Source organism: Burkholderia sp. AU16482 (genome assembly GCF_002223285.1).
GTDB classification, from domain to species: Bacteria; Pseudomonadota; Gammaproteobacteria; order Burkholderiales; family Burkholderiaceae; genus Burkholderia; species Burkholderia semiarida.
This window is the reverse complement of the sequence record NZ_NKEY01000006.1, coordinates 2,006,559-2,121,901: the sequence shown is the minus strand read 5'-3', so window position 1 is coordinate 2,121,901 and position 115,343 is coordinate 2,006,559. Positions and strand designations below refer to the sequence as shown.

The 115,343-nt window shown below is 66.3% G+C and carries 89 protein-coding genes and 3 pseudogenes (2 of these 92 cut by a window edge); 51 read left to right on the top strand and 41 right to left on the bottom strand.

What is annotated here, in order from left to right; all coding sequences use genetic code 11:
* The 3 genes in view from CFB35_RS26760 to CFB35_RS26750 are tightly spaced (each overlapping or abutting the next) and all read left to right on the top strand, a layout consistent with a single transcriptional unit that may run on beyond the window.
* Positions 1–1,062: the final stretch of a type I secretion system permease/ATPase gene (locus CFB35_RS26760; RefSeq protein WP_089465753.1), read on the top strand. The gene continues 1,125 nt to the left of window position 1, outside the view; only the last 1,062 of its 2,187 coding nucleotides appear in the window; its start codon lies off the left edge, out of view; the stop codon is at positions 1,060–1,062.
* A complete protein-coding gene (locus tag CFB35_RS26755) occupies positions 1,059–2,402 on the top strand; it encodes an HlyD family type I secretion periplasmic adaptor subunit (protein ID WP_089465752.1) in 1,344 nt (447 codons plus the stop codon). Before CFB35_RS26760 ends, CFB35_RS26755 begins: the two co-directional genes overlap by 4 nt.
* Entirely contained in the window at positions 2,374–3,831 is a 1,458-nt protein-coding gene (locus tag CFB35_RS26750) for a TolC family protein (protein ID WP_089465751.1), read from the top strand. Before CFB35_RS26755 ends, CFB35_RS26750 begins: the two co-directional genes overlap by 29 nt.
* A gap of 51 nt (positions 3,832–3,882) precedes the next feature.
* Here CFB35_RS26750 and CFB35_RS26745 read toward each other — a convergent pair whose 3' ends face one another.
* On the bottom strand, positions 3,883–6,327 hold the full coding sequence (locus tag CFB35_RS26745; RefSeq protein WP_059575532.1) for a DUF3772 domain-containing protein: 2,445 nt from the start codon (positions 6,325–6,327) through the stop codon (positions 3,883–3,885).
* Positions 6,328–6,775: 448 nt separating this feature from the next.
* Between CFB35_RS26745 and CFB35_RS26740 the strand changes: the two genes are divergently transcribed.
* The 4 genes from CFB35_RS26740 (at position 6,776) to CFB35_RS26725 (ending at position 12,173) form a co-directional block, all read left to right on the top strand.
* Complete coding sequence (locus CFB35_RS26740; protein WP_059575530.1) at positions 6,776–8,194, top strand: MFS transporter; 1,419 nt, start codon at positions 6,776–6,778, stop codon at positions 8,192–8,194.
* Positions 8,195–8,528: 334 nt separating this feature from the next.
* Entirely contained in the window at positions 8,529–9,836 is a 1,308-nt protein-coding gene (locus CFB35_RS26735; protein ID WP_081066569.1) for a hypothetical protein, read from the top strand.
* Positions 9,837–9,997: 161 nt separating this feature from the next.
* Entirely contained in the window at positions 9,998–11,110 is a 1,113-nt protein-coding gene (locus CFB35_RS26730) for a porin (RefSeq protein ID WP_059575526.1), read from the top strand.
* Between the two features lie 10 nt (positions 11,111–11,120).
* Positions 11,121–12,173: a nucleoside hydrolase gene (locus CFB35_RS26725; RefSeq protein WP_059575524.1), complete on the top strand. Its 1,053-nt coding sequence runs from the start codon at positions 11,121–11,123 to the stop codon at positions 12,171–12,173.
* A gap of 29 nt (positions 12,174–12,202) precedes the next feature.
* Here CFB35_RS26725 and CFB35_RS26720 read toward each other — a convergent pair whose 3' ends face one another.
* Positions 12,203–13,111 (bottom strand): LysR family transcriptional regulator, encoded by a 909-nt coding sequence (locus CFB35_RS26720; RefSeq protein ID WP_059575522.1) that lies wholly within the window; start codon positions 13,109–13,111, stop codon positions 12,203–12,205.
* Positions 13,112–13,205: 94 nt separating this feature from the next.
* Between CFB35_RS26720 and CFB35_RS26715 the strand changes: the two genes are divergently transcribed.
* Both CFB35_RS26715 and add read left to right on the top strand, forming a co-directional pair.
* Complete coding sequence (locus CFB35_RS26715; RefSeq protein ID WP_059575520.1) at positions 13,206–14,555, top strand: NCS2 family permease; 1,350 nt, start codon at positions 13,206–13,208, stop codon at positions 14,553–14,555.
* Between the two features lie 45 nt (positions 14,556–14,600).
* Positions 14,601–15,701, top strand: a complete 1,101-nt coding sequence (add, locus tag CFB35_RS26710) for an adenosine deaminase (RefSeq protein WP_059575517.1) — start codon at positions 14,601–14,603, stop codon at positions 15,699–15,701.
* A 34-nt stretch (positions 15,702–15,735) separates the two neighbouring features.
* On the opposite strand, the gene CFB35_RS26705 is transcribed toward add, so the two are convergent.
* Both CFB35_RS26705 and CFB35_RS26700 read right to left on the bottom strand, forming a co-directional pair.
* Positions 15,736–17,967, bottom strand: coding sequence for a penicillin-binding protein 1A (locus CFB35_RS26705; RefSeq protein WP_059575515.1), 2,232 nt, complete (start codon positions 17,965–17,967; stop codon positions 15,736–15,738).
* Between the two features lie 97 nt (positions 17,968–18,064).
* Positions 18,065–19,600 carry a PLP-dependent aminotransferase family protein gene (locus tag CFB35_RS26700; protein WP_059575513.1) on the bottom strand — a complete coding sequence of 512 codons (1,536 nt, stop codon included), beginning with the start codon at positions 19,598–19,600 and terminating at the stop codon, positions 18,065–18,067.
* Between the two features lie 123 nt (positions 19,601–19,723).
* Between CFB35_RS26700 and CFB35_RS26695 the strand changes: the two genes are divergently transcribed.
* Positions 19,724–20,362: an FMN-binding negative transcriptional regulator gene (locus CFB35_RS26695; RefSeq protein ID WP_059575511.1), complete on the top strand. Its 639-nt coding sequence runs from the start codon at positions 19,724–19,726 to the stop codon at positions 20,360–20,362.
* A 53-nt stretch (positions 20,363–20,415) separates the two neighbouring features.
* Here the strand turns inward: CFB35_RS26695 and CFB35_RS26690 are convergent, their stop codons facing one another.
* Positions 20,416–20,997 (bottom strand): thioredoxin family protein, encoded by a 582-nt coding sequence (locus CFB35_RS26690; protein ID WP_059575509.1) that lies wholly within the window; start codon positions 20,995–20,997, stop codon positions 20,416–20,418.
* A gap of 227 nt (positions 20,998–21,224) precedes the next feature.
* Between CFB35_RS26690 and CFB35_RS26685 the strand changes: the two genes are divergently transcribed.
* Both CFB35_RS26685 and CFB35_RS26680 read left to right on the top strand, forming a co-directional pair.
* Entirely contained in the window at positions 21,225–21,965 is a 741-nt protein-coding gene (locus CFB35_RS26685; RefSeq protein WP_059575507.1) for a response regulator, read from the top strand.
* Positions 21,962–23,284 carry an ATP-binding protein gene (locus tag CFB35_RS26680; protein ID WP_059575505.1) on the top strand — a complete coding sequence of 441 codons (1,323 nt, stop codon included), beginning with the start codon at positions 21,962–21,964 and terminating at the stop codon, positions 23,282–23,284. The genes CFB35_RS26685 and CFB35_RS26680 overlap by 4 nt, the downstream gene beginning before the upstream one ends.
* Before the next feature lie 115 nt (positions 23,285–23,399).
* On the opposite strand, the gene CFB35_RS26675 is transcribed toward CFB35_RS26680, so the two are convergent.
* The 3 genes from CFB35_RS26675 to CFB35_RS26665 all read right to left on the bottom strand — a co-directional run bounded on the left by CFB35_RS26675 (position 23,400) and on the right by CFB35_RS26665 (position 25,422).
* Positions 23,400–24,134, bottom strand: a complete 735-nt coding sequence (locus CFB35_RS26675; RefSeq protein WP_059575503.1) for a metallophosphoesterase — start codon at positions 24,132–24,134, stop codon at positions 23,400–23,402.
* A gap of 97 nt (positions 24,135–24,231) precedes the next feature.
* Positions 24,232–24,768 carry a GNAT family N-acetyltransferase gene (locus CFB35_RS26670; protein WP_059575501.1) on the bottom strand — a complete coding sequence of 179 codons (537 nt, stop codon included), beginning with the start codon at positions 24,766–24,768 and terminating at the stop codon, positions 24,232–24,234.
* Between the two features lie 12 nt (positions 24,769–24,780).
* Positions 24,781–25,422, bottom strand: coding sequence for a LysE family translocator (locus CFB35_RS26665; RefSeq protein WP_059575499.1), 642 nt, complete (start codon positions 25,420–25,422; stop codon positions 24,781–24,783).
* 294 nt (positions 25,423–25,716) lie between these two features.
* Here CFB35_RS26665 and CFB35_RS26655 point away from each other — a divergent pair, with 294 nt between their 5' ends.
* From CFB35_RS26655 to CFB35_RS26645, 3 genes and pseudogenes are all read left to right on the top strand, one after another.
* Complete coding sequence (locus tag CFB35_RS26655) at positions 25,717–26,910, top strand: porin (protein WP_059575497.1); 1,194 nt, start codon at positions 25,717–25,719, stop codon at positions 26,908–26,910.
* Positions 26,911–27,062: 152 nt separating this feature from the next.
* Positions 27,063–27,161, top strand: a pseudogene (locus CFB35_RS35480) (aldehyde-activating protein); the annotation flags it as partial.
* A gap of 431 nt (positions 27,162–27,592) precedes the next feature.
* A complete protein-coding gene (locus tag CFB35_RS26645; RefSeq protein WP_060012051.1) occupies positions 27,593–29,518 on the top strand; it encodes a hypothetical protein in 1,926 nt (641 codons plus the stop codon).
* Positions 29,519–29,531: 13 nt separating this feature from the next.
* Here CFB35_RS26645 and CFB35_RS26640 read toward each other — a convergent pair whose 3' ends face one another.
* Positions 29,532–31,694, bottom strand: a complete 2,163-nt coding sequence (locus CFB35_RS26640) for a TonB-dependent siderophore receptor (RefSeq protein ID WP_059575494.1) — start codon at positions 31,692–31,694, stop codon at positions 29,532–29,534.
* A 405-nt stretch (positions 31,695–32,099) separates the two neighbouring features.
* On the opposite strand from CFB35_RS26640, the gene CFB35_RS26635 reads away from it, so the two are divergent.
* Complete coding sequence (locus CFB35_RS26635; protein WP_059575492.1) at positions 32,100–32,546, top strand: hypothetical protein; 447 nt, start codon at positions 32,100–32,102, stop codon at positions 32,544–32,546.
* A 166-nt stretch (positions 32,547–32,712) separates the two neighbouring features.
* Here CFB35_RS26635 and CFB35_RS26630 read toward each other — a convergent pair whose 3' ends face one another.
* Both CFB35_RS26630 and CFB35_RS26625 read right to left on the bottom strand, forming a co-directional pair.
* Positions 32,713–33,678, bottom strand: coding sequence for a PDR/VanB family oxidoreductase (locus tag CFB35_RS26630; RefSeq protein ID WP_059575490.1), 966 nt, complete (start codon positions 33,676–33,678; stop codon positions 32,713–32,715).
* On the bottom strand, positions 33,675–34,754 hold the full coding sequence (locus tag CFB35_RS26625; protein WP_059575488.1) for an aromatic ring-hydroxylating dioxygenase subunit alpha: 1,080 nt from the start codon (positions 34,752–34,754) through the stop codon (positions 33,675–33,677). Before CFB35_RS26625 ends, CFB35_RS26630 begins: the two co-directional genes overlap by 4 nt.
* A 201-nt stretch (positions 34,755–34,955) precedes the next feature.
* Here CFB35_RS26625 and CFB35_RS26620 point away from each other — a divergent pair, with 201 nt between their 5' ends.
* Positions 34,956–35,444, top strand: coding sequence for a MarR family winged helix-turn-helix transcriptional regulator (locus tag CFB35_RS26620; RefSeq protein ID WP_059575487.1), 489 nt, complete (start codon positions 34,956–34,958; stop codon positions 35,442–35,444).
* A gap of 47 nt (positions 35,445–35,491) precedes the next feature.
* On the opposite strand, the gene CFB35_RS26615 is transcribed toward CFB35_RS26620, so the two are convergent.
* The gene (locus tag CFB35_RS26615) at positions 35,492–36,238 is read right to left on the bottom strand and encodes a TetR/AcrR family transcriptional regulator (protein WP_059575485.1); all 747 of its coding nucleotides are present in this window, start codon (positions 36,236–36,238) and stop codon (positions 35,492–35,494) included.
* Positions 36,239–36,408: 170 nt separating this feature from the next.
* On the opposite strand from CFB35_RS26615, the gene CFB35_RS26610 reads away from it, so the two are divergent.
* The 17 genes and pseudogenes from CFB35_RS26610 (at position 36,409) to CFB35_RS26525 (ending at position 61,851) form a co-directional block, all read left to right on the top strand.
* The gene (locus CFB35_RS26610) at positions 36,409–37,590 is read left to right on the top strand and encodes an isovaleryl-CoA dehydrogenase (protein ID WP_059575483.1); all 1,182 of its coding nucleotides are present in this window, start codon (positions 36,409–36,411) and stop codon (positions 37,588–37,590) included.
* Between the two features lie 31 nt (positions 37,591–37,621).
* Entirely contained in the window at positions 37,622–39,229 is a 1,608-nt protein-coding gene (locus CFB35_RS26605) for a carboxyl transferase domain-containing protein (RefSeq protein WP_059575480.1), read from the top strand.
* A gap of 18 nt (positions 39,230–39,247) precedes the next feature.
* Positions 39,248–40,033: an enoyl-CoA hydratase/isomerase family protein gene (locus CFB35_RS26600; RefSeq protein ID WP_059575479.1), complete on the top strand. Its 786-nt coding sequence runs from the start codon at positions 39,248–39,250 to the stop codon at positions 40,031–40,033.
* A 36-nt stretch (positions 40,034–40,069) separates the two neighbouring features.
* Complete coding sequence (locus CFB35_RS26595) at positions 40,070–42,070, top strand: acetyl/propionyl/methylcrotonyl-CoA carboxylase subunit alpha (RefSeq protein WP_059575477.1); 2,001 nt, start codon at positions 40,070–40,072, stop codon at positions 42,068–42,070.
* 326 nt (positions 42,071–42,396) lie between these two features.
* Positions 42,397–42,600 (top strand): hypothetical protein, encoded by a 204-nt coding sequence (locus tag CFB35_RS26585; RefSeq protein ID WP_089465750.1) that lies wholly within the window; start codon positions 42,397–42,399, stop codon positions 42,598–42,600.
* 42 nt (positions 42,601–42,642) lie between these two features.
* Positions 42,643–44,757, top strand: coding sequence for a phosphocholine-specific phospholipase C (locus CFB35_RS26580; RefSeq protein WP_059575473.1), 2,115 nt, complete (start codon positions 42,643–42,645; stop codon positions 44,755–44,757).
* A gap of 816 nt (positions 44,758–45,573) precedes the next feature.
* A pseudogene (locus CFB35_RS26570) lies at positions 45,574–47,762 on the top strand (DUF2345 domain-containing protein).
* A 76-nt stretch (positions 47,763–47,838) separates the two neighbouring features.
* Complete coding sequence (locus tag CFB35_RS26565; protein ID WP_306427104.1) at positions 47,839–50,208, top strand: hypothetical protein; 2,370 nt, start codon at positions 47,839–47,841, stop codon at positions 50,206–50,208.
* Positions 50,172–50,837, top strand: a complete 666-nt coding sequence (locus tag CFB35_RS34645; protein ID WP_143328760.1) for a hypothetical protein — start codon at positions 50,172–50,174, stop codon at positions 50,835–50,837. Before CFB35_RS26565 ends, CFB35_RS34645 begins: the two co-directional genes overlap by 37 nt.
* 89 nt (positions 50,838–50,926) lie before the next feature.
* Entirely contained in the window at positions 50,927–51,187 is a 261-nt protein-coding gene (locus CFB35_RS26560) for a PAAR domain-containing protein (protein ID WP_081059280.1), read from the top strand.
* The gene (locus CFB35_RS26555; protein ID WP_179231792.1) at positions 51,187–52,485 is read left to right on the top strand and encodes a hypothetical protein; all 1,299 of its coding nucleotides are present in this window, start codon (positions 51,187–51,189) and stop codon (positions 52,483–52,485) included. The genes CFB35_RS26560 and CFB35_RS26555 overlap by 1 nt, the downstream gene beginning before the upstream one ends.
* A complete protein-coding gene (locus CFB35_RS26550) occupies positions 52,433–55,996 on the top strand; it encodes an ImcF-related family protein (RefSeq protein WP_226094233.1) in 3,564 nt (1,187 codons plus the stop codon). The genes CFB35_RS26555 and CFB35_RS26550 overlap by 53 nt, the downstream gene beginning before the upstream one ends.
* A gap of 23 nt (positions 55,997–56,019) precedes the next feature.
* Complete coding sequence (gene tssF / locus CFB35_RS26545) at positions 56,020–57,846, top strand: type VI secretion system baseplate subunit TssF (protein WP_089465813.1); 1,827 nt, start codon at positions 56,020–56,022, stop codon at positions 57,844–57,846.
* A gap of 20 nt (positions 57,847–57,866) precedes the next feature.
* Positions 57,867–58,373 carry a type VI secretion system lipoprotein TssJ gene (gene tssJ, locus CFB35_RS26540; RefSeq protein WP_059575458.1) on the top strand — a complete coding sequence of 169 codons (507 nt, stop codon included), beginning with the start codon at positions 57,867–57,869 and terminating at the stop codon, positions 58,371–58,373.
* A 250-nt stretch (positions 58,374–58,623) separates the two neighbouring features.
* On the top strand, positions 58,624–59,766 hold the full coding sequence (locus CFB35_RS26535) for a DUF2827 domain-containing protein (RefSeq protein ID WP_089465749.1): 1,143 nt from the start codon (positions 58,624–58,626) through the stop codon (positions 59,764–59,766).
* A 792-nt stretch (positions 59,767–60,558) separates the two neighbouring features.
* On the top strand, positions 60,559–61,362 hold the full coding sequence (locus tag CFB35_RS26530) for an EAL domain-containing protein (protein WP_059575453.1): 804 nt from the start codon (positions 60,559–60,561) through the stop codon (positions 61,360–61,362).
* 72 nt (positions 61,363–61,434) lie between these two features.
* Positions 61,435–61,851 (top strand): hypothetical protein, encoded by a 417-nt coding sequence (locus CFB35_RS26525; RefSeq protein WP_059575451.1) that lies wholly within the window; start codon positions 61,435–61,437, stop codon positions 61,849–61,851.
* Positions 61,852–61,875: 24 nt separating this feature from the next.
* Here CFB35_RS26525 and CFB35_RS26520 read toward each other — a convergent pair whose 3' ends face one another.
* The 9 genes from CFB35_RS26520 to CFB35_RS26445 form a co-directional block, all read right to left on the bottom strand.
* Positions 61,876–63,012, bottom strand: a complete 1,137-nt coding sequence (locus tag CFB35_RS26520) for a DUF2827 family protein (protein WP_089465748.1) — start codon at positions 63,010–63,012, stop codon at positions 61,876–61,878.
* A 28-nt stretch (positions 63,013–63,040) separates the two neighbouring features.
* Entirely contained in the window at positions 63,041–64,195 is a 1,155-nt protein-coding gene (locus CFB35_RS26515; RefSeq protein WP_060968368.1) for a DUF2827 domain-containing protein, read from the bottom strand.
* A gap of 14 nt (positions 64,196–64,209) precedes the next feature.
* On the bottom strand, positions 64,210–65,355 hold the full coding sequence (locus CFB35_RS26510; protein WP_089465747.1) for a DUF2827 domain-containing protein: 1,146 nt from the start codon (positions 65,353–65,355) through the stop codon (positions 64,210–64,212).
* 389 nt (positions 65,356–65,744) lie between these two features.
* Complete coding sequence (locus CFB35_RS26505) at positions 65,745–66,413, bottom strand: OmpA family protein (protein ID WP_059575442.1); 669 nt, start codon at positions 66,411–66,413, stop codon at positions 65,745–65,747.
* A 124-nt stretch (positions 66,414–66,537) separates the two neighbouring features.
* The gene (locus CFB35_RS34635; protein ID WP_143328759.1) at positions 66,538–73,707 is read right to left on the bottom strand and encodes an ESPR-type extended signal peptide-containing protein; all 7,170 of its coding nucleotides are present in this window, start codon (positions 73,705–73,707) and stop codon (positions 66,538–66,540) included.
* A gap of 963 nt (positions 73,708–74,670) precedes the next feature.
* Positions 74,671–75,573, bottom strand: a complete 903-nt coding sequence (locus tag CFB35_RS26460; RefSeq protein WP_059575437.1) for a hypothetical protein — start codon at positions 75,571–75,573, stop codon at positions 74,671–74,673.
* 95 nt (positions 75,574–75,668) lie between these two features.
* On the bottom strand, positions 75,669–75,887 hold the full coding sequence (locus CFB35_RS26455; protein WP_006480563.1) for a hypothetical protein: 219 nt from the start codon (positions 75,885–75,887) through the stop codon (positions 75,669–75,671).
* A 233-nt stretch (positions 75,888–76,120) separates the two neighbouring features.
* Positions 76,121–76,771, bottom strand: a complete 651-nt coding sequence (locus CFB35_RS26450) for an NADPH-dependent FMN reductase (RefSeq protein ID WP_006490914.1) — start codon at positions 76,769–76,771, stop codon at positions 76,121–76,123.
* Positions 76,772–77,081: 310 nt separating this feature from the next.
* Positions 77,082–77,387, bottom strand: a complete 306-nt coding sequence (locus CFB35_RS26445; protein WP_059575435.1) for an NIPSNAP family protein — start codon at positions 77,385–77,387, stop codon at positions 77,082–77,084.
* A 279-nt stretch (positions 77,388–77,666) separates the two neighbouring features.
* On the opposite strand from CFB35_RS26445, the gene CFB35_RS26440 reads away from it, so the two are divergent.
* Positions 77,667–78,455, top strand: coding sequence for a GNAT family N-acetyltransferase (locus tag CFB35_RS26440; RefSeq protein WP_059575432.1), 789 nt, complete (start codon positions 77,667–77,669; stop codon positions 78,453–78,455).
* Between the two features lie 165 nt (positions 78,456–78,620).
* Here CFB35_RS26440 and CFB35_RS26435 read toward each other — a convergent pair whose 3' ends face one another.
* Positions 78,621–79,976 (bottom strand): DUF3999 domain-containing protein, encoded by a 1,356-nt coding sequence (locus tag CFB35_RS26435; protein WP_059575430.1) that lies wholly within the window; start codon positions 79,974–79,976, stop codon positions 78,621–78,623.
* Positions 79,973–83,362: a DUF2339 domain-containing protein gene (locus CFB35_RS26430; protein ID WP_059575428.1), complete on the bottom strand. Its 3,390-nt coding sequence runs from the start codon at positions 83,360–83,362 to the stop codon at positions 79,973–79,975. Before CFB35_RS26430 ends, CFB35_RS26435 begins: the two co-directional genes overlap by 4 nt.
* A 329-nt stretch (positions 83,363–83,691) precedes the next feature.
* Here CFB35_RS26430 and CFB35_RS26420 point away from each other — a divergent pair.
* The 5 genes and pseudogenes from CFB35_RS26420 to CFB35_RS26400 all read left to right on the top strand — a co-directional run.
* Positions 83,692–85,138: pseudogene (locus CFB35_RS26420) on the top strand (glycine betaine/L-proline ABC transporter ATP-binding protein); the annotation flags it as partial.
* Positions 85,131–86,027, top strand: coding sequence for a choline ABC transporter permease subunit (gene choW / locus CFB35_RS26415; protein WP_059575424.1), 897 nt, complete (start codon positions 85,131–85,133; stop codon positions 86,025–86,027). The pseudogene CFB35_RS26420 and the gene choW, both read left to right, overlap by 8 nt.
* A gap of 107 nt (positions 86,028–86,134) precedes the next feature.
* Positions 86,135–87,133 (top strand): GlxA family transcriptional regulator, encoded by a 999-nt coding sequence (locus CFB35_RS26410; RefSeq protein ID WP_059575422.1) that lies wholly within the window; start codon positions 86,135–86,137, stop codon positions 87,131–87,133.
* Between the two features lie 104 nt (positions 87,134–87,237).
* Positions 87,238–88,185: a choline ABC transporter substrate-binding protein gene (locus CFB35_RS26405; protein ID WP_050012220.1), complete on the top strand. Its 948-nt coding sequence runs from the start codon at positions 87,238–87,240 to the stop codon at positions 88,183–88,185.
* Positions 88,186–88,497: 312 nt separating this feature from the next.
* Positions 88,498–89,124, top strand: a complete 627-nt coding sequence (locus CFB35_RS26400; protein ID WP_059575420.1) for a trimeric intracellular cation channel family protein — start codon at positions 88,498–88,500, stop codon at positions 89,122–89,124.
* An 8-nt stretch (positions 89,125–89,132) separates the two neighbouring features.
* Here the strand turns inward: CFB35_RS26400 and CFB35_RS26395 are convergent, their stop codons facing one another.
* Positions 89,133–89,558 carry a PACE efflux transporter gene (locus CFB35_RS26395; RefSeq protein ID WP_059575418.1) on the bottom strand — a complete coding sequence of 142 codons (426 nt, stop codon included), beginning with the start codon at positions 89,556–89,558 and terminating at the stop codon, positions 89,133–89,135.
* A 146-nt stretch (positions 89,559–89,704) separates the two neighbouring features.
* Between CFB35_RS26395 and CFB35_RS26390 the strand changes: the two genes are divergently transcribed.
* Entirely contained in the window at positions 89,705–90,649 is a 945-nt protein-coding gene (locus tag CFB35_RS26390; protein WP_059575416.1) for a LysR substrate-binding domain-containing protein, read from the top strand.
* On the opposite strand, the gene CFB35_RS26385 is transcribed toward CFB35_RS26390, so the two are convergent.
* From CFB35_RS26385 to CFB35_RS26375, 3 genes are all read right to left on the bottom strand, one after another.
* The gene (locus CFB35_RS26385) at positions 90,636–91,790 is read right to left on the bottom strand and encodes a hypothetical protein (protein ID WP_059575414.1); all 1,155 of its coding nucleotides are present in this window, start codon (positions 91,788–91,790) and stop codon (positions 90,636–90,638) included. The two genes, CFB35_RS26390 and CFB35_RS26385, sit on opposite strands and share 14 nt — an antisense overlap.
* A gap of 76 nt (positions 91,791–91,866) precedes the next feature.
* On the bottom strand, positions 91,867–92,136 hold the full coding sequence (locus tag CFB35_RS26380) for a MoaD/ThiS family protein (protein ID WP_059575412.1): 270 nt from the start codon (positions 92,134–92,136) through the stop codon (positions 91,867–91,869).
* A gap of 112 nt (positions 92,137–92,248) precedes the next feature.
* Positions 92,249–92,938: an aspartyl/asparaginyl beta-hydroxylase domain-containing protein gene (locus CFB35_RS26375; protein WP_059575410.1), complete on the bottom strand. Its 690-nt coding sequence runs from the start codon at positions 92,936–92,938 to the stop codon at positions 92,249–92,251.
* 211 nt (positions 92,939–93,149) lie between these two features.
* On the opposite strand from CFB35_RS26375, the gene CFB35_RS26370 reads away from it, so the two are divergent.
* Positions 93,150–93,494, top strand: coding sequence for a DUF4148 domain-containing protein (locus CFB35_RS26370; RefSeq protein WP_060968614.1), 345 nt, complete (start codon positions 93,150–93,152; stop codon positions 93,492–93,494).
* Positions 93,495–93,565: 71 nt separating this feature from the next.
* Positions 93,566–93,841, top strand: coding sequence for a DUF4148 domain-containing protein (locus tag CFB35_RS26365; protein ID WP_060968615.1), 276 nt, complete (start codon positions 93,566–93,568; stop codon positions 93,839–93,841).
* Between the two features lie 216 nt (positions 93,842–94,057).
* Here the strand turns inward: CFB35_RS26365 and denD are convergent, their stop codons facing one another.
* The 8 genes from denD to CFB35_RS26325 all read right to left on the bottom strand — a co-directional run bounded on the left by denD (position 94,058) and on the right by CFB35_RS26325 (position 102,231).
* Positions 94,058–95,029 carry a D-erythronate dehydrogenase gene (gene denD, locus CFB35_RS26360; RefSeq protein WP_089465746.1) on the bottom strand — a complete coding sequence of 324 codons (972 nt, stop codon included), beginning with the start codon at positions 95,027–95,029 and terminating at the stop codon, positions 94,058–94,060.
* A gap of 28 nt (positions 95,030–95,057) precedes the next feature.
* Complete coding sequence (gene otnI, locus CFB35_RS26355) at positions 95,058–95,834, bottom strand: 2-oxo-tetronate isomerase (RefSeq protein WP_089465745.1); 777 nt, start codon at positions 95,832–95,834, stop codon at positions 95,058–95,060.
* Positions 95,835–95,909: 75 nt separating this feature from the next.
* A complete protein-coding gene (locus CFB35_RS26350) occupies positions 95,910–97,235 on the bottom strand; it encodes an MFS transporter (protein ID WP_059575404.1) in 1,326 nt (441 codons plus the stop codon).
* A 122-nt stretch (positions 97,236–97,357) separates the two neighbouring features.
* The gene (locus CFB35_RS26345; RefSeq protein ID WP_059575402.1) at positions 97,358–97,999 is read right to left on the bottom strand and encodes an aldolase; all 642 of its coding nucleotides are present in this window, start codon (positions 97,997–97,999) and stop codon (positions 97,358–97,360) included.
* The gene (gene otnK / locus CFB35_RS26340; protein ID WP_059575399.1) at positions 97,996–99,294 is read right to left on the bottom strand and encodes a 3-oxo-tetronate kinase; all 1,299 of its coding nucleotides are present in this window, start codon (positions 99,292–99,294) and stop codon (positions 97,996–97,998) included. Before otnK ends, CFB35_RS26345 begins: the two co-directional genes overlap by 4 nt.
* Positions 99,295–99,313: 19 nt before the next feature.
* Positions 99,314–100,204, bottom strand: a complete 891-nt coding sequence (gene ltnD / locus CFB35_RS26335) for an L-threonate dehydrogenase (RefSeq protein ID WP_059575397.1) — start codon at positions 100,202–100,204, stop codon at positions 99,314–99,316.
* A 58-nt stretch (positions 100,205–100,262) separates the two neighbouring features.
* On the bottom strand, positions 100,263–100,967 hold the full coding sequence (locus CFB35_RS26330; RefSeq protein ID WP_059575396.1) for a FadR/GntR family transcriptional regulator: 705 nt from the start codon (positions 100,965–100,967) through the stop codon (positions 100,263–100,265).
* Positions 100,968–101,157: 190 nt separating this feature from the next.
* Positions 101,158–102,231 carry a GlxA family transcriptional regulator gene (locus tag CFB35_RS26325; protein WP_059575394.1) on the bottom strand — a complete coding sequence of 358 codons (1,074 nt, stop codon included), beginning with the start codon at positions 102,229–102,231 and terminating at the stop codon, positions 101,158–101,160.
* Positions 102,232–102,517: 286 nt separating this feature from the next.
* On the opposite strand from CFB35_RS26325, the gene CFB35_RS26320 reads away from it, so the two are divergent.
* From CFB35_RS26320 to CFB35_RS26285, 8 genes are all read left to right on the top strand, one after another.
* A complete protein-coding gene (locus CFB35_RS26320; protein WP_059575392.1) occupies positions 102,518–103,903 on the top strand; it encodes an L-serine ammonia-lyase in 1,386 nt (461 codons plus the stop codon).
* Positions 103,904–103,918: 15 nt separating this feature from the next.
* Complete coding sequence (locus CFB35_RS26315) at positions 103,919–105,163, top strand: sarcosine oxidase subunit beta family protein (RefSeq protein ID WP_034204196.1); 1,245 nt, start codon at positions 103,919–103,921, stop codon at positions 105,161–105,163.
* A 25-nt stretch (positions 105,164–105,188) separates the two neighbouring features.
* Positions 105,189–105,488: a sarcosine oxidase subunit delta gene (locus tag CFB35_RS26310; RefSeq protein ID WP_011547035.1), complete on the top strand. Its 300-nt coding sequence runs from the start codon at positions 105,189–105,191 to the stop codon at positions 105,486–105,488.
* Complete coding sequence (locus CFB35_RS26305) at positions 105,485–108,496, top strand: sarcosine oxidase subunit alpha family protein (protein WP_059575391.1); 3,012 nt, start codon at positions 105,485–105,487, stop codon at positions 108,494–108,496. The genes CFB35_RS26310 and CFB35_RS26305 overlap by 4 nt, the downstream gene beginning before the upstream one ends.
* Positions 108,486–109,118: a sarcosine oxidase subunit gamma gene (locus tag CFB35_RS26300; RefSeq protein ID WP_059575389.1), complete on the top strand. Its 633-nt coding sequence runs from the start codon at positions 108,486–108,488 to the stop codon at positions 109,116–109,118. The genes CFB35_RS26305 and CFB35_RS26300 overlap by 11 nt, the downstream gene beginning before the upstream one ends.
* Positions 109,115–109,555 (top strand): dihydroneopterin aldolase, encoded by a 441-nt coding sequence (locus CFB35_RS26295; RefSeq protein WP_059575386.1) that lies wholly within the window; start codon positions 109,115–109,117, stop codon positions 109,553–109,555. Before CFB35_RS26300 ends, CFB35_RS26295 begins: the two co-directional genes overlap by 4 nt.
* 254 nt (positions 109,556–109,809) lie before the next feature.
* Complete coding sequence (locus CFB35_RS26290; RefSeq protein WP_059575384.1) at positions 109,810–110,145, top strand: helix-turn-helix domain-containing protein; 336 nt, start codon at positions 109,810–109,812, stop codon at positions 110,143–110,145.
* Entirely contained in the window at positions 110,145–111,497 is a 1,353-nt protein-coding gene (locus CFB35_RS26285; RefSeq protein WP_059575382.1) for a HipA domain-containing protein, read from the top strand. The genes CFB35_RS26290 and CFB35_RS26285 overlap by 1 nt, the downstream gene beginning before the upstream one ends.
* 178 nt (positions 111,498–111,675) lie before the next feature.
* Here CFB35_RS26285 and CFB35_RS26280 read toward each other — a convergent pair whose 3' ends face one another.
* The 6 genes from CFB35_RS26280 to CFB35_RS26255 all read right to left on the bottom strand — a co-directional run.
* Complete coding sequence (locus CFB35_RS26280) at positions 111,676–112,092, bottom strand: lysozyme inhibitor LprI family protein (RefSeq protein WP_059575380.1); 417 nt, start codon at positions 112,090–112,092, stop codon at positions 111,676–111,678.
* Positions 112,093–112,095: 3 nt separating this feature from the next.
* Entirely contained in the window at positions 112,096–112,782 is a 687-nt protein-coding gene (locus CFB35_RS26275) for a lytic transglycosylase domain-containing protein (protein WP_059575378.1), read from the bottom strand.
* Positions 112,783–112,940: 158 nt separating this feature from the next.
* Positions 112,941–113,336: an NAD(+)--rifampin ADP-ribosyltransferase gene (gene arr / locus CFB35_RS26270; RefSeq protein WP_059575376.1), complete on the bottom strand. Its 396-nt coding sequence runs from the start codon at positions 113,334–113,336 to the stop codon at positions 112,941–112,943.
* A 32-nt stretch (positions 113,337–113,368) separates the two neighbouring features.
* Complete coding sequence (locus tag CFB35_RS26265) at positions 113,369–114,139, bottom strand: ABC transporter permease (RefSeq protein WP_059575374.1); 771 nt, start codon at positions 114,137–114,139, stop codon at positions 113,369–113,371.
* Positions 114,136–115,089 (bottom strand): ABC transporter ATP-binding protein, encoded by a 954-nt coding sequence (locus CFB35_RS26260; RefSeq protein ID WP_059575371.1) that lies wholly within the window; start codon positions 115,087–115,089, stop codon positions 114,136–114,138. Before CFB35_RS26260 ends, CFB35_RS26265 begins: the two co-directional genes overlap by 4 nt.
* A protein-coding gene (locus tag CFB35_RS26255) for an ABC transporter permease (RefSeq protein ID WP_059575369.1) crosses the window boundary here: on the bottom strand, positions 115,086–115,343 show its 3' end. It continues 921 nt past the right edge of the window; the window shows 258 of its 1,179 coding nt (coding positions 922–1,179); its start codon lies off the right edge, out of view — the gene reads right to left on this strand; the stop codon is at positions 115,086–115,088. Before CFB35_RS26255 ends, CFB35_RS26260 begins: the two co-directional genes overlap by 4 nt.

The following is a 115,343-nucleotide window of genomic DNA, read 5'->3' as shown; positions in this document are numbered from 1 at the left end:
GTGAGTGCGGGGCTGGCGGCGACCAACGTTGCCACGATTGCAAGCGGCGGCGTGACGTTGATCAGCAAGCTGGTGACCGCGGCGATCATGTGGCTGGGCGCCACGCTGGTGATCGACGGCAAGTTGACGGTCGGCGAGCTCGTCGCGTTCAACATGCTGGCCGGGCAGGTATCCAGTCCGATACTGCGTCTCGCGCAGTTGTGGAACGACTTTCAGCAGGTGGGGATTTCGATGGGGCGCCTCGGGGATATCCTGAACACGGCGCCCGAAACCGCAGCGAAAAAGACGCGTGTACCCCGTCTCGACGGGGCGATCGAGTTCGACCAGGTATCGTTTCGCTACCGGCCGGATGCAAGCGATGTCATCCGGCAGATCTCCGTCAGGATCGCGGCGGGGGAGGTCATTGGAATCGTCGGCCGCTCCGGGTCGGGCAAAAGCACGCTGACCAAGCTCGCGCAGCGGCTATACGTGCCGGATCGCGGGCGAGTGCTCGTCGACGGGCAGGATATCGCCGTGATCGATACGGCGAGCCTTCGCCAGCAGATTGGCGTCGTTTTGCAGGAAAACACGCTGTTCAATCGTTCGGTACGGGACAACATCGCGCTGGCTCGACCCACTGCGTCGATCGACGCGGTGATCGATGCTGCGAGGCTGGCCGGCGCACACGAGTTCGTCTGCGAACTTCCGGAGGGGTACGACACACTCGTCGGCGAGCATGGCACCGGACTCTCGGGTGGCCAGCGGCAGCGCATCGCCATTGCCCGCGCATTGATGACCGATCCACGCATCCTGATATTCGACGAGGCGACCAGCGCGCTCGACTACGAATCCGAAGCCGTCATACAGGCCAACATGCGCGACATCTGCGCGCGACGCACGGTATTGATCATTGCGCACCGGCTCTCGGCGGTGCGCGATGCCGACCGGATTCTCGTGATGGATCGCGGGCAGATCGTGGAAAGCGGTACGCACGACACACTGCTGCGCATGCGGGATGGCATCTACGCACACTTGTATTCGCTGCAACAGGGCGGCCGCGACGTAGCGGAGGCACGGACATGAGCGTGCGGCAGCAGGCAGAGGCCTGGCGTGAACTGGTGGGGCGTTACCGCGACGTCTGGCGTCACTGCTGGAAGCGACGCCATCGGATGACGCTGCCGGCATTCGACGCGAACGAGGCCGAATTTCTCCCGGCGGCGCTGTCGGTCCAGGCGGCGCCTGTCTCGCCGGCAGGCCGGTGGGTCGCGCGCATACTCATCCTGCTCGTGATGACGGCGATCGTCTGGTCGTATTTCGGGAAAATCGACATTATCGTCGACGGAGGCGGCAAGATCATTCCATCCTCCCGGACCAAGACACTGGCGGCGGTCGAAGTGGCGAGCGTCAGAGCGCTGCACGTGCGCGACGGGCAGATCGTGAAGACGGGCGATGCGCTGATCGATCTCGACACACGCGTGATCGACGCCGAACGTCAACGGGCGGACGGCGACCGGCTGAATGCGGTACTGCAGGTCGAGCGTGCACGGGCGTTGATCGACGCGATCGACACGGGGCGACAACCTCGACTGGCGGATGTGGAGGGCGTGTCGCCCGAGCGGCGGCGCGAGGTCGAGCGACACTTGCTGGATCAATGGCGCGATTTCGTCGCGCGGCGGGACCGTCTCGACAGCGAAATACACAGGTACGGTCAGGCCGCTCCGCTTGCGGCGCGTCGTGCGGACGATTACGCCAGGTTGATGAAGACCGGTGACGTTGCGGAGCACGCGTGGATCGAGGCCGAGCAGCAGCGCATCGATATGGCCGGACAACTGGCGGATGCTCGTCACCAACGCGCGGCGCTCGTGGCAGAGACGCGAAGGAATACCCAGGATGCGCTGAACGATGCGCAGCGTATCGTGGACGCGTCGTCGGGCGACATGCGGCGAGCGGAGGCACACGGGGAACTGCTGCGCCTGACCGCGCCGATCGACGGAACCGTCCAGCAGCTCGCCGTCCACACCATCGGGACGGCGGTGCCGGCCGCGCAGCCGCTGATGCAGATCGTGCCGCGAGAGGGGGCGGTAGAAATGGAAGCATTCGTCGACAACCGGGATATCGGCTTCGTCAAGGAAGGGCAGGCCGCCAGCGTGAAGATCGACGCATTCGAGTACACGAAATACGGCACGGTGTCGGCGACCGTGAGTCATGTCTCGCGCGATGCGATCGACGACGACAAGAAGGGGCTCGTCTACTCGGTCAGGATCATGCTCGATCGTTCGGCGCTGATGATCGACGGTCGCGAGATCGCACTGTCGCCGGGTATGTCGGGCAGTGCGGAAATCAGAACCGGCACGCGGCGGGTAATCGAGTATGTGCTGTCGCCGTTGCTGCAGCATGCACGGGAGAGTTTGCGTGAGCGCTAGGAGCTTGAAAGATCGCGCGCGTCCGTGGATCTTCGGCCTGATGTTGGTTTCAATTGCGTGCAATGCCGAAACACGCGGGATTCCGGATGGCCTCGCCGATCCGCTGCTGACCCGTCCGCCGGTGCTGGATGCGGGGAAGCGATTACCGGGCGATGACGCGCCAGTTGTGTGCGCTTCGTCGACCGACCCGGCGAAGCCGCTGACGATTGGTGATGCGGTCGATCTTGCGCTATGCCACAACCCCCGTATCCGAGCGGCGTGGGCATCGATCAAGATCCAGGCCGCCGCGGTGGGTGAAGCCAGATCGGCATGGCTCCCCACTATCAACGGATCGATCAGCCAACTGACGACATATAGCCGGTATCCCGATGCACCGTCGATGAATACGCGCGGTGTCGGTCGAGCGTCGAACGCGACGTTGAACTGGCGGCTCCTCGACTTTGGCGGGCGGGCTGCAAACGGCGCGGCGGCGCAACAGCTGCTGACGGCCGCGCTGGCGAGCCACGACGCAGCGATGCAAAAGGCGGTCGCGGATGTCGTCGGGAGTTATTTCGATGTTCAGAATGCTCAAGCCGCGTTTGCCGCGCGTACCGAATCCGCGACCTTGGCGGAATCGACGCTGCGTGCGTCGCGTAAGCGACTGGCCATGGGCGTTGCATCCCGAGCAGACGTATTGCAGGCGGAGACGGCGTTGGCCAAGGCATTGCTCGCTGCGCGGCGAGCGGGCGGAGAGGTCGCGCGGGCCCGCGCCGAACTGGTCTTTGCGACCGGTCTGCCCGCCGGCACGCGGGTCGAGGTCGAAGAGGCAGTCGTACCGGTTGCGCTGGACGCGGAGCGCCAGCTAAGCGACTGGCTTCGCGCGGCCGAAGGTTCTCATCCCGAGATTCGTGCAGCGCGAGCCAAATGGGAGGCTGCACAAGCGAAGGTGACGACTGCACGGTCAGAGGGTATGCCGACGCTGGATCTGAGCGGCACCTTGTCCCGGAACGGCTACCCGAATCAGGGGCTGCAGTCGGTGCGGGCGACGCAAACCAGCATCGGCCTGACTCTGACGATTCCGTTCTTTGACGGTTTTTCCCGCACGTATCGGATTCGCGGCGCGCAGGCTCAGACCGAACTGGCACAGGCACAGCTTCACGATACGCAGCAGCAGATTCTGCGTGACGTGCTGAAGGCTCACGCCGATGCGGAGACGACGGCGGATAACCTGGGAGCGTCGGCACGCTTGCTGGCTGCCGCGGAAGCGGCGCTGACATCGGCGCGCAATCGTTACGCGTTCGGCGCAGGCGATATTCTGGAACTGCTGTCGGCGCAGGCGGCGCTTGCCGATGCCCGCCAGGAACGGGTGCGAACGCTCGCCGAATGGGAGGCGGCACGGCTTCGACTGCTTGCCAGCGCCGGCATCATCGGACGATGGGCATTCCGGTAGGACTGGAGACGGCCATCGCGGTAGCTGCAGTACGCGACCGGCCGTCTTTGTTCACTTCTCTTCCGCCGGCATGTTCTGCACGACCAGCATCTGCGGGCTCGACAGCGTAATCCCCGCCGCGCGCAACTGCTTGAGGATCTCGAACAGCAGATCGCTCTTCGTCGAACTCGCGATCCGCGGGCTCGACACGTAACCCGTCACGCTCAGCGTGATCCCGTCCGGCGCGAGCTGGCTGAACGTCACCGACGGCGCCGGTTTGTCGAGAATCGCCGGGTGCGCGCGATACGCATCGAGCAGCAGGTCGCGCACCTGTTCCGGATCGGTGTTCAGCGGGAACGTCAGCACCAGCGTCGCGACACCCTGCGTGCTGTTGCCCATCGTTACGTTGCGCACGTTCTGCGAGATCAACTGCGAATTCGGCACGATCACGGTCGAGCGGTCGCTCAACTGGATCTCGGTCGCGCGCACGTTGATGCGGCGGATGTCGCCTTCGACGCCCGCGATGCTGACCATGTCGCCCACCTTCACCGGGCGCTCGGTCAACAGGATCAGCCCCGACACGAAGTTCTTCACGATTTCCTGCAGGCCGAAGCCGATACCGACCGACAACGCGCTGACGATCCACGCGAGATTGCTCCACCTGACGCCGAGCAGACCGAGCGTCATCAGCACGAGCAGCACGTAGCCGACGTTGGTGAACAGCGTGATCAGCGACACGCGCATGCCGGTATCCATGCCGAGCGCGGGCATGAACTCGCCGTCGAGCCAGCGGCGCAGCGAGCGCAGCAGGTAGAAGCCGATCGCGAACCCGATCACGGCGTTCATGATCCGGTCGGGCATGATGTTCAGGCTCTGCAGCCGCTGGCTGCCGATCATCGCGACCGCGCTGTCGAGCAGGTCGCCGGGCGTCGTGCCGAAGCCGCCCGTCAGCAGCGCGATCGCCGCGATCAGCATCAGCAGGCTCGTGCCGAAGCCGGACAGGACCGTGCGCGCCTGATCGAGGTGACGGTCTTCGAGCGCGAACAGGTGCTTGATCTGCTGGCCCGTCGACAGGCTCGACGAGAACAGGCTCTCGCTCGCGTCGCGCGTCAACTGGATCAGGATGTAGGTCGCGCACAGCACGATCTCGAACCACACGAGCTCGTACGTGATGAAGCGCGCGACCGTGATGTAACCGATCAGGAGTGCGATCAATGATACGACGATCGCGAGCGTGACGCCGGCATGGATCAGGCCCGCGAGCGTCGAGCGTTGCTCCGGCGCCTCGCCTGCCGCCGCGAGTGCGGCACGCGCGCGGTTCGCGCGCAACAGCGACGCGCCGACCGTCAGCGCGACGACGAGCGATACGATGCCGCGGCCGAACAGCGTGACCGACAGGCTGGTGTCGACGATCCGGTTGATCGATTCGAGCGTACCGGATACCAGCAGCAGCGCGGCGAGGATGCTGGGGAACGGCTTCATCGCGAGCGCGACGGGATCGGCGAGCGCGGGCAGGCGCCACGACGGGTGCTTGGTGCAGAGCAGCGCACGGCCGAGGCCCGCGATCAGCGCGCAGGTCGCGGCGAGCTTCACGAACTGGTCCCACAGATCGGTCAGCGACGGCGTGAGCTCGTAGCGGCGCGCGACGGCGAGGTAGAAGATCTGCACCGCAATCGCCGTTGCCAGGAAGGTCGACAGGGCGGTCGACAGCGCCAGCGCACTGCGCCGCAGGCGCGTGGGCGGCAGGCGGTTCAGCGCGACCCAGGCGAGCCCGCGCTCGATGAGCCGGCGGCCGCCGAGCCATGCCGCGAATGCGGCGATCAGCAGCATCGCGGTGATCGTCCGCTGCCCGGGCACCCACGACGAGCGCAGCATGTCGAACAGTTCGCCGTTGAAATCGTCGAGTCGCTGACGGTCGTCCGGCGCCAGGTGGAACAGCGGCAGCCAGAACTGCGCGCTGAAGATGCTGCCCGAACGGAACGCGAGCTGGTTCTTCAGCAGGCTGCGGTGCAGCTTCGCGAATTGCTCGGTCAGGTTCGCGAGGCTCGCCTTCTGGTCGGCGGCCTGCTTCAGCGCGGCGTCGATCTGCGTCTTGCGCGCGTCGAGCGTGGCCCGCTGCTTCGCGACGGCGGGCGTTTCCGGCGCGGCGCCTTCGGCCGGCGGCGGCCCGAGCACGTCGAGTTGCGCCTGGACCTGCGCGCGTTGCGGCGTGAGATCGCTCTGCAGTTTCGCGACATCGGCGCTCAGTTCCTGCGCCGAATCGTCGAGCGCGTCCAGCTCCTTGCTGTTGGACGTAGTCGAAGTCTGCTGCTTGATGCGGTCCAGCTCGGCCTGCATCTGCTTGAGCTGCGCGACCGCGTCGGGCAGCGAGATGGCCGGCTCGGTTGCGCCGACGCCGCTCGCGACAGGCGCGGACGCGGCCGCCGGAAACGCCGACGCGGTCGCGATCGCCGCGAACTGCAGCAGCGCGATCAGCGCGATCCGGCGGGCGTACAGGGATAGTCGTTGTATGGACATGGAATGCTTACGATTTGCCGACAATGCCGGTTGCCGAAAGGCAGCCGGAAGCCGGTAGTTGGCCCGCTAGCATGTTACCGGGGCGCGGAACGCGTGGTTGTACCGATTGCGTCTTGCCGTTCGCCGCGATTTTGGCGGCGCGTGCCTGCGCGAAACGGCGCGGCAGGCCCGTATTGCCGGGCTTGCGCCGTCGGCGGGCGGGGGAAGGCGGCGCGGCAACGCCGAGCTGACGCGCGTTTCGGCTCTGATACACGGTTACGCAATTTACACATTATCCGGCGCGGAATCGGGCATCGAATCGGTTCGGCGCCTGTATCGCAGCTGGCTTGCCGGCTCGCACCTGCGCGAAACGGGCGTGCCGGTACAATGCAGCGATTCGCCCGGCGGCGGTTCGACGGTCCGCCGGACGACAACACACAACACGACACGATCAGGAGACGCGCCCAAGATGGCCTCAACGGACAGCCTTCCGCAGGCAGAAGCCCCATCCCCCTCCATCGACCCCGGCTCCATTTCGGCCCGCCTCGACCGCCTGCCGCCGACGCGCAGCGTCTGGAAGCTCGTCGTGCTGCTGAGCCTCGGCTTCTTCTTCGAACTCTACGATCTGCTGTACAGCGGCTACGTCGCGCCGGGCCTCGTGAAAAGCGGCATCCTTTCCGCGACGACGCACGGTCTGTTCGGCACCACGGGCGTCGCGAGTTTCATCGCCGCGCTGTTCTCGGGGCTCTTCATCGGCACGATCGCGTGCGGCTTCCTCGCCGACCGCTTCGGCCGCCGCGCGATCTTCACGTGGTCGCTGCTGTGGTACACGGCCGCGAACGTCGTGATGGCGTTCCAGGACACCGCGACCGGGCTGAATTTCTGGCGCTTCGTCGTCGGTCTCGGCCTCGGCGTCGAGATGGTGACGATCGGCACGTACATCTCCGAACTCGTGCCGAAGCAGATCCGCGGTCGCGCGTTCGCGTGCGAGCAGGCGGTGGGGTTCGTCGCGGTGCCGGTGGTCGCGTTTCTCGCGTACCTGCTCGTGCCGCACGCGCCGCTCGGCCTCGACGGCTGGCGCTGGGTCGTGCTGATCGGCGCGCATGGCGCGCTGTTCGTGTGGTGGATCCGCCGCGAACTGCCGGAAAGCCCGCGCTGGCTCGCGCAGCAGGGCCGGGTCGACGAAGCCGACCGCATCATGCGCGCGCTCGAGGCGAAGGTCGAAGCCGAATACGGGCGGCCGCTGCCGCTGCCCGCGCCGGCCGAACCCGTGCCGCCGCGCGGCAGCTTCCGCGACATGTGGGTGCCGCCGTATCGCAGCCGCACGATCATGATGACGATCTTCAACGTGTTCCAGACGGTCGGCTTCTACGGTTTCGCGAACTGGGTGCCGACGCTGCTGATCAAGCAGGGCATCACGATCACGTCGAGCCTGATGTATTCGAGCGTGATCGCGCTCGCGGCGCCGATCGGCCCACTGATCGGCCTCGTGATCGCCGATCGCTTCGAGCGCAAGTCGGTGATCGTCGCAATGGCGGCGGCGATCGTCGTGTGCGGGCTGCTGTTCAGCCAGACGACGGTGGGCGCTTTCCTGATCGTGCTCGGCATCGGCCTCACGCTCGCGAGCAACATCATGTCGTACAGCTTCCACGCATATCAGGCGGAGCTGTTCCCGACGTCGATCCGCGCGCGGGCCGTCGGTTTCGTCTATTCGTGGAGCCGCTTCTCGGCAATCTTCTCGTCGTTCGTGATCGCGGCCGTGCTGCGCGGTTTCGGCACGTTCGGCGTGTTCGCGTTCATCGCGGGCGCGATGGTGATCGTAATGGCCGCGATCGGAGGGATGGGACCGCGCACGAAGGGTATCGCGCTCGAAACCATCTCGAAGTAGTGGGCAGGTGCGCACGCGTGTCGCGCGGTTCGTGCGACATGCGTGCGATGTGGTCGAGGTTCTGAGTTCAGATGGACGGGGCGTTGGAATGATTGGTTGACCGAATCGATCGAACGGCACGAGCCTGCCATGCAACGAACGCGCAAGTGGAAACGAGTTGAAACAAAGCGTGACGAAGCGCAATTTCACGGGAAATCGCGGTTTTCGTCGCTGCCGATTCACGCACCGACGAGTAAAATGGAGGGCCTGACGACTCATTAGCCGCCATCGGAGCGCCCGCGTTGCATCAGCGAACGGCTCCGCCGCGAAGAGGCGTCGGCGCCGGGCGCGCGCGATGCGCCGCACGTGTCGATGGCTTGCGCGGAAGATGCGCCGCTCGCACCAGCAGCATGCGGCGGCCGGATCGGCCGATGGCCTCGAACGTATGATTCTTGCCTATTTGACGCGGCGCTTTGCGAAGCCGCGTTGCCTCAACCGCGCAGTCGCCGCATCCGTGTGGCTTGCTGCAGCAGTGTCGATTTCCGTGCTCGCCGAGCGGCCTGCCTTTGCCGCGTCCGACGCTGCGCCGTCTGCCGCGTCATCCTCATCCTCACCCGCTGTGCCGCCTGCTTCGGCGCCCTCCGGTACGCATCCGGCTTCGTCCGCGCATGCGGCGCCGGGTGCATCATCGGCGGCAGCGCCGGCATCCGCCGCGTCACACGTGAATTACGCGGAACCCGCGGGCGCGGCATCGGGTGCGTCGGCCGCTTCCGCGTCGTCGGCCGCCGCGCCTGCATCGGGCGCCTCCGACACATCCGCCAGCGAGGCCGAGCCGCCTGCGCCCACTCCGCCGCGCCGGCATCCGCCGCTGTCGGCCGAGGAAGCCCAACGCGCGACGACGCGCGCGCTCGACATCCGCAAGCGATTCACGCAGGAAGTCACGCGACGCCTGAACGTGCCGGCGAACGAGCAGCGCGCGTACGGCGAGCGGCTTCAGAAAGCACTCGCCGATGCGGACCTCGGCGATCTCGCGGGCGAATACGTCGTGATGGTCGATCGCGCGCCGAACGTGCAGGCGCTGTTCATCTATTTTCGCGCGACGCCGGCCAATGCGTGGCTGATGATCGGCGCATCACCGGTCGGCACCGGGTTGCCGGGCCAGTACGACCATTTCCTGACGCCGCTCGGCGTGTTCCATCACTCGCCCGATACGATGGATTTCCGCGCGGAAGGCACGACGAACGAGAACGGTATCCGCGGCTACGGCCGCCGCGACATGCGCATCTACGATTTCGGCTGGGTGGACGGCGAGCGCGGCTGGGGCAAGGGCGGCGTGTCGCCGATGCGCTTCCAGATGCATGCGACCGACCCCGACCGGCTCGAAGCGCTGCTCGGCATCCGGCATTCGAAGGGCTGCGTACGGATTCCCGCGTCGCTGAATACGTTCCTCGACCAGCACGGGCTGCTCGACGACGACTATCAGGCACGCGTAGAGGCCGGCAAGTCGCTGTGGGTGCTGCGTCGCGATCGCGACATCACGCCGATCGCGGGCCGCTATCTGGTCGTGATCGACAGCGCGCGCAAGACCCGCCCGGCCTGGTCGCCGATGCCGGGGCGCGGCGCGTGGTCGAAGCTGCCGAAGGGTGGGGACACGGCGGATTGACGGCCCGTTCGCCGAGCACGGAAGGCGTGAAGATGAGAATAAATCCGTTTTATTGACATATAAGGAAAGCAAACTTTTATTATCCGATCCGGGTTCGTATAGTCGTGCCCAGTTTCGCGGAACCCTGCCGCGCCTGGACCCTCATCGACCACCCGACCCGCATGAAAACTCTCTACAAGCTCGCTCCGCTCGCGATGCTCGGCGCCTTCGCGACCCATGCCGGTGCGCAAAGCAGCATCACGCTGTACGGTCTCATCTCGGCCGGTGTCGGGTTCGCGACGAATCAGGGCGGCAAGAACGCGTGGCAGGCGCTGTCCGGCACGAACCAGAACCCGCGCTGGGGGCTGAAGGGCAAGGAGGATCTGGGGCAGGGGCTGTCCGCGGTCTTCCAGCTCGAAAACGGCTTCAACGTGATGACGGGCACGGCCGCGCAGAATGGCCGCGAGTTCGGGCGCATGGCGTACGTCGGGCTCGCCGATCGTACCTACGGTTCGCTGACGTTCGGCCGCCAGTACGACGCGATCCACGACTACATCGGGCCTGTGATCATCGCGAGCAACGGCGTGAACATCGGCGACAACGACAACGGCTACAACGACATTCGCGTGCAGAACTCGGTGAAGTACGTGAGCCCCGTCTACTACGGGCTGAAGTTCACCGCACTGTACGGCTTCAGCAATGCCACCGGTTTCGCGAACAACAGCGCGTACAGCCTCGGGCTCGGCTATGAGCGCGGCCCGCTGCGCTGGAGCGCGGTCTATGCGCAGTACAACCATCCGTACAGCGCGACGAACCAGGACGGCGCGATCGCGAACGACTATGCGTCGCCGCTGCTGATCTTCAGCAAGAGCGCGATGTCGCCGGCCGCGTACGCAAGCCGGCAGCGGATCGCGGGCACGGGCGGCTTCTACACGATCGGCCGCGCGCAGTTCGCGGCGATGTTCACCGACGTGCGCTACGATTACCTCGACAATTCGCACCTGCACCTGCAGAACCTGGGCGTGAACGTCGTCTACACGATGACGCCGCAGCTCTTTCTCGGCGCCGCGTATGCGTTCACGAACGGCAAGTACGACGTGATCGACAAACGTCCGAAATGGCATCAGGTGAACCTGCAGGCCGATTACTTCCTGTCGAAACGCACCGACGTCGCGCTGACGGTGATCGCGCAGCAGGCGGCCGGCGACGCGGATCACGCGCAGATCTTCGCGTATGCGCGTTCGACCAGCACGCGCCAGATGATGGCGACGCTCGGCGTCCGGCACGTGTTTTGAGCGCCCGACCATGACCCATCCGATCGCATCCCGCCGCACCTTCCTGAAACTGTCCGCCGCGCTGGCCGGCACCGCGCTGCTGCCCGAAACGGGCGCATTCGCGGCAGGCGGCGACGTCGCGCGCCGCACGGTGATCATCGATACCGATCCGGGGCAGGACGACGCCATCGCGATCCTGTTCGCGCTCGGCGCGCCGGACCGGCTCGACGTGCGCGCGCTGACGGCCGTGGCCGGCAACGTGCCGCTCGAGCTGACAGAACGCAATGCGCGGATCGTCCGCGACTGGGCCGGCCGCACGAAGACGCTGCCGGTGTACGCAGGCTGCCCGCGCCCGCTCGTGCGCGACCTCGTGACGGCCGCGAACGTGCATGGCAAGACGGGGCTCGAAGGCGTCGAACTGCACGAGCCGCGCGCGCCGCTCGCCGCCGGTCACGCGGTGTCGTACCTCGTCGATACGCTGAGCCGCGCGGCGCCGAACAGCGTGACGCTGTGCGCGCTCGGCCCGCTGACGAACATCGCGACCGCGCTGGTCGAGGCGCCGCGGATTCGCGCCGCACTGCGCGATATCGTACTGATGGGCGGCGCGTTCTTCGAGCGCGGCAACATCACGCCGGCCGCGGAGTTCAACGTCTACGTCGATCCGCAGGCTGCCGACGTCGTGTTCGGCAGCGGCGTGCCGATCGTCGTGCTGCCGCGCGACGTCGCGGTGAAGGCGCCGATCACGCCGGCGCGCGTCGCGCCGTTCCGCGCGCTCGGCAACCGCTGCGGCGCGATCGTCGCGGACATCATGGAGGCCGAGCTCGCCTACAACAAGAAGCGGCGCGGTGTTGAAGACGCGCCGATGTACGACCCGACGGCCGTCGGCTATCTCGTCGATCCGACGCTGTTCGGCGGCCGCAAGGTGAACGTGGTGGTCGAGACGATCGGGCAATGGACGCTCGGCGAGACGATCGTCGACTGGAACGGGCGCAGCGGCCGTGCCCCGAATGCCACGTGGATCAACGAGGTCGACGCGGACCGCTTCTACGCGACGCTCGTCGATCGAATCGCGAAGCTGCCCTGAACGTGGGTGCCCAAGCGCGGCGAACGGAATCAGATGTGCTTCTCGATCCACTCGCGGCAAGCGCGCACGTGCGGTCCGCGATCGTCGGCGGCGAGCGAGATCAGCGAGATCGCACGCGTGACGCGCGGTTTGTCGACGCGCAGCGCGACGAGTTCGGGATCGTGCAGATGCATCGTGTAGAGGCTCGGCAGCACGGCGGTCGCGAGGCCGTTGCGCGCGAGCGCGTAGAGCGGCTCCGTGTATTCCATCCGGTACGTGACGTTCAGGCGCAGTTTCCCGGCGCCGCCGGTGCGATGCAGCGATTCGCTGACGCTGCCGCGCACGAATACCGCGAGTTCGCGATCGACGAGCTTCGCCCACGTGACGCTCTTCGCGCGGGCGAGCGGATCGTCGTGCCGTACGACGATCACGATCTCGTCCTCGAACAGCTGCTGGTAGCGCAGCGTGCCGTCGTCGCTATCGGGTTCGCGCACGCCGATGCCGAGATCCGCGACGCCGTCGCGCACCGCTTCGACGAGTGCGCTGTTCGGCAAATCGGTGAGCGTGAAGCGCAGCGTCGGGTGCGTGCCGCGCAGGGCATTGAGCGCGGGCAGCAGGCGGCCCGCGACCGACGGAATGAACGCGATGCGCACGGTCTGGATGCGTTCGCCGATGAGCCGCGTCATGTCGTCGAAGGTGCCGCGCGCCTGGTTGAGCAGGCGTTCGGCGAGCGGCAGCACGGCTTCGCCCGCGGTGGTGAGCGTGAGGCGATGCGCGGTGCGTGCGAACAGGCGGCCGCCGAGCAGGAACTCGATCTGGCGGATCGACGCAGTGAGCGCGGGCTGCGTGAGCGACAGCGCCTGCGCGGCCTGCGTGAAGCTGCGTGCATGGGCGAGCACGACGAAGTGCTGGACCTGCCGCAGCGTGAGCGCGGGGAGCAGCGACGAGCGGTCGGACATCGGGCAATAACGGTCGGGATGCGGTACGCGGCAGTATAAGACCGCGCTGCACGACCCGACACAGGACAATATTCGGAATCACGGGAGAACCACCATGTCAGCGACTGACACGATGCCGGCGCACGCGCCGGCCAACTGGCTCGAGCGGCGCTTCGCGCTCGCCGCGCGGGGCACGAGCGTGCGCACCGAGACGATCGCGGGCGTCACGTCGTTTCTCGCGGCCGCGTACCTGCTCGTCGTGATCCCGTCGCTGCTCGCGACGGGCGGCATGGACCGCGGCGCGGCGACGACCGCGACGATCGTCGTGTTCGTGCTGTTCACCACGCTGATGGGGCTTTACGCGAACCTGCCGTTCCTCGTCGGTCCCGGCATCGGCGGCTCGGTGATCATCGGCGTGACGCTCGCGACGACGGAGCACGTCGGCTGGCAGACGGGCCTCGGCATCGCGTGCGTGTCGGGCGTGCTGTTCTTCCTGCTGACGATCCTCGGCGCGCGCGGCGTCGTGGTGCGCCTGATTCCGGTACAGATCAAGCTCGGGCTCGGCGCGTCGATCGGGCTGTTCGTCACGATGCTCGGGCTGCGCAATGCTGGGATGGTCGTCGCGAACGCGAAGACCAACGCGTTCGCGCTCGGCGACTTCTCGCGGCCGGGCGCGCTCGTTGCGCTGATCGGCCTCGCGGTCGCGATCGTGCTGCAGGCGCGCAAGGTGCCCGGCGCGATCCTGATCGCGATCCTCGTCGCGGCCGCGGCCGGCGTGCCGCTCGGCGTCACGCACCTGCCCGCGTCGTTCGTGTCGCCGCCGCACAGCATCGCGCCGATCGCGTTCAAGCTCGATATCGGCAGCGCGTTGAGCCTGGCCGCCGCACCGTACCTGTTCGCGTTCTTCGCGGCGGAATTCTTCTCGACGCTCGGCACCGCGCTCGCGGTCGGCGCGAAGGCGAACCTGCTCGACGAACAGGGCAACCTGCCGAACATCAACCGGCCGTTCCTCGTCGATTCGCTTGCCGCGACGCTCGGCCCCGTGTTCGGCATTCCGGCGCTGACCGCGCTGATCGAATCGGCGGCGGGTGTCGAAGCCGGCGGCCGCAGCGGGCTGTCGTCGCTGGCCGCGGCCATGCTGTTCGCCGCGATGCTGCTGTTCGTGCCGGTCGCGCTCGCGATCCCCAAGGAGGCCACCGCACCGGCGCTGATCCTGATCGGGCTGTCGATGTTCGCGACGATCCGCCACACGCATTTCGACGACTTCACCGATGCGCTGCCCGTGATGTCGATGGTGCTGCTCACGCTGATGTCGAACAGCTTCGGCACCGGCATTGCCGGCGGGCTGCTGTGCTACGTGCTCGTCAAGCTGCTGGCCTGCCGCTGGCGCGACGTGTCGTGGGGGCTCGTCGTCCTCGCGCTGCCGCTCGGCTATTACTTCTGGACCGTCGTGAAGCCGCACTGAGAGACGGCTTCGCGACGCATCGGCACTACCAAAAAAGAGACTGACATGAAGGGAACACCAGGCAACGTCCCGGCCGCGCGCACGGGCATCGAGATTACGCCCGCCCATCGGGCCTTCTTCCGCGCGTTGCCGAAGGTCGAGCTGCATTGCCATCTGCTCGGCGCGGTGCGGCACGACACGTTCGTCGCGCTGGCCGAACGCAGCGGCGCGCCGATCGAGCGTGTGGAGATCGACGCGTTCTACGCGCGCGGCGAGAAGCCGGTGGGCGTGCTGCACGTGCTGCGCGCGCTCGACAAGTATTTGCTCACACGCCCCGACGACCTGCGGCGGATTGCCTACGAGTATCTGGAAGACGCGGCCGCGCACAACGTCAGGCATGCGGAATTCTTCTGGAATCCGACGGGAACGGTGCGCGTGTCGGGCATCGCGTATGCGGACGCGCAGGCCGCGATCGTGACGGCGATTCGCGACGCCGCGGCCGATTTCGGGATCGGCGCGCGCCTGATTCCGAGCATCGATCGCGAGCAGGACCCCGACGAAGCGGTTGCGATCGTCGAGTGGATGAAGGCGAATCGCGCGGACGAAGTCGCGGGGCTCGGCATCGACTATCGCGAGAACGACCGGCCGCCCGAGCTGTTCTGGAAGGCGTACCGAAACGCACGCACGGCGGGCTTTCGCACGACCGCGCATGCGGGCGAGTTCGGGATGCCGTGGCGCAACGTCGAGACGGCTGTCGATCTATTGCACGTCGATCGCGTCGATCACGGCTATACGATCGTCGACAACCCCGAACTGTGCGCGCGCTACGCGGAACGCGGCATCGTATTCACCGTCGTGCCGACGAATTCGTACTACCTGCGCACGCTGCCGCCGGAGCAATGGGCCGAGCTGCATCCGATGCGCAAGATGCCGGACCTCGGCTTGAAGATCCATCCGAACACCGACGATCCGACGCTGCACAAGGTGAACCCTTCGGAAGCGTGGGAGCTGATGTTCAGCCATTTCGGCTTCACCGTGGCCGAGTTGAAGCAATTCATGCTGAACGGAATCGACGGCGCGTGGGTCGATGACGCGACGAAGGGGGGGTGGCGTGCGGCATGGGCGTCTGAATACGACGCGCTGGCTGCGACGCTCGCGGCGGGCTGAGCGCGTTTTCTGACCAAGCCCGCCCGCATCACGCTCAGCGAAACAACCTCAGCCAGTCGAACAGTCCCGAATGCTGCGGCGCGCGCCGCTTCGGCGCCGGCGCGCTACGCGGCCGGAAGTCGGGCGAGAACTGCACGTGCGGATCGATGGCCCGCGCGCGCAGCGCCGCATCGTAGAACGATCCGACGATCGGCAGCGCACTGTGCGCGCCCGCGCCCCAGTAGTCGCTGCGCAGCGTCACGCTGCCGTCGTCGAAGCCGACCCATGCGCCGGCCACCAGTTGCGGATGCATCAGGATGAACCAGCCGTCGGTGTTGTCCTGCGTCGTGCCGGTCTTGCCCGCGACGTCGATGCGGATGCCGTAGCGCGAGCGGATGTCGGCGCCGGTGCCGTAATCGACGACGCCGCGCATCACGTCGACCAGCGTCTGCGCCGCGGCCACCGGCAGTGCGCGCTCCGGCGGCGCACTGGCGAACGTGGCGAGCACCTTGCCGTCGCGATCCTCGATGCGTGTGATCGTCTGCGGCGCGACGTACACGCCGCGGTTCGCGATCGTGCCGTACGCGGACACCATCTCCTTCAGCGTGACGGGGCTCGTGCCGAGCGCGAGCGACGGCACCGCGTCGAGCGGGCTGTCGCGCACACCCATCGCGCGGGCGAGCTGCGCGACCTTCGCCGCGCCCTCGTGCTGCATCACCTGCGCGGTGATGCGATTGCGCGACAGCGCCAGCCCGTCGCGCAGCGTCATCGGCTCGCCGGTCGGCGGTTCCGCATCGGTCGGGCGCCACACCGTGTGCGCGTCGATCGGGATCGCGACGGGACGGTCGACGAACGTATCGCCCGGCCGCATCCCGTCAGCGAACGCGGCGCCATAGACGAACGGCTTGAACGTCGAGCCCGGCTGACGCCGCGCCTGTATCACGTGATCGAACGGCTCGCTGCCGAAATCGGGGCTGCCGACCCACGCGCGGATCGCGCCGTTGCGCGGATCGATCGCGACGAAGCCGGCCTGCACCTGCGTCTTGCGCTCGCACAGCGTGCGCATGAATGCGCGATTCGCGCCGAGCTGCTTCAGCGCCGGCACATCGGCGAGCCCCGTTTCGCGGGCCTGACGATATTCGGGCGTCTGCCGGATGAAGCCGCGAAACAGGTCGTTGCGCAGCCCGCAGCCGGACGGCCCGCGCCATGCGCTGTCGGCGATCGCCTGCAGCCGTTCGGTCTGCCGTGCGAGCGCCTGCGTGGCCATGTCCTGCAGGCGTGCATCGAGCGTCGTGCGCACGACGAGGCCGTCCGAGTAGAGATCGTAGTTGTTGCGGTCGGCCCACGCGATCAGCCACTTGCGCAATTGCACCGCGAAATGCGGCGCGAGGCCCGGCTGCGCGGTCTGCGGTTCGAAGTCGACGCGCAGCGGCTGGCGCTGCAGTGTCGTGAGCTGTCGCGGCGCCAGCATGCCCGTCTGCGCCATCCGGCCGAGCACGACGTTGCGCCGCTGGACCGCGCGTTCCGGATTCAGCACCGGGTTGTAGTAGCTGTTGCCCTTCAGCATCCCGACGAGCGTCGCGCTCTCCGCGATGTCGAGCTGATCGGCGGACTTGCCGAAGTAGGTGCGCGCGGCCATCTCGACGCCGTACGCGTTGTACAGGAACGGCACGGTATTCAGGTAGGTTTCGAGAATCTCGTCCTTGCTGTACACCGCTTCGATCTTGAACGCTGTGATCAGCTCCTTCACTTTGCGCGTGAGCGTCGGCGCGCGGCCGACTTCATCGGGATACAGGTTGCGCGCGAGCTGCTGCGTGATCGTCGAGCCGCCTTGGCGATCACCGGAGAACGTACGCAGCCCGGCCGCGAGCGTGCGGCGCCAGTCGATGCCGTGATGCTGGTAGAAGCGATGGTCCTCGGTCGCGATCAGCGCGTCGACCATGTGCGGCGAGATCTGCCTGAGCGGCACCCATTCGCGGTTTACGGGCCGGAACTCGGCGATCAACTGGCCGTCGGCAGACAGCACGCGCGCGGGGCGGTCGATGCGCGCCTTGCGGATGTCGCCGATGCTCGGCGTGAACGGGACGAACGCAAGCAGGACCAGCAGGCCGAGCACCGGGATCGCGACGAGCGTCAGCGCCACGCCGCGACGCGTCGGATGGCGCAGGCGATGCAGCGCGCCGGCGCACAGTGCGCGGACGCGCGTGCGGCACGCGGCGGCGAGCGGCGCGATGCGGGCGCGGCAACGGAGCCACGCGTCTCGAAGAAACGGCACGAAGCGATTCACGGCGGCAGGAGCGCGGAGGGAAGACGCGCGATCCTAGCAAACGGAACCTGTGCGCCGGCAGTCGAAACGGCCGTTTGCTTGCAGGATTTACAGACGATTACGTTTGTTGCCCGCCGACAACCTTTTGCCATGCGCGAGGCCGCGATTCCACCGACGAAACCACGTCCGCGAGCCGCTGCGCGGCCGCTTCGATCTGCGCACGGCCGAACCCGCCGAAGCCGAGCACGAGCCCCGGGCGCGCCGTGCCGGGCGCGAACATCGGCGACACCGCGCGCACCGCGACACCGGCCCGGGCGGCGCGCGCGACCACGTCGAGATCGTCGATGCCTTGCGCGAGCCACAGCACGACGTGCATCCCCTGGTCGCCCGGTTGCACCCATGCGCGTTCGCGCGGCAGCCGCGCGCCGAGCGTGTCGATCAGCAGCGCGCGCTGTTCCGCATAGACGCCGCGCACGCGGCGGATGTGGCGGTCGAGATGGCCTTCGGCGATGAACGCGGCGAGCACGTGCTGATCGGCGGTCGGCGCATGACGATCCATCAGCACGCGCGCGCCGCAGAACGCGGGCACGAGAGCGTCGGGCGCGATCACGTAGCCGAGCCGCAGCGACGGAAACAGGATCTTGCTGAAGGTGCCGAGATAGATCACGCGATCGGGCGCGAGGCCCTGCAGCGACGGGAACGGATAGCCTTCGTAGCGCAACTCGCTGTCGTAGTCGTCCTCGACGACCCATGCGCGGTGCGTGCGGGCCCACGCGAGCAGCGCATTGCGGCGCGCCATGCTCAGCGGCATGCCGAGCGGATACTGGTGCGACGGCGTGACGAACGCGGCGCGCGCATCGGCCGCGAGACGAACGCCGGCGTCGACGTCGAGGCCGTCGGCGTCGACCGGCACGCGCACCATCGCATCGCGTCGCCCGGTGCTTTCGAGCAGCGCGGTGATGCCGCGGTAGGCCGGATTCTCGACCCACGCGCGGTCGTGTTCGCCGAGCAGCACCTGGCTCGCGAGATGCAGCCCCTGCTGCGTGCCGCTCGTGATCACGACCTGGCCGGCATCGCAGCGCACCGAGCGCGAGCGGCGCACGTAATCGGCAATCGCTTCGCGCAACGGCAGCGCGCCTTGCGGATCGGCATAGCCGGACGGCGCGCCGGCGCCGCGGGCGCGCAGGCGATTGCCGAGCCGGCGCCAGATGTCGTCGGGCGCGGTGAGGCCGAGCGGCACCGAGATCGCGAACGGCATGGCCGGCAGCGGATTGAATTCGCGGGCGAGCCGCGCGAAGGTGGCGGCCGGTTCGGGCAGGCCGTCGCGCATCGGGTCCGGGCCTGGCGCCGGCGATTCCGGGCCGTTGCCGGGCGGCGGTTCCGCGAGCGCGTGCGCGACCCGCGTGCCCGCTCCGCCGCGCGATTCGAGAAAGCCTTCGGCGATGAGCTGGGCATAGGCGTCGACGACGGTGCCGCGCGCCACCTGCAGCGACGCCGCCAGCAACCGCGTGGAGGGCAGCATATCGCCCGGCCGGACGTCGCCGCGGCGCACCGCGTCGCGCAGCGCCTGCGCGAGCTGACGGCTCAGGTCGCCGGCCGCGCGGTCGAGCGCGCCGAGCGACGGGATTTCGACGATCCGGGCCGTTCTTGCCATGATTCTGGTCTGCTGAAATTGTTTCAAACCGGCTCTACAGAATAAACCAGTTTCGGCTCACAATCGACGCATGACGGGCCTGCGCCCGCACCCTTTCCCACCCCGCACGACCGTGGAGCCGACATGTACATCCCCGCCGACTACAACGAACCCAACCCCGACGCGATGCGCGAGCTGATCGTGCAGCATCCGTTCGGCAGCCTGATCACGCACGGCGAGCGCGGGCTCGACGCGAACCACATTCCGTTCGAGCTGATGCCCGGCGACGGCGGGCTCGGCGAACTGCACGCGCACGTCGCGCGCGCGAATCCGGTCTGCCAGGACGTCGCGAACGGCGACCAGGTGCTCGTGATCTTCCGCGCCGGCGACGCGTACATCTCGCCGAACTGGTATCCGAGCAAGCAGGTGACGCACCGGGAGGTACCGACATGGAACTACCGGGTCGTGCATGCGCACGGCCGCATCACGGTGTGCGACGACGAGCAATTTGTGCGTGGCGTGGTCGCGCGGCTGACGCGCACGCACGAGGCGTCGCAACCCGTGCCGTGGAAGATGGGCGATGCGCCGAAGGACTATATCGACACGATGCTGCAATCGATCGTCGGGCTGCGGATCGAGATCACGCGGCTCGTCGGCAAGCGCAAGCTCGGGCAGAACAAGGCCGAAGCCGATATCCGCGGCGCCGGCGAAGCGCTGGTCGCGGACGGCCATCTCGCGATCGGGGAGGCGATGCTGGCGGAGGCGGACGCGAAGCGCACTTGAGCACACGAGGACCGCGGCGCGCGGGCGAGCCGCGGGCCCGCGCGCCGCGCTGATCACTGCGTGCGCGTCGAGTCCTTCATCCCTGCCTTTGCCTGCGCGAGCGCTTCCCGAATCGCGGCCTCCGTCTTGTCGTACCCGCCTTCGCCATAACGCGTATAGACGATCTTGCCGTTCGCATCGATCAGGTACAGCGCGGGCCAGTACTGGTTGCCGTACGCGCGCCACGTGTCGTAGCGGTTGTCCTGCGCGACCGGATACCGGATGTCGAAGCGCTTGATCGCATCGGCGACGTTCTTCGCGTCGCGCTCGAACGGATATTCCGGCGTATGCACGCCGACCACGACGAGCCCCTGGTCGCGATACTTTCGATACCAGTCGTTCACGTACGGGATCGTATGAATGCAGTTGATGCACGAGTACGTCCAGAAATCGACGAGCACGACCTTGCCGCGCAACTGCTCGAGCGTCAGCGGCGCGCTGTTGTGCCAGCGCTCGATGCCGGTGAAACTGGGCGCCGCCATGCCCGCCAGCGACGTCTGCATGCCCGCGTCGTCCCGGGTGCCGGCGAACGCGGCGAGCCCGGCCGTGGCGGCGAGGGCGATGACGAGGGCGGCGGTCTTGAGTCGGGGCAGCATGGCGTTCTCCTGAACTTTGGGGGCCGCGGCGCGATGTCGGCGTCCGGGCGGGTTTCGACAGGCCCCATTAGGCGGCGCCGACGTATCTGCGATGTGTCCGGCCGGCCGCGCGTGTGCAATGTTGTGTGTCGTCGCGGCGACGCGATACATTGCGATACAAACGCGTGCCCGCCGTGCGGTATAAAAGCGGACATCGCCCGCCCGAACCCCGATACCGACACCGACTCATGGACAAGATCGACCACGTGCTGATCGTCGACGACGATCGCGCGATCCGCGAACTGATCGCGGACTACCTGGAGAAGAACGGCATGCGCGTGTCGCTGGCCGCGAACGGCCGCGAGATGCGCCACGTGCTCGACGACGGCGCGCCCGACCTGATCGTGCTCGACCTGATGCTGCCCGGCGAGGACGGCCTGACGCTGTGCCGCGATCTGCGCGCGGGCAAGTTCCGCACGGTGCCGGTGCTGATGCTGACCGCCCGAGGCGAGGAAACCGACCGCATCATCGGCCTCGAGATGGGCGCCGACGACTACCTGGCCAAGCCGTTCGCGGTGCGCGAGCTGCTCGCGCGGATCCGTTCGGTGCTGCGCCGCGCGCGCATGCTGCCGCCCGGCATGCAGGTGACGGAAACGGCCGCGATACTCGCGTTCGGCGAATGGCAGCTCGACACGACCGGGCGCCACCTGCTCGACGCCGAAGGCACGCTGGTCGCGCTGAGCGGCGCCGAATACCGGCTGCTGCGCGTGTTCCTCGACAACCCGCAGCGCGTGCTGACGCGCGATCAATTGCTCAACCTGACGCAAGGGCGGCAGTCCGACCCGTTCGACCGCTCGATCGACCTGCTCGTGAGCCGGCTGCGCCAGCGCCTGCGCGACGGCGCGCGCGAACCGCGCTACATCAAGACACTGCGCAACGAGGGCTATGTGTTCTCGTCGGCCGTGACCGCCATCGACGGTACGCCATGAGCGCGCGCACGCCGTGGCACTGGCCGCGTTCGCTGTTCGCGCGGCTCGCGCTGATCCTGTTCGTGGGGCTCGCGCTCGCGCAGACGCTGTCGTTCTGGCTCACCATGACCGAGCGCGACCAGGCGACCACGAACCTGATGATGGGCTACATCGAGCGCGAGGTCGCGAGCTCGGTTGCGCTGCTCGACCATCTGCCGCCGGCCGAGCGGGCCGCGTGGCTGCCGCGTCTCGCGCGGCGCAGCTATGCGTTCATCCTCGGGCCCGGCCAAACCGGCACGCCGCCGGAAGCGCGGCTGTCGGCGCGCGTCGAGCGCTCGATCTCGGACGGCATCGGCGGCGACTACCCGCTGACCGCGAACTCGATTCCCGGCGACCGCGAACATCTGCAGGTGCATCTGCGGCTGACCGACGGGTCGCCGCTGACGATCGACATTCATCCGATGTCGACGGTGCCGCTGTCGGGCTGGCTGCCGGCCGTGCTCGTGGTGCAGCTCGCGGTGCTGGCCGCGTGCTGCTGGCTCGCGGTGCGGCTCGCGACGCGGCCGCTCAAGCAGCTCGCGCAGGCCGCCGACGCGCTCGGCCCCGACCTGAAGGGCGAGCGGCTGAACGAAGACGGGCCGTCTGAAGTCGCGCGCGCCGCGCGGGCCTTCAACGCGATGCAGGACCGCATCGCGCAGTACATGGCCGAGCGCATGCAGATCCTCGCGTCGATCTCGCACGATCTGCAGACGCCGATCACGCGAATGCGGCTGCGCGTCGACGTGATGGACGACGACACGCAGGGCGCGAAGCTGCGCCAGGACCTGCTCGAAATGGAGCATCTGGTGAAGGAGGGCGTCGCGTACGCGCGGACGCTGCACGGCACCGAGGAGGCCGCGCGCCGCATCGATCTCGATGCGCTGCTCGACAGCATCGTGTACGACTACACGGATGCGGGGCAGGACGTCGCGCTGCACAGCCATGCGCCGCTCGCGCTCGTCACGCGGCCGAAGGCGCTGCGCCGCATCGTCGGCAACCTCGTGGACAACGCGCTGAAGTTCGCGGGCGCGGCCGAGATCGACGTGCAGGCGGCGCCGGACGGCGGCGCGGTGATCGCGGTGCTCGACCGCGGTCCCGGCATTCCGGACGATCAGCTCGACGCGGTGTTCGAGCCGTTCCGGCGCGTGGAGACGTCGCGCAATCGCGATACGGGCGGCACGGGGCTCGGCCTCGCAATCGCGCGGCAACTGGCGCTTGCGATGGGCGGCACGCTCACGCTGAACAACCGGCCCGACGGCGGCGGCCTCGAAGCGAGGCTGACGCTGAGGAACGCGGGGTGAAGCGACGCGGCGCGCGAGCGTCGCGGTGTCGGGCGTGTGCCGAAGCGTGCGATGTGCGGGATGCGTGCGACGTCACACGCGTCTCGGCTGCGCGTCGACGAGCGGCGCGAGTGCGTCAGCAGCGGCCGGTGCGCAGCGCGACGCGCCAGTCGTCGCGCCCGCGCGAGGCCGCGATGGCCGCGGCCGTGTGCCAGTCGTATTCGACCGCATGGAATTCGACGTTCCAGCCGGCGGCGGTGCGCGACACCATCGCGTAGCGCGCATGCGGCGAACCCGTCTCGATCCGGTGCGGATGCGGCAGATCGTCCGTATACGCTTGCAGCCCGACGCTGCCGGGATTGACGATCAGCCGGCCGTCGTCGAGCTTCGCGGCGCGCGGCACGTGCGTGTGGCCGCACAGGATCAGCGAGGCCGTTTCGTTGCCCGCACGCTGCGCGACCTCGTCGGGCGTGGCCGCGCGGCAGCCGTCGGGCGTGACCGTTTCGAGGAAATAGACGAGGTCGCTGGCCGGCGTGCCGTGCACCATCAGCACGTCGCCGTCGAGCATCAGGCGTTCGGGCAGCGCGGCGATCCACGTGCGGTGGTCGGCGCGCAGCGTGTCGTGCGCCCAGCGATCCGACAGCCGCATCGCGTCGCGATCCTCGGTGAGCAACTGCCGTTCGTGATTGCCCTTGACGGTCGGCAGGTCGAGCGCGATCAGGCGGTCGGCCGTTTCGGCCGGATGGAGCGCGCCCGACACGATGTCGCCGAGATTGACGATCACGTCGGCGCCGCGGCGCCGGACGTCGTCGAGCACCGCGTCGAGCGCGGCGAGGTTGCCGTGGATATCGGACAGCGCGGCGATTTTCATGGCGGAGCGTCGATGAGGGGAACGGCGATTGTCGCCAATTCGGCGCGAGCCGTCCAATCGCGTCACGGCGTCGGCACGTGAGGCCGCGGGCGGCGCGTCAGTCGGTCGCGAGCCGTGCGTACATCGCGAAATCGCCCGGCGTGCCGCGCACCATCTTGTACGCGCGCAGCAGCCCTTCGTAGCGGTAGCCGCACTTCTGCAGCACGCGCGCGGAGCCCGCGTTGCCGGTCAGCACGACGGCCTGCATGCGGATGAAGCCCCCTTCGGCGAACGCCCACGCGGTGACGGCTTCGCACACCGCGCTCGCGATGCCGCGCCCCCAGTGCGAAGGCGCGAGGTCGTACGCGATCTCCGCCGAGCGGTTCGCGGTGGACACCGTATGCAGCCCGATCGTCCCGGCGAGCGCGCCGGATTCGGTATCGACGATCGCGAGACGCCGGATCGAATCCGGATCGGCCGATTCGATGCTGTCCAACAGCGGCAGCAGATCGCCGGGCGAGCGCAGGTTCCAGCTCGTGTGGCGGAAAACGGCCGGGTTCGACAGGTACGCGTACCACGCGTCGAGGTCCGCGCGTTCGAGTTGCCTGAGCGACAGGCCGGGAAATCCGGAGCAGGGCGGCGCGGCGATTTTCATCGTACCCGGCGCCTACGCGGCACGGCGCCGGTACAGCGCCAGCGAGCCGGCGAGCGCGAGCAGCATCGCCCCGCACGTGCGCTCGAGCCACAGCGCGCCCGAGCGCTTCAGCAGCCGCACCGCACGGGCGCCGAGCAGCGCGTAGCCGAACATCACCGCGCCGTCGAGCAGCGCGAACGTGACCGCGAGCGCGACGTACTGCGGCGCGAGCGGCGCGGCCGGATCGAGGAACTGCGGCAGGAACGCGGAGAAGAACAGATAGCCCTTCGGGTTCGTCACCGCGGTCAGGAAGCTTTTCGCGAAGATCGACGCGTTGCGTCCGGTGCGTCCGGATGCCGTGTCGCCTTGCGCGGCCGCGACGTCGAGCGATCCCTTCGACATCAGCAACCGGATGCCGACATAGGCGAGGTAGGCGGCGCCGAGCCACTTCACGACCGAGAACCAGAACGCCGACGCCATCAGCAGCGCGCCGAGGCCGAGCGCGACCGCGACGATCAGCACGAAGTCGGACAGCATCGCGCCCGCGAAACCGTAGGCCGCGCGGCGCACGCCGTAGCGCGAGCCGTTGGTCAGCGCGAGCAGCACGGTCGGGCCGGGTGTCGCGATGCCGACGAACGCGACGGCGGAGAAGACCAGCAGGGTCGTTTCATGCATGAAGAAGCTCCCGGTGGAAGGCGCGCAGCCGATTATCGTCCGCGCCGCCCCGCGCTGTACAGGCGCCGCCGCCTCGGCGCCGTCTCCGACTATCGCGATTTTGACAAGAAACTGTTGTCATTATTCCGCTTTGGAACGGAACCGGTTCCAACTACCATACCGGCCGCAGCGGGCACGCCCGCCGCATCGTCGCGCGCGGACGTCGCCGGCCTTGCACCGCCGGCGGATGTCGGCGCCCGCTCGCTACTCGCAAACAGCCAGAACAACGGGTTCACCGCCCGGAGACACGAAACCATGAACAAGCAACTGATCGCAGCCCCGCTGCTGCTCTCGCTCGCGGGTATCGCCGCCGCGCAAAGCTCCGTCACGCTGTACGGCATCGTCGATGCGGGCGTGACCTATCGCAGCAACGAACGGGCCGGCTCGGCGGGCGCGTACACCGGGCATTCGAACGTCGGGCTCACGACCGGCAACCTGTCCGGCAGCCGGTGGGGCATCAAGGGCTCCGAGGATCTCGGCGGCGGGATGCGCGCGCTGTTCGTCCTCGAGAACGGCTTCGACATCACGAACGGCACGTCGGGCCAGGGCGGCCGCCAGTTCGGCCGGCAGGCGTTCGTCGGCGTCGGCAGCGACCGCTACGGCACGATCACGCTCGGCCGCCAGTACACGTCGCTCGACGATTTCGTGAGCCCGGTCGGCCCGTCGTCGTTCATCGGCGGCTTCGGCGCGCACCCGGGCGACATCGACGATCTCGACCAGACCGCACGCGTCGACAGTGCGATCAAGTACACGAGCGCGAACTACTCGGGCTTCACGTTCGGTGCGCTGTACGGCTTCGGCGGCCAGCCGGGGAGCATGAAGCAGCGCAACACGTGGAGCGTCGGCGCCGCGTACGCGGCCGGCCCGCTGCGCGTGGGTGTCGGCTACGAGCGCTCGGACAACAGCAAGACGGGCGCGACCGACCCGACGGCAGGCAAGTGGCGGAGCACCGACGACGGCCTGTTCAATTCGTCGATCAACGAAGGCTATGCGAGCGCGCAGTCGCAGCAGGTGATCGCGACGGGCGCGACGTACAACTTCGGGCCGGCCGTCGTCGGCGTGAACTACAGCAACGTGCAGTATCGCGGCGGCGCGCAGTCGCTGTTCAGCGGCCATGCGACGTTCAACGTCGCTGGCGTGTTCACGCGCTGGAACGTGCAGCCGCAGACGCAGCTGTTCGCGGGCTACAGCTACACGCGCGGCAGCGACGTCGACGGCATCGACAACCGCGCGCAGTATCACAACGTCACGCTCGGCGCGGTCTACGACCTGTCGAAGCGCACCAGCGTGTACCTGCTCGGCGCGTACCAGCATGCGTCCGGCACGACGCTCGACGCGCTCGGCCGGCCGGTGGCCGCGACCGCGTCGGTGTCGGACAAGGCGAACGGCCATTCGTCCGATTCGCGGTCGCAGGCGATCGTGAGCCTCGGGCTGCGCCAGAAGTTCTGACGCGGCGGCCGTTGCGCGCGCAACGGGGCTCGCGGACGATGCGGGCCTCGTGGCGCGCATGCTCCTGTACCGCCGCCGCCCTTTTCGAGGCGACGGCATGACGCGAACGCTGTCCGCGCCGCCGGTGCGGCGCGGCGACCGTCACGTTGCGCGGCGAGATCGTGTCCGGAACGAATCGGCTCGGCGTGCGCGTCGTGCCGAACAGGCTGCGTGCGCGTGCTTGCGGCGGACGATTGCCTGGCGACCTGCAGCGGAGCCGGTACGGCCGGCGCGCGACTTTCCCCTCCGCATTCCTGCTTTTCCTCCCGCTTTCCCGTCCGTTGCAGGATCACGCATTTCCGATCGCACCGAATAATTTTTTTCTTTCATTTCGATTTCGATTTGTAATAATAGAAACGATTTCCGGGGAATGAAAAAGCAATGCGGTCGTGGCAGAAAAAATGACGTATTTGCATTGCGTGATCCGGAAGAAAATGCCGGGAAATGCGCCCGAGCTGCACGCCGGAAGGCCGTATGGGCGCGGGTTCGGCGATTTTTCGATCGTTGACGAAAAAGCCCCGGACGGCAAAAGACGCGGAGTGAATAATTCCGGGGAACGGCGAATGCGAATTTTCCGGAATCACCAATATTTCACGCGCCGCGATTTACAGTGTCGACGATGGTTCGTCTGGGAGCATTATTCATGTCAATGAAACAAATCCGCGCGGCGTTGCTCGGAATGTGCATCGCGATGCTGGCGCCGGCGAGCCACGCGCAGGCGCAATACTCGACCGACTGGCTCGCGAACACGTACGGCACGCTGGCCTCGCACGTCGGCAACGGCGCGCGCTCGATGTGGGTCGCGCCCGAAGGCGTGATCTACACGGCGTCGCGCTGGGACGAGAACGCGGGCGGCGTCGCGATCTACCAGAACGGCCAGCCGCTCGGCACGATCGGCATTCACGACGAATTCCACGGCGGCGCGATCACCGGCAATTCGACGTCGCTGTTCGTCGCGCTCGGCTACAACCGCACGTTCGGCAGCGGCTCGGTGGGCCGCTACAACCGAAGCACGAACCAGCGCGACCTCCGCATTCCGGTCAGCACGTGGACGGGCATCCAGTATGCGGACGTGATCACGGGCCTCGCGACGACCGGCAACCTGCTGTACGTGAGCGACTTCTACGGCAACCGCGTGCGCGTCTACACGACCGACGGCGTATGGCAGCGCGACATCGGCGTCACGGGCCCCGGCGCGCTGGCGCTCGATGCGGCCGGCAACCTGTGGGTCGCGCGCAAGAGCGCGGGCGTCGTCGCGCAGTTCAGCCCGACCGGTGCGGCGATGAACACGCTCCAGATGGCGGCCGGCGCGCGGCCGGCGTCGCTGTACTTCGATGCGCCGATGGGCCGGTTGATGGTGGGCGACGAAGGGCCCGACATGAACATCAAGGTGTACGGCGGGCTGCCCGGGTTGCCGGTGCAGGTCGGCACGTTCGGCGTGCAGGGCGGCTATCTCGACACGACGACGGGCATCAAGGGGCAGGTCGGCGACAAGCGCTTCACGCGCGTCGCGGCGCTCGGCAAGGATGCGGCCGGCAACCTGTACGTGCTGAACAACGCTTGGGGCGGCGGCTGGGATCTCGGCCGCAACGGCAGCACCGATCTGCATTCGTACAGCCCGGTCGGCACGCTGCAGTGGAAGCTGCAGGCGCTGAACTTCGAGGGCGTCGCGGCGCCCGACCCCGCGACCGACGGCGCGTTGTTCTTCAGCGGCAACAACGTGTACACGGGCACCGCGGGCGGCACGTTCGTCGCGAACACGATCGACCCGTTCACCTATCCGAAAGATCCGCGTCTCGACATGAACGACTATCAGCGCGGCCAGCACTTCGGCCAGCTCGTGACGGTCGGCGGCAACCGGATTCTCGTCGCGTCGGGCCAGAACCCGGGCAACTTCAACTTCTATTACTTCAACACCGCGAGCGGCTATATCGCGATTCCGGCCGGCTCGCTGCCCGGCAAGCCGTTCAACACGACGCTGCAGGTGACGGCCGGTTTCGACATCGACGGCAACGGCGACGTGTGGGCCGGGCTGAACGGCTCCAACGTGATCACGCGCTATCCGATGACGGGCTTCGACGCGACCGGCAAGCCGTCATGGGGCAAGCCGGTGACGACGCCCGTGCCGAGCAGCGTGGCGCCCGTCACGCGCATCATCTACCAGGCCGACAGCGACACGATGATCCTCGCGCAGGGCCTCGCGGGCAACTGGGACTGGACGGCGATGAACGGGCACATCGAGGTCTATCGCGGCTGGAAGAACGGCAACACGAGCGCGCCGAACCCGGTGATCAACCTGACGAGCGCGAACCCGAAATCGATCGCGGCGGCCGGGCACTATCTGTTCGTCGGCTATGTGCACACGGTGCCGAACATCGACGTATTCGACCTGAACACGGGTGCGCTCGTCACGACGCTGACGAACTCGAATCCGTCGGCGATGGACGTCGGCAACGACGTCGACTCGATGTACGGCGTGCGCGCGTACCTGCGCTCGAACGGCGAGTACGTGATCACGAAGGACAACTACAACGGGTCGAGCATCGTCGTGTATCGCTGGCGTCCGTGACCGCGCGGGCCCGTCAGAACGATACCGTCGTCGTCAGCGTGACGAGTCGCGGTTCGCCGACCGCGACGATCAGGTTGCTGTTGCTCGACGGATAGTAGGTCTTGTCGAGCAGGTTCTTCACGTTGAGCTGGAAGCGGGTCGGAAACTTGCCGATCGTCGTTTCGTAGGCCGCGAATGCGTCGACGGTCACGTAGCCGGGCAGCGTGAAGCTGTTGGCGGTGTCGCCGGAGCGCGCACCGACGAGACGTGCGCCGCCGCCGAAGCGCCAGCGCCCGGGCAAGTTCGCGATGGCCGTGTCGTATACCGCGAACAGGCTGCCGGTGTGGCGCGCGACGTTGACGAGCGGCGTGTTGCTGTCGCGATCGTTCGCGTTCGTATACGCATAGCTGCCGATCACGCTCAGGTGGCGCGTGATCTGCCCGGCGACGTCGAGCTCGATCCCGCGCGAGCGCGCGGTGCCGATCGTCGACGTGAGGTCGCCGACCGTGACCGCGACGTTGCGCTTGTCGATCTGGTAGACGGCGAGCGTGCCCGTGATCGCGGGCTTCAGGCTGAACTTCAGCCCGGCCTCGAGCACGCGGCCGTATTCCGGCGCGAGCGGCGCGGCAACGTTCGACGCGACGTTCGGCTTGAACGAGCGGCTCACGTTCGCGTAGGCGGTGAGCGCCGGCGTCAATACATACGCGAGCCCGAACTGCGGCAGCCAGACGCTGCCGTGCGAGCGGTCGGCGAACACGAACGGCCGGCCCATCCCCGACTCCTGCTGCCAGTTTTCCCATCGCAGGCCGCCGACCGCGGTGAGGCGTTCGGTGATCTTCACCGAGTCCTGCACGATCGTCGAATACGCATGCACGACCGAGCGCGAATCGCTCTGCTTCGCGTTGGGTATGCCGCCCGGCGCGAGCAGGCCGTACACGGGATCGTAAAGATCGAAGCCCGTCGTCGCCTTGCCGCGGATCGTGTCGCCGCGGAAGCTGCGCTGCCGCTCGTATTCGCCGCCGACGTAGATCGCGTGTTGCATGCCCGCGAGCGTCACGTTGCCAAGCAGGCCGAGCGTCGCGATCTGGTCGGAGTCGTTGCGCCCGAGGTTCGCATCGGACGAGCGCGTCAGCGCGCCGGTCCTGCTGTTGAACGCGGTGGCGCGGGTGAGGTATTGATCGTAGCGATCGCGGCCCCAGCCGTAAGTTGCGCGCACGCGCCATGCATCGGAGAAGCGGTGTTCGATACGCGTACGCAGCGTTTCCTGGATGCCGCTGCTTTGCGACCACGCTTCCTCGTAGCGGCGATAGCGCAGCGCATCGTCGAGCTGGCCGTTCACGAGCACGGTGCCGCGGTCGAACGGCATCGTGTAGTCGACGTACTGGTAGCTGACGTCGATCGACGTGTTCGCGTCGTGCCACGACAGCGCGGGCGCGATCAATGCGTTGCGCTCGCGGCCGAAGCTGCGCCAGTAGCGGCTCGTGTCGTGTTCGCCGGTCAGCCGGAATGCGAGCGTGCCGCCCGCGATCTGGCCAGGCTTGCCGAGCGGGCCCGTGAGATCGAACTGTGCGCTGCTGCCGCCGTGGTTCGTGCGCGACGCGGAGATCGAGCCGCCGAACGTGTCTTCCGGCTTGCGCGTGACGAGGTTGATCACGCCGCCCGGGTCCTGCATTCCGTACAGCAGCGAAGCGGGGCCCTTCAGCACTTCGACGCGGTCGATCGTCGCGAGATAGCTGTGCAGCACCGGCGTGCGCACGCCGTCGACCAGCACCGAGCCGTCATTGTTCGACCCGAAGCCGCGCTTGATGAACGCGTCGCGCGTGCCGCCGAGCGTGTTGGTCTGCGTGACGCCGCTGATGTTGCCGAGCACGTCGTCGAGCGAGCGCGCCTGCTGGTCCTGCATCACGCTGCTGCTGACCACCGCGACCGATTGCGGAATCTCCTTCAGCGCCCGGTCGTCGCCGCCCGCGATGCTCGTCGTGCGCGGCCGATAGCCGATCGTCGGGTCGACGGCGGCCGATGCATTGACGCTGATCGCCGGGAGTTCGTGTTCGGCGGCGGTCGCAGGTGCGGGTGCAACGGGTTCGGTGCCGGCCGCATGCGCGCCGCTCGCGACGCACAGGGTGAGCAGGGCAGGCAGGCGCGTGCGCCACGGACGCGCGGCCCGGGCGCGGCAGGACATTCGACGGGATGGCATGAATCGATGCGGGAAGAGGAATGCTAAGGATCGCGGCGCGGGCCGCGACATTGCGTTGCGTACAGGACGCGCATGATATATGTAATGAGAACCATTTGCAATTGTAATGGGGCGGCAGGACGATGCTCGGCCCTCGGTTGCCGGCCTGTCGGCCGTCTGCTACCGTAGCGGCCAAAATCAGACGCAGTGAAATTCAACGAGAGAGAACCGGGGGCCGCACCATGTCATCTTCCTGCCACGTCGCATTCAGCGCGATGCCATGCGCCGCGCGCGACCACGCGGGCGGATGAAGTGATCGCAGCCGCGTACCGCCATTCGAACGATTAAATCAACGGAAGCGAATTCAACCGGCATCGCGCCGGGTTCGATCATTTCAACCACCACGCTGGACGGGAGAGACCACCCATGAAGAAGATTTCCGCACCATTCGCGGCGGCCGCGCTTGCTGCCTGCACGCTGCTGGCGGGCGTTCACCAGGCGGCCGGTGCGGCGTCGAACGCCGAACCCGCGATCGACGCGCATTACGGCGCCGTGATCGAGGCCTATACGCGGGACATGGCCGCCGCGAAGACGAAGTACGACGGCAAGCGCCTCACGTTCGTCGGCGCCGTGATCCGGATGGGTAGCGACCCGGGCGGCACGTACTTCGGCGCGCTGACGGCCGACGGCGAGCAGTTCGACACGCATTTCGACGTGGCCGACCAGGGCGCGCTGAAGCCGAAATTCCCCGGCGGCGAGATCAAGCCGTTCGTCACGTCCGCGGCTTTCCGGTTCAGTTGCGTGAACGAAGGCTATATCGACGCGCCGGTGCTGCCGGGGTTGAAGCTGACGCATTGCCGGCTCGCCGATTGAGCCGAGCGATGGGCGGCGCCGGCGTGCGAGGGTCACGCGGATTCGGGCTGCAGCACCATCGATCGGTCGGGAATTCAGGTGTATTGACCGACGGCGGCAGGATCCGCCATTGATCGTTTCCGTTATCGTGGTCGGCCGCCGCGCGTCCGGCAGCCCGTCTGCCGCTCTACAGATCGAGTACCAGCAGGTCGGTGCGCGACCGCGAGCAGCAGGGCATGAACTGGTCGCCGGCCGCCTTTTCGTCGTCGGTCAGATATGAATCGCGATGATCGGGCTCGCCTTCGAGCACGCGGGTCAGGCAGGTGCCGCACACGCCTTGCTCGCACGAGGTCAGCACGTCGACGCCGTGCGCCGCCAGCGCCGCGATGACCGTGCATTCGGCCGGCACGTCGATCGTCTGGCCGCTGCTCGCGATCCGGATCTGGAATGCGCGATCGGCGCCGGATCGCGTGACCGCGCCGCCGAAGAATTCGTAGTGCAGCCGCGCTTCGTCCCAGTGGCGCTCGCGCGCGGCGTTCAGCACCGCCTCCATGAAGCCGCGCGGGCCGCATACGTACAGATGCGTGCCTTCGGGCGCGGCCGCGAGCACGGCGGCCAGGTCGAAACGTTGCGCCGGGTCGCCGTCGTCGACGTGGAAGCGGGTGCGATCACGGAAACCGGCTGCGTTGATCCGCTCGACGAAGGCCATGCGATCGGCCGAACGCGCGCAGTAGTGCATGTCGAACGGCGTGCCGGTCGAGAACAGCCGTTCCGCCATGCTCAGAATCGGCGTGACACCGATCCCGCCGGCGAGCAGCAGATGGTGCGGTGCGTCGGAGGCGAGCGGGAATTGATTGCGCGGCATGCCGATCCGCACGGTATCGCCTTGCCGGACTTCGTCGTGAATCGCGCGCGAGCCGCCGCGGCCTTCGGCCTCGCGCAGCACAGCGATCTGATAGCGATCGCGTTGCCCGGGGTGATTGCACAGCGAGTACTGGCGGACGAGCCCGCCCGGCAGATGCACGTCGATATGGGCGCCGGCGTCGAAGCGCGGCAAGGGCGAGCCGTCGTCGCTGACGAATTCGAAGCCGCAGATGTCGCGCGCTTCCCGCCACTTGCGGGCCACCCGGACCGTCAACGTCGCGTCGCTCATGACGCCTCCTTGACGTGCGCGACCGGAATCGCGGGCCGCGGCGGGCTCGCGGCGTTTTCGGCGGCGAGCAGCCGGTCGATCACCTTGCGCGACAGCACGCCGCCGGCGTCGATGTTGAGCTTGAGGAGCGTGCGCTCGGGCCACTGCTCGAGATTGCGCTGCTGGCGCTCGAGCATCTCCAGATCCTCCGCGAAGATCTTGCCCTGGCCTTCGCGGATCTCGGTGGTCAGCGCGTCGTCGTCCGGCCGGAAATTGCGCGCCATCCCCCAGAAATACCAGATCGACGTGTCGGTTTCGGGCGTGATGAAGTCGACCACGATCGACGACGCCTTCTTGTCCGCCGGCGCGTCGTAGCCGCCGTGGCCCGCATGCGCGACGCCTACTTCGATCATCACGTGGCTCGGGGGCGTGAAGCGGCAGATCTGCCAGCGGTCGACCGGCACGTCGTCGGCGAGCCCGTTGCCGCGCAGCGCCATCCGCCAGAACGGCGGCGGCATCACGTTCTCCATGAAGCGGCTCGTGACGACTTCGTCGCCGTGGCCGGTCGTCTTCGGCGGCGCTTCGTCGATTTCCTTCTGGCCGATGCTCGTCGCATGCACGTACGTCTCGTGCGTGAGGTCCATCAGGTTGTCGATCATCAGCCGGTAGTCGCAGCGGATGTGATACAGGCCGCCGCCGTGCGTCCAGGCCGGATCCTCGGCCCATGCCAGCGCGGGCAGCTTGGCGGGATCGGCCTCCGACGCGTCGCCCGGCCACACCCACACGAAGCCGTACCGCTCGACCGCCGGAAAGCTGCGAATCGACGGAAAACCGCCGACGCGCTGGCCCGGCATGCCGGCCGTCTTGCCGTTGCAGCCCATTTGGAGCCCGTGATAGCCGCACACGAGCACGCCGTCGCGCACGAACCCCAGCGACAGCGGCGCGCCGCGGTGCGGGCAGAAATCCTCGAGCGCGGCGATCTGGCCGTCCGCCGCGCGGTAGAGCACCATCGATTCGTTGCAGATCTTGCGGCCCAGCGGCTTGCCGTCGATCTCGTCGGGCGTGCACGCCACGTACCAGGCATTCTTGAGAAACATGTTCCTTGTCTCCTTCGGGGCGGTGCCGCCGGGGAAGCGGCCCGATCTGCATTCCGTGTACTGAATGAGATTCAGTGTACTCACTGATAGGGGGCGGGACAAGGCGAGCGGTATACTGGTTTTCCCGGGAAATGGCGCGAGACAGCGCCATGCCGACGGCGCGCGCAACCGGTGCGCGCCGCCTATGTCATCGACTCATCCATGGAAAAAACGAATCCCGCCGACCTGCCGGCTTTCCCGATCGACCTGTACGACGAACCCGGGCACCTGATCCGGCGCGCGCACCAGATCGCGGTTGCGATGTTCTACGAGAAGCTCGGCCGGGACGTGACGCCCGTGCAGTACGCGGTGCTGCGGATGCTGTACGAGAATCCGGGGCTCGATCAGGTGACACTCGCGCAGCGGGTCGCGCTCGACACGTCGACGACGGCCGATCTCGCGGTCCGGCTCGAGGCGAAAGGATTGATCGTCCGCGAAGTGCTGCCGCGGCGTCAGCGGCGGCTGCTGCTGACGCCGGCGGGCGTCGAGTTGCTCACGCAGCTGATTCCCTCGGTGAAGGAACTGCGCGCGGGCCTGTTCGACGGGATGGGTGAGGACGATGCGGAGGAACTGATGCGCCTGCTGCGCAAGTTCGTCCATTTGAACAACGAGCAGAGCCGCGCGCCGCTGCGGGTGAGCGAGGATTCGTAGCGGCGCCGGGCGACGGCGCGGAACGGCGGCGCGCGCTGCGCCGGCCGTCACCCGCGTGACGCTTCGCCTTCCAGCCGCCGTACCGCTTCCGCGACTTCGTTCCTGAAGCGCACGAGCGCCGCCTGTTCCGGCGCCGGCGGCTGCACGGCCGCCCACAGCATGTCGATCAACTGCGTGGCCGTCGTTTCGGTATCGAGCTTGCGGTGCCCGAGGATCGCATCCCACAGCACGTGCTCCATCGGCCCGAACACCATCGAGCGCAGCAGGCTCAGCGGCAGATCCGCGCGAACCTGCCCGGCCGCCTGGCCGCGCGCGAGCACGTCCATCAACGGCGCCGTGTAGCGGCGCTGCAGCGCGGTGAGCTCGTCGCTCAGCGCATGCTGCTTCGCGCGGCCTTCCGACAGCACCAGCGCGCACAGCCCCGTGCCGTTCACGAGCATCAAGCGCAGATGGGTGCGCACGATGAACGCGAACTGCTGCTGCACTGACGCGTCCCGCGGCATCCCGTGTTCGAACGCGGCGATGATTTCGTCGTACCAGTCGGCGATCACACGCGCGCACAGCTCGCGCTTGCCGCGGAAATAGCTGAACACCGTCGCCTCCGACACGCCCACGCGCTGCGCGATCTCGGCGGCCGTCGCATGCTCGTAACCTTTTTCGGCGAACACTTCACGGCCGGCGCGCAGGATGTCCTGCACGCGCTGCTGGGATTTGCGCCCGGCGGGGGCGCGCGACGCGTCGGCGCGATCGGCTTTGGCGGTGGCGGTCATGGTGTCGGCGGGAGCGGCTGTCATCTTCGCATCATATCTGAGTATCACTCAAAAAACTATTGACGGCGAACCGGGCGAGGCGCGAAACTGTGCAAAATTTCCGCTGTATTGGTCAATGAATTGGCGTATTCATTCGATCTGAGCGAAACTCAGAAATCGGTGAGTGCGACACACTTTCTGGAGACGGAGGAGACATGATCAACCTGCCCGGCGTGCAATTCATGCTCGGTGAAGACATCGAGATGCTGCGCGACGCCGTCGCGACGTTCGCGGCGAAGGAAATCACGCCGCGCGCGGCGGAGGTCGACCGCACCGACCAGTTTCCGATGGATCTGTGGAAGAAGTTCGGCGATCTCGGCGTGCTCGGGATGACCGTCTCCGAGGAATACGGCGGTGCGAACCTGGGCTACACCGCGCACATGGTCGCGATGGAGGAGATCTCGCGCGCGTCGGCGTCGATCGGCCTGTCGTACGGCGCGCACTCGAACCTGTGCGTGAACCAGATCCACCGCAACGGCACCGACGCGCAAAAGCGGAAGTACCTGCCGAAGCTCGTGTCGGGCGAACACATCGGCGCGCTCGCGATGAGCGAGCCCAACGCCGGCTCCGACGTCGTCAGCATGAAGCTGCGCGCGGACAAGCGCGGCGACCGCTACGTGCTGAACGGCACGAAGATGTGGATCACCAACGGCCCCGATTGCGACACGCTCGTCGTGTATGCGAAGACGGACATCGAAGCCGGCCCGCGCGGCATCACCGCGTTCATCGTCGAGAAGGGGATGAAGGGCTTCTCCGTCGCGCAGAAGCTCGACAAGCTCGGCATGCGCGGTTCGCACACGGGCGAGCTCGTGTTCCAGGACGTCGAGGTGCCGGAAGAGAACATCCTCGGCCAGCTGAACGGCGGCGTGAAGGTGCTGATGAGCGGCCTCGACTACGAACGCGCGGTGCTGTCGGGCGGCCCGACGGGCATCATGGCCGCGTGCCTCGACGCCGTGGTGCCGTACATCCACGACCGCAAGCAGTTCGGCCAGGCGATCGGCGAATTCCAGCTGATCCAGGGCAAGGTCGCCGACATGTACACGACGTTCCAGGCGTGTCGCGCGTATCTGTACGCGGTCGGCCGCCATCTCGACTCGGCGGGCAGCGACCACATTCGCCAGGTGCGCAAGGACTGCGCGGGCGTGATTCTCTACACGGCCGAGAAGGCGACGTGGATGGCCGGCGAGGCGATCCAGATTCTCGGCGGCAACGGCTACATCAACGAATACCCGGTGGGCCGCCTGTGGCGCGATGCGAAGCTGTACGAGATCGGCGCCGGCACGAGCGAAATCCGCCGGATGCTGATTGGCCGCGAGCTGTTCGCGGAAACGATGTAACGCCCCACGTCACGCGAACGGAGCCCCGTCGATGCCGATCATCGAATCGAAACTGAACCCGCGTTCGGAAGACTTCCGCGCGAATGCCGCGGCGCTCGAGGCGCTCGTCGCCGACCTGCGCGCGAAGATCGAACAGCTCGCGCAGGGCGGCGGCCAGGCCGCGCGCGACAAGCACCTGTCGCGCGGCAAGCTGCTGCCGCGCGATCGCATCGCGCAACTGCTCGATCCGGGCGCGCCGTTCCTCGAGTTCTCGCAGCTCGCGGCGAACGGCATGTACAACGACGACGCGCCGGGCGCGGGCGTCATCACCGGGATTGGCCGCATCGCCGGCCGCGAATGCGTGATCGTGTGCAACGACGCGACGGTCAAGGGCGGCACCTACTATCCGATCACCGTGAAGAAGCACGTGCGCGCGCAGGAGATCGCCGCGGAAAACCGGCTGCCGTGCGTGTACCTCGTCGATTCGGGCGGCGCGAACCTGCCGAACCAGGACGACGTGTTTCCCGATCGCGACCACTTCGGCCGCATCTTCTACAACCAGGCGACGATGTCGGCCGCGGGGATCGCGCAGATCGCCGTCGTGATGGGCTCGTGCACGGCCGGCGGCGCCTACGTGCCGGCGATGAGCGACGAGTCGATCATCGTGAAGGACCAGGGCACGATCTTTCTCGGCGGGCCGCCGCTCGTGAAAGCCGCGACCGGCGAGGAAGTGAGCGCCGAGGATCTCGGCGGCGGCGACGTGCATACGCGCCTGTCGGGCGTGGCCGACCATCTCGCGCAGAACGACGCGCATGCGCTGTCGATCGCACGCACCATCGTCGGTCACCTCGCGCCGAAGATCGCGTCGCCGGTTCAGCTTCGCGAGCCGAAGCCGCCGCGCTACGACGCGAAGAGCCTGTACGGCGTGATCCCGGCCGATACGCGCAAGCCGTTCGACGTGCGCGAGGTGATCGCGCGGATCGTCGACGATTCGGAATTCGACGAATTCAAGGCGCGCTACGGCACGACGCTCGTTACCGGCTTCGCGCACATCTGGGGCCACCCGGTCGGAATCGTCGCGAACAACGGCATCCTGTTCTCCGAATCGGCCGTGAAGGGCGCGCATTTCATCGAGCTGTGCTGCCAGCGCAAGATCCCGCTCGTGTTCCTGCAGAACATCACGGGCTTCATGGTCGGCCGCAAGTACGAGAACGAAGGCATCGCGCGGCATGGCGCGAAGATGGTGACGGCCGTGTCGAACGCGAAGGTGCCGAAATTCACGGTGATCATCGGCGGCTCGTTCGGCGCCGGCAACTACGGGATGTGCGGCCGCGCGTTCGGCCCGCGTTTCCTGTGGATGTGGCCGAACGCGCGCATCTCGGTGATGGGCGGCGAACAGGCGGCGTCGGTGCTCGCGACCGTGCGCCGCGACGGCATCGAGGCGAAGGGCGGCGCATGGTCGCCGGAAGAAGAGGAAGCATTCAAGCAGCCGATCCGCGACCAGTACGAGCGCCAGGGGCATCCGTACTACGCGAGCGCACGGCTGTGGGACGACGGCGTGATCGATCCCGCGCAGACGCGCGACGTGCTCGGGCTCGGCCTCGCTGCGTCGATGAACGCGCCGATCGACGACACGCGCTTCGGCGTGTTCCGCATGTAACGCCCGGGAGGCAGACCGATGCGATACGAAACGATCAAGGTAAGCGAGGCCGGCCGCGTGGCGACCGTCACGCTCGCGCGTCCCGACGTGCGCAACGCGTTCAACGAGACGACGATCGCCGAGCTGACCACCGCGTTCGAATGGCTCGATGCGCACGAAGGCGTGCGCGCGATCGTGCTCGCCGCGGAAGGCGCCGCATTCTGCGCGGGCGCGGACCTGAACTGGATGAAGAAGATGGCCGGTTACTCGGACGACGAGAACCGCGCCGATGCGCGCAAGCTCGCGCGGATGCTCGAAGCGATTTATCGCTGCGGCAAGCCGGTGATCGCGCGCGTGCACGGCGACGCGTATGCGGGCGGCGTGGGCCTCGTCGCCGCGGCCGACATCGCGATCGCCGCCGACGGCGTGAAGTTCTGCCTGTCGGAAGCGCGGCTCGGGCTGATTCCGGCGACGATCGCGCCGTACGTCGTGCGTGCGATGGGCGAGCGCGCGGCGCGCCGCTACTTCACGACGGCCGAAGTGTTCGACAGCGCGCGCGCGGCGTCGCTCGGCTTCATTCACGACGCGGTGCCGGCCGACGCGCTCGACGAAACGGTCGCGAAGCTGGCCGCGACGCTCGTCGCGAACGGCCCCGACGCGGTGAAGGCGTGCAAGCGGCTCGTCGCCGACGTGGCCGGCCGGCCGCTCGACGCGATGCTGATCGAGCAGACCGCCGACTGGATCGCGAAGACCCGCGCCGGCGCGGAAGCGCGCGAAGGAATCGCGTCCTTCCTCGACAAGCGTGCGCCGTCGTGGCGTGAATGATCGCGTGACCCCAACCTTCCGGACGACATCGAAGCCATGTTCGACAAGATTCTGATCGCCAACCGCGGCGAAATCGCGTGCCGCGTCGCCGCGACGTGCAAACGTCTCGGGATCGCGAGCGTCGCCGTCTATTCCGACGCGGATGCGAACGCGAAACACGTGGCCGCGTGCGACGAGGCCGTGCATATCGGCGGCTCGGCCGCGGCAGACAGCTACCTGCGCGTCGAGCGCATCATCGAAGCCGCGCGCGCGACCGGCGCGCAGGCGATTCACCCCGGCTACGGCTTTCTGTCGGAGAACGAAGATTTCGCGCACGCATGCGAAGCGGCCGGCATCGTGTTCATCGGGCCGCCGGTCGACGCGATCGCGGCGATGGGGTCGAAGGCCGCCGCGAAGGCGCTGATGCACGCGGCCGCCGTGCCGCTCGTGCCCGGCTATCACGGCGACGACCAGGACGCGGCCAGCCTGCATCGCGAAGCCGACGCGATTGGCTATCCGGTGCTGCTGAAGGCGAGCGCGGGCGGCGGCGGCAAGGGGATGCGCGTGGTCGAGCGCTCCGACGATTTCCCGGCGGCGCTCGCGTCGTGCCAGCGCGAGGCCGCGAGCAGCTTCGGCAACGACCGCGTGCTGATCGAGAAATACCTGACGCGCCCGCGCCACGTCGAGGTGCAGGTGTTCGGCGACACGCTCGGCAATACCGTGTACCTGTTCGACCGCGATTGCTCGGTGCAGCGGCGCCACCAGAAGGTGCTCGAGGAAGCGCCGGCGCCGGGCCTGCATCCGGACGTGCGCCAGGCGATGGGCGAAGCGGCCGTCGCGGCCGCGCGCGCGGTCGGCTATGTCGGCGCCGGTACCGTCGAATTCATCATGACGGGCGAATCGTTCTACTTCATGGAAATGAATACGCGCCTGCAGGTCGAGCATCCGGTGACCGAGATGGTCACGGGGCTCGACCTCGTCGAATGGCAACTGCGCGTCGCGGCGGGCGAGCCGCTGCCGCTGAAGCAGGAAGAACTGCGCGTGAACGGCCATGCACTCGAGGCGCGCCTGTACGCGGAGAATCCCGCGCGCGGCTTCCTGCCGTCGACGGGCACGCTGAAGCATCTGCGGTTGCCGGCCGGCGTCGAGTTCGCCATCGGAGCGGCGGTGCGCGTCGACAGCGGCGTGCGCGAAGGCGATGCGATCACGCCGTTCTACGATCCGATGATCGCGAAGCTGATCGTGCACGGCGCGGACCGCACGGAAGCGCTGGGCCTGATGCTGCGTGCGCTGCGTGCGTGCGAGGTGGTCGGCCTGCATACGAACGCCGCGTTCCTGCAGCGGATCGTCGCGTGCGCGCCGTTCGCGACGGCCGATCTCGACACGGGCCTGATCGAGCGCAACCACGATGCGCTGTTCGCACCGCAACAACCGCCGCGTGCGGCGCTCGCGCTGGCTTGCGCGGCGTTGCTCGCACGCGAACGCGATGCCGCCGCGCAAGAGGGTACGTCGCCATGGCGCGCGCTGTCGAACTGGCGGCTGAACGGCGGCTATCGCCGCACGCTCGAATGGCATGCGACCGATCGCGAAGCGGACGTGACGGTGACCTGCGAGGACGACGGCGGCGGCACGCGCATCGCGATCGGCGACGCGGCCGCGCAACCGTTCGCGTGGACGCGCGGCGCCACGCCGCTCGATTTCGACGTGACGCTCGGCGGCGTGCGCAGCAGCGGCCGCGTGTATGCGGACGGCGACACGTTCCACGTGTTCACGCAGGGCGCGGCCGAGACGTTCGAATGGCGCAACCTGCTCGCGCATGCGGGCGACGCGGAGCACGGCGGCGGCCGCCTGACCGCGCCGATGCCCGGCAAGGTGATCGCGGTGCTGGTCGAGCCGGGCCAGAAGGTCGAAGCCGGCACGCCGCTGATCGTGATGGAAGCGATGAAGATGGAACACACGATCGGCGCGCCGAGCGCAGGCGTCGTCGCGGAAGTGCTGTACGGCGTCGGCGACCAGGTCGCCGACGGCGCGCAGTTGCTGACGATGACGGAAGGCTGAACCGGCCTTGCCCTTGTGCGCGGGCCGGTTGCCGTCGCGGCCGGCCCGCAAAAAATGCGTTGCGGTTCGCCGTACGCCCGTCGTCTGGACTGCGCGGCTTCGATAGCGCCGACACATGAAGCAGGACGCGTGATTCGCGCCAGTCTTTCGAACGCCTTACGACCTTCGCTGCTCCTCCCACACCATCGGGTGCCGTCCGCTGCGCGCACGTCGATCTTCCCTCCACTCGACACCATCGTGTAACAAGTCGAACATAGCATCTCGGCGTCGATATGACCGGCGCGGGTTCGCGCCGCGTCACGTCATCATCCCCACGGAGAACCGTTATGCGAACGTCGGCCCTACGGCCTTTCGCGGTCGTCGGTCTGATCGCGCTGACCGCCGTCCTCGGCGCCTGCAACGACGACCTGACCGCACCCGCCGCGCCCGTCGCGCAGCAGAAGGTCGCGTGCGGCGGCGCCGTGGTCGCCACCGTGCAGATGCGGTGCCCGCCGGGTTTCACCGCGCCTGCTTCGTCGCCTGCTTCCTGATACCGGCCGTTTCCACCAGAAATCCCATCAAGAGCAATCAGCATGGCCACTCATTCACGACGCGACTTTCTGAAGTTCTCGGCCGGCCTCGCCGGCGCGACCGCCGCCACCGCACTGCTGCCGGAATCGATCCGCAAGGCGCTGGCGATCGAGCCGAACACCGTGACGGGCACGATCCAGGATGTGCAGCACATCGTCGTGTTCATGCAGGAGAACCGCTCGTTCGACCACTACCTCGGTCACCTGAGCGGCGTGCGCGGCTACAACGACCGCTTCCCGGTCACGCTGCCGAACGGCAAGCCGGTGTGGTTCCAGCCGCGTCAGGAAGACAAGTCGAGCGTGATCGCGCCGTTTCGCTACGACACGACCAACCCGGGCGTCAACGCGCAATGTATCGGCGGCCTCCCGCATACGTGGGCGACGACGCACGGTGCGATCGACAACGGCCGCGCGGACCAGTGGGCCGTGCAGAAGTCGAACATGACGATGGGCTATCACGTTCGCGACGACATCCCGTTCCATTACGCGCTCGCGGATGCGTTCACGGTGTGCGACAACTACTTCTGCTCGATTCCCGGCAACACGCACCCGAACCGCATGTACCTGATGACGGGCATGGTCGATCCGCTCGGCACGGGCGGCGGCCCGCTGCTCGACAACACCGACTATATCGACAATCAGTTCGACAAGGTTCAGCTCCCGCCCTTCAACTGGACGACCTACCCGGAACGGCTCGAAAAAGCCGGCATCTCGTGGCAGATCTACCAGCAGGGCACCGGGTTCGACAATTTCACCGGCAACTACGGCACGAACATGCTCGCGTGCTTCAGCAACTTCGTGAACGCGCCGGCCGGTTCGTCGCTGCAGACGCGCGGGATGAGCACGCGTCCGATCACGCAACTGAAGGCCGACGTGCAGGCGAATGCGCTGCCGCAGGTGTCGTGGCTGCTGCCGCCCGCCGCGTATTCCGAGCATCCGAAGTTCACGCCGCTGTACGGCGCGTACTATCTGTCGACGATCCTCGATGCGCTGACGTCCAACCCGGACGTGTGGAGCAAGACGGTCCTGCTCGTCATGTACGACGAGAACGACGGCTTCTTCGATCATGTCGTGCCGCCGTCTGCGCCGACGCTGCCGGGCTCGGGCATGAGCACGGTGGACGTGTCGCTCGAGCGGCACGACGTCGTGACCGCCACGCAAGCCGGCACCTATACGGCCGACAACCTGCCGTACGGCCTCGGCCCGCGCGTGCCGATGTTCGTCGTGTCGCCGTGGTCGAAGGGCGGCTTCGTCTGCTCGCAGGTGTTCGATCACACGTCGGTGCTGCAATTCATCGAGAAGCGCTTCGGCGTGATGGAAACGAACATCTCGCCGTGGCGCCGCGCGATCTGCGGCGACCTGACGTCGGCGCTCGACTTCTCGAAATCGGATGCGACGGTGCCGGCCCTGCCGAACACGCAGGCGTATGTCGCGCAGGCGGATCTGCAATGCTCGCGCGCGTCGTCGCAGACCGCGCCGGCCAGCACCGCGCAGCAGGTCGTGACCGCGCAGGAACCGGGCACGCGGCCGGCGCGCGCGCTGCCGTACGAATTGCATGTCACCGGCCAGTTGCAGCCGCAAGGCTACGCGCTGACGTTCGCGAATACCGGCACGCAGGGCGCGCACTTCTGGGTCTACACGGGCGACCTGTCCGCGATGCCGCGCCGCTATACGGTCGAAGCGGGCAAGCAGCTGACCGATACGTGGGCGCTCGATGCGAACGGCAACTACCTGGTGAGCGTGTGGGGGCCGAACGGCTATTTCCGGCGTTTCGCGGGTTCGGCTGCCGCGGATGCCGCTGCCAAGCCTGAAATCACGCCGTGCTATGACACCGCGAACGGCGACGTTTACGTGACGATCGCCAATGCGGGCGCCAGCCCGCTCACGGTCACGGCGACCGATGTCGCGTACGGCGGCGCGGCGCGCACGCTGACGATTCCGGCCGGGCAGCGCGTCGAAGCGCACTGGGACCTGTCGTGCAGCAGCCACTGGTACGACCTGCAGTTCGCGGTGGCGGGCAATGCCGGCTGGGTGCGCCGCATCGCGGGGCACGTCGAGACCGGTAAGCCGAGCATCACCGACCCGGCCGCCGTGACGCCGACGATCGCGGCGATCTGACGGTAACCGACGCGCGCCGGCTGGTTGAATCCACCCGGCGCGGGAGTTTGCGTTTCCGATTCCGAAGCGGCGGCTTCAGTGCGGCGGTTCGCCGTCGTGCGCCATCGTCCGCGCGCGTGGCGGGCCACATCCGTTGGTCATGCTCGATGTAGCGGTCCGCACGGCGAAACAGCCTGGGCGTGTCGAGGCTGACGAGATCGGCCACGCCTTCGCCGTGCAACCGCCCGTCGCGCTCCATCGCGCGCAGGAATGCAGCGGGTTGCCATCGCTGGCATAGACGCTCGACCTGTCCTGCCGTGCGGCGATCGTGGTCATCATGTCGCGCGGCATCGCATCGTTACGTTCGGTGCGCCGGAACGTGATCACGCCCGAGTTGAACGCCCGCCGGCCGATATCTTGCGCGAGCAGCCAGTCAGATCCTTCGAGCAGCCGCTCGACGACATACCGGCAGAGCGATTAGGGGCGACGGATTGTGCGAACCGGTGCTGCGTGATGTTGGACGTGTTGCTTTGCAGCAGGTACCAGCCCCCAACTTTCGGTGCTCGTTAATTTTCCAGTAATTCCATTGAAATAAAAATCATCGCATGGATTTCTCTCGGAATATTCTGATATTGCATTCTTGACGAAAAATTGTGAGATTTTAACGATTCGCAAACCTAATTTTCTTGTCGTTGATTTGATTTTCAAATTTCGTATTTGTCTCATGGATTTCATTATGAAAATTTGCTTAACTCGGGAAAATTCGACGGCATCGTATCCCTGAGGTTGTAGCAAATGGGGCGTGCCGATGTATGTAACCCGTCATGCAACGGTGCCATGCGAACCATTCAGGACGTGCTCCAACACCCGAGCGCGATCGTTACCCAGTCTCTTCATCTCGAGATCGCGACGCTTGCTTCCGCGCTCTCCGTGTTCGAATTCACGCTCACTGAGGCGATGAACACGCCGTTTCTGGCCGACATCACGGTCACGTCTCCAGACAAGCATATCGACGGCGCGGCCACCGTCGGGCGGCCGGCGATCTTCACGATCGACGAGCATGCATCGGTGCCGTCCCTGCCGGGATTGATCGACCCCGTGCGTCACACCGCTCGCACGGTGCACGGCGTCGTCACGCAGTGGACGCGAATCAAGACCACGCGTGACGAGGCAACCTATCAGCTTCATTTGAAGCCGCGGTTCGCGCTGCTCGAATCGGTGCACGACTCGGCCGTGTTTCTCGACCGATCCTTGCGCGAGTTGCTCACCGACGTGATCGTCGATCGCAGTCTGTTCCAGTCCTTCGACGTCGAGTTCGAGCTGGAAGGGCTTGACGGGAAGTAGTGCCGTTGCTGCCGCACTCCGGCCTGACGAGTTGGCACGAGGCGATTCTGACGTTGGAAGCCACGCGCGCGCTGGTGCCACAGACGGTACGCGAATGGGACCACAACTATCGCATCCCCGACGATCCGTTGCAGGTCGAATCGGTCGTGGCCGACGACGATCGATCGGTCTATGGGAGCGTGAACCGCGGCATCGAGCATTTCCATTCGATCGAAGAGGGGCAGGCGCTGGCTGATGCGCGGCGTGACGAACTGCGCACGCGGCAGATGCGGCTCGCGGGCACGAGTAACGTGATCGGTATGACGCCTGGCATGGTGGTGCGGATCACCAATGACGTAGTGCCCGAGGCGCCGCACGGGATCGTGATCACGAAGCTCGTTACGACCGGTAGCCGCAGCCAGTCGGCGATCAATACCTTCGAAGCAATCCCGGCGCATCAGACCTATCGGCCCGAATACGTTCCTGAAAGGCATTGGCGATGGATCACCGGGATGCTGATCGGTGTGGTCGAGTCCGTCGATGACGAACCGTACGCATGGATGGACGAATATGGCCGCTATCGCGTCAGGCTCCTGTTCACCCGGCACAGCGGCAAGCGCGGCACGAACAGCATGCCGTTGCGCCTGCTGCGCGCGTCCGCGTCGTATCAGGGTGGCTTGCACATCCCCTTATTGCCAAGAACGGAGGTGCGCATTGTCCCGACGCAAGGCAATTGCGATCGGTTGCTGATTGCCGGGGCGGTTCATGACTACGCCCGGCGGGATCTGGTGCATGGCAAGGAGGGCTGGTATAGCCGTGCCGTGTTCCGTTCACCGTTGCTTGGCAACAAGCTGCGCTTCGAAGACCTGAAAAATCACGAGGGCGTTCGGTTGGCGACGGTGTTCGGGAAGTCGTCGCTCAACATGGGCTATCTGGTCGACACGGAGAAGCACAAGCGCGGCGAGGGCTTCGAACTGACCACGCAGCACTGGGGCGCGGTGCGCGCGCCGAAGGGGTTGTTTTTGTCGGCGGACGCGGCAGCCGGCTCCGAGACGCCGCATCTCGATATGCCTGCCGCGATTGCGCAGCTGAAGGCAGCATTGCAGCGCGTAACGGACCTTGCGGCAGCGACGACGCAGGCCAAGGCCGACCCTGCGGACCGTGCGGCGCAAGCGGCGCTGCTCGATGGCCTGAATCAGCTTCGCGACGCGGGGCTGCTTGCGAGTGCACCTGGCGGCATGGCGTTCGTGACAGCGAAATCGACGCAGCACTCGGCGGGCGAGAACGTGATCGTCACCGCAGGCCGGGATATGGACGTGAGCATCGTCAAGCGACTGCGCATGGTGGCGGGGGACCTGATCTCGCTGTGCGCGCACAAGCTTGGACTGAATTTTGTCGCGGCGAAGGGCAAGGTCATGATGGCGGCGCTTACGGACGGGATGGATTTGTTCGCGAAACAGCAGATGCGCGTCGCGAGCCAAAGTGCGGACGTCCAGGTGTCGGCCAAGTCGAAGATCACGCTCAACAGCGGTGGTGCTTCGCTCGTAATCGAAAATGGCAACATGACATTTCACTGTCCCGGCGCCTTCACGATAAAGGCGGCGTCATTTTCGTTTCAGGGGCCGGACAACGTCACAACACCATTGCCGTCACTACCGCAGACGAGCCTGAAGATTTCTGACCGGTACTCGTCGTCCCACTGAAGCCATGATCATCAGCCCTCCCTTCCTGCCCATATCGGGCACGACGTCTAGTGATGCGTCGAAGACGGACCCTATGATGGATGTCGTCGATCAGTTCGAGATTGGTCATCATGGAGTCTATCCCGTTGCTTTCGACCGGCGCTTTCACTGCGGCATTCATCTGGATCCGGGCGAGCAGCACGAACCGGTGCGCGCAATTGCCGATGGCGATGTGGTCGCGTATCGCGTTTGCAAAAGCGCTTTGTCTGATGGCGCGAAAGATCCGACTGGACAACCGTTGCTGAACTCGAATGCTGGATTTGTCTTGCTCAGACATAAGACCGATACAGGACATGGGCGAGCGATTACATTTTACTCACTATATATGCATTTGCTGGACATGACGGAACAGGAGCGGCTTGCTCCTCAGCCGACCAATCCGCCAGCAGAGGGATCGATGAATGCCCTGCCTGAATGGTTGCTCGATACGGCAGGCGGCAAAGACGGGATCGTTCAGTTGGGCGGCACAAAGAAGGTGTACCGCAAGGACATGCTCGGTTATGTCGGTCAGCACCAGGGAGTGCGGCATCTGCATTTTGAAGTTTTCATGTCGGACACCGACTTTACAGCCTGGTTTGATCAGGACGGCCACAAGGTTCAACTGGGTGAGAGGAATCCTGTTCAGCCTGCGTCGAGTGACTACTGGGGGCATTCCTATTTTGTCATTAAGGGACCACATGATTTTATCGCGCAGCCCGCGGGTATGGCGGACGACTGGTTTCCGCGTCTGCCAGGCGGCTCAATTGGTGAACAAGACATCCTTTATGTGGAAGCATGGTTCAACAAGGGGCGGCGCTACACATGCGCGTGGATCGACCGTGGTAGCAGCGGCAACGTTATTCTGCTTACAAATGTTCCGGTTGCTGACCCGTACGACGGAGAAACAGGGCAGTATGAGTACGACCTGTATGATCGAGCGGTAGCACTTTATTCAGAGTGTCCGAGCGATGGCTATGAAATGCTGCGCTTTGGGCGAATTCTTTCACGTACGGTGGTGACGGGGGAGGCCCTTGCTACTTGGGTAGCGGTGCCAATCGACGAGAACGGGACGCAAGGATATGTCAACATCGCTGCCGACAAGATCATCAAATTGTCGGATGCCGACTTTCCGTTCTTCAAGGGCTGGCAAAAAGTTGACGAAAGCAATACGCCGTTTAATCGGGATGGGTTATGCGGATACGATGAGCTTTGTCGTCTGACCGGCGTTACTGATCCACAGGCAACGTTCGGAATGATCCAGCCGCTCGAATACGACGGTAACAACAACGATAGTGCCAATCAGCTGCTCGCTGGCTATGTGCGGAATGCAGAGGGTGTGCGCACAAAGCTCAGGGGGCTGGTGTTCAACGCGCGCAGCGAGTGGGATCCGTCGGACAACGACGATCGCTATCGAGGTCTGAATGAACCAGATGGATTCTTTGGCAAGCAGAAAGATACCAACCCGGATGGCTATGCCTTGTTTATTGAATTTCTCGGAAAAGTCCAGTTTCTTGACAGGTTGCCATCCGAGGAATCGCTAGCAAAAGAGAAGCTCTGGTATTTTCATCCGCTCGAATTTATTCGGCATTTCAGGAAATGTGGATGGCTTGGTAAGAGGGAGATGCTCCAGCTTATACCGGATCATGTTATTAGAAAGCCAGGCTCACATAACTCCCCATCTCAAGGAGTATGGGAGTCACCGAATCCAGATCACGCTTCGTCTTTGCTTGATAGGTTTGGGTTGGGTTTGAACGATTCGATGAGGAAGTTCAAGCTTGACACCCCTATTCGACAGGCGTGTTTTATAGCAAATGCCACACAAGAAACAGGGTGGTTCCGCTATCTTGCGGAAGGGAATCGCAATGATAGTGCAACAGACCTGCACAACGGTTGGTTTGGTCGGGGTTTTTTGCAGTTGACAAATCCTAACGGAAATATGGGCGGCGGAAATAATAACTACTATAAATATTTTAAATTTATTGGTCGACACCCGACTCTGCCGCCGGGGGCGCAGGAGTTGCAGTGGCGAAATGAGGTTGCAAGAGATGCTTATCATGCGAGTCATAGTGCAGGTGCTTATTGGGTTTGGTCTGGGAAATCGATGCCTACGGTGAACAATCCGTCTCGACCGCGGGTGGATAGTGCAAATAAATATGCAGATGAGATGGGTGTGAACGAAAGAAGGGTAATTCGAACAAACGCCGGAATTAAGGTGTGGTATTACAACCAATCCTTTGCGAATTGTGCTGCAGCAGTGAACTATCCGGGTGCTACGGGAAAAAACCCACCAAACATGAATGGTCTGGTAGATCGATCGACGTCGCTGACTAATGCGTTAATGGTTTTGACCGATATTGCGATTTTCAAGGGGCCAAATCAGGAAGATCTAACGTGGCCGGAAAACTTCACAAGACGGAAGTTGCCGTGAGAAATATTTTTTGGATGTTGTTGGCTTTTTTGGGGCTCGGTGGGGCCGCGAATGGTGAGTCGGTTTCTACTGGTCATGTCAATTATCGGGATAATGTATCTCTGTTGAAAAATCGGTGCGGATATGTTCTCGGCGAGAGTATATCGTCAAAGGTAGTCGGTTCTTCGGTGGGTGTAAATAATGAAATCATATCATTTGATTTTTATCTTGTGATGGCGCTGGATAAGAGGGCTATACGCGGGAAGCTGTCGTTTAGTTGTTTTATGGCTGAATCGGGTGTGTCGGGTTCAAGTGTTGTGAATAACACCACCGCGGTCGACGAAATTGCTTTGGAAGATTCTGGGGGGCGATATGTGCGTAATATCGTGTGGCAAAGGAAATATGAAGGAAGGGGATGGGATGGAACCATTGCCTACGTTGATTCGATATATGGCGATCGAGAGAGATTGACTGTTCCTGATTATTTCTTAATATGCCCTGACGCAATACATTACCCATGTTTCTCGTTTGAAATTGTGGGGCAGAGGCTTGACAAGAAGGAAATCGATCGAATTCCGGTGGCGCTTGGCGGAATTGAAGTTGTTGCATTGCGATCGACGGCTCCTGAAAGAGACGACGGGGATCGATAGATTGTCATCCGCGATTAATTTGTCCCTGAGCTTCGGTACGCGGTGTGCTGGAAACTCCAAAAATCCCTATTCAACTAGATAGCCAGTATATGCAATCTCCTATTCGCAAAGGTGACAAGCTCGAACATGGCGGTGAAGTTACCAGCGGCTCGCCGTGGACGACGTTCATGGACAGGCCGCTTGCACGTAAAGGCGACGATGCGACCTGCGACCTGCATGGCCCGACCGTCATCGACGAGGGCGCGGACAAGTATCCCGATCGCGATGAGAAGTTGTTCGCGCTGGACGGCCATCGCTGCACGTGCGGTTGTCGATTGATTTCGTCGCTACCGAACGTCCACTTCGAGTAATGCCGGTCGATCTCTCTCCCGCCGGACGCCCCAGCGCGTATCCGGCCAGGATGCGTTTCAGGCCGTGGGCATTAACTTGGTTCGTGTGTAATGTGTTCGGCCCGGTGGTCATTTTGCTGGCGTGGCCGAAAAGCGAGCCCGCGAGCGGCCTTAGGTTTTGGGGCTTGATTAGTGGGGTACCCAACGGACTGTTTCTGGTCCTGCTCGGCTTTGGCCGCGCAGGCTACGAGGGGCTATGGTATCGCGCATACTGGCGCAACCATCATCGTGACCGCTGGCTTGCGAAAAAGATCGGGTTTGCGCAGCGACCGCTTTATGTACTCGACGCAGGCTATTGCCTGCCACTTGGTGGGACATCTCTGTCCGATGTTCTGATAGGGAAACGCTCCATCATGAAGGTGCAAGCCCCGCGGCACGGTTCAGGAAAGGTTTTGTGCAATCGCTTTGAGGACAACGACCCGCTACTGGACGCCCCGTCCAATGATCCGCCGCTGGACGCTTCCTCCATGGCGGATGAAGAGGAAAGTCCAACTGCTGCCGTACCGAAGAAGGCCGATCCGGTGGTGCAGATGATTCGCGTTGCGCTTGAGCCTCTCGCTGAAAGCATTCAGGCACTGACTCGATACGAAAGGGCATATTGGCCTCAAGTGCGCGTATTGGCCGAGTCGGACATCGCGGACGTGCGTTTGACCCAGGTTCGTGCCGCGATGCATCTGGTGGCGTTTCCGCCCTTGGAAGTCCAGGCCGTTCCGGCTGCCGACGCGTTGCTTGTGGCCGATGTATGGCTCGACGCGCATGAATCCCGTCCGCTCCTCGTCATCGCTACGACGTGGTACGACGATGACATCGACGAGAGCCTTGCCGAGGGATGTGTGGCCGCGTTGCTTGATGCCGGCTATTTCGGGCTTCCGCAGGAGGTCCGTAGAAAGGCTGCGCTACATAGGCCCGTTGCGGGTGATTCCGCCGAACCGGAATATGGTTTCGCGAATTCCGCGATCTGGGGCAAAGCCGACGCCGCCTCGGTGACGCGCGCGTGGATAACGCGGCCGGTTGAAAACTGTGACCGCGCGTTGAACGCCGCCGGGTTTGTGGTTGCAGCGAAAGACGCTGCGCAGAGTCGGTTGGATCGTATTGTTGGCGACATGCGGGCAGCGAACGGTCTGCTGGCGATCGCCGCGGCGATCGAGTCCGGTGCCAGTGACGGACCGCAACTCGTCGTCGATGGCTCGCAGTTGGCCATCCTCTATGTTTTACCTCGAGATCAAACGGCTTCTCCGCATGTCGATATCCAAAAATAATCTACAAAACACGCAGCCTAGAGCGGCCTTAACCGACGACGCTCAGAGCCGGGTCGCAGTCTGGGGGCTGCCTCTTGCCGTCTTGGTTATTGCCGTTTCAGCGCTCGTGCTGGTTTGGTTCCATGGCGAGCGCCTCGGCGTCCCCGATGGCACGCCTCGTACACTGGCATTGATCGGTATTCCGGTATTGCTGGTTGTCATCGTGATCATTCATCTGATGGCGATATCGACTTGCGCATATGCGGGCGCAGCCAAACTGTTTCGTCTGCAAACCGGTGAGAAGGAAGCTGCTTCAACGACGGGACGGCAGTTCAAACGCGATGCGCGTCTGCAACGTCTGGTCGAGGAACTACGGGTATCGCAGGGCCGGCGCTGGCGATACCGATCACCGTGGCTGATGGTGAGCGGCGCTGACACGCTGGTCGATCAGGTCGCGCCGGGCCTGAAGTGCGCGGGTGCGATGCCCGTCGGCGACGTGATCCTCGTGCACGCGGCGCCGGACGACATCGACGCGGGCGTGTGGCGTCGGCAGATCCGTAAGCTGCGGAGCAGACGGCCTGTCGACGGCGTCGTGCAGGTCACGCATGCGGACGAGCGCGTTAGCGAACTGCCGCGCGCACTCGCCACGCTTGCCGCGGACATCGGCTGGGCCGCGCCTGTCACGTTCCTGCATCCAGTGCCCGCGGCGAACGGCCGCCCGGAAGCATTCGATGCGATCGGCGCATTTCCGGAGCCGGTGGTCGGTGCTAGTCGGCTTCTCGTCTTACGCGATCAACTCGCTGCGATCGAGCGTAGTACGGCGGACACGGGCGTTCGGCTTTGTGCGGCATCGACACGCATCACATATTTAGCCGAAATCTCGCAATACATCGAAAAGCAGCACGAGCAAATCGTCGCCGGCTGGCAGGCGCTCGTTGATTCGCACTGGGCGCGCGCGCCGCTGACGGGCGTCATGTTCGCTCCCGTATTCGCGACGACAGCCACCATGCCGACGCCGGTGCCGATTGCTGCGGGCGCGAGCGCAACGGCGCCGACCCTCCCGACCGATTTCCCGCCGCAACCGGCCGCACTGCTACCCGCGTGGCGCGCAATCGCCAGTCGGCGACGCATTGGCCAGCGGGTGGGCTTCTACTGGCCGGATGCGCTGGCGATAGGCGTGACAGTTGCGGCGATAGCGTGGTGCGCATGGATGACCATATCGTTCGTCGGCAACCGGCAACTCATGCGCGAAGCGGAAGCGGCGGCTCGCGCAGCGGTCGATGCACGGCCGCAAACCGCTATCGCCTTGCGCGCGCAGCTTGCGCTGCAACAGTTGATCGAAAAGCTCGAATACCGGCAACGGCATGGCGCACCGTGGTATCTGCGCGCGGGTCTGTCGCACAATGCCGATGTTCTCGGCAGTCTGTGGCAACCGTACCGAATCGCCGCGACTCGCAACTTGCAGGCGCCTGTTGTGAAAACGATCGGCGAGCTGTTGGTGGCAGCCGATCGGATGCGCGCCGACAGCCTTCAATCACAGGACGCACGCAGCAGTACCTACAATGCGCTCAAGGCTTATCTGATGCTCGGTGATCCATCTCGCGCCGAATCTGCATTTCTGAAGCATCAACTCACAGCTCTGTGGAAGAGGCCGCCGGAAATGCCTTCGGGCGAGCGTGACGATATCGGCCGACGGCTCGCAGCGTTTTACGCCGATCATCTGAAAGCGCATCCGGAATGGCGAATTGCGACGGACGATCGCGTCGTGACAGCGACTCGCAACATGCTGGTGACGCAGATGGGACTCGCGTCAGCCGACGACACGGTCTACCGGCGCATTATTGACGACGTCGAGAACAAGTACGCCGACGCGTCGCTCGAGACGCTGCTGAATGGCGCCGATGCACGTGGGATGTTCACCGCGTCGCAGACGGTGCCGGGGATTTATACGCGCGCAGCGTGGGACGGCATGATCGCCGCGGCAATCGACAAGGCCGCCGGGGAGTACCAAAGCAGTGGCGACTGGGTGTTGGCGAGCACGCAGCCGTCTCGGACGACGGGGCACACGCGCGCGGCCGACATGATCCGGTCTAAAGCGCCCGCCGAGGAACTGAAGCAGCGGCTGACGGCGCGTTATTTTGACGAGTACACGGTTGCGTGGCAGCGCATGCTCAACAGTATGCAATGGCAGCCGGCATCCAATCTCGGCGGTGCGGTGGCACAGCTTTCGCGGCTCGCGGATGCACAGACCTCGCCGTTGATCGCGCTGATGAAATCCGTGCAATATCAGGCCCAGGCGGGCCGCCCGTCGCAGGCGCTGGTTGACACGCTGATGCGCAAGGCGCAAGACCTGATCGGCACGGACGAGCAGGCAGGGGCGGCCGTCGTCAGCCCGCTCGACAAGCCGTTCGGTCCGCTGCTCATGCTGATGAGCGACACGGGCGCGTCGCCGGCCGCTGCAAACGCGAAGAGCGCTCTGCCGGCCGGTATCGCGCTGACCGGTGTGAGCCTGTCGCGCTACCTGACGGCAGTCACGACGATGCGGCTGAAGTTGCAGCAGATTTCCGGCAGTCCGGATGCGCAGGCGATGGCGCGTTCGCTCGCGCAGGCGGTGTTCCAGGGGAAGTTGTCGGAGCTGTCCCAAGCACGCGATGACGCGGCGCTGACGGCCGCAAGTCTGGGCGCGGCATGGGCGGGTTTTGGCGATGCGGTGTTTGCGCAGCCGCTCGAGGCCGCATGGCAGACGATTCTGCAGCCGGCCGCAGCGAGCCTGAACGACGCATGGCGAGCCAGCGTTGCCGCGCCCTTCAACGCGGCGATGAGCGGCCGCTATCCGTTCTTCGATACGCAGGCCGATGCATCCTTCGCTGAGCTTGGCCGCTATGTTCGGCCCGACACCGGATTGATTTCGCGTTTCGTCACTACACAACTGGCCGGCGTGATGAAGCTGGAGGGCGATCACTGGGCGCCGAACGAGTTTGCGCCGCAGGCGCTGCAGTTCGACCCGAAATTCCTGAGCGCCGTCCGGCAGCTGTCGACGGTGGGCGCGCAGCTCTACTTGCAGGGCGACGCGGGACAGAAATTCGAAATGATGGCCCTGCCGACGCCAGAGGTAACACGCTCGGAACTGTCGATCGACGGCAAGCAGATCGTCTATTTCAATCAGCAGGAACGCTGGACGCCGCTGGCGTGGCCAGGCAATGGCCTGAACGGACACGCGGGGCTCACGTGGCAGACGCTCGACGCGGGCCTGCGGCAGGCGTTTGATTCGACCGGCGATTGGGCGTTCCTGCGTCTGCTGAGCAAGGCGGACGTCAAGCAGCTTGATAGCACGCGCTATCGGCTCACGTGGAACACCGGGAGCAGCGAGCCGCTTTCGTATGTGCTGCGCACACAGGTCGGCGCCGGGCCGATTGGCCTGCTGAAACTGCGCGGATTCCGAATGCCCGATCGCATTTTCATCGTCGGCAACGCCGGTGTCGTGTCTACCATGCCGCTCCTGCCGCCGCTGCCACAGGATCTCCAGCCATGAGTGAAGGCAAAAACGAACCGGTGATGCCCGAAGGCGTTGGCTTCGGCGCGGAGGACGATCCGTACCTGCGCTACTTCGATGCCGAGATGCGCTACCTGCGCGAAGCGGCGCGGGAATTTGCGAAGGAACAGCCGCAAGGCGCCCGCCGTGTGGGAATGACGATGATGCCCGGTGCACTCCACGACAGTGTCGAGCAGACTTACGCGGGCTTCGCTTTCCTCACGAGCCGGCTGCGCATGAAGCTCGACGACGCCTATTCGGAAATCACCGATCCGCTGATCGACCACCTTTGGCCGCATGCGGGTCGCACGATTCCGTCGCTGGCGATCCTTGCGTGCATGCCCCGCACCGGCGAGGCGCGGATTCTCGATACGTTGCCGCCGGGGCTACAGGTTCATTCGACACCGGTCGGCCAGGACGGGACGATATGCGTTTATCGGACCACTCAGGCGGTAAGCCTGTTGCCGCTCGGCGTGCGCGAGGCGGGTGCGCGTATGCGCGAGGACGGTCACACGGTGATTCGGCTCGCGTTCGACCTGCTGCACCGCGAGCAGCGGTTGCTGGATGACCTGTCACGTATCCGGCTTTACCTGCATGGCGACCGGCCGACCGCATCCGCGCTGTACGCAGTGTTCACGCGCCAGGTCGAGTCGATCGGCGTGCGCATGCCGCGCCTGCTCGACGGCCAGCTACAGCCGCGTCCGGCGATGAAGTTCGAGGCGGCCGGCTTTGGCGCACAGGAGCGACTGTGGCCGGTCGATCACGACGCACGCGACGCCGCTCTCGATCGCGAGCAGACGATGCTCGAATATTTCGCGTTCCCCGAGAAGTTCCACTTCGTCGACTTGTGCGGTTTCGACGCGGCGAGTGTGCCACCGGGCGAAACGCGTCTTGAATTCGAAATCGTGATCCGGGATCGGATACCCGGTGACGCCACGTTCGGCGCGGACAATATCCGGTTGTTCTGCACGCCGGTGATCAACCTGTTCGAACTGGACGCGCAGGCAATCCGGCCCAACGGACACGATCGCGACTATCCGGTGCTCCCTCCCCGGTCGGCGGGCGAGCACGTCGAGCCCTACGATGCGCTGTCGGTCGTGGCGACCGATCCGCGCACCGCCAATCAATACGCGTATCGGTCGATCAAGGAATTCCGTCACCGCGGCGGGATGATGCGGCACGAATCGCCGGATCGCTACTACCACGCGTCGATTCGGCAAGGCGTGACCGGCCAGCGCGAGATGGTCGTGACGTTGGGCGGGCATCCATGGGATGAGCCGGGCAGCTTGCCGGACGCGCACGTGACGGTCCGGGTATTGGCAAACAATGGCCGATTGCCGCGCATGGCCCTGCGTGAATCGACGATTGCCACGCGTGCTTCGACCTTTAACGGTGTCGAGCGCGTATGCAACCTGACGGCCCCGACGATGCCGCTGTATCCGCCGCGCGGACGCGACTATGACTGGCGGGTGATTTCTCACTTCAACGCGGCAGGCACAACCGAGCTGAACATGATGGACGCGAACGTGCTGCGCGGCGCGCTGTCGTTGTACGACTGGACGCGACAGGACGATAACCGGCGACGTATCGAGGCGATCCATTACGTGTGGCTCGACGAGGAAACGGAACGGGTGGGTATGCGCGTCGATCGCATCGTGAATGTGAACGTAGGTATCGAGCCGTCGGGTTTCGCCGGGCCGGGCGACGTCGCGCTGTTCGGCGACGTACTCAGCCGCTTCGTAGGCCGCTACGCGTGTTGCCACTTTGCAGTGCGGCTCGTTCTGTACGAAGGCGTCGGGGGGCCGATTCGGCGCTATCCGTGCGTGAGCAAGAAGGGAGACTGGTTGTGATACCGAGAAACCATCGGAGGATGCGAAGCATTCGACTGGTAGCGGTCGGTGCGCTGATGGTCGCGGCGATGTCCGGCTGCGGCATGTGGCAGTCGGTGATGGATACGGCGGTCGATACGACGCGCGCGGTATTCGTCGCGAAGGTCAAGCAGATGAATCTGGTGATCGAAAGTCGTTCCGCGCTCAACGAAAATGAGCAGGGTCAATCATTACCGGTTGTGGTGCGCGTTTACCAGCTGAAAGACGCGAAGGTCTTCGAAAAAGCGCGTTACGCCCAGTTGCTCGATGACGATAGAGCGTTACTGAGGGCCGATCTGCTCGGCAGTATGGAAACCACGCTCGGGCCTGGCGCCACGGTGAAGCTGTCGGCGCCCATGGCGGATGATGCGCAAGTTGTCGGTGTCGCGGGATTCTTCCGTAACCAAGCCGGTGCCGAATGGCAACTGCTGATCCCGAAATCGCAATGGAAGAAATCCGATCCCGTCAAGCTGGTCGTGACGGGCAATCGGATGGAGCTGGTTCCATGAACGAGGTGCGGTTTCGGGAGCTTGATCGTCGGCGACGGAATCCCTGATGGTGAGAGTTAACTCGGCCATGTCTGGCGCACAACGGGCTCTTCTTCCATTGAAAAGCGCTCCGGACCGGCCGCTGACCATCCCTGACAGTGTGCGGCCGGCGCTCCGCTAGAATGCCGGATTGCCGCCGCTTGACGCAGGCGGCGCTTCGCGCGCTACACTGCGCCATGCCATCCCCGTTCAACTTTCCATCCTGCCGACGATGACGTCTCCTGTCCTGACCGGCCTGCGCATCGGCATCACGATCGGATTGCGTGCCCCCGACGAAAGCCTGTGGATCAACGGCATCAAGCAGAACGCGCTGTTCCTCGCGAAGCTGCTGATGGCGTCGCCGCACGGCTACCGCGTGACGCTGGTCAACACGACCGACGTGCCGCTGACCGACGCCTTGCCGTGGGATCGCGGCATGTACGACACGCGCGCGTTCGCCGACATGAAGGACGCGCTCGACGTGATGATCGAGCTTGGCGGGCAAATCGACGGCGAGCAGACGGCCTACCTGAAAGCGCGCGGCGTGAAGCTCGTCAGCTATTGCTGCGGCGTCGAGTACATCAACGCGATGGAGTCGATGCTGTTCGGCCGCCGGCTGTGGGATTCGCTGTTCATCAACCGCGGCTACGACGAGGTATGGGCAATTCCGCAGATTGCGCCGTCGTCGCTGCCGTTCCTGCAGTCGCTGCGCCGCTGCCCGGGGCGCGTCGTGCCGTTCGTGTGGGATCCGATGTTCCTGACCGAACGCGCGCAGTCGCTGCCCGAGCACGGCGAATACCGGCCGCGCAGCGAGCCCGGCAAGCGGCTCACGGTGATGGAGCCGAACCACAACGTCGTGAAGTTCTGCGTGTATCCGATGCTGATCATCGACGAAGCGTATCGCCGCGACCCGGACGCGATCTGCTTCACGCACGTGACGAACGCCGATCGCCTCGCACACGACAGCCCGGAGTTCGTGATGCTGATGAACTATCTCGACATCGTGCGCGCGGGCAAGGCGAGCTTCGTCGGGCGTTTCGATACGCCGCTGTTCCTGGCCGACCTGACCGATATCGTCGTGTCGCACCAGTGGTCGAACCCGCTCAACTATTTCTATTTCGACGTGTGCTGGCAGGGCTATCCGCTGGTGCACAACGCGAGCCTCGCGCCCGATCTCGGCTACTACTATCCGGACAACGACGTGCAGCAAGGCGCCGATGCGCTGCTGCGCGCGCTGCATACGCACGACCACGACTGGCAGGCGTACACGCGGCGCCAGCGCGAGATCCTCGGCCGTTACACGTCGTCGAATCCGGCGCTCGTCGCCGAGTACGACGCGCTGCTCGCGAACCTGATCGGCGCGACGGCTGCCTGAAGCCGATTTTCCGCGGTACCGGTTCGTTGCGGCCCGCGCGCCGTCTGCCACCGCCGGGTTTGTCCCGCCCTCATGTCTGACGAAATCATGCCGTTAAAAAAGAAACCGCCGAACGCGATCGGTTCGACGGTTTTCGAAGGCACGAAATTGACGGCTCCGAGGGAAGTCCGTCAAAAACAAGTTTATAGGTTAACAAGTTGGAAAGATTGTTAAACATGTTTCAATCCATAATCTTCATATAATTGAGGTTGGTATTATTGATTAAATGAAGATTGATTCCGCATGGAATTTTAATAATATCGTTTGAAACGTGAAAATTGAATGCCGTGATGATCGAATGGCGGGCGGAAACGGGTTTCTCGCGGGGCGGGTCGTGTATGGGGAACGGTGTTTCACCGCGGCCTGTCGCGCGTGATCGGTACTTCACGGCACGGTATTGGTCAGATCAATTGACGGTGCCCTGATTCTCGAGACGGGGAATTCGTGAAGAGACGATTCAGATAAAACTGTTTCGACGAAAAAGATAAACGACTCGAGCTTCGGGTTCCTTGTAATTCGGGTTGTGTAACCTGTCGCACTGTCGGCATCGCGCGTGCGTGATGTATTTCAGGTAACCGAATATCGTAAAAAATATCGAATTTGACGGCGCCGCAGCGAACAATCCGCTCCCCGGAAAAATCGACATGACAGGATGGGCCGGGTAGGGCGGCGGAGCGCGTCGAGGTCGGCTCGTTCCGCTGATGTGTTGAGGTCGAGCCGCGATCGGCGGCTCGCCATTTGCCGGAGCGCCGGATGAATGCGGTCGAAGCTCGCCAGGAGGCGAATCGGAAAGCGAATCGCGACGAAATCGACCGCGTGTTCGGCGCGCGCGACGATCATCCCGACCTCGCGTCGGTACGCAGTTTCGTCGAAAGCCGGCTCGGATTCGCGCGCGAGCCCGTGTGCCGCGCCGACCTGTCGGGCGGCGTGCTGTACCAGGAATGCCTGGCGCGGCTGCGATGGGGCGAGCGCGACGCGCTGCCGCCGCTCGCCTTCCTGCCGCGCCTCGAAGCGCTCGGGCTGATGCGCTGGTTCGACCGGTTGGTGGTCGGCCGGATGATCGACGCGCTGCGCGCCGATCCCGGTGCCGTGTACGGGTGCAACATCGCGGCGGCCAGTGCGGTCGTGGATGACGCGTGGCTCGCGATCTTCAGGCGGCTCGAGTGCGAGCCGTCGGTGGCGGCGCGGCTGGTGGTCGAAATCACGGAGACGGGGCCGCTGAACCCTGTCGCGGGCCGGTCGTTCGTGGACCGCCTCCGGCGCGCCGGGTGCCGGATCGCGATCGACGATTTCGGTGTCGGTTTCAGTGCATTGAACAATCTGGTGGTCGGCAATCCCGACATCGTGAAGCTCGACCGCTCGATTCTGTCGATGATCAAGCGCAACGCGATCGGGCGATACCGGTTTCGCCGGTTGATCGCGTTTGCGCATGAAGGTGCGCGGCACGTCGTCGTCGAGGGCGTGGAAAGCGAGATGGACCGGCAGATCATCGTGGATGCCGGCGTCGCGTGGGCGCAGGGCATCCGCTTTTCGTGGCGGTCGCCGGCCGCCGCGTGATCGCGGGAACGGGCAGGGCGGCGCGCGGGATGCGCGTCGGGGGCGGGACGAATCGCAAAAAGGGGCGTGGAGATGGCGGAGACGAAAGCCGGAGGCGGAACGGGCACGCAGGCAACCGATGTGCGCGGCCTGATCGCCCTCGCCGAACTGGCCGACATGCTGGGGCAACTGGGCGCCGAGTCGCCCGATGCCCCGATCGATGTCGCGCCCTATCTCGACGGCCTGACGACCGTCGCGCGCCGCATTCAGCGGATGAACCCGCTCGACGCGGGCGGCCGCGAGCTGGCGGCGCGGCACTATTACGCGGGCGTCATTGCCGGCGCGTGCGGTGACGAGTCGGCGATCGCGCGCGGCGTATGCGACAGCCTCGTCAGGCAATCGGGCCGCGCGGGCCGGTCGGCAGCCCGTTGTTTCGCGGTGCTCGCGCGCATCGGGCGGCGGCACGGCCGCGCGTTCGCCGCGCAAAGCGGCGATCGGGTACGCGTGTAACGCGACGGGCGCGTGCGATCGCAATCAGCCGAGCGGGCGATCGGCGAACAGGTGCTGGATCTGCGTGGAATAGGCGCGCACGTTGTGCTCGGCGAGCGCGTCGACCTGGTGCAGGCAGCGCCGGGCGGCGGCCGCGTAGTCGATGAGCCGTGCGTCGTGCGTCTGCGCGGCGGTCGCGATCGCGCGCGCCGCATCGAAGATCTCGAAGTCCGGATAGTAGTAGCCGACGTCGCGCAGGAACGGCGAGTTGTGCACGAGCGGGTAGTTGCCGTACAGCGCGTCGTACAGCAGGTAGTTCAGGCCGTTTTCCCAGTGGTGCGACACGACGATGTCGGTGTGATGCGCGGCCCACGCGACGAACGGCGCGCGCACGTCGGCGGTGGCTTTGCCGTCGCGCACCATCTCGAGCCCGAGCGCGAGATGCTTGAAGGCGACGTTCTCCTTCTTGTCGAACGTGTTGGTCATGTACACGTGCTCGACGAGCTCCGGATGGTCGACGTAGCACGCGTTCGCGGCGAGCATCGGCACGATCGCGCTCTTCACGACGTTCAGGTTCGGCTCGAAGAACGCGATGCGCTTGGCCCGGCCGTGGTTGCGATAGCCGAAGCGCGCCTTCAGCTCGGGATCGGCGTCGAGGCTGCGTTCGATGAAATACGGCGACCAGATATGCGGCAGCTCGATCACCGGCGCGCGGTACACGGCCTGGAAATACGCGGCGCACGTATGCATGTGCTGCGGATTGGTCCATATCTCGTCGAACTGCACGCGGTGCGGGTTCGGTCGCCAGTCGTTCTTCTCGAAGTTGATCGTCTCGACCGCGATCACGTAGTCGTTGCCGAAGCGGTACGACACGCACTTGCCGCCGCGCCGGCGCACGACGTCGGTGTGCGACGGGTCGACGAAAGCGTTCATCTCGATCAGCAGGTCGGTCTCGTGAACGACGGCCGACAGCGGCCGCAGCGCGTCGCCGAACGCGTCCATCATCAACGCCTGCGGATACTCGGTGACGCCGTCGTCGTGCGCGAGCCAGACCTCGCCGATCAGCGGCGACTGCTTCAGCAGCATGTACAGGTACACGCAGTGCTGGTTCGCGCCGTTGTACCAGATCGACTGCGTCGCGTCGCGCTGCACGTTCATCGTTATCGCGACATTGAGTTTCATCGGATCTGCTCCGTGGGGCGGGGACAGGTCACGCGTCGCGATAGAGCGTGGCGATCGCGTCCGTATAGGCCGCGACGTTCTCGGGGTTGTAGATGCTGACCGAGTCGAGCACGTGCCTCGACTGCTCGCGGTACGCGTCGAGATTCGCGTCGTGCTCGGCGAACGCCTGCAGCAGCGCGCGACCGCCCGCCTGGCAATCGAAGTCCGGATAGAAATACCCGGCCTTGCCGAGGAACGGCGAGTTGTGGATCAGCGGATAGTCGCCGTACAGCAACTCGTAATACAGGTAGTTCTGCGCGTTCTCCCACGTGTGCGACACCACCGCGTCGCCGTACGCGGCCATGAATTCGTACACCGCGTAGCGGCTTTCGAACGTCGTGATCCCGTGGTTCACGATGTCGAGACTTTTCGCGAAGTGCACGAACGTCGGATGTTCCTTCAGGTGCAGCGTGTTGCATACGCGCACGAATTCGAGGAACGCCGGCTTCGCGCGATACGCTTCCTCGGTCACGAGCATCGGGATGATGCTGGTCTTCACCATGCAGATGTTCGGCTCGAACATCGTCACGCGCCACCGGGGCTTGCCGGGCTGATAGCCGAACGACAAACCGGCGCCGAGCGTCGCGCGCGCCTTGTCGAACAGCATCGGATGCCAGATGTGCGGGACGATCGTGACCGGTGCGCGCAAGCCCGTCTGGTAATAGTGCAGACACGAGCGCTCGAATTCGGGAATCGTCCACACCGCGTCGTACGGCGCGCCCGAGAACAGGAAGCCCGACGGCTTGTCGAACATCGCGCGCTCGATGTCGATCACGTAGTCGTTGCCGACCCGCATCGTGACGACCTTGCCGCCACGCTCGCGGAACGCGCGCAGGTAGTCCGCGCCGAATTGCGCGCTCATCTCGATCAGCACGTCGCAGCGCTCGAGCGCTTCGTCCATCGACAGCAGCGGCACGTTCCACTCGCCGAGCATCATCTGCGGATCGGCGACCTGTTCGCCGCCGTTGACCATCACGGCATCCGCGACGAGCGGCGACTGGCGCAGCAGCAGGATCAGCAGCAGGCAGTTCTGGAAAATTCCGTTTTCCCACAGCGACTGGCCGGCGCCGCGCACGAACAGCGACACGCCGACGACGAGGCGCTTGCCCTCGCCGGGCGCTTGACGGGCATTGGAGTCCGACATGCGTATGCTCCGGTTCAGGCGACCAGACGCGAGACGAACGCGTCGAGGTTCGCGGGGTTGTCGATCGAGACCGACTGCAGCAGCCGGCCGGCCTTCGCGCGGTAGTCATCGAGGCGTTCGTCGTGATGCAGCCACGCTTCGAGCAGCGCGCGGCCGCCGGCGGCCGAATCGAAGTCCGGGTAGTAATAGCCGGCGTCGCCGATCAGCGTCGAGTTATGGATCAGCGGATAGCCGCCGTACAGCACGTCGTAATACAGATAGTTCTGCCCGTTTTCCCAATGGTGCGACACGACCGCATCCGCGTGGCGCGCCATGAAGCCCGGCAGGTCGAGCCGCGGTTCGAACGTCGCCTTGTGCTGGCGCACGAGATCGAGGCTGTTCGCGAAGTGCAGGAAGGTCGGATGTTCCTTCATGTGCATCGAATTGACGACGAACATGTGTTGCACCGCATCAGGCCGCGTGCGGTAGAACGCGTCGCACGCGAGCATCGGGTAGTGACAGGACTTCGCGACCGAGATGTTCGGCTCGAGCGTCGCGAGCCTCCACGGCCGCTGGCCGGGCCGATAGCCGAACGTCGCGCCTTCGTCGGTGAGCGTGGCCACGCGGCGCTCGAGGAAGTACGGCGACCAGATGTGCGGCATCAGGTGAACGGGGGCGCGCAGGATCGTTCGCAGCATCGGCGCGGCGGTCTTGTCGTATTGCGGCAGCAGCCATACTTCGTCGAACGGTGCGCCGTTGAACACGTGCCCCGACGGTTTCCCGAAGATCGGCGTCTCGCACAGGCCCGCATACACGTGCCCGCAGAAGAACGCGGTGATCTTCTTGCCGAGCGCCTTCATGTGCCGCAGCCATTCGACCGGCAACTGCGCGCCCATTTCGATCACGACGTCGAGTTCGTGCGTGACGTCGGCGGGTTTCACGAGCGGGATGTCGAGGCCGTCGAGTTCGAGCCCGGCCGGCAGTGCAGTGGCGTCGCCGCCGTTCAGGAAATAGACGGGGCCGACGCGGTCCGAGCGCTTGAGCATCATCGCGAGGAACGCGATGTTCTGGTGGATGCCGTTTTCCCAGATCGCCTGGCCGTCGCGCGCAAACAGCGAGATGCCGACCGCCGGCCGTTGCTTGCGGGTGCCGCCCGCGGCGGCTTCATTGATGTCCGTCACCGGTTGGTTTCCTCTGCGGCGTCGTGCGTCCGGGCATCGCGTCGAGCGTCTGGCCGGCAGCGGCGCGCCGTGGGTTGTCATGGTTGGATTCGCGCCGGTGCGCCGCGGTGTGCGAATCGGGCGACGAGATTCGCGAAGGCGGCAGCCGGATGCCGGCGTGTCGCCGGGCACGCCCGGCACGGCGCGCGTCGGGCAGGCTGCCCCGGCGACTGTCTGCGGCGATTGTGGCATGGAAACCGCCGTTTTTGGCAGGGCGTGACGAACTTTGACATAGCCGATGGCCAACGGGGACGGGCGCCGGCGAAGCGGCGCCCGGTGGTCCGGCGGAATTCCGGCGCGGCGGGTGCGGCCCGTCGGATAGCGCGGCCGCATGGGCGGCCGCAGGCGGCTCAGTGCTGCAGCCGGATTTCGACGCGGCGGTTGCTGGCGCGGCCTTCCGGCGTCGCGTTGGACGCGACCGGATCGGCCTTGCCGCGGCCCGAGACCGTTATCGAATCGGTCTTCAGCCCATGCGCCTTCAAATAGGCGGCGACCGATTCGGCGCGGCGCTTCGACAGTGCGAGGTTATAGTCGTCGCTGCCCACCGAATCGGTGAAGCCGGTGACCGTCACTTGGGAGTACGTGCGGTCGGCGCGCTCGCTCAGCAGCCGGTCCAGCGATTCGCGCGCGGTCGGTGCGAGCGTCGCGTGGTCGGTCGCGAACAGCGCGTCGCCCGACAGGTTCACGCGCTCGACGACGGCGGCAGCGGGTGCGGGTGTGGCGGCCGAGGCCGCTTCGGCCTGTGCGACGCCGCACTGGAAGACCAGCGTGGCTGGATCGGATTGGTCGCGCAGCGCGCGGGCCGAATCGACGGCGCGCACGGGCTCGTCGCCGCAGATCTTGCGGGCGGCCTTCATGCAGGTCTGCGGGCCCGACAGCAGGCCGTGGCAGTCCACCTGGAAGGTGCGCACGCCGTCGCGCGGCTGCAGTTCGGAGGCGCTGAAGGTCGGACCGGATGCGGTCGAGCATGCGGCGAGGGCCGTTGCGGAAAGCGCGAGCGCAAGAGCGAGTTTGTTCACGGTTACATCCTCAATGCTTGGGTTGACTGAAGCCCGCCACGGGTTGCGCGGCGGGCTCGTCTGGCCGTCGGGGCCGCCGCGGGCCGCACGGCTGGCGAGCTGGGCGGCCTGGCGGCGCGACGCATTACTTCCACTGGTACAGCACGCCGGCGCCGATCACCTTCTGACCGCCGCTGAAACCACCGTTGATCGACGCCTTCAGGTTCTCCGTGATGCGCGCCTGCATGTTGACCGCCATCGCCTTCTGGCCGAGGAAGGTCGACGTGCCCACGCCCATCCCGAAGTTGGCGTCGCGATCGAGCTGCGGGATCGAGGCCATCGCGCCGACAGCCGCGATACCCTGCTTCGCCATCTGGTCGGTCTGCTGCAGTTGCGAACCCAGCGAGTTGATCTGCGCCTGCTGTCCCGACAGCGCCGTCGACAGCGTCGTCTGCACCTGCGTCAGCTGGTTCACGTTCACCGCATCGGTGCCTTGCGTACCCGGCGCGACGTTCGTGATCTGGCGCTGCTGCGTGTCGCTGCCGACCGACACCACGTTCGAGCGGCCGCCGTCGTTGGAGCCGGCGCCGATCGCCACCGAGTTCGAGCCGGCGGTGACGGTCGGGTGATCGCTGCCGGTGCCGTTCATGTCGGCGGCGATGCCGTTGTTGTTCACTGCACGCGTCGTGTTGTTGTTGATCGTCGTCGACAACTGGTTCAACTGGTTGTTGATGTTCGTCACGCCGGTCGACAGCGACGCCACGTTGCTGTTCGTCGTGCTCAGGCCGGTCGACAGCGAACCGATACCGGTCGACGTCGACGTCGACAGCGAGGTGACGGTGCTGTTCGTCGTGCTCAGGCCCGTCGACAGCGAGCTGATCGCGGTCGAGGTCGACGTGGACAGCGAGGCCACGTTGCTGTTGGTCGTGCTCAGCCCGGTGGACAGCGAGTTGATGCCGGTGGACAGCGACGCGACGTTCGACGCGGTGGACGTCGACAGCGTGTTGAGCGCCGTGTTCGTCGCGTTGAGCTGGCTGCCGTTGATCGCATCCGTGCTCGTGGCCGAGATGCGGCCCGCGGCGACGTTCGTGATCTGGCGTTCCTGGCCCGGTGCGCCGACGCTCACCACGCCGACCGGCGAGCCGCCCGCGAACGGGTACGTGACGCCGCCGATCGTGGCGCTCGACGTGCCGACGGCTGCCGCCGTGACCGAGTTCGCGCCGAGTGCGATCGAGTTCGCGACGTTCGCTTGCGCGTTCGTGCCGAAGGCGAGTGCGTCGGCGGCCGTGGCCTTGGCGGCCGAGCCGTAGGCCTGGGCGCCGGTGGCGCTGGCCGTGGCCTGGCTGCCCAGCGCGATCGTGTTGTCCGCGGTGGCCTGGTTCGCGCTGCCGAGGGCGAGCGCGCTGGCGCCGGTTGCCGTGTTCTGGTTGCCGAGCGACACCGCGCCGTCGCCGGTCGCCGTGTTGTTCGCGCCCATCGCCACTGCGCCGGTGCCCGTCGCCACGTTCGGATCGCCGATCGCGACCGCGCCATCGCCGGACGCGGTGTTGCCGGAGCCGATCGACACGGCCTTGCCGCCCGTTGCCGAGGCGTTCTGGCCGATCGCGACCGCACCTGCCGTCTGCGCGTTCGAGCCGTCGCCGACTGCCACGCTGCTGGCGCCCGCCGCGCTGGCGTTCACGCCGGCGGCGAGGGCGTTGGTGCCCGTGGCGCCGTCGTTCGCGTAGTTGGCTTGCTGCGTGCCGTTGTCGTTGACGCTGTAGTAGTGCGTCTTCGCGGCGTTGATCGCGGTCGAAGTGGAGGTCGACAGCGACGATACCGCGCTGTTGGTGCTGCTCAGGCCGGTGGACAGCGAGCCGATGCCGGTCGACGTCGAGGTCGACAGCGACGTGATCGTGCTGTCCGTGCTGCTCAGGCCGGTGGACAACGAGCTGATGCCGGTCGAGGTCGAGGTCGACAGGGACGTGATCGAGCTGGTCGCGGACGACAGGCCGGTCGACGTCGAAGTCGACAGGGAACTGATGGAGCTGTTGGCCGACGACAGGCCCGTCGACGTGGAGGTCGACAGCGACGTCACCGAGCTGTTGGTCGAGCTCAGGCCGGTGGACAGCGAGTTGATGCCAGTCGAGGTCGACGTGGACAGCGAGGTGATCGAGCTGTTCGCCGACGACAAGCCGGTCGAGGTCGACGTGGACAGCGACGTGATGGAGCTGTTAGCCGACGAGAGGCCCGTCGACGTCGAGGTCGAGAGCGACGTGATCGAGCTGTTGGCCGACGACAGGCCCGTCGAAGTCGAGGTCGAGAGCGACGTGATGGAGCTGTTCGCGGACGACAGGCCCGTCGAAGTCGAGGTCGACAGCGAGGTGATTGAGCTGTTAGCCGACGAGAGGCCCGTCGAGGTCGAGGTCGAGAGCGACGTGATCGAGCTGTTGGCCGAGGACAGGCCGGTCGACGTGGAGGTCGACAGCGACGACACCGAGCTATCGGTCGAGCTCAGGCCGGTGGACAGCGAGCTGATGCCGGTCGAGGTCGATGTGGACAGCGAGGTGATCGAGCTGGTGGCCGACGAGAGGCCAGTGGACGTGGAAGTCGACAGCGACGTCACCGAGCTATTGGTCGAGCTGAGACCCGTTGACAACGAGTTGATGCCGGTCGAGGTCGAGGTCGACAGGGACGTGATCGAGCTGTTTGCCGACGAGAGGCCCGTCGAGGTCGAAGTCGAGAGCGACGTGATCGAGCTGTTCGCGGACGACAAGCCAGTCGACGTGGAGGTCGACAGCGACGTCACCGAGCTGTTGGTCGAGCTCAGGCCGGTGGACAGCGAGTTGATACCGGTCGAGGTCGAAGTCGACAGGGACGTGATCGAGCTGTTTGCCGACGAGAGGCCAGTCGAGGTCGACGTGGACAGCGAATCGATTGAGCTATTGGCCGAGGACAGGCCAGTCGAAGTCGAAGTCGACAGCGACGTGATCGAGCTGTTGGCCGACGACAGGCCGGTCGAGGTCGAAGTCGACAGGGACGTGATGGAGCTATTGGCCGACGACAGGCCCGTCGAAGTCGAGGTCGACAGGGACGTGATGGAGCTATTGGCCGACGACAGACCCGTCGAGGTCGAGGTCGAGAGCGAGGTGATCGAGCTGTTAGCCGACGAGAGACCCGTGGACGTGGAAGTCGACAGCGACATCACCGAACTATCGGTCGAGCTGAGGCCGGTCGACAACGAGTTGATGCCGGTCGAAGTCGAAGTGGACAGCGAGGTGATCGAGCTGTTGGCCGACGAGAGACCGGTGGACGTAGAAGTCGACAGCGACATCACCGAGCTATCGGTCGAGCTGAGGCCGGTCGACAACGAATTGATACCCGTCGATGTCGAGGTCGACAGCGAGGTGATCGAGCTGTTGGCCGACGAGAGACCGGTGGACGTAGAAGTCGACAGCGACATCACCGAGCTATCGGTCGAGCTGAGTCCCGTCGACAGCGAATTGATACCCGTCGATGTCGAGGTCGACAGCGAGGTGATCGAGCTGTTGGCCGACGAAAGACCTGTCGAAGTCGAGGTCGACAACGAGGTGATTGAGCTGTTAGCCGACGAGAGACCCGTCGAAGTCGAGGTCGACAACGAGGTGATTGAGCTGTTAGCCGACGAGAGACCCGTCGAAGTCGAGGTCGAGAGCGAAGTGATCGAGCTGTTCGCGGACGACAGGCCCGTCGAGGTCGAAGTCGAGAGCGACGTGATGGAGCTGTTGGCCGACGACAGGCCCGTCGAAGTCGAAGTCGAGAGCGACGTGATGGAGCTATTGGTCGACGACAGGCCCGTCGAGGTCGACGTGGACAGGGACGTGATCGAGCTGTTAGCCGACGAGAGGCCCGTCGAAGTCGAGGTCGAGAGCGACGTGATGGAGCTGTTCGCGGACGACAGACCGGTCGAAGTCGACGTCGACAGCGACGAAATGGCACTGGTCGCGGTACCGACTTGTTGGGCGACGGAATAAAGCTGGCTGCCGTTGATCGCGTCGGTACTGGTCTGGGTCACTTGGCCGGCAGCGACGTTGGTGATCTGCCGTTCCTTGTTGAGGTCGCCGACGCTGACGGTGCCGACCGGCGTGGCGCCGGCGAATCCGCCGAACGTAACGCCGTTGACGGACGCGCTGCTCGTGGGAGTGGCCGCGGCGGTCGTCGAATTCGCGCCGAGCGCGACGGAGTTGTTCGTGCCGGCGACGGCGCCGGTGCCGATGGCGACGGCGTCGGTGCCCGTCGCGATGCTGTCGGGGCCCGTCGAGTTCGCGTGGAAATACTTGATGCCCTGGCTATTGATGCTGTCGATCGCCGAGCCCACGCTGTTGGCCGTCGATGTCGAGCCGTTCGCGTTGTACGTGGTGTACGCCGGGGCCGAGACCTTGCCCGTCGTCGGGTCGTACGTCGACCCGCCGCCAAGTGCCGACGCGGTGCTGCTGCCGAGGTTGTCTGTCTTCGTCGAGACCGAGCTGAGCCCAGTAGACAGCGAGTTGATGCCCGTCGAGGTCGAAGTCGACAGCGAGGTGATCGAGCTATTCGCAGACGAGAGACCCGTCGACGTGGACGACGAAAGCGACGTGACCGAGCTGTTTGCCGAGCTGAGGCCAGTGGACAGCGAATTGATGCCGGTCGAAGTCGAGGTCGACAGCGACGTGATCGAGCTGTTGGCCGATGAGAGACCGGTCGACGTGGACGACGAAAGCGACGTCACAGAGCTGTTAGCTGTACTAAGGCCGGTGGACAGAGAATTGATGCCGGTCGAAGTCGAGGTCGACAGCGAGGTGATCGAGCTATTCGCAGACGACAGGCCGGTCGACGTGGACGACGAAAGCGACGTGACCGAACTGTTAGCCGAGCTGAGGCCAGTAGACAGCGAATTGATGCCGGTCGAAGTCGAGGTCGACAGCGACGTGATGGAGCTGGTTGCCGACGAGAGGCCCGTCGACGTGGACGACGAAAGCGACGTAACCGAGCTGTTAGCTGTACTAAGGCCGGTGGACAGAGAATTGATGCCGGTCGAAGTCGAGGTCGACAGCGAAGTGATCGAGCTGTTTGCCGACGACAGGCCGGTCGACGTGGACGACGACAGCGACGTCACAGAGCTGTTAGCTATGCTAAGGCCGGTGGACAGCGAGTTGATGCCGGTCGAAGTCGAGGTCGACAGCGAAGTGATCGAGCTGGTGGCCGACGAGAGGCCAGTCGACGTGGACGACGAAAGCGACGTGACCGAGCTGTTAGCCGAGCTAAGGCCGGTAGACAACGAGTTGATGCCCGTCGAAGTCGAGGTCGACAGCGACGAGATCGAGCTATTGGCCGACGAGAGGCCCGTCGACGTGGAGGTCGACAAGCTGACGATGCTCGACGTCGTGGTGCTGGCCACCGCGTAAAGCTGGCTACCGTTGATCGCGTCCGTGCTGCTTGCACTGATCAAGCCGGCCGCCACATTCTGGATGCGGCGCTCGGCACCGGCGGCGCCCACACTTACAACACCAGCGGCCGAACTCGCGCCGGCATAGGTACCGAATGTCTGACTTCCGATCGTCGTGCTGCTGACCGCACCGGTGCCGCCCGTCGCTGTACTGGCGGCAGCGGTCGTGGTCGCACCTGAGCCGAGCGCAACCGAGCCCGCCACGTTCGCGTTGGCGCCGGCCCCGAATGCCAGTGCATTCGTCGCGCCGGATACCGCGGTATCGCCGATCGCGATGCCGCCAGCCGCCGTGGTCGTATTGCTATTGCCGAGTGCAACCGAGCCCTGGCCGATCGCACTGTTGCTGTTGCCGATTGCCACGGCACCGTTCGCGGCGGTCGTTCCCGCCGCATTGCCTGCGGCGATGTTATTTGCCCCCATCGTCACGGCGCCCGTGCCGTTCGCAATGTTCGGATCGCCGATCGCCACCGCGCCGTTACCGCTCGCCGTCTGTTGACTGCCGATCGCAACGGCGCCGACGCCGGACTTGACGGTTGAACGGTAGCCAATTGCCGTTGAACCCAAGCCGGCCGTTGACGAAACGCTCGAGGTATCGCCGATCGCAACCGACGAATTCGCCGCCGCGGTCGAAGTACTTCCCAGCGCCACAGCGGCGGAACCCGCGGCGGTCGACTGATTGCCGGCAGCCAGCGTAGCGAAATTCGACGCGACCGTTCCGATACCCAGTGCCGTTGCGTTCGTGCCGCTTGCATTGGCGCCGAGGCCAAACGCCGAGGCTTGGCCGGCCGACGCGCTAGCTGACGCGCCAACGGCGGTCGCATTGCCGGCCGTTGCGGCTGCCCTGTTGCCGAGCGCGACCCCGTTCCCGCCCGACGCAACGGCCGTCACACCGATGGCGGTATCCTGGGCCCCACTGGCAGTGGCCTGATTGCCGATAGCCGTTGCATCGGTGTTCGACGCAACCGCGCCGAAGCCGCCCGCGTAACTGGTGGCTCCGGTGGCGCTTGCGTTGAAGCCGGTTGCCATGCTGTTGGCCCCGGATGCCTTGGCGCTACCGCCCAGTGCAATTGCATTGGCGCCTGTCGAAGATGCTGCAGCCCCGACTGCGACGTTATTCGTTATCGAGGTATTCCCGGCGACACCCGCAACCGCGCCGTCGCCCTGCGCGATGCCGTATGCACCGTTGACGGTCGCACCGCGGCCGAGTGCGATGCCCGACGTGGCGGTCGATGCGACGGACGACTGCCCGCCGATCGCGATGCCGTCCGACGCAGCGGACTGCGCGCCCTTCGTTGCGTTGCTGCCGATGGCAACTGCGCCCGCGCCCGATGCGAGCGTCGAGTTTGCCTGCGACAGCGGCGTCGTTCCGTTGCCGCCTGCGCCGCCGATCGCGACGGAGTTCAGCGCGCTCGCCGTCGAGCCGAAGCCGAGTGCGGTTGCACCGGCACCGCTCGCGGTGGTTTCGAGGCCGGCCGCGACACCCCAGAGGCCGGCCGACGATTGCATGCCGGTGGCGACGGCGCCATTGCCGTTTGCCTGCGCGAACGAGCCGTAAACCGTGACACCGGTCCAGCCGTTGCCGTTGGAGTTACACCCGGCGACGACCGAATACGTTCCGGAGCCGTCGCCGGCCTGGTTTTGCGTACCGCCCGGGTTGACGCGGCCGACCGCGCCGCTGCTTCCCGTCAAGCAGGTTTGCTGTGTGTTGAGCGTATTGGCTTCGGCCAGTCCGGGCAGACTGATCGCCAGCGCCGCGACGGCCGCCACCACGACAGCCGACTTGTTCGGCTTGCCCCGTGCCGAATCGATTTCCGATGCTGCGACCCACGCGCCGAGCGCTTCGTTCCAGATCGAGCGGTATGTGCGGTTCATATCCTGCTACCTCCAAATGTGCACGCCACACACCGGTCTCTTTTGTTAGAGGATTACTCCGTGCGCTCGCGTGAATCTCAAAATTGATGGGCGGAGTTTATTGGAGGCGGATTTTATAGATTGACAAACAGTGATAAATGAAGCGTTTTAAAAGTTAAAGAATGGTTAATTAGGCGGGTTTTTGTGCAAGAGGGGCGAATGAATTTGAAAGATGCAAGAATGCTTCAAGTATGGTTTGAATTCTGCGGGCGGTATTCTGATTTTCCTATAAAAATCAATACGTTGAGGAGGTTTTGTGCGGTGGTCAACCCCCTGCATCTGGTAAAAAGTAAGACAAATGAAATGGCAAACGTTTGCGCATCGCCTGATTCTTTCATGTTTGTAATGTTTTCTGGATTGTGGTGAGCTAATGCGCTAGCGGAATTATTAACTTGTTAATATTTTGGCTTTTATTGAATTTTTGTTTTAGTGTGAAGATTATCTCGCAGTCAAATTAATCTGATTCGAGGTGCATTTGATTGTGCTGACGTGCGCATTCCGTCCGGCGCCGGGGCCCGTATGACGGGCGTTCCGGGCCGTCCGGCCGTCCAAGTTGTAAAAAATTGCTACAGAACGCCCGAATGAAACAATCTGCGCCGATTTATCGGATTTGTCCTATTGACGATCGTGTTGACATCGGCGTTATCGCGGAATCGGCGCGTGTGCCAGAGGTTGAGCGGGCGCACTCGTGAGGGGTGTTTCGCGGGGTGTCGACGGGGCGCCACAGACCGTGGGTCTGCGTCCAGTCGGAGGGGGCCGAAATGTCAGATCCGAGTGCGGCAATTTGTCCGCCACGCCGGCGCAGGCCCGCAGCAGCAAAATGAAAAAAGGGAGGGATCGAATGTATCGGGCGCGCCACATTCGGCCCACGAGCGTGGGCCGAATGGGCCAGCCTGCCGCATGACCCGCGGCAAACTTCCGGCTTTACTTCTTCAGAAACCGCAGCGCGAACCGCGCCATCCGAGGCACGAACATCGGGCGCAGCAGGCGCTTGTCGTAACCGGCCATGCGCCGGTCGTTTTCCACGAGACACAGCTCGATCAGCTCGCGCGGGTTCAGCGCATCGCCGATGTCGGCGGTGCCCGTCGCCGGAAAGTTCGCGTCACGCGCGGCGCCGTCGGCATCGATGCCGCGCGCGATGCTCATGCGATCGCGGATCAGCTGCACCCACACGGCCGCGACGCGTGCGAAGAACCACGGCCGGCGCCACCACGGCATCGTGCGCCAGTACCATGCGTACCAGTTGACGAAGAACAGGATGTGGCGGCCTTCTTCCTGGATCACGGGCTCGAAGGTCTCGACCAGTTCGGGCGGGAAATAGCCGGAGCGCTGCGCGGAGCGAAACAGGCCGAACGCGAAAAAGCTGTCGATGCACTCGCTGAAGCCCGTCATCATCCACGACCATTCGGGATCTTTCGGCGCGGGGTAGGCCGGCTCGGGCGCGAGGCGGATGCCGTACGCCTCGACGAGCTTCGACAGCACGACCTTGTGGCGGGCTTCCTCGCCGCCGTCCATCTCGAGCGCGCGGCGCAGCAGCGGATCGTCGACTGTCGCGGCGTAGGTCGCCACGCGGATCGACGCGCGGCCTTCGGTTTGCACCGCGATGTCCCAGATCGGCAGCGACGTGAGCCGCCTGAGCTCGGCCGGCTGGAGCGCCGGCCAGTCGATCACGGCCGGCTTGTACGGGTTGTGTGTGTCGAGCAGCATCCGACAGAACATCTGCTTGTGCGCATCGGAACCGATCCGGACCGGGCCTTGGGCCTCGAAGGTCCAGTTGCGCATTGCGTGATCTGCGGCTGCATGCTCTTCCTGCAGCGTGTCGGTCATGGCTATTGTTATGCGATTACGGATCGAAAGATTCTTGCACAGCTTCCGTCATCGCGTATTTTCGAGCGGCCATGTGCACGCCGGCCCCGCGCATGTCACGCGTTCGTGTCGACCCAGAGGCGGCCCCAGCGCGATGCGTACGCGAGGGCGTGCTCTTCCTCGAAGAAGAAATCGATTGCGTCGAACGACACGGAGCGCGGCGACGGGCCGCCGCTCGCGCGTTCGATCGTCAGGTTGGCGGCGAACAGCCCGTTCGGCAACCGGGCGGCAGCGGGAGCGACTTCGTAGCCCTTGTAGCGGATCGTACGGTTCATGGCATGCGCGGAAAAAGTTCGGACTTTCAGCGTACGCAAACCCGCCGGTCGGGTGAACCAATCTTTCGGCCAATGCAAATGACGCGGCGGGCTGAATCGTTATCGGGGCGGGACGCGGAACGGTGTTGTCGGGAGCCAGGACGACGCGCCCGCATGTCGGCACGCGTCGGAAGACGCGCCGCGCGCCCTCGTCGAATCCTGTCGAACGAGGGCGCGCGGCGGAGTGCGGGGGGTTACTGGTTGGCGACCTTCAGCACGGGGGCGAGCGCATCGACCGACGCCGCGTGCGAGGCCGCCCGATGCGACGCGAACGCGAGCGCGAATTCGGCCGCTTGCGCGCCGACCGTCTCGAGTTGCGCGACGACCTTCGGATCCGAGCAGCTGTCGGCGCTCTCGAAGCGCGTTTCCAGCGTGTTGACGGTGGCGCCGAACGGCGTCGGCCAGCCGCGCAGCGCATGGACGATCGAGCGCAGCGACGTCAGCACGGTGCCGGCCGCCTGCCAGCCGTAGGCGGTGACGATCAGGCCGACCGCGCGGCCGTCGAGATACGGGCGTTCGTCCGCGCGCAGTTCCTCGAGCGTGTCGAGTGCGTTCTTCACGAGGCCGGACACGCCGCCGTGATAGCCGGGCGTCGCGATGATGATCGCGTCGGCCTGGCGCACCGCGTCGATCAGCTCGCGCTGCGCGTCGGTCAGCGTTTTGTGTTCGGGGGCGTAGTGCGGCAGCGTATGCAGGAACGGGCCGTCGAACAGGCGCGTACGCGCGCCGGCGGCCTGCGCGCCGCGCAGGGCGAACGACAGCGCGCGTTCGGTGGACGACGCGGCCCGGGTGGTACCGCCGATGCCGACGACGAACGGGCGGCGGTGTTGATCGAATGCAGTCAAGGGGCGCTCCTGGGAGTGGCTTGCCCGGCTAAGCACAGGCTTAAAACCAGATGGTAACGACCGCGTCGCCACTCTGAAAACGACTTTTCGTTCTATCGATATGCCGCGTGGCGGGGCAATCGTGTGCGCGGCCGCGCAGATCGATAGCAGAAATGCTTGGTTGGGGCGGTGCACCACGGTCGATAAGATGGGTGCGTCTCCTCCATGATGTCTCTACTGACATGGGTTGGCCCCGCCACGCGGATGCGGCGGGGCTTTTTTTCGTCCTCGGCCGGAAAACGGGGCGCGATGCGTGCCGCGGCGTGGCCCGTTAAGCGAACACCGGCCGGAAGAAGCTGCGCTCGTAGCTGACGATGCAACGCGTGTCCTCCGCGTAGCGGAACGCGGCCTGGCAGGCCGGATCGTCCTTCGAGCGTTCGCGGTAGCGCTCGTAGTCGGCGAGGCTCGGGAACGAGAACATTGCCAGCGCGATGTTGCTCGCGCCTTCGGATGGCAGGAAATAGCCGTGATGCGTGCCGCCGAACCGTTCGACGAGCGGAATCCACATCTTGCCGTAGGTCTCGAATTCGACGAGTTTGTACGGGTCGACGACGTAGCGAAGGAAGCAGGTGATCATGGGCGCTCGCGATGCAGTGGCGGAGCCGCGAGTCTGGAGCGCGGGGCGGCACGTGTCAACGGCGTGCACGCCGGCGTCGGTTTCGTTGCTTGATGCGTTGCTTGCGCGAGCAACGATCGGCACTTCGATGTGTTCGCCATGACGTGCGCACAGCGTCGAAATACGCCGTACTCGTCACCTCCGCCAGCCGCGCTACCCGTGGATTTTTACGACATTTTTTCTTGCGACGGCGACCGGCGCGCTCCTAGACTTCGGGCATCTTCACCACGGAGCATGGCCATGTCGATACCCTGGAACGCGATCGCCGAACCCACCGCCGCCGCGCCGCTTTCCGCAGGCGCCGATCGGGTGATCGTCCGGCGCTTCGATCCGGCAATCGACAGCTACGCACAACTCACGCCGATGCTGCACCGTGCGTTCGCGCGGCTCGGTGCGATGGGGCTCAACTGCACGTGCGTCGATCAGGACGAAGATGTCACGCGCCGCCGCGCGGAAGCAGGCGAATGCTACGTCGCCGTGTGCGGCGGGCGCGTCGTCGGCACGGCCACGCTGTACGCGACCGATCCGTCGTCGGCCTGTTCGCTATACCGCCGTGAAGGCGTCGCGAGCGTGCGCCAGCTGGCGGTGGACCCGGCTTGCCAGAGCCGCGGGATCGGCGCGTTGCTGCTGTCGTTCGCCGAGCAGTGGGCCGCGTCGCGCGGCTATGCGCTGCTCGCGCTGGATACGCCGCATCCCGCCGCGCACCTGCTGGCGTTCTACGGCGCGCAGGGCTTCGAGTTGGTCGACGTGATGCGCTTCGCCGGCAAGCGCTACGACAGTGCGATCCTGTGCAAGCGGCCCGTTGCATGCCCCGTGCGCCGGGTGTCGTCGGCGTCGCGGCTGGCTGCGCGTGTGGCGGCCGTGCGGCGTGTCCTGCATGCGTGGGCGCCGCGCATTGTCGTGTTGGCCCGGCGCGAGGCGGGTTTGCGTCGCGCCGGACGTTTCGCGGCGCGCCGCGCGGCCGGTGCGGCCAGTTGCTGGTCGTCGCCGTGGCGGCCGCGTCAGCACGGCCGCGTCGTGGCCCGATAGCGGCGGGCGGACTCCGGTTCGTGCCGTTCGCCCGTCGCGTGGGCTTCACGCGAGGACGGGACGCGGGCCGCTCGATCAATCGGCGCAATCACCCGTTCCGATGGCCAGGAGAACGAACCGGCTCGACGAACGGCGCGCCAAGCGGCACGCAACTGCTTGCGTACGTCACTCGTCGCGGCCGCGGGCGTCGCCGCCGCCTTTCGCAAGGCGCCACGCGATCGTGCCGAGCATGCCGACCGCCACCACCAGCGCGCCCCACAGCACGTAGCGGCGCGCGGCGTCCGTGTCGGCGGCGGCCACCGGCGCGACCGCCGACGCCGGCAGCGCCGCGCCGACGCGCGCGGGCCGTACTTCGGGCGCCATGCCGACCAGCAGTGCGTCGCGGCTCACGGCCGACGACCCGAGCGACGCGTCGCCGACGCCGAGCGTAAACGGCGGCGCGCCGCGCGCGACGAAGGTCAGCGCGGCCGGATGCCAGCCGATCGCGACGGCCGGCTGCCCGCCGCCGAGCCCGCCGTTGCGCATGTCGACGACGATTCGCCATGTGCGGTCCGTATTCGCGACGAACTCGAGCGGCGGATTGCGCTGCTCGCCGCCCTTGCCCTGCAGCCGGAACAGCACGGCGCCCGCGACGTCGCGCCACGGCGCCTGTGCGTCGGCACGGCTTTGCAGCGCCGCGCGTGCAACAGTGTTCGGTTGCGGCAGGCCGATGCGCACGCGGTCGACCGGATACGCGCCATCGGTGTCGAACAGATACTCGCCCGGCGCACGGCCGGCGCGTACCCGCACGGCGTCGCGCCACTGACGCGGCGCGGATGCCGTATCGGCGCCGCGAGCGTCGCGCGGATGCGTCTCGACGTCGATCGACGCGATCGCAGGCGCGTCGTCGAGCCAGTCCAGCCGCAGGTAGCGCGGCGCGGCGCCGTCGAGCGCGATGCGCTCCTGCACCAGCATGTCGCTGCCGCGGCCGACCTTCAGCAACTGCGTGCTGCCGAGCGGCCGCCAACTGCGCAGGTCGTCGCTGGCTTCGACGGACACACGCCCCTGGTAGCTGTCGTCGCTCACGTGCACGAGCAGCGCATCGATGCTGCCGTCGGTATGCGACAGGTCGACGAGGTCCGCGCCGTGCGTGGTGCGCGAAGGCGTCGCGACGGCCGCGCGCAGCGCGCCGTCCGGGCCGACCGTCACGCCGAGCGGCGCGTTGCCGTTCCCGGCGCGGGCGGGCGGCAGCGGGAACCAGTGCACCGGCGTGCGGGACGGCGGCACGGCAGGCGCGGCGGCGGGCGCGTCGAGCGAGTACGGCACTGGCTCGCCCGCGCCGTTGAAGATGCGCACGTCGCCGAGATCGTCGCGCCGGCTCGCCGCATACACGGGCTGCGGCACGGTGAGCTGGTAGTACGCGGCGCTGCCGTCGAGGTCGAGCGCGAAGCGCTGCGCGACGCGGGCTGCATTCGGGGCATCGCCGGCCGCCGCGAACGACGCGAACAGGCTCAGCCCGAGCAGGGCGGCGAATCGTTTCATGGCCGGCCGTCCTGTTGCGCGGCTGCCTTCGGCGGCAGCGGCGAGAAATAGCCGATCAACAGCAGCAGCACGCCGATGCCGATGAACGACACGATGCGCTCGATGCCGGTGACATGCGACAGGTCGAACAGGAACAGCTTGACGACCGTGAGCGCGAGCAGCGCGGCGCCGACGAACCACAGCGGCCGCAACCCGCGGCGCGTGGCCCAGATCGCGATCGCGAGCGCGCAGACCGTCCAGTACACGGATACCGACGCCTGCACGAGCGTCGATTCGGCCATCGCGCGGAATTCATACGGCACGCCGGCCCAGTGATGCAGCGTGCGCAGCAGGATCGCGTTCAGCCACAGGAAGCCGGTCGCGCCGGCCGCACCCAGCAGCTCGACGCGGTACCTGCCGAACGACCAGCCGAGCTTGCGCGCGCGCACGAACCACGACGCGGCGAGCGCGTAGACGACCGCGAGCACGAGATCGAGCGGATTGAACAGCGGCACGCGCGCCCAGCTTCCGCCGTCCTGCGTGAAGTTCGCGTAGAACGTCCACGCCCACATCACGACGATCAGCGGCAGCGACGCGAACGCGCAGAGACGGGCGATGCCGTCGCGGCGCGTGAGCCACATCCCGGCGAACGCGAACAGGCTCCAGCCGACCATGAACACCTGCTGGACGCCGAACGACGAGACCACGGTGTCGATGTCGTAGCCCAGGTGGAAGCGGTGATGCAGCGTGCGCAGCATCAGCGCGTTGAACCACAGGAACACGGTCGCGATCGCCGCATAGTCGACGACGCGCGGATGCCACGCGATGCCGAGCGTTTTCAGGCGGCGCAGCCACGCGGCGAAGGCGACGAACACGAGACCCTGCGCGACGTCGAGCGGATTGAGCAGCGGCAGCCAGAAGAGCGGCGCTGCGTCGCCGTCGCTGACCGTGCTGGCGAGGCTCCACAGCCACAGCAGCGCGGCGAGCGGCGCGGCACCCCACACCTGGTACGCGCGCGGGAACGCCGCGACGGGCCAGCGCAGGCGCGAGCCGGGGCCCGACACGAGCAGGAGCAGCGCGCCGAAGCCGTATGCCCATGCGCTCCAGCTCCACGCGCCTTCGGGGACGAACGCGTGCAGGCGCCAGAAGCCTTCGAGCGAGAGCAGCCCGCACAGGGTCCAGAACGTCAGCGTATGCAGCGGCGCGAGGATGCCTGCTGCAACGGCCGGCGCCGCGTCGTTCGCGGCAGCGGCGCGGCCCGTGTCGCGCGACTGGCGCCACAGCAGCGCGAGCCCCGCACCGACGGCCAGCGGCCACGCGAACGCACCCATGCCCGACAGCGGCGCTTCGTGCGCATCGAACGCGCGCAGCGCGAGCAGCGCCAGCACCGGCGTGAGCGCGAGCGCGGGCCATTCGGCGAGCGGCCATGCGAGCCGGTGGCGCGTGGCGTGCGCGAGCCACGCGGTACCGGCCGCGAACAGTGCGGTCGTATCGACGACGAAGCGATCGGCATGCAGGTCGACGTGGCGGCTTGCATGGACCAGGATCTCGTGCAGCCCGCCGCTGACCCACCACAGCAGCCCCCACGCAGCGGCCGCGACGCCGATCTCGGGCATCCATGCGTGCCATGCGCGCGCTTCGCCGCGCCCGTGCAGCCACCAGCCGGTGAACAGGCCGGCGAGCGCGATCAGCAGCATCGCGATGGTCGGGCCGTTGAGCACCGGCAGCGCGGTCGCGTCGGCCGGCGCGAGCAGGCTCGTGAAGAACGCGCCTGCCGCGGCGAGCTGCATCAGCAGCCCGAAGCCGAATGCGAGCAGGCGCTTCTGGCGCACGCCGAGCCACACGACGGCCGCGCCTTCGATGGCCCACGCGGCGCTGGTCGTCGGCCCCGAGAACGCGAGCGGCACCGCGAGCGTCGCGAAGATGACCGCGAGCGCGAGCATCGATTCGAACAGCAGCCCGAGGCGGTCGCGGCGCCGCGCGAGCGAGGCGGCGACCGCGACGTAGAACGCCGACAGCGCGACCGCGCTCCACGCGAGCGCGAACGGCATGCCTTTCACGAGCGACGCCTGCAGCGCGGTCGCGACGATCGGCGTGCCGAACACGAGCGTGCCGTCCACGTAGTGCCGCAGCGCGAGTTCGCGTTTCACCGCATACAGCAGCGCGATACCGACATACATCAGGAAGAACAGGACGAGGAACGGCTCGGTGCTCGCGAACAGCGCGGGGCGATAGGCGGTCACGCCCCACGCGGAGCCGATCGTGAACGTGAACACGAAGCCGAGCAGGTTCAGCGGGCGCCAGGCCTTGAACCACGCGATCGCGAAAATGCCCGCGTTCAGCAGTGCGTAGTAGCTGAACAGCGCGACATGGTTGCCCTGGCCGGTCGACAGCAGGATCGGTGCGAGGAAGCCGCCCGCGCTGCCCATGAACGCGAGCGGCAGCGCGTTCTGCCGCACCGCGAGGAACGCGCTCAGCGCGCAGATCGCGACCATCAGCGGGAACGCGGCGCCGACGGGCAGCAGCGCATAAAGCTTGGTCGCGGCGAAGATCGTCAGGTACAGGATGCCGACGCCGCCGCCTTGCAGCACGAGACCGTATGCGGCGCGGCGCGCTCGCACGCGCCAGCCGATCGCGAGCAGCGCGGCCGCGGCGAGCGCCGTGCCCGCGAGGCGGAATTCGATCGGCAGCATGTCGTTGTCGGCCGCGTACTTGAGCAGGAACGCGACGCCGAAGAACAGCACGATGATCCCGACACGCACCACCGTGTTGCCGCCGAGCAGCCAGTCGCGTGCGGCGCCGAACGCGCGTTCGGCGAGGCCGGGTTCGCGCGGCGCAGGCGGTACGGGCGGGGCCGCGCGGCTCGCGGTGGCGGGTGCGCCGGCGGTGGTGTGGGCGTGAGCGGACGCAGTGGCGGTGCGTGCCGTGGTTGCCGGTGCGAGAGCCGCTGCGGGAGCCGCTGCGGGTGCCGGCGTCGAAGCCGATGCCGGTGTGTCGACCCGTGCGGCGGCAGGTTGTTGGGCGGGCGTGGCCGGAACGTGGGCCGGTAGCGGCGCGGAGGCACCGTCCGACGCCGCTTGCGCGAGGCCGCCGGAGGTCGCCGCGCCGGCCTTCGCGCCCGCCAGTTGCGCGCGCAGCGAATCGAGTTCGCGCGTGAGCGTGTCGACGGTGGCTTCGAGGCGCGCGACGCGATCGGCGAGGGGTAACGGGGTGGGAGGCGGCGCCGCGGAGATCGCGAATGAATCGGGCGCGACGGGCGCGTGACGGAGCTTGCTTTGCCGCAGCGCATGCCCGACGCAGAACCCGACGGCGGCCCCGAGCAGCGAGCCGCTTCCGGCCGAGAAATCCCCGATCAAGGCGGCGATGCCGCCCACGATGAAGCCGATTACGGCGAATGCCCAGTTCAACGCCTTGCTCCCTCTCACTATCGTTATCGTCCTTCGATCGCGGATCGCACCCGATCGAGGCGGTTTCAGCACGGCCGGCAGGCGAACCGGCATGCGCGCGTCGTACGGCGGGGCCCTCGTGCGAAAGGCCCGCGACGGCGTCGCGATTGGCGTGTTTGCGGGGAATGTATCACAGCGCGCATGCTCCGATTTGCGGGGTTGGCGCGGTATCGCGGCGTGCGCCGTCCGGTGTCGCCATCCGGCTTTCTGCACGGTCATGCTTTTTACTGACGAATGCAGTGCGCGTTTTCGTCTGAGCGAATCGACGCCGGAACGGACGTGAACTTGTCGCAAAACGACGCGTGCCCGATGCGCGCTGGCGCAAAACCTCATGTGATGCGCGCCGCGTTGCTGCGCACAAGTCCGGCGCGGAATGCCCGCCGTTGCGGGCCGTGCGCGTATTGCGCCGCCGCAATCGGCTGCGCGGCCCGCCGGGCGGGGCTGCGGGCCGTGTCGTATTTGCGCAAGCGTTTGTCGTAATTCGTCGGCAGGTCGGGGTTTTTTCTGGCAACTATGTAGGCACGCTATGACAAGCGCGAGTCCCCGCTACACGAGGAGAAGGTTTCGATGGATGCCCCCAAGGTTGTGGTCGAAGGTCTGTGCAAGGTGTTTGGAAGCAATCCCCAGCAGGCGCTCGACATGCTCGCCGCCGGCGCGACGAAGGACGATGTGCTCAAGCGCACCGGTCAGGTCGTCGGCGTGCACAACGTCTCCTTCGATGTGCAGGAAGGCGAAATTTTCGTGCTGATGGGCCTGTCCGGCTCCGGCAAGTCCACGCTGATCCGCCTCGTGAACCGGCTGGTCGATCCAAGCGCCGGCAAGGTGCTGATCGACGGGCTCGACGTCGCGTCGGCGCGTCGCTCGGCGCTGACCGCGCTGCGCCGCAAGGACATGAGCATGGTGTTCCAGTCGTTCGCGCTGATGCCGCATCGCACCGTCGTGTCGAATGCCGCGTTCGGCCTCGAAGTCGCGGGCATGGGCAAGAAGGAGCGCGAGCGCCGTGCGATGGAAGTGCTCGAGCAGGTCGGCCTCGCACCGTTCTCGCACAAGCTGCCGTCCGAGCTGTCGGGCGGCATGCAGCAGCGCGTCGGCCTCGCCCGCGCGCTCGCCGTGAACCCGTCGCTGATGATCATGGACGAGGCGTTCTCCGCACTCGATCCGCTCAAGCGCCGCGAAATGCAGGACGTGCTGCTGCAACTGCAGAAGGAGCAGCGCCGCACGATCATGTTCGTGTCGCACGATCTGGAGGAAGCGCTGCGCATCGGCAACCGCATCGCGATCATGGAAGGCGGCCGCCTCGTGCAGGTCGGCACGCCGCAGGACATCATCGCGAATCCGGCGGACGACTACGTGCGCGCGTTCTTCGACGGCATCGACACGAGCCGCTACCTCACCGCCGGCGACTTGATGCAGACGGGCGCCGTGCCGCTCGTGTCGAAGTGCGATGCCGCGAACGTCGCGGCGTCGCTGAACGGCAGCGCCGAATACGCGTTCGTGCTCGATGCCGCACGCAAGATTCGCGGCTTCGTCACGCGCGAGGCGCTCGGTCAGGACACGCCGTCGGTACGGCCGATCGAAAGCATCCGGCGCGATGCGTCGCTCGAACATGTCGTCGCGCGCGTCGTCGCGAGCCCGAATGCATTGCCCGTCGTCGACGACGACGGCTGCTACTGCGGCTCGGTCGATCGTGCGCTCATCCTGAAGGCCATCACGCGTTCGCGAGGCTCCCATGTCTGAAATGATTCCGCTCGGTACCTGGGTCGACCAGTCCGTTCACTACCTGCTCGACCACGACGCGAAGACGTTCGACGCGATCGGTCAAGCGATCGAAGGGCTCGCCGCATTCGTCGAGCATGGCCTGCAGGCGATCCCGATGTGGCTGATGATGGCGATCTTCATCGGCGTCGGGCTGTGGCGGGTGGGCTGGCGCTTCGCGCTGTTCACGACCGCGTCGCTGCTGCTGATCTTCGCGACGGGCTTCTGGGACCAGACGGTCATCACGCTCGGCCTCACGCTGTCGTCGACGATCATCAGCCTCGTGCTCGGCATCCCGCTCGGGATCTGGGCCGCGAAGAGCAAGTGGGTCGCCGCGATCGTGCGTCCGATCCTCGACCTGATGCAGACGATGCCGGCCTTCGTCTACCTGATTCCGGCCGCGATGCTGTTCGGTCTCGGCCGCGTGCCGGGGATCCTGTCGACGGTGATCTTCGCGATGCCGCCGGCCGTGCGCCTCACGAGCCTCGGCATCCGCCACGTGAACCGCGAGATCGTCGAAGCCGGTCAGGCATTCGGCTGCACGCCGTGGCAACTGCTGTACAAGGTGCAGTTCCCGAACGCGCTGCCGTCGATCATGCAGGGTGTGAACCAGACGATCATGATGGCGCTGTCGATGGTGATCATCGCGTCGATGGTCGGCGCGGGCGGCCTCGGCAACGACGTGCTCGCGAGTATCCAGCGCCTCGACATCGGTCTCGGCTTCGAAAGCGGTCTGTCGGTCGTGCTGCTCGCGATCATTCTCGACCGCATCACCGAGAGCTTCGGCCGCGCGCCGGGCACTGCGAAGGCGCCGCTGTTCTCGGGCCTCAAGCAGCTCTTTCGCGTGAAGGCTTCGCCCGCGCAGGCCTGATCTCCGGCGGCCGGCAACGCGCCGGCCGCTCACCCTGAATGGATAACGGCTCCCGCGGCTTCGGCCGCGGGGCTGGCTCCCCGCAACCTCCTCGCCAGGAGACCGATGTGACGTCCGCCGTCGCTGTCGCGCCCGCCGCCTGCGTTTCACCGGTTTCGTCCCTCGCCCATTTCGGCTTTCTGACGCTGCCGAACTTCTCGATGATCGCGTTCTCGAGCGCGGTCGAAGTGCTTCGGATGGCGAACTACGTCGGGCGGGCGGATCACTACAAGTGGTCGATCTACTCGCTCGACGGCGCCCCCGCGCATGCCAGCAACGGCATCGCGGTGCGGCCCACGCAAGCGCTCGACTACGACAACCTGCCCGACGTGATGATCGTGTGCGGCGGCATCCGCATCCGCGACGTGGTCGACGACGGCGCGCGCGATACGCTCACGGCACTCGCCGAACGCGGGCTGCCGCTCGGCGGCATCTGCACGGGTGCGTACGCGCTGATGTCGAGCGGGCTGCTCGACGGCTATCGCTGCACCGTGCACTGGGAGAACCTGTCCGCGCTGCATTCCGAATTCCCGCAGGTGGGTTTCGCCGACGAGTTGTTCGTCGTCGATCGCGACCGCCTGACCTGCACCGGCGGCACCGCGCCGCTCGACCTGATGCTGAACCTCGTCGGCATGCGGTTCGGCCAGCAACTGGCCGCGCAGGTCTCCGAGCAGTTCATCCTCGAGCGCATCCGCAGCTCGACCGATACGCAGCCGATTCCCGTCGATGCGCGGGTCGGCTTCTCGCGTGCGGAGCTGATCGAGGTCGTGCGGCTGATGGAGGCGAACATCGAGGAGCCGCTGTCGCTCGAGGAGCTCGCGCGGCTCGTGCGGTTGTCGCAGCGGCATCTGCAGCGCATGTTCAAGGTGTACCTGAACGTGTCGCCGACCCACTATTACCTGACGCTGCGCCTGAAGCGCGCACGCGACCTGCTGCGCACGACCGATGCGTCGATCGCACGCGTGACGGCGGTCTGCGGCTTTCATTCGCCGTGTCATTTCAGCAAGGCATACCGCGCGCAGTTCGGCCATGCGCCGAGCTACGAGCGCCGGCTGCCGGGGCGCTGAGCCGGGGCAATCGGACGGTCCGCGACGTCGCCGGGATCGCGGCGCGCGGCTTCAACAAACGATCCCGCATTCAAGCAAACGACATCACTTTGAGGAGAAGCAAGATGAAGCGCCTATTGATCGCAGCGGTGTGCGGAATCGGGATGACCGCGCCGATGTCGGCCGTTTATGCGGCCGATCCGCCCGTGTGCAAGAACGTGCGCTTCGCGGATGTCGGTTGGTCCGACATCGCGGCGACCACGGGCCTCGCGTCGACGATGCTGCAGGGGCTCGGCTACAACCCGACGAAGACGATCGCGTCGGTGCCGATCACGTTCGCGGGGATCAAGAGCAAGCAGATCGACGTGTTCCTCGGCTACTGGTCGCCGACGATGGACCCGATCATCCAGCCGTTCACGAAGGCCGGCACGATCAAGGTGCTCGCGACGCCGAACCTGACCGGCGCGAAATACACGCTCGCGGTGCCCGACTACGTGTACCAGGGCGGCCTGAAGTCGTTCGCGGACATCCAGAAGTACGCGGACAAGCTCAACGGCAAGATCTACGGGATCGAACCGGGCAACGACGGCAATGCGCTGATCAAGAAGATGATCGACGGCAACCAGTTCGGCCTCGGCAAGTTCAAGCTGGTCGAGTCGAGCGAGGCCGGGATGCTGGTCGAGGTGAATCGCGCCATTCGCGACAAGCAGTGGATCGTGTTCCTCGGCTGGGAACCGCATCCGATGAACGTGCAGATGAAGATCGACTACCTGACCGGCGGCGACGACGTGTTCGGCCCGAACTACGGCGAAGCGAAGGTGCTGACAGCGACGCCGCCCGACTACGCGCAGCGCTGCCCGAACGTCGCGAAGTTCGTGTCGAACCTGCAGTTCACGACGGCGATCGAGAACCACGTGATGGTGCCGATCATGAACAAGCAGGACCCGAACAAGGCCGCCGCCGCGTGGCTGAAGGCGAACCCGGACGCGCTCGACAAGTGGCTGGCCGGCGTGACGACGATCGACGGCAAGCCGGGCCTGCCGGCGGTGAAGGCGTATCTCGGCGCGCATTGACGGTGACGTGTCGGGCTGGGCGGCCGCGGCCCGAAGCCTGACCTGAATGTTAAGCCGGCGTAAGCAGGGTGACCTGCTTGCGCCGGCTTTTTGCTGCGTGCTTCACGCTCGCGTCGACGGCCAGCGCAAGCCCGTTATTAGCGTGAACAGGCCCTATACTGCTCGATCCCCGATCGAGGAGACGGCAATGACCCGCAACCCGCTTGATGCGTCCGGACGGCAACACGCAGCCGGCACGCGGCCGAATGGCGCGACCGTTTCGGCCGACGCAGGCTGCGGCCGGACAATCCGGTACGTCGGCCATTCATTCGCATGAAGCGCATCGAGCAAGTCGTGCTCGCGGCCGATCTCGCGGGCACGGCGGTGTTCGCGATCGAGGGCGCCAATGCGGCGATCGGCGCCGGACTCGACCTGTTCGGGGTGATGGTGCTGTCGCTCGTCGTCGCGCTTGGCGGCGGCGTGATTCGCGACCTGCTGATCGGCGCTCGCCCGCCGAGCGCCGTGAGCGACTGGCGTTATCCGGCGCTCGCGTTCGCCGCAGGACTGTTCGCCTTCGTGTTTCATGCGCGGGTCGCGTCGTTTTCGCCGTCGCTGCTGACGATGCTCGATGCGGCCGGCCTCGCGCTGTTCGCGGTCGCGGGCGCCGTGAAGGCGCTCGAATTCCGCGTGCCGCCGTTCATTGCCACGCTGATGGGCGCGGTGACCGGCTGCGGGGGCGGCGTCGTGCGCGATCTGCTGCTCGCACGGATACCGGTCGTGCTGGTCACGGACATCTACGCGAGCGCGGCGCTGCTCGGCGCGGTCGTCGTCGTGCTGTGCCGGCGGCTCGGTTGCCCGCCCGTCGTCGCGGCCTTGCTGGGCGGGCTCGCGTGCTTCGCGCTGCGGATGGCGGCGGTGCGTTTCGGCTGGCAGTTGCCGAAAATCGCCGCGGGGGCGTAGGCCCCGGCTCACGACTCCTTCGTCGCCGCCGGCACGTCGAATACCCGATCGAACGCCCACTGGAACACGAACGCGTAGCAGAAGAAGAACGCGAACAGCCCGATATCGACGACGAACGCGTCGAACCACGAGATGTCGAGCCACCACGACACGACGGGCACGAGGATGAAGATCAGCCCGCCCTCGAATCCGGTCGCGTGCAGGATCCGCCGTCCGAGCGTGCGCGCCGGCTGCCGGCGCGACGCTTCCCAGCGCTCGAACAGCGCGTTGAAGATCATGTTCCACAGCATCGCGATCGCCGACATCGTCGCCGACAGCGCGCCGGAGTAGACGAGGTCCTGCTTGAAGATCGCCGCGATCGCGGGCGAGATGCAGGAAATGGCGATCGCTTCGTAGAGCACCGCCTGCGTGATCCTGCGCGGTAGGCCTTGCACGGGTTCCTCCGGTTCGAGGTCGACCGTCGCGGCACCATGCCGCGACGCCCCGCAAGGCTAGTCGCGTTGCGCAGCCGCTTCAATTCACCTAATCTCACCCCGATTGAATCGAATTCAACCCGGCCGCATCCGGCCCGCGAGGCCCCGTGTTCTCGAAAATTCCCCTGACCGCATTGCGTGTATTCGAAGCCTCCGCAAGGCTCGGCACGTTCAAGGCCGCCGCGGACGAACTGTCCGTGACGCCGGCTGCCGTGTCGCACCAGATCAAGTCGCTCGAGAGCCGCGTGGGCGTACTGCTGTTCGAGCGCGGCACGGGCGGCGTGCGGCTGACGGCTGAAGGCGAGCAGTTGTTTCGCGCGAGTCACGATGCGTTGCTGGCGCTAAGCCGCGGGCTCGACGCGGTGCGCCCGGATGCGGCGGACGAGCGCCCGCTCGTGCTGACCACCACGCCGGCCTTTGCGGCGATGTGGCTGATTCCGCGTCTCGGCGCGTTTCGCCGCATCGATCCGCATCTGCACATCAAGGTCGAAACCGGAAACGCGCTCGTCGATCTCGAACGCGATGCCCGGATCGATCTCGCGATTCGCGCGACGTCGCGGCAGTTTCCCGCGTTGCACGAGATTGCGCTGATCGACGAATATTTCGGCGCGTATGCGGCCGTCGGGTTCGACGCGCATCGCTCGGACGGGACGCTCGACCTGATCGAAACGGTGTGGGATACGCCGTTGCCCGTGTCGGTCGACTGGGCGTCGTGGTGCCGTGCGGCGGGCCGGGAGGCGTGGCTCGAACGTGCGGTCTTCCGTCATTACGACGACGAGCATTACGCGTTGCAGGCCGTGCTGCACGGGCAGGGTATCGCGCTGCTCAGCTCGGTGCTGGCCGCCGAGCATGTCGAGCGCGGCGCGTTGATGCCGGTCGAGCCCACGGTGCGGCTCGACGGTGCGCGCTTCGTCGCGTTGTGCCGGCCGGGGCGCGAGCGCGAGCCGCAGGTCAGGCGGTTTCTCGACTGGCTCGAAGCCGAAATCGCACGGACGCGCGACGCGGTGGCGCGGATGGCGCCGGACGAGCACCGCGCCGCTACCCGAACCTGACGCAATACACCGGCGGCAAATGCGCCGATACCTGCTGCCAGCGCTCGCCGCCATCATCGGACGTCCATAGCCCGCCGGTCGTCGACGCCATCGCGAGGCGCGTGCCGGAATCGTCCACCGCGAGCCCGTGCCGGTACACGAGGTCGTACGCGGGCGCGGCCGGCAATCCGTTCGACAGGCTCTCGAAACTGCGGCCGCCGTCGCGCGTGCGCGTGACGACGAACCGGCCGTTCACCGGGATCCGGCACGCGTCCTTCACGGCTGGTACGAACCACGCGCTATCCGGTTCGTGCGGATGCACGGCCACCGCGAAACCGAAGCTCGACGGCTGCGCCTCGATTCGCCGCCAGTGTTCGCCGCCGTCGGTCGAGCGGAAGATCGCGCAGTGATGCTGCGTCCACAGTACGTCGGGGTTGGCCGCGCACTGCACGACGCGATGCGGATCCTGCATGTTCGGCTCGCCGCGCCGCTCGGGCGGCATGTAATCGGCTTCCATGCCTTCAGCGGTTACGCGCCACGTCGCGCCGCCGTCCGCGGTTTGCCAGACGCCGCCGCACGAGATGCCGACGGTGACGTGCCGGCTGTCGCGCGGATCGACCATCACCGAATGGATGCCCGGCGCGTCGTACCCGCCGCCGCCCCATTCGGCGCGTTCAGGGCGATCCCACAGCGGGCGGTTGAGTGCCCACGAATCGCCGTGATCGTCGGAACGGAACAGGCCGCCGGGAATCGTGCCGGCCCACAGCACGCCGGGTTCGTCCGTGCCGCCGGTTTCGAGCGACCAGATTTGCTGAAGCGTCCACGGCGGTTGCGGCTGTGGCGGCCCGGGCGGCTCGTCGTCCATGGCGCCGTTGCCGGCATGCGCATCGGCGCGGGGAGGTGACGCGTCGGCGTGCTGCGGCGGATAAACCGGGACCGCGCATTCCTCCCATTCGGTGGCGCCTGCGCGCAGCCGATGCAGCTTTACGCCGAAATGCCCCAGATTGAGCGCCGCATACAGCGTGCCGTCGCGCGGGTCGGCGAGCGCGATGCTGACGGGCTCGCCGATGAAATGCGGTTCGCCGAGCGTCCAACTGCCATGACCGTCGGGTTGCAGGACGAACAGGCCCTTGCGGGTGGCGACGAGTAGTCGATCGTTCATGTGCGGTGTCTCCGGATGGTCCGCCTTGGCGCGACGGCGTCTGGTATCAGGGGAATGCGCCCGTGCATCGGTCCCTTTATCCGCCGGTCAGCGCCTGCACGACATACACGCGGCTGGCGTCGCCGAGCGCATCGGACAGATGCTGCCGGTCGCGGATCGGCCGGCCGTCGATGAACACCGACAGGTGCTTTCGCAGCGCGCCCTGGTCGTCGACGATGTAGCCGCGCAGCCTGGGCTGCTCGCTGAAAACGGTGTCGAATGCTTCGCCGACCGTGCGCGCGTCGATGTCGCGCTCGGGCGTTTCGACATGCCGCTGGATCGACGCGGCGAAAAAGAGGTGCGCCATGGCGGTAGCTGGCAGGAGCCGCACGAAGGGACGGCTTGTAGTGTAGGCGATCCGGCGGGCGCCGAAAGGTGGAACGGAGCCGCCGTGCGCGGCGCGCGCGGGGTGGCGGCGGCTAAACCGGAATCGACCGCCCCCTGATCCGGATCCCGAGCCGCACGACGCCGATCACCGCATTCGACAGCCACGTGAGCCAGCGCGGCATCCCGCGCCGGCGGATATCGAGCAGCAGCACGATCCGCACGGCGTCGCTGTCGTTCCACACCTCGTGCGTGAACGTGTCGTCCCACAGCAGGAAGCGGCCTTCGTCGAGCCGGTATTCGTGGCCGTCGACCTTCAGCACGGCGGCCGGCGTGCCGTCCGCGCGCTGCGGCATCGACAGCACGAGATAACCGCGCAGGATGCCGCGAAACGGCCCGCGATGCGGCGGGATGTGCTTGCCGGGCGCGAGGAACGACAGCGACGCGGACAGCACGTCCGGCGACGCCGCGACGAGCGACGCGACGGTCGGGCAGCGCGACAGGTTGCGCGCAAACGGCTGGCCGTACGCCTGCATGATGAACATCCGCCAGTCGCGCGCATCGTTGGCCGAGATGTCGTACTGCTCGCGCATGATTTCGTGAAAGCGCGGGATGCGCGGCATGTCGCGTGCGACGTCGAGCGCCTCCGCGCGGATCGCGGGCCATGCGCGCACGAAACGCTCGGCATCCGGGAATGCGGCCGCGTCGAGCACCGCGCCGCTGTCGATATGGCGGTCGTACAGCGTGCGCAGCAGGGCGGCTGCATGGTCGTAGGCGGCGGACATGGTCGATCGACGGGTGGCCCGGATGAAGAGGTGATCAGTCTGCCCGAAGCACGGCGGGCATTGCGTTACGTCAGGTTACGCCGGCTGACGAATGAATGACAGTTCGATGAAGGTCCGGCAGGCGCGAATGAAAAGGCCGGGAATAAACCGCGTTCCTCCGTCGTCATACGCGTGTAGCACGTCGTCTCATTGACTGATGAAGGAGTGGAACATGAACACGCACTGGCTGGTGGCCGCCACGGTGGCGGCGATTTCTCTCGCAGGTGTCGCGACGCAAGCGTCGGCACAGGCGCTCACGCGCGAGCAGGTCCGGCAGGAACTGATCGATGCCGAAAACAACGGGCTGCGCTTCGTGACCGATACGTCGTATCCGGACGTGAGCCCGCTGTTCCGGAATCAGGCCGAGCGGATGCCGCAGCGGCAGGCCAGCACGGCGGTCGGCAGCGATCCTGCCATGTCGTCCGAAGCGGGCAAGCCGGCGGCGACGTCGCCGCGTCGAGGCGCCGCCGCATGCGTCGGCCCTGCGAGCTTCTGCACGATCTATTTCGGAAGTTGATCCGCCCGCCTGCATTCGCAGGCCGCGTCTGTCCCGTGGTTGATCGCTACGTTACATTGAAGGAATTCACGATGAAAAACTATATCGCAGTACTGATGATGGTCGGTACGATCGCCGGTCAGTCGGCATTCGCGCAAGCGGCCGCGCCGCTGACGCGTGCGCAGGTTCGGGACGAACTGATGCGCGTCGAAGCGGCCGGGTACGACCCGGCGAAGGGTGACGACGGCGCGTATCCGGCCGATATCCAGGCCGCTCAAGCGAAGCTCGCCGAGCAGGACCGGGCGCGGATGGCGGCGTCCGCCGCACCGGAGGCCGGACCCGGCATGCCGGCGCAGGTCGCCAACTAGGTGCCGACATGTACCCGTATTGCGCGAGGCCGTCGGCATTGCGACAGAGCGAGGCACGCGCGCAGCGTGTCGCGCGGAGACGAATCGTGGGGAGCGGTGGTGCGGCGTCATCGCGGCGCCGATGCGCGCTTCATGCAGGCGGGTGTGGTGCGACGCGCGTCGTCGCGCGTCGAAAAAACGCCCGGGCCGCGTCGATGCGGCCCGGCGCGCCGCAAATCAGCGCCGTTCGTCCGCGATATGGCTGCGGATCACGTCCGCGAACGACGTGTCGCCCTTCAGCCCGAGCGCTTCCGCGCGCGACGTATCCCAGCGGCCCGGCCAACTGCCGACGATCTTCTCGACGCGTTCGTCGGGCACGTGGCGGATCAGCTTCACGACCTCGTCGCCCGCGACTTCGCGCAGCGCCGCGATCATCTCGTCGACCGACACCGACAGCCCCGGCAGGTTGATCACGCGCTTGCTGCCGAGCTTCGCTCCGTCGATTTCGCATCCGGCGACGAGCGCGTCGATCGCGCCGCGCGGCGACAGCAGCCACAGCCGCGTCGAGCCGGGCACCGGGCACACGCTTTCCTCGCCGTTCAGCGGCTCGCGGATGATGCCGCTCGCGAACGACGACGCGGCCGCGTTCGGGCGGCCGGGCCGTACGCTGATCGTCGGCAGCCGCAGCACGCGGCCGTCGACGAAACCGCGCCGCGCGTAGTCGCACAGCAGCAGCTCGGCGATCGCCTTCTCGGCGCCGTACGACGATTGCGGATTCAGCGCGGTGTCGTCCTGCACGACGTCGGGCAGCGCGCCGCCGTATACCGCGACGGAGCTCGTGAACACGACGCGCGGCCGGTGGCCGCGCGCGCGGCACACTTCGAGCAGCGTGCGCGACGCGTCGAGGTTGATCCGCATGCCGAGATCGAAGTCGGCTTCGGCCTGCCCGCTGACGATCGCCGCGAGGTGGAAGATCGCGCCCGTCTGCGTGTCGATCGCGCTGTCGAGCACCGCGCGATCGGCGATGTCGCCGACGATCGACGTCACGCGCGCGTCGCCGAAATCGCTGCCCTTGACGACGTCGAGCAGCATCAGCTCGTCGATCTTCTCGATACGGCCGTCGGGGCCCGTGAGTTCGCCGCGCTCGAGCAGCTTGCGCGCGAGACGCTGGCCGAGAAAGCCGGCGCCGCCGGTGATCAGTACTTTCATGTTCGTTGCCCTATGTGGAATACGGGAATCACAGGTACGGCTTGATCCAGCCGAGACCTTCGGACGTGCCGGCCTTCGGCCGATACTCGCAGCCGATCCAGCCGTCGTAGCCGAGCGCGTCGATCAGCGCGAACAGATACGGGTAATTGAGTTCGCCGACATCCGGCTCGTGACGTTCGGGCACGCCCGCGATCTGGATATGGCCGATGCCCGCGAAATCGCGCTTGAGCTTCATCGCGAGATCGCCTTCGACGATCTGGCAGTGGTAGCAGTCGAACTGCACCTTCAGGTTCGGCGCGCCGACTTCCGCGCGGATCGCCTGCGCGTCGTCCTGGCGGCTCAGGAAATAGCCGGGCATGTCGCGCTGGTTGATCGGCTCGATCAGGATCGTGATGCCGTGCGCGGCCGCGGCCTGCGCCGCATGGCGCAGGTTCGCCAGATAGGTGTCGCGATGGCGCGCGCGGTCGGCGCCCTGCGGCACCATGCCGGCCATCACGTGCAGCTTCTTGCTGCCGATCACGCGCGCATAGTCGAGCGCCTGGTCGATGCCGCGTCGGAATTCGTCCTCGCGGCCCGGCAGCGAAGCAATGCCGCGTTCGCCCGCGGCCCAGTCGCCCGGCGGCGCGTTGAACAGCGCCTGTTCGAGGCCATGCGCGTCGAGGCGCGCGCGGATGTCCTCGGCGGCGAAGTCGTACGGGAACAGGTACTCGACGGCCTTGAAGCCGTCGTGGGCGGCAGCGGCGAAGCGTTCGAGAAACGCATGCTCGGTGTACATCATCGAGAGGTTGGCGGCGAAGCGTGGCATGGCGGCGGGTCCTGTGTATGAATGGGGCGGGGCGCCGTGCGCCCCGCGTCGAATGATGAATCGGCCAGCGGCGGATCAGCGGTTCACGAGCTTGGGCGGCGTGAGCCACACGGCGATCGCGCCGATCACGAGCATCGCCGCGAGCACGTACATGCCGGACGCGGTGCTGTGCGTGACGTCCTTCAGGTAGCCGATCACGTACGGGCTCGCGAAACCGGCGAGGTTGCCGACCGAGTTGATGATCGCGATCCCGGCAGCGGCCGCGGAGCCCGCGAGGAACGCGGTCGGCAGCGACCAGAACAGCGGCGCGCAGGTCAGCACGCCGCCCGCCGCGAGCGACAGGAACACGATCGACACCGCCGTATTGTGCGAGTACGACGCGGCGACCGCAAACCCGATCGCGCCCATCAGCGCCGGCACGATCAGGTGCCAGCGGCGTTCGCGGCGCTTGTCCGCGCTGTGGCCGAACAGGTTCATCACGACGATCGCGACGACGAACGGAATCGCCGACAGCAGGCCGATCTGCAGCGTGTCGGTGATGCCGGTCGATTTCACGAGCGTCGGCATCCAGAACGTGAGCCCGTACTGGCCGGTCACGAACGCGAAGTAGATCAGCGACATCCACCACATGCGCGGGTCCGAGAACACGGCCTTCAGCGAATGGCCGTGCTGCTGCTGTTCCTGCGGCTGCGCGGCGATTTCGTCTTCGAGCAATTGCTTCTCGCGCTCGTCGAGCCACTTCGCGCCGCGGATGCTGTTGTCGAGATACAGGATCGTCGCGATGCCGACGAGCACGGCCGGCACGGCTTCGATCATGAACATCCATTGCCAGCCGTGGAAACCCGAGCCGCCGTGGAAGCGCTCCATGATCCAACCCGACAGCGGGTTGCCGAAGATGCCCGACACGGGAATCGCGGACATGAACACCGCGATGATCTTCGCGCGGCGATGCGACGGGAACCAGTAGGTGAGATACAGGATCACGCCCGGATAGAAGCCGGCTTCCGCGAGGCCGAGCAGGAAGCGCAGCACGTAGAACTGCGTCGGCGTCTTCACGAACGCGAACAGCGCGGACAGCAGGCCCCACGTGATCATGATCCGCGCGATCCAGATGCGCGCGCCGATGCGGTGCATCAGCAGGTTGCTTGGCAGTTCGAATAGAAAGTAGCCGAGAAAGAAAATTCCGGCGCCGAGCCCGAACACGGTTTCGCTGAACGCGAGATCCTGCGACATCTGCAGTTTGGCGAAGCCGACGTTCACGCGGTCGAGATACGCGACCACGTAGCAGAGCATCAGGAACGGCACGATGCGCCAGAACACTTTCTTGTAGGTGCGGTCGAGTTCGCCCGATTGGGCGGCCGCGGCGGGCGAGCGGCTTGCGGCCGCGTCGAGAGCAGTCATCGTCGTCTCCTGGACTATTGTGTGCCGGCGGCGCGTACGCCGCCGGATCGTGTGTGTGCTGACGGAAGGGCCCGCGCACACGGCGGGCATGGGAAGCAGTGCGTGATCCGTGCGGCGGCGCGTTACCAGCGCGCGCCGAAGGTCTCGCGCAGTTCGTCGAGCGCGGCGTCGGACAGCGGCTCGGGTTTCGGTTGCGTCATCAGCCACAGCCGCGCCGTTTCCTCCAGCTCCTCGAGCGCATATGACGCGTGCGACACCGACGGCCCCCACATCACCGGGCCGAGACGGTCGAGCAGCACGCCGCGCACCTGGTCCGACAGCGCGGCGACTTCGGCCGCGACGGCCGGGTCGCCCGGGCGACGGTAACGGATCAGCGGAATGTGGCCGACCTTCATCACGTAGTACGGCGTGATCGGCGGCAGCACGTCGGTGTCGCGCCACACGCCCGCGAGCGTCAACGCGACGAGATGTGTCGAATGCGTGTGGACGACGCCGTTCGCTTCGGCATTGCGCGCGTAGATGCCGCGATGCAGCGCGAGCGTCTTCGACGGCTTGCCGCCCGATACGGGCCGGCCGTCGGTGCCGACCTTCGCGATGTCGTTCGGGTCGAGCCGCCCGAGGCACGCGTCGGTCGGCGTGATCAGCCAGCCGTCATCCAGACGCGCGCTGATGTTGCCGGCGCTGCCGACCGCATGGCCGCGCGCATACAGGCTCGCGCCGATCACGCAGATCTCTTCGCGCAGTTTTGCTTCGTCGCTCATCATGCGGCTCCGTCGAGCGCGCGCAGCGCCTTGTCGAAAAAGTCCGTCGTGCCGAAGTTGCCGGATTTCAGCGCGAGGCCGAGCGGCTGCGCATCGATGGTGGCGGTGGCCGGCACACCCGGATCGATCTGCGCGCCGATCTGCAGCGACTTCACGTCGAGCGCCTGCACGACCGCGCCGGACGTCTCGCCGCCGGCGACGACGAACTTGCGCACGCCGAGTTCGCGCAGCCCGCGCGCGATCGCCGCGAGCGTGCTTTCGACGAGATGGCCGGCCGCTTCGACGCCGAGCGTTTGCTGCACGGCCTTCACTTCGTCGGGCGTCGCGGTCGCGTAGATCAGCACGGGCTGCGGCAGGTGCGAGCGCGCAAAGGCGAGCGCCTGGTGGACGACGGGTTCGCCGCGCGATGCCGCGAGCGGATCGATGCGGAAGCTCGGCCGCGTCGCGCGCCATGCGGCGACCTGCGCGTTGGTGGCTTTCGATGCGCTGCCGGCGAGTACGGCCGACGGGCCTTCGATGCGCGGCAGCGACGCCGCGTTGTCGCGCTCGGGCAATTGCTCGGCGCGGCGGAAATTCGCCGGCAGGCCGAGCGCGATGCCCGAGCCGCCGGTGACGAGCGGCAGGCCCGCGCACGCTTCGCCGAGCACGTAGAGATCGCGGTCCGACAGCGCGTCGGCGATCGCGAAACGCGCGCCTTCCGCGCGCAACTGGTCGATCCGCGCGCGCACGGCGGCCGCGCCGAGCGCGATCGTGTCGTAGCGGATCAGGCCGACCGCGGACTGCGTCTGCCGTTGCAGCACGCGCACGAGGTTCGCGTCCGTCATCGGCGTGAGCGGATGATTTTCCATCCCCGATTCGTTCAGCAGCACGTCGCCGACGAACAGGTGGCCGCGATAGATCGTGCGGCCGTTCTCCGGGAACGCCGGGCACGCGATCGTGAAGTCGCCGCCGGCCGCATCGAGCAGCGCGTCGGCCACCGGCCCGATGTTGCCCGCGTCGGTCGAATCGAACGTCGAGCAGTACTTGAAGAAGAACTGGCGGCATCCTTGCGCGCGCAACCATTCGTACGCGGCGAGCGATTGCGCGACGGCGTCGGCGGCGGGGATCGTGCGCGACTTCAGCGCGACGACGATCGCGTCGGCGTCGACGATCGTGTCGGCGGCGGCGCCGTCGGCGGGCACGCCGATCGTCTGCACGGTGCGCATGCCGCTCTTGACGAGCATGTTCGCGAGATCGGTCGCGCCGGTGAAATCGTCGGCGATGCAGCCGAGCAGGGGACGGGAAGCGGAAGCGGTCATGGCAGGCACGTCGTTCGAATCAGCGGGCGGGCGGCAGCGTGATGCCGGGGAAAGTCTTGATCACGGCGGAATCGTCCTCGCCGCCGTGGCCGGCGCTCGACGCGCTCATGAACATCTGGTGCGCGGTGGCCGACAGCGGCAGCGGGAATTTGCTGCGGCGCGCGGTGTCGAGCACGAGGCCGAGATCCTTCACGAAGATGTCGACGGCCGACAGCGGCGTGTAGTCGCCGTTCAGGATGTGCGGCACGCGGTTCTCGAACATCCACGAATTGCCAGCGCTGTGCGTGATCACGTCGTACAGCGCGTCGGCATCGACACCTTCGCGCAGGCCCAGCGCCATCGCCTCGGCGGCGGCCGCGATATGCACGCCGGCCAGCAACTGGTTGATGATCTTCACTTTCGAGCCGATGCCGTGCGCATCGCCGAGGCGGTACACCTTGCCGGCGATCGCGGCGAGCACGTCCTCGCAGCCCGCATACGCGGCGGCCGGGCCCGACGTCATCATCGTCATCTCGCCGGAGGCCGCGCGCGCGGCGCCGCCGGACACCGGCGCGTCGAGCATCTGCAGGCCGGCGGCCTCGATGCGTGCGCCGAGCGCGACCGCGAATTCGGGCGCGACGGTCGCGCTCGCGATCACGACGCCGCCCGGCTTCATCGCCGCGACCGCGCCGTGTTCGCCGAACAGCACCGTTTCCGTTTGCGCGGCATTGACGACGAGCGTGACGACGACGTCGCACCGCGCACCCAGTTCGGCCGGCGTCGCGCACGCGATGCCGCCTTCGGCGGCGAACGCCTGCAGCACGGTGTCGCGCACGTCGCATGCGTGCACGCGCAGGCCGGCGCGCAACAGCGAGCGGGCGACGCCGAGGCCCATCGCGCCGAGGCCGATGACTCCAACATTTCGTGACATGGTCAACCTTGATCGATTCGGTAGAGGTTCTGGACAACGGCGGCGGGCGCCGCCGGCTTCAGCAGATGCCGGCTTCCGCGAGACGGCGGGCGGCGTTGTACATGTGCGTGCGCGCCGCGTTGCGGGCGGCCATCGGGTCGCGCGCGCGGATCGCGTCGGCGATCGCCGCGTGTTCGTCGCGCACCTGGCGCGAGAAGTCCTCGCGCGTTGCTTCGTTGCTGCGCGTGACCTTCACGCCGGCTTCGAGATACTGGTTCAGGAACTGCAGCGTCTTCAGGAAATACGGATTGCCGGTGACGGCCGCGATCGTGCGGTGGAACGCGACGTCTTCCGCGACGCCGTCGCGCCCTTCGGCCACCGCTTCGTCGATCTTGCGCAGCGCGTCGTCGATGTCCGCCATGTCGTCGTCGGTGTGGTGCAGCGCGGCTTCGGCGGCGACTTCGGCCTCGATCGCGCGGCGCACCGCGAGCAGGTGCGGCAGCGAGCTTGCCTCGACGGCTTCCGCGTAGTCGATCCGCAGCGGCCGGATCGCGCCGTGCTGGTTCACGAACACGCCGCTGCCCTGGCGCGGCTCGACCACGCCTTCGTTCTTCAGCCGCGAGATCGCCTCGCGGATCACGGTGCGGCTCACGCCGAATTCCTGCGCGAGCACGGCCTCGGTCGGCAGCTTGCCGGTGGCCGAGAAGCTGCCCACTTCGATCTGCTTGAGCAGTTGCTGCGCGACATGGTCGCTCATCGCGCGGGCCGGAATTTTCTCGAACATGATGCTCTGGTTTGTAAGGTGATGTGGTCATCATACAAATTTGAGCGAACATCAGCATCCGGGATAACCCGCGCTTTGCAGCGAGTAACGTCGGCTAAATTGATTGGAACCGGTTCCAAATCGCGCCTAAACCGATGCGAACGTGCGCGGTTCCGCATCGGTCAGGAAAGGGCGCGCACCCTTGGAGCGGTCAGTTGGCGATGTCCTCGACCGGGTCGGCCGACGCATCGGGCATCGTGGCCACTTCGGCCACGTCGCCGCCGCGCTCGCGATAGGTCGCCGGCGGCACGCCGAACTGCTTGCGGAATTCGCGCCCGAGGTGCGACGCATCGGCGAACCCGCAGCTCGATGCGATATCGGCGACGGTGCGGTCCGAGCTCGTCAGCAGCCACGCGGCCGTGCGCAGCCGTACCTGCTTCGCGAAGGCCTGCGGGCTCTTGCCGGTCTCGGCCTTGAACAGCCGTTCGAGCTGCCGCGTCGACAGGTCGAGCTTGCACGCGAGTTCCTCGAGCGGCAGCGCGCGCCCGACGTGCTGTTCCATCAGAAGAATCGCGCGCTTGACCTTCGGGTGTGTCGCCGGCTCGAGGCCCGGCGGATGCGGTTGCGGCGCATTGCCTTTCTGCATCTCGCCGACGAGCAGGATGCGCAGCGCCTTCTGCACGGTCGCGTGATCGAAATGGCGCAGCAGGATCGCGGCGGCGACGTCGATCGATGCGCGGCCGCCCGAGCACGTGATCCGGCGCCGGTCGATCACGAACAGGCGGTCGGCGATCAGCAGGTCGGGATCGGCGGACGGGAAGCGTTCGATGAAATCCCAGTAATGGAACCAGCTCACGCAGGTGCGGTAGCCGTCGAGCACGCCGGCGCGCATCAGCGCGAACACGCCCGTGCAGATGCCGACGACCGTCGCGCCGCCCGTCGCCGCGCGGCGGATGAAGTCGAGCGTTTCAGGGCCGGCCTGCGGCCCCGAATGCAGCAGCCCGCCGACCACCACCACGTAGTCGAACGGCTCGGCCGCGTCGAACGTCTCCCACGGCGTGATCTGGATCCCGCAGCTCGCGCGCACCGGCGCGAGCGTCTCGCCGATCACGCTCCATGCGCAGCGCACGGGCTTGCTGTAGTCGCCGTCGTCGGCCGACAGCCGCAGCATGTCGACGAAGCCGGAGAAGGCCGTCAGCGTGAAGTTCGGCAGCAGCACGATGCCGAAGCGGATGCGCCGCGGCGCGGGTTCTGCGAGGGGGGAAGCGGGTACGTCGGGGGTCATCGCGGCCAATCTCGTCACGCCGGGCAGGCGGTCTCACTCGTTTCAGTCTGTTTGCGGGTTGCGGCTGCCGGAGGCGGCGCGGATGCAGCCAGCGTCGCCGATCGGCCGCGGCCGGACTTGTGGTTTTCCGTCGCGAACCATCGCCAAAACGCACTTTCCGGGCGGCCGGCGCGGCGCTTGGCGGCGCTATCCCACGCCGATGCCGTTTTTGTTCTATCGGCCGATTTTACGCTTTGATGTACTGGGGCCCAACGACATTTCACGCATGCAACCCAAAGGAAGCCAGATGAACGTCAGCGCGTTCGACTTGTTCAAGATCGGCATCGGCCCGTCCAGTTCGCATACGGTCGGCCCGATGATCGCCGCGTGCCGCTTCGCGTCGCACGTCGAGGACGCGAACCTGCTCGGCTTCGTGCGCCGCGTGCGGGTCGAGCTGTACGGCTCGCTCGGCGCGACCGGCAAGGGCCACGGCACCGACAAGGCCGTGCTGCTCGGCCTCGAGGGCCACCTGCCCGACACGATCGATCCTGACCTGATCGAGCCGCGGCTCGCCGCGATCCGCGCGGAGAAGTCGCTGTCGCTGCTCGGCAAGCAGACGGTGCGCTTCGACGAGAAGGAACACATCGGCTTCTATCGCAAGCTGATGAGCGGCACGAGCATCGTGCATCCGAACGGGATGCGCTTCCAGGCATTCGACGAGCACGGCCAGCTGCTCGTCGAGAAGGAGTATTACTCGGTCGGCGGCGGCTTCGTCGTGAACCGCGACGGCGACCGCGTGAACGGCGTGCGCGCGGCCGTCGAAGTGCCGTATCCGTTCCGCACCGGTGACGACCTGATGCGCCAGTGCCGCGAACACGGGCTGTCGATCGCCGAGCTGATGCTGCGCAACGAATGCGCGCTGCGCCCTGCCGACGAAGTGCGCGCCGGGCTGCTCGCGATCTGGCGCACGATGGCCGCTTGTGTCGAACGCGGCTGCAAGGTCGAGGGCGACCTGCCGGGCCCGATGCGCGTGAAGCGCCGCGCGGCCGAACTGTACGGCCGCCTGCGCGCGCGTTCGGAAGAGTCGCTGCGCGACCCGCTGTCGATGCTCGACTGGGTCAACCTGTATGCGATGGCCGTCAACGAAGAGAACGCGGCCGGCGGCCGGGTCGTCACCGCGCCGACCAACGGCGCGGCCGGCGTGATCCCCGCGGTGCTGCACTACTACGTGAAGTTCGTGCCGGGCTCGAACGAAGCCGGCATCGTCGAATTCCTGCTGACGGCCGCGGCGATCGGGATCATCTACAAGGAAACCGCGTCGATCTCCGGCGCGGAAGTCGGCTGCCAGGGCGAAGTGGGCGTCGCGTGCTCGATGGCCGCGGCCGCGCTCGCCGCCGTGATGGGCGGCACGCCGGACCAGGTCGAGAACGCGGCAGAGATCGGCATGGAGCACAACCTCGGGATGACCTGCGACCCCGTGGGCGGGCTCGTGCAGATCCCGTGCATCGAGCGCAACGCGATGGGCGCGATCAAGGCGCTGAACGCGTCGCGCATGGCGCTCAAGGGTAACGGCCAGCACTACGTGTCGCTCGATTCGGTCATCAAGACGATGCGCGAGACGGGTGCCGACATGAAGACGAAATACAAGGAAACGTCGCGCGGCGGTCTTGCCGTGAACGTCATCGAATGCTAACGAAGGATCACTAACATGAGCCGCTACTCGATATTCAGCCTGTTCCGCAACGGCCTCTCGTATCACGAGAACTGGGAAAAGCAGTGGAAGAGCCCGGAGCCGAAGAAGGAATACGACGTCGTGATCGTCGGCGGCGGCGGCCACGGCCTCGCGACCGCCTACTACCTCGCGAAGGAGCACGGCATCACCAACGTCGCGATTCTCGAGAAGGGCTGGATCGGCGGCGGCAACACCGCGCGCAACACGACGATCGTGCGCTCGAACTATCTGTGGGACGAGTCGGCCGCGCTGTACGAGAAGGCGATGAAGCTGTGGGAAGGGCTGTCGCAGGATCTGAACTACAACGTGATGTTCAGCCAGCGCGGCGTGATGAACCTGGCCCACACGCTGCAGGACGTGCGCGACACCGAGCGCCGCGTGAACGCGAACCGGCTGAACGGCGTAGACGCCGAATTCCTGACGCCCGCGCAGATCAAGGAAATCGAGCCGACGATCAACCTGAACAGCCGCTACCCGGTGCTCGGCGCATCGATCCAGCGCCGTGCGGGCGTCGCACGCCACGACGCGGTGGCCTGGGGCTTCGCGCGCGGCGCGGACCGCGCGGGCGTCGACATCATCCAGAACTGCCAGGTGACGGGCATTCGCCGCGAAGGCGGCGCGGTGGTCGGCGTCGATACGGTGAAGGGTTTCATCAAGGCGAAGAAGGTCGCGGTGGTCGCGGCCGGCAACACGACGACGCTCGCCGACATGGCCGGCATCCGCCTGCCGATCGAAAGCCACCCGCTGCAGGCGCTCGTGTCCGAGCCGATCAAGCCGGTGGTCAACTCGGTGATCATGTCGAACGCGGTGCACGCATACATCAGCCAGTCCGACAAGGGCGATCTCGTGATCGGCGCGGGTATCGACCAGTACACGGGCTTCGGCCAGCGCGGCAGCTTCCACATCATCGAAAGCACGCTGCAGGCGATCATCGAGATGTTCCCGGTGTTCTCGCGCGTGCGGATGAACCGCCAGTGGGGCGGCATCGTCGACGTGTCGCCGGACGCGTGCCCGATCATCACCAAGACCGACGTGAAGGGCCTCTATTTCAACTGCGGCTGGGGCACCGGCGGCTTCAAGGCGACGCCGGGCTCGGGCTGGGTGTTCGCGCACACGATCGCCCGCGACGAACCGCATCCGCTGAACGCGCCGTTCGCGCTCGACCGCTTCTATACGGGCCACCTGATCGACGAGCACGGCGCAGCCGCCGTCGCGCACTAACCACCGCACTGAAGGAGAAGGAAACATGTTGCTGATCGAATGTCCGTGGTGCGGGCCGCGCGCCGAATCCGAGTTCACGTGCGGCGGTGAAGCCGACATCGTGCGCCCGGTGGCGAACGAGACCATGACCGACCGCGAATGGGGCGAATACGTGTTCATGCGCGAGAACAAGCGCGGGCTGCACAAGGAGCAATGGCTGCACACGCAGGGCTGCCGCCGCTGGTTCAAGGTCACGCGCGACACGGTCACCTACGATATCAAGGGCTACGAAAAGTTCGGCGGCGCATCTGCCGGCAACGCACACGAAGAGGGCACGAGCAAATGAGCCAGAAAGACCGCCTCGGCACCGGTGGCCGCATCAATCGCGCGATTCCGTTGACGTTCACGTTCAACGGCCGCACGTACCAGGGCTTCCAGGGCGACACGCTCGCGTCCGCGCTGCTCGCGAACGGCGTGCACTTCGTCGCGCGCAGCTTCAAGTACCACCGTCCGCGCGGGATCGTGACGGCCGACGTCGCGGAACCGAATGCCGTCGTGCAGCTCGAAACCGGCCCGTACACGGTGCCGAACGCGCGCGCGACCGAAATCGAGCTGTACCAGGGCCTCGTCGCGACGAGCGTGAACGCGGAGCCGTCGCTCGAGAACGACAAGTACGCGATCAACCAGAAGCTGTCGCGTTTCATGCCGGCCGGGTTCTACTACAAGACGTTCATGTGGCCGCGCAACATGTGGCCGAAGTACGAAGAGAAGATCCGCGAAGCGGCCGGCCTCGGCAAGGCGCCCGAGGTGCTCGACGCCGATCGATACGACAAGTGCTACGCGCACTGCGACGTGCTCGTGGTCGGCGGTGGCCCGTCGGGCCTCGCCGCCGCGCATGCGGCCGCCACGGCCGGCGCGCGCGTGATCCTCGTCGACGACCAGCGCGAACTCGGCGGCAGCCTGCTGTCGTGCCGCGCGGAGATCGACGCGAAGCCCGCGATGCAATGGGTCGAGAAGATCGAAGCCGAGCTGCGCAAGCTGCCCGACGTGACGATCCTGTCGCGCAGCACCGCGTTCGGTTACCAGGACCACAACCTCGTGACGGTCACGCAGCGCCTGACCGATCACCTGCCGGTATCGATGCGCAAGGGCACGCGCGAGCTGCTGTGGAAGGTCCGCGCGAAGCGCGTGATTCTCGCGACCGGCGCGCACGAGCGGCCGATCGTGTTCGGCAACAACGACCTGCCGGGCGTGATGCTCGCGGGTGCGGTCTCCACCTACGTGCACCGCTTCGGCGTGCTGCCGGGCCGCAACGTGGTGGTGTTCACGAACAACGACCGTGCCTACCAGACCGCGCTCGACCTGAAGGCGTGCGGCGCGAAGGTGACGGTCGTCGATTCGCGCGCGTCGTCGAACGGCGCGCTGCCGGCCGCCGCGAAGCGGCAGGGCGTGACGGTGATGAGCGGCGCGGTCGTCACGGCCGCATCGGGCAAGTGGCGCGTATCGTCGGTCGACGTCGCGTCCTACTCGAACGGCCAGACGGGCGGCAAGATGCAGACGCTGCCGTGCGACCTCGTCGCGATGTCGGGCGGCTTCAGCCCGGTGCTGCACCTGTTCGCGCAATCGGGCGGCAAGGCGTGCTGGAACGACGAGAAGGCGTGTTTCCTGCCGGGCAAGCCGGTGCAGGCGGAAACCAGCATCGGCGCGGCCGCCGGCGAATTCGGGCTCGCCCGTGCGTTGCGGCTCGCGGTCGATGCGGGCGTGGAAGCGGCGAAGGCCGCGGGCTTCGCGGCCGCGCAGCGTCCGGCCGCACCGCAGGTCGCCGAAACCGTCGAAGGCGCACTGCAGCCGCTGTGGCTCGTCGGCAGCCGCGAGGCGGCCGCGCGTGGGCCGAAGCAGTTCGTCGATTTCCAGAACGACGTCGCGGCGGCCGACATCCTGCTCGCCGCGCGCGAAGGCTTCGAGTCGGTCGAGCATGTGAAGCGCTACACGGCGATGGGTTTCGGCACCGACCAGGGCAAGCTCGGCAACATCAACGGGATGGCGATCCTCGCGGGCGCGCTCGGCAAGACGATTCCGGAAACGGGCACGACGACGTTCCGCCCGAACTACACGCCCGTGTCGTTCGGCACGTTCGCGGGCCGCGAGACGGGCGATTTCCTCGACCCGATCCGCAAGACGGCCGTGCATGAATGGCACGTCGAGCACGGCGCGATGTTCGAGGACGTCGGCAACTGGAAGCGGCCGTGGTATTTCCCGAAGAACGGCGAGGATCTCCATGCGGCCGTGAAGCGCGAATGCCTCGCGGTGCGCAACGGCGTCGGCATTCTCGATGCATCGACGCTCGGCAAGATCGACATCCAGGGCCCGGACGCGGTGAAGCTGCTGAACTGGATGTACACGAACCCGTGGAACAAGCTCGAAATCGGCAAGTGCCGCTACGGGCTGATGCTCGACGAAAACGGGATGGTGTTCGACGACGGCGTGACCGTGCGCCTCGCCGACCAGCATTTCATGATGACGACCACCACCGGCGGCGCCGCGCGCGTGCTGACGTGGCTCGAGCGCTGGCTGCAGACCGAATGGCCCGACATGAAGGTGCGGCTCGCGTCCGTCACCGATCACTGGGCGACGTTCGCGGTGGTCGGCCCGAAGAGCCGCAAGGTCGTGCAGAAGGTGTGCCAGGACATCGACTTCGGCAATGAAGCGTTCCCGTTCATGAGCTACCGCAACGGCACGGTTGCCGGCGCGAAGGCGCGCGTGATGCGGATCAGCTTCTCGGGCGAGCTGGCCTACGAAGTGAACGTGCCGGCGAATGCGGGCCGCGCGGTGTGGGAAGCGCTGATGGCGGCCGGTGCCGAGTTCGACATCACGCCGTACGGCACCGAGACGATGCACGTGCTGCGCGCCGAGAAGGGTTACATCATCGTCGGGCAGGACACCGACGGCTCGATCACGCCGTACGACCTCGGGATGGGCGGGCTCGTCGCGAAGTCGAAGGACTTCCTCGGCAAGCGCTCGCTGACGCGCTCGGATACCGCGAAGGAAGGCCGCAAGCAGTTCGTCGGCCTGCTGACCGAAGACGAACAGTTCGTGCTGCCGGAAGGCGCGCAGATCATCGCGAAGGACACGCAGGTGTCGGCAACCGATCCGACGCCGATGATCGGCCACGTGACGTCGAGCTACTACAGCCCGATCCTGAAGCGCTCGATCGCGCTCGCGGTGGTGAAGGGCGGCCTGAACAAGATGGGCGAGAGCGTCGTGATCCCGCTGGCCAACGGCCGCCGCGTCACCGCGAAGATCTCGAGCCCGGTTTTCTACGATACCGAAGGGGTGCGTCAGCATGTGGAATGAAACGAGAAACCAGGCGCCGGTGGCGGGCGCGGCCGGCGTGACGCTTGAATCGCCGTTCGTCGGCGCGGCCGACGTGCTGAAGGCGCACCAGGCGCGTGCATCGAAGAAGTTCACGCTGCGCGAGCGGCCGTTCCTCGATCTCGTCAACGTGCGCGGCGAGTTGAGCGATCCGGCATTCGTCGCCGCGTTCGAGCGCGTGGTCGGCTGCCGGCCGCCCGCGACGCCGAACACGGTCGCGCGCGGCGCCGAGTACGACGTGCTGTGGCTCGGGCCCGACGAATGGCTCGTGCGGTCGAACGGGCCGGTTCAGGCCGGCGTGCTCGAGGCCACGCTGGCGGAAGCCGTGCAGGGCTTGTACGCGGCGGCCGTCGACGTCGGCAGCGGCTACACGGTCGTCGAGATCACCGGCGAACGCGTGCGCGACGTGATCGCGCGCGGCTGCCCGCTCGATCTGCATCCGCGCGTGTTCAAGCCGGGCCAGTGCGCGCAGTCGCACTACTTCAAGTCGCCGATCACGCTGATCCCGACCGGCGACGACTCGTTCGAGATCGTCCTGCGTCGCAGCTTCGCCGACTATTTCGTGCGCATCATGCTCGACGCCGCGGCGCCGCTCGCATCATGAAGCCGTTCGACGAACCGTTCGTGGCGATCGACGCGCCGCACCTGCGCGGGCGCGGCTGGAGCGTGTTCGTCGACGAACTGAAGGTGCCCGCGCGGATCGGCATCCATGCGCACGAGCACGAGGCGCCGCAGCCGATCGTGATCGATGCGCGGCTCGGGTATCGCTGCGAGCCGAGCGAGCAGGGCGAGTGGATCGACTACGACGGCTATTGCGCGCGCGTCGCGTCGTTCCTGTCGCACAAGCCGCATACGCGGCTGCTGGAGACGCTCGTTGCGGATATCGCGGTGCTGTCGTTTCGCGAATGGCCGGCGCTGGAATCGCTGACGCTGTCGGTGTACAAGCCGAAGATCCGGCCGGGGACGAAACGCGTCGGCGTGTCGCTGGACTGGACGCGCGGCGATTACCTGCGGTGGACGGGAGCGGCGGGGCAGCTTTGATCGAAGGGGGCTGGATCAAGGCACGAGGGAGGTGATCCGGTGACTCCATGGGGCGGCGGCGCGAATGCGCCGCCGCACTCGTTTATAGTTCCTGAAATATGAGAACAACGGCCCGCCGCCCGCCTTTGGTGTTTTTGTTCCTGAAATATAGGAACAATTGGCGATCTGGCGGACGATTCACTATAATTCCGATATTCTCGTAACTATGCTGTCGATCGACTTCGACGGCGCTTTGTTCCTGAAATTCCGGAATTATGGCCCGCACCTTACCGCAACCCGTCGCGATACCTGACCCGCTCGCACTGGATCTCACCGCCTTGGGGGCGCTCGTGCGCAACCGGCGCGCGCAGAACCAGATGCGGATCGACGATGCAGCCGACATGCTTGGCGTCTCCAAGGACGTCCTGTCACGCCTCGAAAACGGGCGCGCGGTGAGTCTCGACAAGTTGTTCAAGGTGTTGGACGGCTTTGGCCTGAATTTGCTCGTCGTGCCGAAACGCGACGTCCAGGTGGCGCGCAAGGCAGTGCGCGATCATGCGACGATACGTGCCGCTTCGCCTGGCACGTCCCGTTCGTCCGAGGGGGGGTGATGATCCATCGCCTGCGGATTTCGGCTGACGGCTCGCCGGTCGGACAACTGACCTATGATGCCCGCCGCGACGACTACGGTTTTTCCTACGATCCGGCGTGGCTCGCGCGGGCAGACGCGTTTGCGTTGTCGCCGTGCATTCCGCTCGATGGCGGCAAGCCGCCGGCGGGCGCGATCCAGCGCTTCGTGGGCAATCTGCTTCCCGAGGGCCGCGCACTCGACGTGGCCGCATCGATGTATCAGATATCGAAGGACAACGTCTTCGGTCTGATCCGGATGCTTGGCAAGGAGCCCGTTGGTGCGTTGAGCTTCATTCCGGACGACGATGAGGCCGGGCGGGCGTCCGAACCTCTCGAACCCGTGCGCCGACCGATCTCCGCGGAAGAACTGGCCGACCGTATTCACAAGCGCGATGCGATTCCGTTTCCCGTCTGGGACGATCGGGTGCGCCTGTCGATCGCCGGCCATCAGGACAAGCTGCAGGTGCTGGTCGAAGGCGAGCAGTTGGCCCTAGTGGACGGGGCGCTGAGCAGCTCGCATATTCTGAAGCCCGAGTCGCGCAGCGCGAACGCGCCGTTCATGGTCGCCAACGAGCATTTCTGCATGACGTTGGCGGCCCGCATGGGGTTGCCGGTCGCGCATGTCGAGATTCGACGCATCCCCGAGCCCATTCTGCTGATCGAGCGATTCGACCGGCTCGTGACGACCGATCCGGACGACCCGCAGCGCGCGAGCGCTGTGCAGCGGCTTCATGTCATTGATGGATGCCAGGCCCTCGACTTGCCGGCGACGCTCAAATACGAACGCAATCTCGGCAACAACGCGGACGTGCGCAATATTCGCGAAGGCGTGAGCTTCGAGAAGCTGTTTTCGCTGACATCGTCTCTGGAGACACCGGTCGCCGCGCGCACGGTCATGCTGCGCTGGGCGTTGCTGCAACTGCTGATCGGCAACAGCGACGCGCATGGCAAGAACATTTCGTTTTTTGTCAGCAGCAGCGGGCTCGAGCCGGCGCCGTTTTACGATCTGGTATGCGTGAACGTGTACGGCGACGCTTATGTGCAGGACATGGCGATGGCGTACGGAGATGTATTCCGCACCGAGGAACTGACCGCTTTCGCGCTCGCGGACTTCGCGCATCGCGTGCAGATCCGGCCGGCACTCGTTGCGCGTGAAATGACGCGGATGGCGACGCTGGCGGCGGAACTGGCCCCCGGGCTGGCGGAGTCGGGCGTCTATATGGGTGACGAGCGTGCGTGGGTGCGTCGTATCGCCGAGTACGTGCGAGTGCAGGCGGAACGCGTCATGCGTATTGCGCCCATGGTGCCCAAGGTCGACGTTACGCTACTCTGAGCGTGTGCTTCATCAACCATCGGCACGCCCCGTTTGCGCGCGCGTCGCAAAAACCGGCCTGACTAACGCTATCCGCCGTATTGCTTTCAGGTGCGTGAGAGCCGATGCTGCATCGGCACCGATCGCTGGCGCGCGCGTTGCGTGCAGGAATGACGGGTGACACGGGGCGGGCGGCAGTTCAGTTCGGCTGCGTCAATTGGGCTTCCCACTTCTTCAGGATGCGCACGCGTGCCTGACTGAAACCCACCCAACAATTCAGCCAGGCGTCACTCGGAATCGTCTGCTGCAGATTGGCGGTCTTCACGTAGTCACAAGTATCGCCGGTAAAGTCGGCCCAACTCGTTTGCGATTTCGCCAGCTGGGCGGCAGCGTCGGGGTTGCGTTGGCGGAGCTTGCGAGCAAGCGACCGGTACGCGCTGTCGACTTGCTTCTGCTGCTGATCGAGCACGCAGCGCCTCACGGCTTCCATCGTCGGCCCCGCCTGTTCGCAGTCGACGACAGCGAAAGCCGATACAGGGCTGGCCGACAGCGCGACGATGGCGAGCAGCCGGGCCGCGCGGCGTCGGGCCGGAGCAGTGTGAACGCGGGTGCCCATTGCTTACTTCGCGTTGCGGTTCGCGGCGGGCGCAGGGCCGGACGGATCGCTGACCGGCACCATGTGCGCCTTCCCGTCGTTCACGGTATTGGGACTTTTCGCGTCGTCATCGGGTTCGAGCACGAACCGGAACGAATCGACCCGCTGCATCACCTTCGCCGCATATGCACTGGATCCGCCGCTGTAGCTCTTCAGCCCGGCCAGCACGTTGCCGCCGGCCGCTTTCACGTAGCCCGACAGGATCCGCGAGCCGACCTCGACGTTCGCATTCGGCTCGGTGAGATCCTTCACGTCGCGCAGCATGCCGCGGTGCGCGGACGGCACGACCTGCATCAATCCGGTCGCGCCATGCTGGCCGCGCGCCTTTTCCTGGAAGCGCGATTCGATCGAAATAATCGCGTAAACGAGTGCCGGCGGCAGCGAATATTTCGTCGCGGTCACGCTCACGATATCCGCGAGCTTCGCGGCCTTTTCTCTTGCGACGCCGAATTTCTTCGTCAGGTAGGTGGTGATGCGGCGGTTTGCTTCGTTAGGCTGATCGTTGACGTTCGCGAGCGGCGCGGAGGCGACGGTCGGCGCCGATGCCAGCGCGTCGGGCGCGGACGCAGGCACTGCGGGCGCCTGCTGCGCCGCGGCCTGTTGCGCAATGCCGAGCGAGAGCACGATCAGCCAGAAAAACCGTCGTCGCATGGTGGAGTGCGGGGAAATGGGAGGCGCATAGTATATCGGCCAATTGCCACCGATGTTCGAGCGCCGGTTCGAATGAAAGCACGCTGTAGGCTTGTGTCGATTCGGGCGGGCCGGCAAGCCGATCGTTGCGCGGACACGCATCGCAGTCCGCACGAACGCTAGTTGATGATCTCGCCGATGCCGGTTTCGATGCGGCTTCTGAGCTGCTGAATGAACTCCGGATCGTAGGGTTCCCAGCTATCGAGTTCGCCAACGATCTTCAACGGCGATGTGCTTCGATACGATCGCGTCGGATTGCCGGGGAATTTCTTGTCCGTGACGTTCGGGTCGTTTTCGAATTCGCCGGTAGGCTCGACGATGTAGACCCGCGGCCGGCCTTCGCCTTTGGCCATTTCCGCCGCCAGGCCGGCGCCTTTGGGCAGCGCCGTGAAATAAATGTGATTCATCACGACGTCATCGCGATAATTCGATCTGAAGCCTGCCGTCAGCAAGTCGCCGATCTGCAAATCCGCTTTCGTGCCATGAAAAAACGGGCCGGTGTCTAATGCAGTCATCGCTTCTCCTTCGAAACATTCCGCAACGGTTTCTAGGCGCGCCGCGCGCTCGCCGCCCGCGCAATCGCGCCGATCGCATCGCTGACGAGCACCGCGAGCAAGCCGACGATCACGCCGCCTTGCAGCACGAACGCGGTGTTCGACGTCTGCAGGCCTGCGATGATCACGTCGCCGAGCCCGCGCGCGGCGACCGTCGAGCCGATCGTCGCGGTGCCGAGATTGATCACGACCGCGAGCCGGATGCCGTTGACGATCACCGGGAACGCGAGCGGCAGCTCGACGGACACCAGTTGCTGCCACCCGCTCATTCCCATTCCGCGCGCGGCGTCGACGACGTCGCGCGGCACATCCTCGAGCCCGGCGATCGTGCTTTCGAAAACCGGCAGGAGCCCGTACAGCACGAGCGCGATCAGCACGGGTTTCAAGCCGAAGCCGACGGCCGGCACGGCCAGCGCGAGCACGGCGACCGGCGGGAAGGTCTGGCCGATGTCGACGACGCTGCGCGCGACCGGCAGGAAATCCGCGCCGAACGGCCGCGTGACCGCGATGCCGGCCGCGACCGCGACGATCGTGCCGATCAGGCTCGACAGTGCGACCGTGCCGAGATGCGCGAGCGTGAGATCGAGCAGGCTCGCGCGATCGTAGATCACCGGCGCGCCGTTGTCCGCGAACGGCGCGAACAGACCCTGCAGCCACCCGGGGCGCAACAGCAGCACGAGCAGCAGCGCGAGCGCGGCCGCGCGGGCGACGTACGCGGGAAGCGAAGGCCGCCTGGGGCGCATGCTGCTGCCGGGCGCCGTCATGCGGGCTTCCTCGCGTGCGAGCGGATCGCGTCGAGCGTGATGCGGCGAGGGTCGTGTGCGTGACGGTTGCCGTCGGCCGTATCGTCCACGGGCAGCGCATCGACACCGCGCCACAACAATTCGGACACCGCATCGCGCAGCGTGCGCGTCGCGGCGATCGGTTCGCCGTCGGCATGACCGGCTTCGGCAACGGCGTCGATCGGCGTCAGCGCGAGCAGGCGCAGCGGCCGATCGACGCCCGCGACGAGCTGTTCGACGACACCGGCCGCCGGCTTGCCGAGAATCTCGGCCGGCGTCGCGACCTGCAGCAGCCGGCCGCCGTCCATCACCGCGATCGTGTCGCCGAGCTTCAGCGCTTCCTCGATATCGTGCGTGACGATCACGACCGTGATGCCGAGGCGGCGCTGCAGCGCGAACAGGTCGTCCTGCGCCTTGTTGCGGATGATCGGATCGAGCGCGCCGAACGGTTCGTCCATCAGCAGCATCGCGGGCTCGGCGGCGAGTGCGCGCGCCACGCCGACGCGTTGCTGCTGGCCGCCCGACAGTTCATGCGGCAGCTTGCCTGCGAACTCGGCCGGCGCGAGATGGAACAGATCGAGCAGTTCGTTCACGCGCGCGTCGATGCGCTCGGCCGGCCAGCCGAGCAGGCGCGGCACGGTCGCGATGTTGCGCGCGACGCTCCAGTGCGGAAACAGCCCGTGCCCCTGGATCGCGTAGCCGATGCCGCGCCGTAACTGTTCGGGCGCGACGCTCGCCGTATCGACGCCGTCGATGCGGATCGTGCCGCTGGTCGGTGCGATCAGCCGGTTGATCATGCGCAGGAGCGTCGACTTGCCGCTGCCCGATGCGCCGACGAGCGCGGTGATCGTGCCGCGCTGCACCGTCAGCGATACGTCGTCGACGGCGACCACGTCGCCGAAGCGTTTGCCGACCCGTTCCATCTCGATCATCCTGCACGTCCCTTCGCGAGCGACGTCGCGGCTTCGAACACGACGGCGGCCGCCAGTGCGAGCGCGATCGTCGGGATCGCGCCGAGCAGCACGAGATCGGCGGCCGATTGCCCGATCCCCTGGAAGATGAAGGTGCCGAATCCGCCGCCGCCGATCAGCGCGGCCACCGCGGTCAGGCCGATGTTCTGCACGAGCACGATGCGCACGCCGCTGAGGATCACCGGCAGCGCGAGCACGAGATCGACGCGCAGCAG

Bases quoted from the DNA above. Each gene is read 5' to 3' on its own strand.
- CFB35_RS26285 (WP_059575382.1), top strand. From the start codon at position 110,145: ATGATCCATCGCCTGCGGATTTCGGCTGACGGCTCGCCGGTCGGACAA.
- CFB35_RS26370 (WP_060968614.1), top strand. From the start codon at position 93,150: ATGAACACGCACTGGCTGGTGGCCGCCACGGTGGCGGCGATTTCTCTC.
- CFB35_RS26640 (WP_059575494.1), bottom strand. From the start codon at position 31,694: ATGCCATCCCGTCGAATGTCCTGCCGCGCCCGGGCCGCGCGTCCGTGG.
- CFB35_RS26460 (WP_059575437.1), bottom strand. From the start codon at position 75,573: ATGACCGACACGCTGCAGGAAGAGCATGCAGCCGCAGATCACGCAATG.
- CFB35_RS26595 (WP_059575477.1), top strand. From the start codon at position 40,070: ATGTTCGACAAGATTCTGATCGCCAACCGCGGCGAAATCGCGTGCCGC.
- tssJ (WP_059575458.1), top strand. From the start codon at position 57,867: ATGCGAAGCATTCGACTGGTAGCGGTCGGTGCGCTGATGGTCGCGGCG.
- CFB35_RS26665 (WP_059575499.1), bottom strand. From the start codon at position 25,422: ATGCATGAAACGACCCTGCTGGTCTTCTCCGCCGTCGCGTTCGTCGGC.
- CFB35_RS26565 (WP_306427104.1), top strand. From the start codon at position 47,839: ATGGATGTCGTCGATCAGTTCGAGATTGGTCATCATGGAGTCTATCCC.
- CFB35_RS26350 (WP_059575404.1), bottom strand. From the start codon at position 97,235: ATGACTGCTCTCGACGCGGCCGCAAGCCGCTCGCCCGCCGCGGCCGCC.
- CFB35_RS26655 (WP_059575497.1), top strand. From the start codon at position 25,717: ATGAACAAGCAACTGATCGCAGCCCCGCTGCTGCTCTCGCTCGCGGGT.
- CFB35_RS26645 (WP_060012051.1), top strand. From the start codon at position 27,593: ATGTCAATGAAACAAATCCGCGCGGCGTTGCTCGGAATGTGCATCGCG.
- CFB35_RS26325 (WP_059575394.1), bottom strand. From the start codon at position 102,231: ATGACCCCCGACGTACCCGCTTCCCCCCTCGCAGAACCCGCGCCGCGG.
- CFB35_RS26400 (WP_059575420.1), top strand. From the start codon at position 88,498: ATGAAGCGCATCGAGCAAGTCGTGCTCGCGGCCGATCTCGCGGGCACG.
- CFB35_RS26315 (WP_034204196.1), top strand. From the start codon at position 103,919: ATGAGCCGCTACTCGATATTCAGCCTGTTCCGCAACGGCCTCTCGTAT.
- add (WP_059575517.1), top strand. From the start codon at position 14,601: ATGAAGGGAACACCAGGCAACGTCCCGGCCGCGCGCACGGGCATCGAG.
- CFB35_RS26750 (WP_089465751.1), top strand. From the start codon at position 2,374: ATGCACGGGAGAGTTTGCGTGAGCGCTAGGAGCTTGAAAGATCGCGCG.
- otnI (WP_089465745.1), bottom strand. From the start codon at position 95,834: ATGCCACGCTTCGCCGCCAACCTCTCGATGATGTACACCGAGCATGCG.
- CFB35_RS26695 (WP_059575511.1), top strand. From the start codon at position 19,724: ATGTACATCCCCGCCGACTACAACGAACCCAACCCCGACGCGATGCGC.
- CFB35_RS26380 (WP_059575412.1), bottom strand. From the start codon at position 92,136: ATGGCGCACCTCTTTTTCGCCGCGTCGATCCAGCGGCATGTCGAAACG.
- CFB35_RS26700 (WP_059575513.1), bottom strand. From the start codon at position 19,600: ATGGCAAGAACGGCCCGGATCGTCGAAATCCCGTCGCTCGGCGCGCTC.
- CFB35_RS26550 (WP_226094233.1), top strand. From the start codon at position 52,433: ATGTTTTACCTCGAGATCAAACGGCTTCTCCGCATGTCGATATCCAAA.
- CFB35_RS26375 (WP_059575410.1), bottom strand. From the start codon at position 92,938: ATGTCCGCCGCCTACGACCATGCAGCCGCCCTGCTGCGCACGCTGTAC.
- CFB35_RS26625 (WP_059575488.1), bottom strand. From the start codon at position 34,754: ATGTTTCTCAAGAATGCCTGGTACGTGGCGTGCACGCCCGACGAGATC.
- CFB35_RS26455 (WP_006480563.1), bottom strand. From the start codon at position 75,887: ATGAACCGTACGATCCGCTACAAGGGCTACGAAGTCGCTCCCGCTGCC.
- CFB35_RS26740 (WP_059575530.1), top strand. From the start codon at position 6,776: ATGGCCTCAACGGACAGCCTTCCGCAGGCAGAAGCCCCATCCCCCTCC.
- CFB35_RS34635 (WP_143328759.1), bottom strand. From the start codon at position 73,707: ATGAACCGCACATACCGCTCGATCTGGAACGAAGCGCTCGGCGCGTGG.
- CFB35_RS26630 (WP_059575490.1), bottom strand. From the start codon at position 33,678: ATGAGCGACGCGACGTTGACGGTCCGGGTGGCCCGCAAGTGGCGGGAA.
- CFB35_RS26620 (WP_059575487.1), top strand. From the start codon at position 34,956: ATGGAAAAAACGAATCCCGCCGACCTGCCGGCTTTCCCGATCGACCTG.
- CFB35_RS26330 (WP_059575396.1), bottom strand. From the start codon at position 100,967: ATGTTCGAGAAAATTCCGGCCCGCGCGATGAGCGACCATGTCGCGCAG.
- CFB35_RS26445 (WP_059575435.1), bottom strand. From the start codon at position 77,387: ATGATCACCTGCTTCCTTCGCTACGTCGTCGACCCGTACAAACTCGTC.
- CFB35_RS26600 (WP_059575479.1), top strand. From the start codon at position 39,248: ATGCGATACGAAACGATCAAGGTAAGCGAGGCCGGCCGCGTGGCGACC.
- CFB35_RS26670 (WP_059575501.1), bottom strand. From the start codon at position 24,768: ATGAAAATCGCCGCGCCGCCCTGCTCCGGATTTCCCGGCCTGTCGCTC.
- CFB35_RS26320 (WP_059575392.1), top strand. From the start codon at position 102,518: ATGAACGTCAGCGCGTTCGACTTGTTCAAGATCGGCATCGGCCCGTCC.
- CFB35_RS26715 (WP_059575520.1), top strand. From the start codon at position 13,206: ATGTCAGCGACTGACACGATGCCGGCGCACGCGCCGGCCAACTGGCTC.
- CFB35_RS26300 (WP_059575389.1), top strand. From the start codon at position 108,486: ATGTGGAATGAAACGAGAAACCAGGCGCCGGTGGCGGGCGCGGCCGGC.
- CFB35_RS26440 (WP_059575432.1), top strand. From the start codon at position 77,667: ATGTCGATACCCTGGAACGCGATCGCCGAACCCACCGCCGCCGCGCCG.
- CFB35_RS26265 (WP_059575374.1), bottom strand. From the start codon at position 114,139: ATGACGGCGCCCGGCAGCAGCATGCGCCCCAGGCGGCCTTCGCTTCCC.
- CFB35_RS26610 (WP_059575483.1), top strand. From the start codon at position 36,409: ATGATCAACCTGCCCGGCGTGCAATTCATGCTCGGTGAAGACATCGAG.
- CFB35_RS26560 (WP_081059280.1), top strand. From the start codon at position 50,927: ATGCAATCTCCTATTCGCAAAGGTGACAAGCTCGAACATGGCGGTGAA.
- CFB35_RS26690 (WP_059575509.1), bottom strand. From the start codon at position 20,997: ATGCTGCCCCGACTCAAGACCGCCGCCCTCGTCATCGCCCTCGCCGCC.
- tssF (WP_089465813.1), top strand. From the start codon at position 56,020: ATGCCCGAAGGCGTTGGCTTCGGCGCGGAGGACGATCCGTACCTGCGC.
- CFB35_RS26275 (WP_059575378.1), bottom strand. From the start codon at position 112,782: ATGCGACGACGGTTTTTCTGGCTGATCGTGCTCTCGCTCGGCATTGCG.
- CFB35_RS26290 (WP_059575384.1), top strand. From the start codon at position 109,810: ATGGCCCGCACCTTACCGCAACCCGTCGCGATACCTGACCCGCTCGCA.
- CFB35_RS26385 (WP_059575414.1), bottom strand. From the start codon at position 91,790: ATGAACGATCGACTACTCGTCGCCACCCGCAAGGGCCTGTTCGTCCTG.
- CFB35_RS26680 (WP_059575505.1), top strand. From the start codon at position 21,962: ATGAGCGCGCGCACGCCGTGGCACTGGCCGCGTTCGCTGTTCGCGCGG.
- CFB35_RS26535 (WP_089465749.1), top strand. From the start codon at position 58,624: ATGACGTCTCCTGTCCTGACCGGCCTGCGCATCGGCATCACGATCGGA.
- CFB35_RS26755 (WP_089465752.1), top strand. From the start codon at position 1,059: ATGAGCGTGCGGCAGCAGGCAGAGGCCTGGCGTGAACTGGTGGGGCGT.
- CFB35_RS26295 (WP_059575386.1), top strand. From the start codon at position 109,115: ATGAAGCCGTTCGACGAACCGTTCGTGGCGATCGACGCGCCGCACCTG.
- CFB35_RS26685 (WP_059575507.1), top strand. From the start codon at position 21,225: ATGGACAAGATCGACCACGTGCTGATCGTCGACGACGATCGCGCGATC.
- CFB35_RS26735 (WP_081066569.1), top strand. From the start codon at position 8,529: ATGCGCCGCACGTGTCGATGGCTTGCGCGGAAGATGCGCCGCTCGCAC.
- CFB35_RS26305 (WP_059575391.1), top strand. From the start codon at position 105,485: ATGAGCCAGAAAGACCGCCTCGGCACCGGTGGCCGCATCAATCGCGCG.
- CFB35_RS26555 (WP_179231792.1), top strand. From the start codon at position 51,187: ATGCCGGTCGATCTCTCTCCCGCCGGACGCCCCAGCGCGTATCCGGCC.
- denD (WP_089465746.1), bottom strand. From the start codon at position 95,029: ATGAAAGTACTGATCACCGGCGGCGCCGGCTTTCTCGGCCAGCGTCTC.
- CFB35_RS26345 (WP_059575402.1), bottom strand. From the start codon at position 97,999: ATGATGAGCGACGAAGCAAAACTGCGCGAAGAGATCTGCGTGATCGGC.
- CFB35_RS26720 (WP_059575522.1), bottom strand. From the start codon at position 13,111: ATGTCCGACCGCTCGTCGCTGCTCCCCGCGCTCACGCTGCGGCAGGTC.
- CFB35_RS26635 (WP_059575492.1), top strand. From the start codon at position 32,100: ATGAAGAAGATTTCCGCACCATTCGCGGCGGCCGCGCTTGCTGCCTGC.
- CFB35_RS26615 (WP_059575485.1), bottom strand. From the start codon at position 36,238: ATGACAGCCGCTCCCGCCGACACCATGACCGCCACCGCCAAAGCCGAT.
- CFB35_RS26515 (WP_060968368.1), bottom strand. From the start codon at position 64,195: ATGTCGGACTCCAATGCCCGTCAAGCGCCCGGCGAGGGCAAGCGCCTC.
- CFB35_RS26405 (WP_050012220.1), top strand. From the start codon at position 87,238: ATGAAGCGCCTATTGATCGCAGCGGTGTGCGGAATCGGGATGACCGCG.
- CFB35_RS26520 (WP_089465748.1), bottom strand. From the start codon at position 63,012: ATGAAACTCAATGTCGCGATAACGATGAACGTGCAGCGCGACGCGACG.
- CFB35_RS26530 (WP_059575453.1), top strand. From the start codon at position 60,559: ATGAATGCGGTCGAAGCTCGCCAGGAGGCGAATCGGAAAGCGAATCGC.
- otnK (WP_059575399.1), bottom strand. From the start codon at position 99,294: ATGACCGCTTCCGCTTCCCGTCCCCTGCTCGGCTGCATCGCCGACGAT.
- CFB35_RS26725 (WP_059575524.1), top strand. From the start codon at position 11,121: ATGACCCATCCGATCGCATCCCGCCGCACCTTCCTGAAACTGTCCGCC.
- CFB35_RS26260 (WP_059575371.1), bottom strand. From the start codon at position 115,089: ATGATCGAGATGGAACGGGTCGGCAAACGCTTCGGCGACGTGGTCGCC.
- ltnD (WP_059575397.1), bottom strand. From the start codon at position 100,204: ATGTCACGAAATGTTGGAGTCATCGGCCTCGGCGCGATGGGCCTCGGC.
- CFB35_RS26605 (WP_059575480.1), top strand. From the start codon at position 37,622: ATGCCGATCATCGAATCGAAACTGAACCCGCGTTCGGAAGACTTCCGC.
- CFB35_RS26580 (WP_059575473.1), top strand. From the start codon at position 42,643: ATGGCCACTCATTCACGACGCGACTTTCTGAAGTTCTCGGCCGGCCTC.
- CFB35_RS26525 (WP_059575451.1), top strand. From the start codon at position 61,435: ATGGCGGAGACGAAAGCCGGAGGCGGAACGGGCACGCAGGCAACCGAT.
- CFB35_RS26365 (WP_060968615.1), top strand. From the start codon at position 93,566: ATGAAAAACTATATCGCAGTACTGATGATGGTCGGTACGATCGCCGGT.
- CFB35_RS26730 (WP_059575526.1), top strand. From the start codon at position 9,998: ATGAAAACTCTCTACAAGCTCGCTCCGCTCGCGATGCTCGGCGCCTTC.
- CFB35_RS26585 (WP_089465750.1), top strand. From the start codon at position 42,397: ATGCGAACGTCGGCCCTACGGCCTTTCGCGGTCGTCGGTCTGATCGCG.
- CFB35_RS26675 (WP_059575503.1), bottom strand. From the start codon at position 24,134: ATGAAAATCGCCGCGCTGTCCGATATCCACGGCAACCTCGCCGCGCTC.
- arr (WP_059575376.1), bottom strand. From the start codon at position 113,336: ATGACTGCATTAGACACCGGCCCGTTTTTTCATGGCACGAAAGCGGAT.
- CFB35_RS26310 (WP_011547035.1), top strand. From the start codon at position 105,189: ATGTTGCTGATCGAATGTCCGTGGTGCGGGCCGCGCGCCGAATCCGAG.
- CFB35_RS26435 (WP_059575430.1), bottom strand. From the start codon at position 79,976: ATGAAACGATTCGCCGCCCTGCTCGGGCTGAGCCTGTTCGCGTCGTTC.
- CFB35_RS26280 (WP_059575380.1), bottom strand. From the start codon at position 112,092: ATGGGCACCCGCGTTCACACTGCTCCGGCCCGACGCCGCGCGGCCCGG.
- CFB35_RS26745 (WP_059575532.1), bottom strand. From the start codon at position 6,327: ATGTCCATACAACGACTATCCCTGTACGCCCGCCGGATCGCGCTGATC.
- choW (WP_059575424.1), top strand. From the start codon at position 85,131: ATGTCTGAAATGATTCCGCTCGGTACCTGGGTCGACCAGTCCGTTCAC.